General features: G+C 36.2%; 99 protein-coding genes, 1 other RNA gene and 1 other annotated feature (2 of these 101 running past the window's edge). Of the genes, 41 read left to right on the top strand and 59 right to left on the bottom strand.

Features of this window, described 5'->3' with window-relative positions:
• The 7 genes from metG to hutH form a co-directional block, all read left to right on the top strand.
• Positions 1 to 757, top strand: the 3' portion of a protein-coding gene (gene metG / locus AC4PGZ_RS05480) for a methionine--tRNA ligase (protein WP_492160049.1). 1190 nt of this gene lie to the left of the window's left edge; the window shows 757 of its 1947 coding nt (coding positions 1191–1947); the start codon falls outside the window, past its left edge; it ends in the stop codon at positions 755 to 757.
• A complete protein-coding gene (locus tag AC4PGZ_RS05475) occupies positions 757 to 1521 on the top strand; it encodes a TatD family hydrolase (RefSeq protein WP_492160048.1) in 765 nt (254 codons plus the stop codon). The genes metG and AC4PGZ_RS05475 overlap by 1 nt, the downstream gene beginning before the upstream one ends.
• A gap of 132 nt (positions 1522 to 1653) precedes the next feature.
• Positions 1654 to 2922 (top strand): GAF domain-containing SpoIIE family protein phosphatase, encoded by a 1269-nt coding sequence (locus tag AC4PGZ_RS05470; RefSeq protein ID WP_492160047.1) that lies wholly within the window; start codon positions 1654 to 1656, stop codon positions 2920 to 2922.
• A gap of 189 nt (positions 2923 to 3111) precedes the next feature.
• The gene (pduL, locus tag AC4PGZ_RS05465) at positions 3112 to 3687 is read left to right on the top strand and encodes a phosphate propanoyltransferase (protein ID WP_492160046.1); all 576 of its coding nucleotides are present in this window, start codon (positions 3112 to 3114) and stop codon (positions 3685 to 3687) included.
• A 26-nt stretch (positions 3688 to 3713) separates the two neighbouring features.
• Complete coding sequence (gene nifJ / locus AC4PGZ_RS05460) at positions 3714 to 7241, top strand: pyruvate:ferredoxin (flavodoxin) oxidoreductase (RefSeq protein WP_492160045.1); 3528 nt, start codon at positions 3714 to 3716, stop codon at positions 7239 to 7241.
• Positions 7242 to 7393: 152 nt separating this feature from the next.
• The gene (lepB, locus tag AC4PGZ_RS05455; RefSeq protein ID WP_492160044.1) at positions 7394 to 7936 is read left to right on the top strand and encodes a signal peptidase I; all 543 of its coding nucleotides are present in this window, start codon (positions 7394 to 7396) and stop codon (positions 7934 to 7936) included.
• A 151-nt stretch (positions 7937 to 8087) separates the two neighbouring features.
• Positions 8088 to 9617, top strand: coding sequence for a histidine ammonia-lyase (gene hutH / locus AC4PGZ_RS05450; protein WP_492160043.1), 1530 nt, complete (start codon positions 8088 to 8090; stop codon positions 9615 to 9617).
• A 73-nt stretch (positions 9618 to 9690) separates the two neighbouring features.
• Here hutH and AC4PGZ_RS05445 read toward each other — a convergent pair whose 3' ends face one another.
• Positions 9691 to 10857 carry a cation:proton antiporter gene (locus AC4PGZ_RS05445; protein ID WP_492160042.1) on the bottom strand — a complete coding sequence of 389 codons (1167 nt, stop codon included), beginning with the start codon at positions 10855 to 10857 and terminating at the stop codon, positions 9691 to 9693.
• Between the two features lie 467 nt (positions 10858 to 11324).
• On the opposite strand from AC4PGZ_RS05445, the gene AC4PGZ_RS05440 reads away from it, so the two are divergent.
• Positions 11325 to 12647 (top strand): IS1380 family transposase, encoded by a 1323-nt coding sequence (locus tag AC4PGZ_RS05440; RefSeq protein WP_492160041.1) that lies wholly within the window; start codon positions 11325 to 11327, stop codon positions 12645 to 12647.
• Positions 12648 to 12846: 199 nt separating this feature from the next.
• The gene (locus AC4PGZ_RS05435) at positions 12847 to 14718 is read left to right on the top strand and encodes a YgiQ family radical SAM protein (protein WP_492160040.1); all 1872 of its coding nucleotides are present in this window, start codon (positions 12847 to 12849) and stop codon (positions 14716 to 14718) included.
• A 53-nt stretch (positions 14719 to 14771) separates the two neighbouring features.
• Here the strand turns inward: AC4PGZ_RS05435 and AC4PGZ_RS05430 are convergent, their stop codons facing one another.
• Positions 14772 to 16091, bottom strand: a complete 1320-nt coding sequence (locus AC4PGZ_RS05430; RefSeq protein ID WP_492160039.1) for a D-alanyl-D-alanine carboxypeptidase family protein — start codon at positions 16089 to 16091, stop codon at positions 14772 to 14774.
• Between the two features lie 578 nt (positions 16092 to 16669).
• Here AC4PGZ_RS05430 and AC4PGZ_RS05425 point away from each other — a divergent pair.
• Entirely contained in the window at positions 16670 to 17611 is a 942-nt protein-coding gene (locus AC4PGZ_RS05425; RefSeq protein ID WP_492160038.1) for a hypothetical protein, read from the top strand.
• A gap of 75 nt (positions 17612 to 17686) precedes the next feature.
• On the opposite strand, the gene ssrA is transcribed toward AC4PGZ_RS05425, so the two are convergent.
• Positions 17687 to 18035: a transfer-messenger RNA gene (gene ssrA, locus AC4PGZ_RS05420) on the bottom strand.
• A gap of 187 nt (positions 18036 to 18222) precedes the next feature.
• Between ssrA and AC4PGZ_RS05415 the strand changes: the two genes are divergently transcribed.
• The 4 genes from AC4PGZ_RS05415 to AC4PGZ_RS05400 all read left to right on the top strand — a co-directional run bounded on the left by AC4PGZ_RS05415 (position 18223) and on the right by AC4PGZ_RS05400 (position 21538).
• Positions 18223 to 19851, top strand: a complete 1629-nt coding sequence (locus AC4PGZ_RS05415; protein ID WP_492160037.1) for a methyl-accepting chemotaxis protein — start codon at positions 18223 to 18225, stop codon at positions 19849 to 19851.
• 215 nt (positions 19852 to 20066) lie between these two features.
• Positions 20067 to 20765 carry a lytic transglycosylase domain-containing protein gene (locus AC4PGZ_RS05410; RefSeq protein ID WP_492160036.1) on the top strand — a complete coding sequence of 233 codons (699 nt, stop codon included), beginning with the start codon at positions 20067 to 20069 and terminating at the stop codon, positions 20763 to 20765.
• Between the two features lie 6 nt (positions 20766 to 20771).
• On the top strand, positions 20772 to 21155 hold the full coding sequence (locus tag AC4PGZ_RS05405; RefSeq protein WP_492160247.1) for a GNAT family N-acetyltransferase: 384 nt from the start codon (positions 20772 to 20774) through the stop codon (positions 21153 to 21155).
• Positions 21152 to 21538 (top strand): DUF302 domain-containing protein, encoded by a 387-nt coding sequence (locus AC4PGZ_RS05400; RefSeq protein WP_492160035.1) that lies wholly within the window; start codon positions 21152 to 21154, stop codon positions 21536 to 21538. The genes AC4PGZ_RS05405 and AC4PGZ_RS05400 overlap by 4 nt, the downstream gene beginning before the upstream one ends.
• Positions 21539 to 21689: 151 nt before the next feature.
• On the opposite strand, the gene AC4PGZ_RS05395 is transcribed toward AC4PGZ_RS05400, so the two are convergent.
• Positions 21690 to 21860: a hypothetical protein gene (locus AC4PGZ_RS05395; protein ID WP_492160034.1), complete on the bottom strand. Its 171-nt coding sequence runs from the start codon at positions 21858 to 21860 to the stop codon at positions 21690 to 21692.
• Positions 21861 to 22004: 144 nt separating this feature from the next.
• Entirely contained in the window at positions 22005 to 24413 is a 2409-nt protein-coding gene (gene leuS / locus AC4PGZ_RS05390; RefSeq protein ID WP_492160033.1) for a leucine--tRNA ligase, read from the bottom strand.
• Positions 24414 to 24466: 53 nt separating this feature from the next.
• Positions 24467 to 24702, bottom strand: a binding site (T-box leader).
• 134 nt (positions 24703 to 24836) lie between these two features.
• Here leuS and uvrC point away from each other — a divergent pair.
• From uvrC to AC4PGZ_RS05280, 22 genes are all read left to right on the top strand, one after another.
• Complete coding sequence (gene uvrC, locus AC4PGZ_RS05385) at positions 24837 to 26645, top strand: excinuclease ABC subunit UvrC (protein ID WP_492160032.1); 1809 nt, start codon at positions 24837 to 24839, stop codon at positions 26643 to 26645.
• Between the two features lies 1 nt (position 26646).
• Positions 26647 to 27570 carry an HPr(Ser) kinase/phosphatase gene (gene hprK / locus AC4PGZ_RS05380; protein ID WP_492160031.1) on the top strand — a complete coding sequence of 308 codons (924 nt, stop codon included), beginning with the start codon at positions 26647 to 26649 and terminating at the stop codon, positions 27568 to 27570.
• A 144-nt stretch (positions 27571 to 27714) separates the two neighbouring features.
• A complete protein-coding gene (locus tag AC4PGZ_RS05375; protein ID WP_492160030.1) occupies positions 27715 to 28209 on the top strand; it encodes a cell division protein ZapA in 495 nt (164 codons plus the stop codon).
• A gap of 36 nt (positions 28210 to 28245) precedes the next feature.
• A complete protein-coding gene (locus AC4PGZ_RS05370; protein ID WP_492160029.1) occupies positions 28246 to 30618 on the top strand; it encodes a peptidase U32 family protein in 2373 nt (790 codons plus the stop codon).
• 20 nt (positions 30619 to 30638) lie between these two features.
• Positions 30639 to 33011: an endonuclease MutS2 gene (locus tag AC4PGZ_RS05365; protein WP_492160028.1), complete on the top strand. Its 2373-nt coding sequence runs from the start codon at positions 30639 to 30641 to the stop codon at positions 33009 to 33011.
• 25 nt (positions 33012 to 33036) lie between these two features.
• A complete protein-coding gene (locus AC4PGZ_RS05360; protein WP_492160027.1) occupies positions 33037 to 33900 on the top strand; it encodes a MurR/RpiR family transcriptional regulator in 864 nt (287 codons plus the stop codon).
• A complete protein-coding gene (gene cmk / locus AC4PGZ_RS05355) occupies positions 33887 to 34561 on the top strand; it encodes a (d)CMP kinase (protein WP_492160026.1) in 675 nt (224 codons plus the stop codon). The genes AC4PGZ_RS05360 and cmk overlap by 14 nt, the downstream gene beginning before the upstream one ends.
• Positions 34554 to 35144, top strand: coding sequence for a lysophospholipid acyltransferase family protein (locus AC4PGZ_RS05350; RefSeq protein WP_492160025.1), 591 nt, complete (start codon positions 34554 to 34556; stop codon positions 35142 to 35144). The genes cmk and AC4PGZ_RS05350 overlap by 8 nt, the downstream gene beginning before the upstream one ends.
• Positions 35128 to 35976, top strand: coding sequence for a 4-hydroxy-3-methylbut-2-enyl diphosphate reductase (gene ispH, locus AC4PGZ_RS05345; protein ID WP_492160024.1), 849 nt, complete (start codon positions 35128 to 35130; stop codon positions 35974 to 35976). Before AC4PGZ_RS05350 ends, ispH begins: the two co-directional genes overlap by 17 nt.
• Positions 35977 to 35998: 22 nt before the next feature.
• A complete protein-coding gene (locus AC4PGZ_RS05340) occupies positions 35999 to 37084 on the top strand; it encodes a 30S ribosomal protein S1 (protein ID WP_492160022.1) in 1086 nt (361 codons plus the stop codon).
• A gap of 1 nt (position 37085) precedes the next feature.
• On the top strand, positions 37086 to 37244 hold the full coding sequence (gene rd / locus AC4PGZ_RS05335) for a rubredoxin (RefSeq protein WP_492160021.1): 159 nt from the start codon (positions 37086 to 37088) through the stop codon (positions 37242 to 37244).
• 103 nt (positions 37245 to 37347) lie between these two features.
• Positions 37348 to 37764, top strand: a complete 417-nt coding sequence (locus tag AC4PGZ_RS05330; protein WP_492160020.1) for a type II secretion system protein — start codon at positions 37348 to 37350, stop codon at positions 37762 to 37764.
• A gap of 61 nt (positions 37765 to 37825) precedes the next feature.
• Positions 37826 to 39595, top strand: coding sequence for a single-stranded-DNA-specific exonuclease RecJ (gene recJ, locus AC4PGZ_RS05325; protein ID WP_492160019.1), 1770 nt, complete (start codon positions 37826 to 37828; stop codon positions 39593 to 39595).
• Between the two features lie 16 nt (positions 39596 to 39611).
• Positions 39612 to 40142: an adenine phosphoribosyltransferase gene (locus AC4PGZ_RS05320; protein ID WP_492160018.1), complete on the top strand. Its 531-nt coding sequence runs from the start codon at positions 39612 to 39614 to the stop codon at positions 40140 to 40142.
• Between the two features lie 131 nt (positions 40143 to 40273).
• Positions 40274 to 42466, top strand: coding sequence for a RelA/SpoT family protein (locus AC4PGZ_RS05315; protein ID WP_492160017.1), 2193 nt, complete (start codon positions 40274 to 40276; stop codon positions 42464 to 42466).
• A gap of 7 nt (positions 42467 to 42473) precedes the next feature.
• Positions 42474 to 42932: a D-aminoacyl-tRNA deacylase gene (gene dtd / locus AC4PGZ_RS05310; protein WP_492160016.1), complete on the top strand. Its 459-nt coding sequence runs from the start codon at positions 42474 to 42476 to the stop codon at positions 42930 to 42932.
• A 14-nt stretch (positions 42933 to 42946) separates the two neighbouring features.
• Positions 42947 to 43564 carry an MBL fold metallo-hydrolase gene (locus AC4PGZ_RS05305; RefSeq protein ID WP_492160015.1) on the top strand — a complete coding sequence of 206 codons (618 nt, stop codon included), beginning with the start codon at positions 42947 to 42949 and terminating at the stop codon, positions 43562 to 43564.
• Between the two features lies 1 nt (position 43565).
• On the top strand, positions 43566 to 45026 hold the full coding sequence (gene hemZ / locus AC4PGZ_RS05300) for a coproporphyrinogen dehydrogenase HemZ (protein WP_492160014.1): 1461 nt from the start codon (positions 43566 to 43568) through the stop codon (positions 45024 to 45026).
• Positions 45026 to 46312: a histidine--tRNA ligase gene (hisS, locus tag AC4PGZ_RS05295; protein WP_492160013.1), complete on the top strand. Its 1287-nt coding sequence runs from the start codon at positions 45026 to 45028 to the stop codon at positions 46310 to 46312. The genes hemZ and hisS overlap by 1 nt, the downstream gene beginning before the upstream one ends.
• A gap of 23 nt (positions 46313 to 46335) precedes the next feature.
• Positions 46336 to 48108: an aspartate--tRNA ligase gene (gene aspS / locus AC4PGZ_RS05290; RefSeq protein ID WP_492160012.1), complete on the top strand. Its 1773-nt coding sequence runs from the start codon at positions 46336 to 46338 to the stop codon at positions 48106 to 48108.
• A gap of 149 nt (positions 48109 to 48257) precedes the next feature.
• Entirely contained in the window at positions 48258 to 48620 is a 363-nt protein-coding gene (locus AC4PGZ_RS05285) for a hypothetical protein (protein ID WP_492160011.1), read from the top strand.
• A gap of 138 nt (positions 48621 to 48758) precedes the next feature.
• Positions 48759 to 49850, top strand: coding sequence for a tyrosine-type recombinase/integrase (locus AC4PGZ_RS05280; protein ID WP_492160010.1), 1092 nt, complete (start codon positions 48759 to 48761; stop codon positions 49848 to 49850).
• A 62-nt stretch (positions 49851 to 49912) separates the two neighbouring features.
• Here the strand turns inward: AC4PGZ_RS05280 and nadE are convergent, their stop codons facing one another.
• From nadE to AC4PGZ_RS05230, 10 genes are all read right to left on the bottom strand, one after another.
• Positions 49913 to 50656, bottom strand: coding sequence for an NAD(+) synthase (nadE, locus tag AC4PGZ_RS05275; protein ID WP_492160009.1), 744 nt, complete (start codon positions 50654 to 50656; stop codon positions 49913 to 49915).
• A gap of 22 nt (positions 50657 to 50678) precedes the next feature.
• Complete coding sequence (locus AC4PGZ_RS05270) at positions 50679 to 51317, bottom strand: YigZ family protein (RefSeq protein WP_492160008.1); 639 nt, start codon at positions 51315 to 51317, stop codon at positions 50679 to 50681.
• A gap of 4 nt (positions 51318 to 51321) precedes the next feature.
• Positions 51322 to 51930, bottom strand: coding sequence for a HEAT repeat domain-containing protein (locus AC4PGZ_RS05265; RefSeq protein ID WP_492160007.1), 609 nt, complete (start codon positions 51928 to 51930; stop codon positions 51322 to 51324).
• A gap of 13 nt (positions 51931 to 51943) precedes the next feature.
• Positions 51944 to 53239 (bottom strand): GTPase HflX, encoded by a 1296-nt coding sequence (hflX, locus tag AC4PGZ_RS05260; RefSeq protein ID WP_492160006.1) that lies wholly within the window; start codon positions 53237 to 53239, stop codon positions 51944 to 51946.
• An 8-nt stretch (positions 53240 to 53247) separates the two neighbouring features.
• Positions 53248 to 54378: an RNA polymerase sigma factor RpoD gene (gene rpoD / locus AC4PGZ_RS05255; protein ID WP_492160005.1), complete on the bottom strand. Its 1131-nt coding sequence runs from the start codon at positions 54376 to 54378 to the stop codon at positions 53248 to 53250.
• 28 nt (positions 54379 to 54406) lie between these two features.
• Positions 54407 to 56137 (bottom strand): DNA primase, encoded by a 1731-nt coding sequence (gene dnaG / locus AC4PGZ_RS05250; protein ID WP_492160004.1) that lies wholly within the window; start codon positions 56135 to 56137, stop codon positions 54407 to 54409.
• Positions 56138 to 56234: 97 nt separating this feature from the next.
• Positions 56235 to 57002: a 3-deoxy-7-phosphoheptulonate synthase gene (gene aroF / locus AC4PGZ_RS05245; protein WP_492160003.1), complete on the bottom strand. Its 768-nt coding sequence runs from the start codon at positions 57000 to 57002 to the stop codon at positions 56235 to 56237.
• Positions 57003 to 57021: 19 nt separating this feature from the next.
• Positions 57022 to 57456, bottom strand: coding sequence for an ACT domain-containing protein (locus AC4PGZ_RS05240; protein ID WP_492160001.1), 435 nt, complete (start codon positions 57454 to 57456; stop codon positions 57022 to 57024).
• Positions 57434 to 57736 carry a GIY-YIG nuclease family protein gene (locus AC4PGZ_RS05235; RefSeq protein WP_492160000.1) on the bottom strand — a complete coding sequence of 101 codons (303 nt, stop codon included), beginning with the start codon at positions 57734 to 57736 and terminating at the stop codon, positions 57434 to 57436. Before AC4PGZ_RS05235 ends, AC4PGZ_RS05240 begins: the two co-directional genes overlap by 23 nt.
• A complete protein-coding gene (locus tag AC4PGZ_RS05230; RefSeq protein ID WP_492159999.1) occupies positions 57733 to 58992 on the bottom strand; it encodes a hemolysin family protein in 1260 nt (419 codons plus the stop codon). The genes AC4PGZ_RS05235 and AC4PGZ_RS05230 overlap by 4 nt, the downstream gene beginning before the upstream one ends.
• A gap of 154 nt (positions 58993 to 59146) precedes the next feature.
• On the opposite strand from AC4PGZ_RS05230, the gene AC4PGZ_RS05225 reads away from it, so the two are divergent.
• The gene (locus tag AC4PGZ_RS05225; RefSeq protein ID WP_492159998.1) at positions 59147 to 60772 is read left to right on the top strand and encodes a putative manganese-dependent inorganic diphosphatase; all 1626 of its coding nucleotides are present in this window, start codon (positions 59147 to 59149) and stop codon (positions 60770 to 60772) included.
• Between the two features lie 12 nt (positions 60773 to 60784).
• Entirely contained in the window at positions 60785 to 61726 is a 942-nt protein-coding gene (locus tag AC4PGZ_RS05220; RefSeq protein ID WP_492159997.1) for a magnesium transporter CorA family protein, read from the top strand.
• 59 nt (positions 61727 to 61785) lie between these two features.
• Here AC4PGZ_RS05220 and AC4PGZ_RS05215 read toward each other — a convergent pair whose 3' ends face one another.
• From AC4PGZ_RS05215 to miaB, 24 genes are all read right to left on the bottom strand, one after another.
• Entirely contained in the window at positions 61786 to 62481 is a 696-nt protein-coding gene (locus AC4PGZ_RS05215) for a 5'-methylthioadenosine/adenosylhomocysteine nucleosidase (protein ID WP_492159996.1), read from the bottom strand.
• A 1-nt stretch (position 62482) separates the two neighbouring features.
• On the bottom strand, positions 62483 to 63727 hold the full coding sequence (locus AC4PGZ_RS05210) for a peptidase U32 family protein (RefSeq protein WP_492159995.1): 1245 nt from the start codon (positions 63725 to 63727) through the stop codon (positions 62483 to 62485).
• 39 nt (positions 63728 to 63766) lie between these two features.
• The gene (locus tag AC4PGZ_RS05205; RefSeq protein WP_492159994.1) at positions 63767 to 64423 is read right to left on the bottom strand and encodes an O-methyltransferase; all 657 of its coding nucleotides are present in this window, start codon (positions 64421 to 64423) and stop codon (positions 63767 to 63769) included.
• A 15-nt stretch (positions 64424 to 64438) separates the two neighbouring features.
• On the bottom strand, positions 64439 to 65449 hold the full coding sequence (gene mltG / locus AC4PGZ_RS05200) for an endolytic transglycosylase MltG (protein ID WP_492159993.1): 1011 nt from the start codon (positions 65447 to 65449) through the stop codon (positions 64439 to 64441).
• Positions 65450 to 65454: 5 nt separating this feature from the next.
• Positions 65455 to 65991: an NUDIX hydrolase gene (locus tag AC4PGZ_RS05195; protein ID WP_492159992.1), complete on the bottom strand. Its 537-nt coding sequence runs from the start codon at positions 65989 to 65991 to the stop codon at positions 65455 to 65457.
• Positions 65991 to 67673, bottom strand: coding sequence for a DNA repair protein RecN (gene recN, locus AC4PGZ_RS05190; protein WP_492159991.1), 1683 nt, complete (start codon positions 67671 to 67673; stop codon positions 65991 to 65993). The genes AC4PGZ_RS05195 and recN overlap by 1 nt, the downstream gene beginning before the upstream one ends.
• A 9-nt stretch (positions 67674 to 67682) precedes the next feature.
• Complete coding sequence (locus tag AC4PGZ_RS05185) at positions 67683 to 68495, bottom strand: TlyA family RNA methyltransferase (protein ID WP_492159990.1); 813 nt, start codon at positions 68493 to 68495, stop codon at positions 67683 to 67685.
• A gap of 16 nt (positions 68496 to 68511) precedes the next feature.
• Entirely contained in the window at positions 68512 to 68955 is a 444-nt protein-coding gene (locus AC4PGZ_RS05180) for a divergent PAP2 family protein (RefSeq protein ID WP_492159989.1), read from the bottom strand.
• A gap of 16 nt (positions 68956 to 68971) precedes the next feature.
• On the bottom strand, positions 68972 to 69862 hold the full coding sequence (locus AC4PGZ_RS05175) for a polyprenyl synthetase family protein (RefSeq protein WP_492159988.1): 891 nt from the start codon (positions 69860 to 69862) through the stop codon (positions 68972 to 68974).
• 59 nt (positions 69863 to 69921) lie between these two features.
• The gene (gene xseB, locus AC4PGZ_RS05170; RefSeq protein WP_492159987.1) at positions 69922 to 70119 is read right to left on the bottom strand and encodes an exodeoxyribonuclease VII small subunit; all 198 of its coding nucleotides are present in this window, start codon (positions 70117 to 70119) and stop codon (positions 69922 to 69924) included.
• On the bottom strand, positions 70109 to 71320 hold the full coding sequence (gene xseA, locus AC4PGZ_RS05165; protein WP_492159986.1) for an exodeoxyribonuclease VII large subunit: 1212 nt from the start codon (positions 71318 to 71320) through the stop codon (positions 70109 to 70111). Before xseA ends, xseB begins: the two co-directional genes overlap by 11 nt.
• 26 nt (positions 71321 to 71346) lie before the next feature.
• Positions 71347 to 74178 carry an excinuclease ABC subunit UvrA gene (gene uvrA / locus AC4PGZ_RS05160; RefSeq protein ID WP_492159985.1) on the bottom strand — a complete coding sequence of 944 codons (2832 nt, stop codon included), beginning with the start codon at positions 74176 to 74178 and terminating at the stop codon, positions 71347 to 71349.
• Positions 74175 to 76139: an excinuclease ABC subunit UvrB gene (gene uvrB / locus AC4PGZ_RS05155; RefSeq protein ID WP_492159984.1), complete on the bottom strand. Its 1965-nt coding sequence runs from the start codon at positions 76137 to 76139 to the stop codon at positions 74175 to 74177. The genes uvrA and uvrB overlap by 4 nt, the downstream gene beginning before the upstream one ends.
• The gene (locus AC4PGZ_RS05150; RefSeq protein WP_492159983.1) at positions 76139 to 77338 is read right to left on the bottom strand and encodes a S41 family peptidase; all 1200 of its coding nucleotides are present in this window, start codon (positions 77336 to 77338) and stop codon (positions 76139 to 76141) included. Before AC4PGZ_RS05150 ends, uvrB begins: the two co-directional genes overlap by 1 nt.
• 79 nt (positions 77339 to 77417) lie before the next feature.
• The gene (locus AC4PGZ_RS05145) at positions 77418 to 78398 is read right to left on the bottom strand and encodes an RnfABCDGE type electron transport complex subunit B (RefSeq protein WP_492159982.1); all 981 of its coding nucleotides are present in this window, start codon (positions 78396 to 78398) and stop codon (positions 77418 to 77420) included.
• Between the two features lie 11 nt (positions 78399 to 78409).
• Entirely contained in the window at positions 78410 to 78988 is a 579-nt protein-coding gene (gene rsxA / locus AC4PGZ_RS05140; RefSeq protein WP_492159981.1) for an electron transport complex subunit RsxA, read from the bottom strand.
• 15 nt (positions 78989 to 79003) lie between these two features.
• Positions 79004 to 79603: an electron transport complex subunit RsxE gene (rsxE, locus tag AC4PGZ_RS05135; RefSeq protein ID WP_492159980.1), complete on the bottom strand. Its 600-nt coding sequence runs from the start codon at positions 79601 to 79603 to the stop codon at positions 79004 to 79006.
• Between the two features lie 16 nt (positions 79604 to 79619).
• Positions 79620 to 80177 carry an RnfABCDGE type electron transport complex subunit G gene (locus tag AC4PGZ_RS05130; protein ID WP_492159979.1) on the bottom strand — a complete coding sequence of 186 codons (558 nt, stop codon included), beginning with the start codon at positions 80175 to 80177 and terminating at the stop codon, positions 79620 to 79622.
• A complete protein-coding gene (locus tag AC4PGZ_RS05125) occupies positions 80177 to 81118 on the bottom strand; it encodes an RnfABCDGE type electron transport complex subunit D (protein ID WP_492159978.1) in 942 nt (313 codons plus the stop codon). The genes AC4PGZ_RS05130 and AC4PGZ_RS05125 overlap by 1 nt, the downstream gene beginning before the upstream one ends.
• 13 nt (positions 81119 to 81131) lie before the next feature.
• Entirely contained in the window at positions 81132 to 82460 is a 1329-nt protein-coding gene (gene rsxC, locus AC4PGZ_RS05120) for an electron transport complex subunit RsxC (RefSeq protein WP_492159977.1), read from the bottom strand.
• Between the two features lie 149 nt (positions 82461 to 82609).
• The gene (gene miaA, locus AC4PGZ_RS05115) at positions 82610 to 83524 is read right to left on the bottom strand and encodes a tRNA (adenosine(37)-N6)-dimethylallyltransferase MiaA (RefSeq protein ID WP_492159976.1); all 915 of its coding nucleotides are present in this window, start codon (positions 83522 to 83524) and stop codon (positions 82610 to 82612) included.
• A gap of 22 nt (positions 83525 to 83546) precedes the next feature.
• Positions 83547 to 85439, bottom strand: a complete 1893-nt coding sequence (mutL, locus tag AC4PGZ_RS05110; protein ID WP_492159975.1) for a DNA mismatch repair endonuclease MutL — start codon at positions 85437 to 85439, stop codon at positions 83547 to 83549.
• A 12-nt stretch (positions 85440 to 85451) separates the two neighbouring features.
• Positions 85452 to 88076, bottom strand: coding sequence for a DNA mismatch repair protein MutS (mutS, locus tag AC4PGZ_RS05105; RefSeq protein WP_492159973.1), 2625 nt, complete (start codon positions 88074 to 88076; stop codon positions 85452 to 85454).
• Positions 88077 to 88095: 19 nt separating this feature from the next.
• Positions 88096 to 89517, bottom strand: a complete 1422-nt coding sequence (miaB, locus tag AC4PGZ_RS05100; RefSeq protein ID WP_492159972.1) for a tRNA (N6-isopentenyl adenosine(37)-C2)-methylthiotransferase MiaB — start codon at positions 89515 to 89517, stop codon at positions 88096 to 88098.
• 153 nt (positions 89518 to 89670) lie between these two features.
• Here miaB and AC4PGZ_RS05095 point away from each other — a divergent pair, with 153 nt between their 5' ends.
• Positions 89671 to 90483 carry an EFR1 family ferrodoxin gene (locus AC4PGZ_RS05095; protein ID WP_492159971.1) on the top strand — a complete coding sequence of 271 codons (813 nt, stop codon included), beginning with the start codon at positions 89671 to 89673 and terminating at the stop codon, positions 90481 to 90483.
• Positions 90484 to 90570: 87 nt separating this feature from the next.
• Complete coding sequence (locus tag AC4PGZ_RS05090) at positions 90571 to 90930, top strand: LapA family protein (RefSeq protein ID WP_492159970.1); 360 nt, start codon at positions 90571 to 90573, stop codon at positions 90928 to 90930.
• Positions 90931 to 91010: 80 nt separating this feature from the next.
• On the opposite strand, the gene AC4PGZ_RS05085 is transcribed toward AC4PGZ_RS05090, so the two are convergent.
• The 8 genes from AC4PGZ_RS05085 to AC4PGZ_RS05050 form a co-directional block, all read right to left on the bottom strand.
• Entirely contained in the window at positions 91011 to 91532 is a 522-nt protein-coding gene (locus AC4PGZ_RS05085) for a DUF2179 domain-containing protein (protein WP_492159969.1), read from the bottom strand.
• The gene (locus AC4PGZ_RS05080; protein ID WP_492159968.1) at positions 91532 to 92053 is read right to left on the bottom strand and encodes a hypothetical protein; all 522 of its coding nucleotides are present in this window, start codon (positions 92051 to 92053) and stop codon (positions 91532 to 91534) included. The genes AC4PGZ_RS05085 and AC4PGZ_RS05080 overlap by 1 nt, the downstream gene beginning before the upstream one ends.
• 92 nt (positions 92054 to 92145) lie before the next feature.
• Positions 92146 to 93075, bottom strand: a complete 930-nt coding sequence (locus AC4PGZ_RS05075; protein ID WP_492159967.1) for a transketolase family protein — start codon at positions 93073 to 93075, stop codon at positions 92146 to 92148.
• Positions 93076 to 93080: 5 nt separating this feature from the next.
• Positions 93081 to 93899, bottom strand: a complete 819-nt coding sequence (locus tag AC4PGZ_RS05070) for a transketolase (protein WP_492159966.1) — start codon at positions 93897 to 93899, stop codon at positions 93081 to 93083.
• 124 nt (positions 93900 to 94023) lie between these two features.
• Positions 94024 to 96168 carry a DNA gyrase subunit A gene (locus AC4PGZ_RS05065; RefSeq protein ID WP_492159965.1) on the bottom strand — a complete coding sequence of 715 codons (2145 nt, stop codon included), beginning with the start codon at positions 96166 to 96168 and terminating at the stop codon, positions 94024 to 94026.
• 6 nt (positions 96169 to 96174) lie between these two features.
• The gene (locus AC4PGZ_RS05060; RefSeq protein WP_492159964.1) at positions 96175 to 98151 is read right to left on the bottom strand and encodes a toprim domain-containing protein; all 1977 of its coding nucleotides are present in this window, start codon (positions 98149 to 98151) and stop codon (positions 96175 to 96177) included.
• 550 nt (positions 98152 to 98701) lie between these two features.
• Complete coding sequence (locus tag AC4PGZ_RS05055) at positions 98702 to 100099, bottom strand: hypothetical protein (protein ID WP_492159963.1); 1398 nt, start codon at positions 100097 to 100099, stop codon at positions 98702 to 98704.
• Positions 100092 to 100574: a methylated-DNA--[protein]-cysteine S-methyltransferase gene (locus tag AC4PGZ_RS05050; protein ID WP_492159961.1), complete on the bottom strand. Its 483-nt coding sequence runs from the start codon at positions 100572 to 100574 to the stop codon at positions 100092 to 100094. Before AC4PGZ_RS05050 ends, AC4PGZ_RS05055 begins: the two co-directional genes overlap by 8 nt.
• A 587-nt stretch (positions 100575 to 101161) precedes the next feature.
• On the opposite strand from AC4PGZ_RS05050, the gene AC4PGZ_RS05045 reads away from it, so the two are divergent.
• Positions 101162 to 102898 (top strand): IS1182 family transposase, encoded by a 1737-nt coding sequence (locus AC4PGZ_RS05045; protein ID WP_492159960.1) that lies wholly within the window; start codon positions 101162 to 101164, stop codon positions 102896 to 102898.
• A gap of 205 nt (positions 102899 to 103103) precedes the next feature.
• Here AC4PGZ_RS05045 and pepV read toward each other — a convergent pair whose 3' ends face one another.
• From pepV to glyS, 12 genes are all read right to left on the bottom strand, one after another.
• Positions 103104 to 104453, bottom strand: coding sequence for a dipeptidase PepV (pepV, locus tag AC4PGZ_RS05040; RefSeq protein WP_492159959.1), 1350 nt, complete (start codon positions 104451 to 104453; stop codon positions 103104 to 103106).
• Positions 104434 to 105444 carry a biotin--[acetyl-CoA-carboxylase] ligase gene (locus AC4PGZ_RS05035; protein WP_492159958.1) on the bottom strand — a complete coding sequence of 337 codons (1011 nt, stop codon included), beginning with the start codon at positions 105442 to 105444 and terminating at the stop codon, positions 104434 to 104436. The genes pepV and AC4PGZ_RS05035 overlap by 20 nt, the downstream gene beginning before the upstream one ends.
• A gap of 21 nt (positions 105445 to 105465) precedes the next feature.
• Positions 105466 to 106968, bottom strand: a complete 1503-nt coding sequence (locus AC4PGZ_RS05030; RefSeq protein WP_492159957.1) for a Mur ligase family protein — start codon at positions 106966 to 106968, stop codon at positions 105466 to 105468.
• Between the two features lies 1 nt (position 106969).
• A complete protein-coding gene (gene cuyB / locus AC4PGZ_RS05025; protein WP_492159956.1) occupies positions 106970 to 107677 on the bottom strand; it encodes a cysteate racemase in 708 nt (235 codons plus the stop codon).
• Positions 107677 to 108888, bottom strand: coding sequence for a carboxylate--amine ligase (locus tag AC4PGZ_RS05020; RefSeq protein ID WP_492159955.1), 1212 nt, complete (start codon positions 108886 to 108888; stop codon positions 107677 to 107679). The genes cuyB and AC4PGZ_RS05020 overlap by 1 nt, the downstream gene beginning before the upstream one ends.
• Before the next feature lie 35 nt (positions 108889 to 108923).
• On the bottom strand, positions 108924 to 109703 hold the full coding sequence (locus AC4PGZ_RS05015; protein ID WP_492159954.1) for a heparan-alpha-glucosaminide N-acetyltransferase domain-containing protein: 780 nt from the start codon (positions 109701 to 109703) through the stop codon (positions 108924 to 108926).
• A 63-nt stretch (positions 109704 to 109766) separates the two neighbouring features.
• Positions 109767 to 110591 (bottom strand): 16S rRNA (cytidine(1402)-2'-O)-methyltransferase, encoded by an 825-nt coding sequence (rsmI, locus tag AC4PGZ_RS05010; RefSeq protein ID WP_492159953.1) that lies wholly within the window; start codon positions 110589 to 110591, stop codon positions 109767 to 109769.
• A complete protein-coding gene (locus AC4PGZ_RS05005) occupies positions 110592 to 111338 on the bottom strand; it encodes a tRNA1(Val) (adenine(37)-N6)-methyltransferase (RefSeq protein WP_492159952.1) in 747 nt (248 codons plus the stop codon).
• Position 111339: 1 nt separating this feature from the next.
• Positions 111340 to 112224, bottom strand: a complete 885-nt coding sequence (locus tag AC4PGZ_RS05000; protein WP_492159951.1) for a PSP1 domain-containing protein — start codon at positions 112222 to 112224, stop codon at positions 111340 to 111342.
• The gene (locus AC4PGZ_RS04995; RefSeq protein ID WP_492159950.1) at positions 112221 to 112928 is read right to left on the bottom strand and encodes a DNA polymerase III delta subunit-related protein; all 708 of its coding nucleotides are present in this window, start codon (positions 112926 to 112928) and stop codon (positions 112221 to 112223) included. Before AC4PGZ_RS04995 ends, AC4PGZ_RS05000 begins: the two co-directional genes overlap by 4 nt.
• Entirely contained in the window at positions 112918 to 113595 is a 678-nt protein-coding gene (locus tag AC4PGZ_RS04990) for a dTMP kinase (protein WP_492159949.1), read from the bottom strand. Before AC4PGZ_RS04990 ends, AC4PGZ_RS04995 begins: the two co-directional genes overlap by 11 nt.
• A gap of 19 nt (positions 113596 to 113614) precedes the next feature.
• On the bottom strand, positions 113615 to 115343 hold the 3' portion of the coding sequence (gene glyS / locus AC4PGZ_RS04985; RefSeq protein ID WP_492159948.1) for a glycine--tRNA ligase subunit beta. It continues 326 nt past the right edge of the window; the window shows 1729 of its 2055 coding nt (coding positions 327–2055); its start codon lies beyond the right edge, outside the window — the gene reads right to left on this strand; its stop codon occupies positions 113615 to 113617.

Raw genomic sequence — 115343 nt, 5'->3', positions numbered from 1 at the left:
CCGATCTATGAATGAACTTCAATTCAGTGAGGCCTTTGAAGAAATATGGAAGCTCATAAGAAGATGTAATAAATACATTGATGAAACCGCTCCGTGGATTTTAGCAAAAGATGAGTCAAAAAAAGATGAACTTAATACCGTATTATATAATCTTGCAGAGTCTCTTAGAATAATCTCTGTTATGATCAGTCCTATGCTTCATGTTACCGCAGACAGGATTTTTACTCAGCTTAATACATCGCCAGAGCTAAAAACTTATGAATCTGTTTTTGAATTTGGAAGAACAGTTCCTGAAACAGAGATTGTAAAAGGAGAAATACTTTTCCCAAGACTGGATGTAGAAGTAGAGACTCAGTTCCTTGAGGAGCTTTTTACTCCTGGGAATTCCGGAGAAAAAAAATCTGTGATTGAAAAGAATATTGAACATAAAGATGAAATAACTTATGATGATTTCGATAAGATTGAATTGAGGGTAGCCGAAGTACTGGACTGCAAGAAACATCCCAAAGCCGACAAACTTCTCATATTCAGTCTCAAGCTTGGAAATGAAGATAGACAGATTGTTTCAGGAATTGCAAACTTCTATGATCCGCAAACTCTTATTGGAAAGAAAGTGGTAATAGTTGCAAATCTAAAACCAGTTAAGCTTCGCGGAGAAATATCAGAGGGAATGATTCTTTCTGCAGCCACAGATGATGACTCTATGCTTGAGGTAGTCGAAGTGAGTAAAATTGAAAGTGGTTCAGAGGTAAGATAATGAAATTATTTGATTCCCATGCGCATCTTGATGATGAGCAGTTTGATTCAGACCGCGAAGAAATAATAGGCAGAATAATTAAAAGTGACGTAAAGAGGATAATTAATGTAGGAGCGGACATAAAAACATCAGAAAGTTCTATAAAGCTTGCTTCAGAATACGATTTTATCTATGCAGCAGTCGGAATACATCCACATGATGTATCAGATTGCAGCCAATCTGATATGGAATATCTGAAGAAGCTGTCGGTGCATGAAAAAGTCGTAGCAATAGGGGAAATAGGTCTCGATTATTATTATGATAATTCGCCAAGAGAAGAACAGCGGATATGGTTTGAAAATCAGATTCAGCTTTCTGAAGAACTGAATCTGCCATTTATAGTTCACTCAAGAGATGCATCCGAGGACACATATGATATAATAAAAAGAAACAGAAATAAATCAGAATTTGTACTACACTGCTTCAGCCAGAGTCTTGAAATGGCAAAAAAGTATATTGATCTGGGAGGTTATATATCATTTGCTGGTCCTGTAACTTACAAAAAATCGATAAAACTTAGAGAAGTTGTAAAGAACATCCCTCTGGACAGACTTTTAATTGAAACAGACTGCCCATATCTTTCTCCTGAACCTAAAAGAGGCAAAAGAAATGATCCTACCAACGTACTGTTTGTAGCAGAGACTATTGCCAATGAACTTGGGATCGATTCAGAAAGGCTTGCAGAAATCACCTTTGAAAATGCATCCAGATTATTTTCTATATAAAATCCAAACTAAGGGGGCAAATAGCTTTCACCAGTTAAGCTATTACGTAGCTTTATGTTAATAGAAACAAATGATAAACGCCTGAATTCCATAATTGAAATTCTTAACATAACTACTCAGGGGAGCAGTATTATGGAAGCAAAAGACAGTATACTTCCCACCCTTGTAGATATCCTCAAGCTTAAGAGGATATCCATAGGCGTATTGAATGCCGGAAGCATAGATACGATGAGGATAATCTATACTGACTTTAAAACTGAATTTCACAAAAAATATGGGATAGAGACTGACTATCTGAAAAGTAAAAACTCATTTGACATTCCTATAGACGTATACCCCGATATTATAAAAGCTCATATTCTTGAGAATCGAGGCTATTTATATATAGATAACCTGAAAACCAGAGATTATGATGAACTTCAACAGATGATTGGTGATAAATATAACGGAATAGCTATATTTCCCATAGTATCTGACGACAGGTGTCTTGGAATTATTTCATGCTATCTTTCCGATGGAGAATCTCTGAAGGAGGAAGATATTGAATTAACCCTTCAGATTTGCAAAGTTCTTGCGCTCATGATTGAAATTTATCGTAAAAACGAGATAATATCAAGCATAGAGAAAAAAAACAAGGAGTTTGCTGAAGCATTAAAAATTCAGAGACAGCTAATGAGTTTGAACAACATTTCTTTTTTCAGCGGGGCTAGAATCAGTTTTAATTATCAGATTGGATGCGAAAACAACAACATGGACAGCCTAAAAAGCAGACTTGGCGGAGATTATTATGAAGCCATAAAACTAAATGAGTCAAAAGCGCTTTTATTTTTTGCTGATGTAATGGGTCATGGCGTTATGTCCAATTATTTTGTACCACTGCTTAAAGGAATGTTCAAAATGATTGCAAAGGGACCGGATGTGAGTCCGGCAAAGATACTTACAAATGTCAGCCGACTTATATATTCCGATCTTGATTCTGCAGGAATGTTCATAACGGGAAGGGTTATGCTAGTGGATTTTGAAAAGAACACTATATGTTCTGCCAATGCAGGTCATACAGTGCCACTTCTTTACAGCTATGAGAAAGATCTTATAGCCTATCTTGATAAAGACAAGGGAAAACCTCTGGGAGTGGACTCTGAATACGAATACGAAGAGCATACTTACATTATGGATTCAGAGGCAGTACTTTTCATGTATACAGATGGCATTTATGAGAATACCAATATAAATGGGCAGAGTTACAAAGAATCCAATATTATAGAGATACTGAAAGCCAACAAATACAGTGACAGTGAAATGATTTGCAACGACATTCTTGAGGCAATAAAGACTTTTATTATTAATCGTGATGATGATGAAGTTGATGATATGATGATTGTGCTGATAAAGAATTTCTAAACTCAATCATGCATTGTAACTGAATTTATAAAATTATCATGAATTATTTGTAAAAAATCAGGTATAAAAGTAATTGACAGCCATATTTACTTGATAATTTAAGAATATGTAAAAATAAATTTGATATTCTTAAATTTAAGTTGTATAATATATGTGTTGGTTATATTATATTTAAAAGGAGAGTAATTGATGAAAGTTAATGTAGGTTTGTCAAACAGGCATCTTCATGTATCAAAAGAAGATTTAAATATACTGTTTGGTCAAGATTATGAGCTTACTCATAAGAAAGATTTATCACAGCCAGGACAATATGCAGCAGAAGAAGTTGTTGATATCGAAGGCCCTAAAGGTACTTTGAAAAAAGTAAGAATCCTTGGTCCTGTAAGACCTGAAACTCAGGTTGAAATATCTTTTGCTGATGCAAGAGCACTTGGAGTAGAGCCTGTTGTGAGAGAATCTGGCAAACTTGGTAACACGCCTGGATGTAAATTAACTGGTCCTAACGGAACAGTTGAGATTACTGAGGGAGTTATCGTAGCATCAAGACATATCCATATGCATACAGATGATGCAGCAAAGTTCGACCTTAAGGATAAAGACATTGTTAATGTAGAGACATCGGGCGAAAGAGGAGTAATATTTAAAAACGTATTAGTGCGTGTTAATCCTAATTATGCTTTAGAGATGCACTTGGACATCGAAGAGGGTAATTCAGCTGGGTTAAAAAATGGAGATTTTGTTGAAATAATCAAAATCGAAAAATAAGTAATTTAATATTAGGAGGAAAGAATATGTCTAAAGTTATGAAAACTATGGATGGAAATACGGCTGCCGCATATGTATCTTATGCATTTACAGATGTTGCTGCAATATATCCTATCACTCCATCATCAACAATGGCAGAGCTGGTTGATGAATGGGCAGCTAACGGAAAGAAGAATATATTTGGCCAGGAGGTTCAGGTTACTGAAATGCAATCTGAAGCCGGAGCCGCAGGAGCAGTTCACGGATCATTATCAGCCGGAGCGCTTACTACAACATTTACAGCTTCTCAGGGACTTCTGTTAATGATACCTAATATGTATAAAATAGCAGGTGAGATGCTTCCATGTGTATTCCATGTAACTGCAAGAGCAATCGCGGGTCACGCTCTTTCAATATTTGGAGACCATTCTGACGTTATGGCTGCAAGACAGACAGGATTTGCTATGCTGGCAACTGGTTCAGTTCAGGAAGTAATGGATCTTGGCGGTGTTGCTCACCTTGCATCAATAAAATCAAGAATTCCATTCGTACATTTCTTTGATGGATTCAGAACATCTCACGAAATTCAAAAAATAGAAGCAATTGACTACGATGTATTCGATCGTTTAGTAGATAAAGAAGCAATAAAAGAATTCAGAAGCAGATCGCTTAACCCTGAGCATCCATATACAAAGGGAACTGCTCAGAATCCTGACATATTCTTCCAGGCGAGAGAAGCTTCAAACAGCTTCTACACTGTTATTCCAGATATAGTTAATGACTATATGAAGGAAATTTCTGCAGTTACTGGAAGAGATTACAAGCCTTTCAACTACTATGGAGCTCCAGATGCTGAACATATAGTTGTAGCAATGGGATCAGTAACAGAATCGCTTGAAGAGACAATAGATTACTTAAATGAAAAAGGTCATAAGACGGGTGTTGTTAAAGTACACCTTTACAGACCATTCTCATCAAAGTATTTCTTTGATGTATTACCACAGACAGTTAAATCTATAGCTGTACTTGACAGATGCAAAGAACCAGGATCTGTAGGAGAACCGCTTTACCTTGATATAAAATCACTTTTCTATGGTAAGGAAAATGCTCCAGTTATAGTTGGCGGAAGATATGGACTAGGTTCAAAAGATACTACTCCTACACACCTTCTTACAGTATTTAAAAATATCATGTCTGAAAATCCAAAAGACAACTTTACTATATCTATAGTTGATGATGTTACAGGACTTTCACTTCCAGTTGAAGAAAAAATAAACACATCATCACCAGGAACAAAGAGATGCAAATTCTGGGGTCTTGGATCAGACGGAACTGTTGGTGCAAATAAATCTGCTATAAAAATCATTGGAGACCATACAGATATGTATGCTCAGGGATATTTCTCATATGACTCTAAGAAGTCAGGCGGAATTACAGTATCTCACCTTAGATTTGGTAATGCTCCAATAAGATCAACATATCTGATTGATGAAGCGGACTTTATAGCATGCCACAACCAATCATATGTAAACCAGTATGATGTGCTTGAAGGCCTTAAAAAAGGCGGAATATTCGTTCTTAACTGCAAATGGGATGCTAGTGAATTAGATACTCATCTTCCAGCTGGAATGAAGAAATATATTGCTGAGAATGATATCCAGTTCTACACTATTGATGCAACAAAAATAGGTGAAGAGATCGGACTTGGAAATAGAATAAACATGATAATGCAAAGCGCATTCTTCAAGCTTACAGAAGTAATACCTGCTGAAGATGCTGTTAAATATCTTAAGGAATCAATCGTTAAGTCATATGGAAAAAAAGGACAGAAGATTCTTGATATGAACTTTGCTGCTGTTGACAAAGGTCAGACTGACTTTGCTAAAGTTGAAGTTCCAGCATCATGGAAAGACGCTGTAGAAACTGCAATAAAAGAAAACGAATATGAAGTTCCAGAATTTATAAAGAACGTTCTTATCCCTATGAATGCTCAGCAAGGAGACAAGCTGCCTGTTTCAACTTTCCTTGGAAGAGAAGACGGAGCATTCCCTCATGGAACTGCTGCATACGAGAAGCGTGGTATAGCTGTGAATGTTCCTGAGTGGAATTCAGAAAACTGTATCCAGTGTAACCAGTGTGCATATGTATGTCCTCATGCTGCAATAAGACCATTCCTTATGACAGATCAAGAAAAAACTGTTGTAGGTGATATAACAACACTTCCAGCAATGGGCAAGGGTCTTGAAGGACTTCAGTACAAGATTCAGGTTACTCCACTTGACTGTACAGGATGTGGAAACTGTGCTGACATCTGTCCAGGTAAAAAAGGTGCTAAAGCGCTTGAAATGAAGCCACTTGACAGCCAGATGAAAGAGCAGGAAAACTACAATGCATTAAATTCAAAAGTTGGATACAAAGGCGATCTTATGGATGCCAAATCTATAAAAGGAAGCCAGTTCGTTCAGCCACTTCTTGAGTTCTCAGGAGCTTGTGCAGGATGTGGAGAAACACCATACGCAAGACTTGTAACTCAGCTGTTTGGAGACAGAATGGTTATAGCTAACGCAACAGGTTGTTCTTCAATCTGGGGTGGATCAGCTCCTTCAACTCCATATACAAAGAATGCTGAAGGCAAAGGACCAGCTTGGGCTAACTCACTGTTCGAGGATAATGCTGAATACGGATATGGTATGGCGGTTGCTATAAAAGCAATGAGAGAAAGAATAAAAACAGTTTCTGCTAAAATGCAGGAAATGAATGTTTCTGATGAAGTAAAATCAGCTCTTAATGCTTGGGTATCTTCTATGGAAGATGCTGATGCAAGTAAGGTTGCTTCTGCAAAACTACTTGAAGTACTTCCTTCAGTTGATGGTGAAGCAAAAGAACTTGCTCAGGAAATACTTGACAAGAAAGATTACCTTGTTAAAAAATCAGTTTGGATATTCGGTGGAGATGGTTGGGCGTATGATATCGGATACGGTGGACTTGATCACGTAATCGCTTCAGGTGAAAATGTAAACATACTTGTATTTGACACTGAGGTATATTCAAATACTGGAGGTCAGTCTTCAAAAGCAACTCCAACTGGAGCTGTTGCTAAATTTGCTGCATCTGGTAAAAAAGTTAAGAAGAAAGACCTTGGAATGATAGCTACAACTTATGGCTACGTATACGTTGCTCAGGTTGGTATGGGCGCAGACAAGAACCAGCTTCAAAAAGCACTTCTTGAGGCTGAGAAGTATGACGGACCATCACTTATCATTGCTTATGCTCCATGTATAAACCATGGACTTAAAGAAGGAATGGGAAGAACTCAGGCTAATACTAAACAAGCTGTTGAGGCTGGATACTGGCATCTATACAGATTCAATCCTGAGCTTAAGAAAGAAGGAAAGAATCCATTCACTCTTGATTCAAAAGAGCCAACTGCAAGCTTCAGAGAATTCCTTGATAAGCAGGTTAGATATACTTCACTTAAAACAGCATTCCCTGAAATCGCAGATGAACTATTTGCAAGTGCAGAAGAAGCTGCAAAAGAAAGATACGAAACTTATAAAGCTATGGCTGAAAGATAGACTATAAACAATAAATAATTCAAACACAACCATCCAAGAGACACTTATTTTTAATAGGTGTCTCTTGGTGTTTTTTTATAAATTTAATTGAATCCTGACCTTAAAGGGTATTAATATAAAATAACCAGCCTATTGATTTCAGGAGTAATCATATGAAAAAAGACGAATATATTTATACAGTTTTTCAAGAAGATGATGATAATGCTGAAAGGTTCAAGATAATGTATTATGTAATATTCATAATAACCTTATTCAGTATATTTTTCTCGCCAGTAGCCGTTAAGGGATATTCTATGGAAGATACATTGAGGAACCAGCAGCCTCTGATCGTATACAATTTCGTATTCAGCTACCATTACAACGATATACTGGTAGTGTATGCAGGTAATAATATCCCAGGGGAAAAGTATATAATAAAGAGAGTGTGCGCACTTCCCGGAGATAAGATAGAAATCAAAAATGGAAAATTTTACAGGAATGACATAAGAATCAGCGAACCATATATCAAAGAGCCTATGAGCAAAAACCAGGTTGTCCCTCCATATATAATGAAGAATAATGAGATTTTCTTAATGGGCGACAACAGAAATCAATCAGGTGATTCAAGAGATTTTGGACCATTTAAAACAGATGATGTAAAAGGCAGGGTAATTTGCATCAGTTCTGACAAAGCCGAAAGCCAAGAAAACGTTTGACTTCAATATAAAAGGGTGTTAAAATATTTTTAATAATTGAAATATTAATTGTCCCGATTATCGCGACATCACAGGAGCGAATTTTAGTAGAGCTTTAACTGCTTATTAAGATTCGCTTATTTGTTAGTGCAACTACATAAAGGAGGAACCGATGAAAAATGTAATAATTACAGGTGAAAACCTGACAATACATGATTTAATCAAAGTGAGCAGAGAGTATGCTCATGTAGAACTCTCTGAAATCGCAAAAACCAGGATACTTGAATCAAGAAAAATAGTAGATGACCTTGTTGAAAACGAAAAGGTTGTTTATGGAATAACAACCGGATTCGGTAAATTCAGCAATGTCTCTATTACTAAAGATGAATCCAAAATACTTCAGAGGAATCTAATAATAACGCATGCCGTAGGAGCTGGCGAACCTTTTAACACTGAGACAACAAGAGCAATCATTCTTCTTAGAATTAATAACCTTTCAAAAGGATATTCCGGAGTAAAGCTTGAAACTGTCATGACAATGATAGAAATGCTTAACAAAAGAGTCCATCCATTGATACCTCAAAAGGGATCTCTGGGCGCAAGCGGAGATCTTGCTCCTCTTTCACATATGGTGCTTCCAATGATTGGACTTGGCGAAGCTGAATATAATGGAAAATTCATGAATGGCAGCGAGGCGATGGAAAAATCCGGGATACAAATCATTGAGCTCACATCCAAAGAAGGACTGGCACTTATAAACGGAACTCAGGTAATGACTGCAGTTGGTGCGTTGACAGTATACGATGCTATAAATCTAGCGAAAGCGGCCGATATAGCAAATGCACTGGAATTTGAGGCTCATAATGGGGTTGTTGATGCTCTTCAGGCGAGATGTCATGCAGTAAGGCCTCATAAGGGGCAGATTAGTACCGCAGCAACTTTGCTTCAGATACTAGAAGGAAGCAGAAATGTATCAAGGCAGGGCGAAGTGAGAGTACAGGATGCATATACGCTAAGGTGTTCACCACAGGTACATGGTGCCAGCAAAGATGCAATAAACTATGTAAAAGAAAAAGTTGAAATAGAAATGAATTCAGTAACTGATAACCCTATGATTTTTCCTGACACCAAGGAAGGCATCTCTGCAGGTAATTTTCATGGACAGCCTATGGCACTGAGCTTTGATTTTTTAGGTATAGCTATAGCGGAACTTGCAAATATTTCTGAAAGAAGAATAGAGCGATGTGTTAATCCTGCACTTAGCGAACTTCCCGCATTTCTGGTTGATAAAGGAGGGTTGAACTCTGGATTCATGATTGTACAGTACTCTGCTGCATCGCTGGTGTCTGAGAACAAAGTTCTTGCCCACCCGGCAAGTGTTGACAGCATACCATCTTCTGCAAATCAGGAAGACCATGTAAGCATGGGCACTATTTCGGCAAGAAAGGCGCGTGAGATTCTCAATAACTCAAGAAGAGTTGTTTCAATGGAGTTGATGTGTGCATGTCAGGCAATAGATATGAGAGGAAACAAAGGCATGGGAAAAGGAACACAGGCAGCTTATGATACAATAAGAAGCCTCGTACCTGTCCTTCATGAAGACAGACCCCTTTATGAAGATATAAACAAGTGCGAATCTGTTCTCATAGATGGTTCTCTTATAAGGAATGTTGAGGAAGCAGCAGGAGAGCTCACTGTATAAAAAGAATATTTAAGAACATACCCTGGAAATACAGAATTTACAGCGTAGCAGTTTAAACTGCTACGCTGTTTCTTTATGCAGCTGTATCCGTATAGCGTTTATCTGAATCTGAAATTTTATCTTTCATCGCTATCTTCAATAGAACAGGAGTAATCAAAGTAGTAATTATTACAACCGCAACCACTGAAGGGAAAAGTGTATTATCCAAAAGCCCCGCACTTGATCCTTTCTGTGCGACTATAAGAGCTACCTCTCCTCGCGAAACCATTCCTATTCCAACAGCTAAAGCTTCTATTTTTGGAAATCGGAATACTCTTGCTGCAATTCCACATCCAGCCATTTTTGAGATAACAGCAACCAGAAGCAGAACAGCCGTAAAAACATACATTCTTGGAGTGAAACCTGCTAGTTCGGTTTTTATGCCAATACTTGCAAAGAAAATAGGGGAAAATATCATGTATGATGTTATATTAATCTTCTTAACGATATATTCCTTAAATCCGAAATTACAAAGCATTATTCCGGCAAAGTAAGCTCCTGTAATATCTGCTATACCAAAAAAATGCTCAGAACAATATGAAAGTATCAGACACATTGAAAGCCCATATATGGCAATTCTTCGTTTCTCGCCGACAGATTTGTAAGTTATCTTGAATATCTTATTCGAAATCAGCCACACAACTGAAAGAAAAACAAAATATGCTGCTATTTTTATAAATACTGAACCTGAATCAGAACCTGCTTTAGTAAAGCTGGTTATACAAGTCAGTATTATTATACCAATTATGTCATCAAGAATTGCAGCTCCCAAAATAGTAGTTCCAATCTTTCCTTTAAGCTTTCCCATTTCTCTTAGCGTTTCAACCGTTATCGATACTGATGTAGCAGTAAGTACTACACCAATAAATATAGCTTTCAGGAATTCTAATTTATTTCCTGGCGTGATACCAAAAAAATATCTGTACACTAAAAAACCTCCGATAAGAGGCATTATTACTCCCATAATTGCTACAAATACGGATGCCGTGCCATTCTTTTTAACATCTTCGATATCAGTATCCAAGCCTGCAAGGAACATTAACAGAATCACGCCGATTTCTGCAGTCTGTTCAATAAATAGGCTACTTTCAACCATCTTAAATCCAGACGGCCCCAAAAGTATACCGGCTGTAAGTGCTCCTACTACCGCCGGCATCTGTACTTTCCTTGATGCTATGCCCAATACTTTTGTAGAAAGCAATATGATAGCAAGCACCAGAATAAATTCATAATTCACAAATACACACCCTTTCTATGATGATCAACCATCATTATACTATATAAAATAATTAAAGCAAGAGTAAAAACCTTTTTAATTTTTAAATATAGAATACAGTGTTACCAGTATTTTCATTGTTAAAAATTAATTTTTTAAATATTTATCCGATTTCAGATAAATACATGAAATAATATATTTTGTTCATATTGAAATTAATTTAGATTTGCATATAATCCATATATCCTTTATAATTAAACCTGAATTATTCATATCTTTTTTATATAGGTGCGGAACACCGCACAATATAACAATTATAGCCATTTAGTCTTGTCACTTCATAAGTGATAAAATTTATTTTATATTTTAATCAAAAGCATAGAAAAAGAACCTTAATCTTGTTATTATAGTTAGTGACCAAACAAACAAAAATATCAAGAGGAAGGTTCCCTATGAATAGTTTAAACGATAAGGCACTAAATTTCAATAACAGAATCAAATTTAATTTCAATGGAGGCGATCTTACATCAGATTCCGGACTAATTTTACTACGCGAATTTGATGAAAAACTAGGATTTTCTTCACTTATAAAGAACTCTTTTAAAACAACTGATACAGCAAAATACAGATTTCATTGTGATGCAGACAATCTGCTTCAAAAGATGTATATGTCTATCGCCTCATATTTTGCTGATTCTACTTCTGATGAATTGAGGCTGGATCCACTGTTTAATCATATCTTTGCTAAGAAATTAGCATCACAACCAACCTTGTCAAGATTCTTTTCCAGAATGGATAAAAATACGATTAAACAATTGGATGAGATCAACATGAATATGAGAAAAAGAATATATTCAGTCGAAAAACCAAAGCACATTCTACTTGATGTTGATTCAACAAATTTTAAAACATTTGGCAAACAGGAAGAATCCAGTTTCAATTTTCATTACAAATCCAATGGATATCATCCTCTTTTAGCTTTTGATGGCCTTACTGGGGATTTATTGAAAGCGGAGCTTCGCCCAGGTTCAATATATACATCAAATGGAATCGAACAATTCATAAGACCGCTCATAAAAGAGTTCAGTGAGCTTGAGCCGGATACCCACCTATCACTAAGGGGCGATAGCGGATTTGCAAAACCAAAATTATATGAACTTCTTGAAGAAAATTCAGTTTCTTATGCAATAAGACTTAAAGCAAATGCAAGTCTATATAGTCTTGCTGCTGGCGCAGTCCAGGAACTAACTGATATTTGTACATCTAATATTCTTGATTACAAGGTTGTTTATGATGAATTTTACTACCAAGCTAACAGCTGGGATGTTCCCCGCAGGGTTGTAGTGAAAGTTGAAAAACCTTCCAATCAGATGGTATTCATTCACTCGTTTATTGTAACAAACATGGAACTTTCTCCAATGCAAGTACTTATGTTTTACTGCAACCGCGGTAAAATGGAGAACTACATCAAAGAATTTAAAAATGGATTCAGATTTGATCGAATGAGTAGCAATAGCTTTCTTACCAATCAAAATAAACTACAGATACATGTCATCACTTATAATCTGTTTAACTGGTTTCGAAGACTTGTTTTAAGCAAAGAATTCAGGAAACTTCAAATAGATACAATACGTATTAAAATGTTCAAAGTTGCTGCCAAAGTGGTTAGAGGCGGCGGTTATATAAAATTCAAACTCTGCAGTTATTTTCAATACAAGAAAGAATTTATGCAGACTTTGGATAATATTTATGCTTTAAATCCAAAATTGGAATAAAGCTAATGTACCTTGACAGCTAAAATTTGGATTTTCAAAAACCAAGGGAGAAGTGTATCCATTTTTAGGAATTAAGCTACGCTTTTTATACAAAATCCGAAAGATTAGTTGTTTGATGTTAATTTGATGATTTAAAAAGAAATTTTGAATCATCATGAATAATTCAGGTTAAAAAATATGAATATTGATTGGAGAACTTATGGATAATAAATCAGATATAAATACACAATTCCTTCCTCTTACAAAAAAAGAAGCCCTGGCAAGGGGATGGGAACAAGTTGACTTTGTTCTTGTAACCGGAGATGCCTATGTAGACCATCCAAGCTTTGGAACTGCATTGATTGGAAGAATATTGGAAAAGGAAGGTTTTTCCGTAGGAATAATATCTCAGCCAGACTGGAGACAGGAACGGAGCATACAGATTTACGGTGAACCAAGACTTGCTTTTTTAGTCGGAAGCGGGAACATCGATTCTATGGTTAATAATTATACTGCTTCAAAAAGACCTCGCAGAACAGATGAATATTCTCCAGGAGGCAAGTCTGGATTCAGGCCTGACAGAGCGCTCTCAGTGTACGTTGATATGGTAAAAAAATCTTATCCGAATACACCAGTTGTAATTGGAGGCATAGAAGCAAGCCTGAGGCGTTTTGCGCACTATGACTATTGGAGCGACATTATAATGCCCTCAATACTTGTAGATACTCAGGCCGACATGCTTTTATATGGAATGTCCGAAACTCAGATTAAGACATTGGCACATGGTCTGGCAAAAGGTTGGCCGATACACAAAATCAAGGATATCCCAGGAACCTGTTATATGAGCAGAAGTCTGCCCAAGGGGAATAAATATACTCTTATCTCAAGCTTTGAAGAGGTATCAACTGAAAAGATTAAATTTGCCGAGGCGTTCCAAATTCAGAGCAGAGAGCAGAATCCTTTTATCGGAAGCACCCTTGTTCAAAAACATGGAGACTTGTATTTAGTACAGCTACCTCCGGCAAAACCGCTTTCTCAATCAGAGATGGATGAACTTTACAGACTGCCATTCACCAGAACCTACCACCCAAGATATAAGAATGCCGGGGGAGTTCCTGCCCTTCAGGAAGTAGAGTTCAGTGTTACCGATCACAGAGGATGTTTTGGCGGATGTTCTTTCTGCGCAATAAGCTTTCATCAAGGCAGAATAATTCAGAACAGGAGCGAGACATCGGTTTTGGATGAAATACGCTTAATGACTCATCAGCCAGGCTTCAAAGGCTATATACATGATATTGGCGGACCTACAGCTAATTTCAGAAATGTCGCATGCAAGAAGCAGCTTACCTCAGGAGCCTGCAAGGAAAAACAATGTCTCGATCCAATAATGTGTCCAAGTCTTGAGATTGATCATAGTGCATATTTAAGCATATTGAGAAAGGCAAGAAAGATTGACAGAGTAAAAAAAGTCTTTATCCGCTCGGGTATAAGATTCGACTACCTTATGGCAGACAGGAATACACCGTTTCTTGAAGAGCTATGTAAGTTTCATGTCAGCGGGCAGCTGAAAGTGGCACCTGAGCATGTTTCTCCAAATGCGCTTAAATATATGGGGAAACCCAACAGGAAAGTATACGATGATTTTGTAGATAAGTACAAAAAAACTAATGAAAAACTTGGCAAAAAACAATATCTTGTGCCTTATTTTATTTCAAGTCATCCTGGATGCACCTTGAAAGATGCCATAATGCTGGCAGAATACACAAGAGACATGGGATATAATCCAGAACAAGTTCAGGATTTCATTCCTACTCCAGGAAGCCTTTCAACTGCAATGTATCATTCTGAAATTGACCCAAGAACACTAAAACCTGTTTATGTAGCAAAAACACCAAAAGAAAAGTCACTTCAAAGGGCTTTGCTGCAGTACAGAAATCCCCGAAATTACGAGCTTGTTTATGAAGCCCTTAAAATGTCCGGCCGTGAAGATTTAATAGGATATGGACCAAAAGCTCTTATAAGGCCTAAAACTAATTCAGTAAAAAAGCCGCATTCAGGTATGAAAAACAGAAATAAAAAAACAAATAGATAATTAAGAAGCAGCCTGTCTCAATAAAATAACAGGCTGCTTTACTTGTATCAGAATTACATATTTACATTTCGACGCTTCTCGCCGCAGGCTTTCTTTTTTGTTAAAGCTCGATTTTTATTCATTCTTCTTTTAATTCTCTTTGTATAGTAATTTCTGTTTACATATAAGTATATAACAAACATAGCAACTCCAAATAAAGACGCCGCTTTTATGACAAAGACGACGACTATCATAAATAAAGATTTTTCCTTATCAGCTGTATCATCGGAATAATTATCTGACGTCTCGTGATATATCTCATATTCTCCTAATGACTCATACATCATGTCAGATTCTGAATTCAAAGCAAAAGTAAGTGTTATTGCAGAATTTTTCTGTAAGTCACCATCAGATGACATATTTATACTTATATCTGATGTTGAATAGTTCTTATGTAAAAGAAAAGTAAAAGGCTTAAAATCAGAAAGATCCTCAGGATTTAAACGAGATTTGAGCTCCATATTTACAAAATCATTATTTATTGAAACTTCTTCAAATTGGGTGAATCCGTATTCGAACAGATTTCGTGTATCTTTATAATTACTGTTTCCGCTTTGATTTTTCAGCAATACGACTATAAGCTCTCTGCCATTCGACTCTGCAACAGTAACAAGAGTATTCAATGCTTGTTCAGTATAACCTGTTTTCCCACCTTTAGCCTTTTCATAGAACATATCAGTTTCTTTAAGCATTTTATGCGTGCACCACAGATATCTGCTTTCTGCCTGCTTGTTAGTAGGAGGTATTTCATATTTGGATGATCCAAAAATTTCTCTGAATTCACTGTTCTTGAGCGCATCCTTAGTTATTACAGCCATATCATAAGCGGTGGTGACATGGTTTTGATCATGAAGTCCATTGGGGTTAACAAAGTTTGAATTCTTTGCACCAGCTTCTTCAGCTCTTTTATTCATAAGGCTTGCAAACTCCTGCGTACTACCGCTTACATGCTCTGCAATTCCGTTGCAGGCTTCATTTGCAGAAGAAAGCATGGCTCCGTACAAAGCATCTTTGAAGTTAATCTCTTCTCCTTCATCAAGCGCTATATGTGCAGAATCTCTAGGAATGCTGAAAACTGCATTGTTACTCATAGTTATCATATCTTCCGTTTTACCACTTTCGAGTCCAACCAACACAGTGAGGATCTTAGTTATAGAAGCTGGAAAAAGGGGGTCATCCATGTTTTTTTCATATAAGATTTGTCCTGTTTTTGCATCCATAAGTATGCCCGCTTCAGCACTGATTTCGGGGCAGGGGACACCTTCAGCATAACTTAGCTTCGGGATAAAAATACTTGCTGTTAATAAAATTGCACATATGATTTTTTTTAACATATATATTCCTGTCTTTTATACTTAATATAGATTAACTATATTATTGTACAATATCTGACGTAAATCTTCAATAAGTACAGCACAAATCACTTATAATTTTCAAAATTCATCCATTTATATATTACTCCCTCTTTTTTTGGGTAAAATCTTATAATCTCACTCATTATTAGTTTTCAGACAAATGAATTATTTGAATCACAATCAAGGCTATTTCTTTCAAAGTATAATATTAAAATCTGAGTTCCGACTTGCAAATTGCATTCTAATATGTCGAATCACTTTAAAATCAATGGTTTCAGAAAAATTCAGCCCTTCACAACTATTCGCTAAACGTACATTTTGCGAATAGTTGTGAAAACTCCAAAAAACCGCTATATAACGCACGTTTTTGCGCTATCATGCATTGGGTCATAACGCTCACCAAAATCGATATATGACCGGTTATTTTACCGCTAATTTATAAGGGGTGGTAATTTCATATACTTCCTGAAATTATATTTGAAATTATACAATTTTGTGATATAATTGTATTACGTAATAATTACAACGTATTTTTAAGTATTACACAAGGAGGAAAAATGTCAGTTACAGAAACAGAGCTTAAAGTTAGAAGTCTAAGAATAGATGAGAATACATTTGAAAAATTTAAGAACATAGCTGTTCAGGAATTTGGAAACCAGGGGCAGTGCCTTTCAGCGCTTGTAAATCTTTATGAAACCGAAAAGAGCAAAGGCTTATTATCAGATCGAAAAACAGAGATAGAAAGTTTTCAACTACACATTAACAAGCTTAATGAGCTCTTCCTTTCATCATTGAGTATTAACCAAGACACCGAAGAGAGAGTGAAATCACATTTTGAAAAACTTTTACAGTCAAAGGACAGCATAATTGCAGACCTCCAGGAAAGATTAAAAACTGCACTAGCCTCAGCCACAGAGTCATCAGAAAATCTCAATGCACTCAAGAATCATCTGAAAGAAAAAGACGAGAGGATAAAAAAACTTGAAAACGATTCAGAAAAAGCTGAACTTCTATATGCTGCAAATATCGAAGAGAAAAATGTACTTTGCAGAGCTCTTGAAGATTCGTGCAATGAAAAATCATCAAGTATTCTAAGCCTCAAAAACGAGATAGAAATACTCGCAGAAAAGCTGGAAAAGTTCAAAGTATTTGAATCGGAAAACAGTAAATTAAGAGAAGAGATAGAAAAATCAAAGTCTATAATTTCAAATCTTGAAAATAATGTCAACACCATTAAAAAACATAATCAATATGAACTTGAAAAAGTAATTTTGAACATGGAAAAAGAGAAACAAGATGCATTTGCAGAAATGAATCTGAAACACAATGAGTACATCAGAGAATACATTTTCAGAATCGATGATTTGAATTCAAGATATAATAACGATGTTAGCTTTATGAACACACAAATTCAAAATCTTGCATCTGAAAAGAATAGACTTGAACTGGAAAATGAAAAAATGAAATTTGAAATAGAAAAGCTGAATTTCAAAATATAAATATAACCTTAAATAAATAATTTTTTATATATAAAAAAACCTTGGAATCAGGTTAGAATCCAAGGTTTTTTCAATTGGTGGAAATGAGGGGAGTCGAACCCCTGTCCGAAATCCATTCACCATAAGCTTTTACGATTATAGTTGATAAATTAGTTTTCGCTATGCTACAGTAGTATCAACTCTACTTTAGCAAGTATAACCCGAGTTGTTCAATTTGAAGTCCGGATACCCGACAAATCGTTCCCTGCATTCTGACGTTCAGTACTAATCGGCAGGAGGACTAGTATGAACGAGCGGCAATTAAGCTGCTATTGCGTAATTTTCGTTTGCGTTTGTTTTTAGTTTCCACTAGATTTACGTGATAGAGGAGTCACACGAATCGCTACTCATAACTTCAAGACCCCGTCGAAACCATTACATTCCCAAGATCTATATAATTTATTATATCACTAATATCTATATTTATCAATATATTTTGGATTATAACATAAAGATTACAATGAAAGACTTCCTCAAACATAAGATAATATTAAAATATTAACATAATACTTATCTATTGTGGATTTATGACGAAATAATGAATAGAATGATTAAATTTTTTAGGAGGAAATATGAAAAAAATACTTGACTTGATTTTTCGAGCAATACTTTCAGTTGTATGGCTGTTTTTTTTAATTATAGCTTTTAGAGCAAGACAGAACTTAGAAGACATAAAGCTTGCAAACATGGCAATTTCCCTGGGTATAGCTTCCGTAATCCTTGGAACTCTAAAACTCTTTAGAACAGATTTATTTAAAATACAGATCACAAAGTCCATGAGAGAATTGGCCTCAGGAAACTTGGCAAAAAAAGTTACCGGATCCGGAGAATATGCAGCTGTTGCTGATACGGTAACGGTTATAAACAGAAATACAAAGAAAATACTGTCAGAAACCTGCGAGATGGCCCAAAGGATAACAACCCTTAGTGATAATCTTAACGAAACTATAAAACAAGAAGAAATCAATACAAACCAGATCGCTATGTCTGTTTACGAAATGGCTCAGGGAGCCAATGAACAGTTGGAATCGACCATAAGAATCAGAGATAATATGGATATGATACTCTCAAATTCACAGAATATAAATGATAACTCAGACGGTACATTGGAACTTGCCAGAGAGATGAGCGATGTTGTAGAAAAAAACACTGAGGTTTTTGGTTACGTTATTGATAAGTTGAGACATAATGCCCAGTCTAACGAAAGAATTCTACATAGAATCGAAGATTTGCAGCTGGAAGCCAAGAGAATAAATGAAATTACCAATGCAGTGACAGAAATCAGTGATAAGACGAATATACTTTCACTTAATGCATCTATTGAAGCTGCCAGAGCGGGAGAGCATGGCAGAGGATTTGCCGTTGTGGCCGATGAAGTACGAAACCTTGCACAGCAATCCGCTGAACAAGCAAAACAAATAAAAGTTATAATTGACTCTATCAATATATCCATAAAAGAAATTGCAGAAGACAGTAAAAACAGCTTTTCCAACATTCAAAACGACATTGAATATGCAGATAGTTCAAAGAAAAGCAGCGAAGCAATGATCGAGGCATCGCACAGAACCTATGAATCTATTGAAAAAATAAAGAATGACTCCAGTAATACTTATGAAATAGTAAACTCGACTACATCCTTGTTTGACCAGATAACAGAAACTACAAGAAAATCCGCTGCCTCTTCCGAGCAAATTTCTGCAGCGACGCAAGAACAGGCTGCCAGCATGACCAATTCACTGGAAATAGTCAAAGGACTTGCAAGCATGGCTGCTAAATCCGAAAGAGATATCAAAGACTATATCAGCAAAATAAAAATTACAGATAAAATGAAAAGTGACATAAATTCTGCATTCTCCGTACTGGAGGAAATATCCAAAGATCTTAACTCAGGAAATTCAGATATCAGAAACTATTCCAGCAAGCTGAAATCTTACAAGACCAGAGAAAAAACCATAGAATATATCGGTATCCTTGATATCAAGGGAGAAATGGTAAGCGCCGCAGACCCTATAGACAAAAGCAACAACATGTATAACCACAGACCATATTTTATGGAGTCAATAAAAGGAAAAAAATTCCAGTCTGAGCCATACATATCCAATGTAACCTTTGGATATTGTACAGCTATTTCCATACCTTACAGAAAACCAAATGGGGAAATTGTAGGTGTAATAATGGCTGACATAAATATTGAAAGCTAAAAATAATATAAATTATGATAGACCGGTGGTGCAGAAAGCCTGCATGACCGGTTTTTGCACCATAAAAATCTAAATTGTATACAAATAAAATATGACGGAAATTCAAAGTACATTTCCCATATTATAAATTTTGAATTTTTGTGTTATTATTCTAATATAGAACATACCATTTAGATTTGTTCTAATAATTTGAATTTCCAGAGAGGAGCTACAAAGTGTTTCCAATTCAAAATGAACATAAAATTATCATGAATTCAACTACTTCTGCCATACGACAAAATCCATCAGCATCTGAATGTTTTTCAGACATCCTTTCTGAAAAATCAAGTATCTCAGAATACATGGATTCTATTTTTCAAAAGGCATCAGCACAATATGATGTGCCTGCAAATTTACTGAAAGCTGTTGCAAAAGCGGAGTCAAACTTCAATCCTAAAGCGGTTTCCGGTTCCGGTGCTGCCGGAGTCATGCAACTCATGCCAAAAACTGCCGAGTATCTTGGCGTAAAAGATATATTTGATGCTGAACAAAATATTATGGGCGGTGCAAAATATCTGAGTGAATTGATAAAAAAATACGACGGAAATACCGCACTTGCACTGGCAGCATATAATGCAGGAAGTGGTAATGTCGCAAAGTACGGAGGAATACCACCTTTCAATGAAACAAAAAATTACATCAGTAAAGTAATGTCATATACTAAAGAGGGAATGGATACATCTTATTTCTCTGCTACAAATAGCTCTTCAGATATTTCAAATAAAACAGCGGAGAATATTTACAATTTCAATGATTTTTCCAATGAAAATTATTTACTTTTCATTGAAAATCTAAAGTTGGAAATGAGCAATGCTTTGCATAAGGATTATTCAAATGAATTACTCGTGAGCAGAGTTAAGATAAATTACTTATAATTTACAATTCAAATAACTACTTCTTTCAGACCCGAAAGTGAAAAAGACATGCAGAATTTCTTTGATCTGCTGGCAGATTCGTTTGATGTTAATGGGACCTGGTTTCAACTGGCTATATGTATCAAAAACAGTGGTATAATGATAGGAGATATTGGAATTCATTTTCTCAACGATGGATTTCAGACTGAAATAGGATATACGATCTGTCCTGAATATCAGAAAAACGGATACGCTTTAGAAGCTGTACACTCTGTGCTAAATTACATTTTCACAAAACTTGATAAACATAGGATGACTGTGTTTATGCTATTCTTCGAGAAGAATGGATTTAAATTAACGAAAATACAGTCAACTGATATTTTGAAAATTTCACGAGGAGGAAAATTATGAATATAGTTTATGAAAAAATTACAACTAAAAATCTAAACGATTCAATTAAATCTTTAGAAGATAATTTGAAAAAGCACGGTTTCGGTATATTGTGGCAACTTAATTTCAAGGAAAAGCTTGAAGAAAAGGGATTAGAATTCAAGGATGATTTTGTTATACTTGAGGTATGTAACCCAAAACAGGCAAAAGAAGTATTGGAAGAAAATATTCATATAGGCTATGTACTACCTTGTAAAATGGTAGTAAGAAGTGAGAATAATAAGACATATATAGGAATGACAAGTCCGGAAATTTTAATAGGATTATTTGAAAGTCCAGAATTAAAAGAAATTGCAAAAAAAGTTGAAGAATCACTTCGAAATTCTATTGAAGCTTCAATTTGAAAGACGGACCGATAAACATAAATCAAAATTATGTTTTCATAAACATCCACATAAAATGGATTTTTGTTTTCTCAAAATAAAAGCGGACCAGTTTGATTTGACAGATGTCACTTCATGTATGGTCCGTTTTCTTGAGCTTACATATATCCACTTATTCTTCCTTAAATTTTAACTTTTTTGCACTGCATAAATTTTCTTCTTTTTTTGCTGTTCTTCCGCATTTCCTGCAAACGAATTTAGCATCTGAAACAAGTTTGATATATTCTTTTATGTCTTTATCCAAAATATCATCCTTTACAAGTTTACATAATTTTTTCGACATGGCCTTCTCCTTTTACTTTTTGCTGTAACTTGAATCATATATAAGTTTATTACCCCAAAAAGCCGGATAATATTTATTTCTTTTCTAATATGCTGATATAAATCCAAATAAGGACCCCAAAATAAGGAGTCCTTATGAATAATTCTATTTTACTACGATGTTGAATATCTTCCCATTTACAAATATTTCTTTTACTATTGTCTTTCCTTCCATGAATGACATGAGCTTCTCATCTTTTCTCAAAACTTCTTTTGCCGTTTCTATGTCTGCGTCTCTGGATATCAGTATAGTACCTCTAACTTTTCCATTGAATTGTACGGGCATCTCAATCTCGCTGTCAATAGTAAGATCTTCATTCCACGCCGGCCATGCAGTCTGATTAAGCATTCCGTCAAAACCCTGGACTTCCCATATTTCTTCAGTAATATGAGGAGTAACTGGATAAAGAAGAGTTACGAAATCTCTAAGCTCATCTTTTGTTATATATCCGCTTGCATTAAAATCGTTTATAGCTGACATCATAGCCGCAATTGCCGTGTTGAATTTCATTGCTTCCAGGTCCTGAGATACTTTCTTTATTGTCTTATGCATAAGTGATGTATGATTCTTTGAGTAACCCGGCTCATCACTGACCATATCCTGAAGCTTCCATACTCTGTCGAGGAACCTCTTGCATCCTTTAACGCTTGAATCTGACCATATAGCTGGTTTTTCATATTCACCAATGAACATAACATAGGCTCTTAGTGTATCCGCTCCATAGGCATCAATTATATCATTTGGATTAATTACATTTCCTCTTGATTTTGACATTTTCTCACCGTCTCCACCAAGGACAAGTCCCTGGGCAGTCCTTTTTGCATAAGGCTCCTTATAAGGTACAGCTCCAATGTCATAGAGGAATCTATGCCAGAATCTTGAGTAGATAAGATGACGGGTAACGTGCTCCATCCCGCCGTTATACCAGTCAACCGGCCCCCAGTACTCCAGATTTTCCTTCGATGCAAGCTCATTCTCATTTGAAGGATCCATATATCTAAGGAAATACCATGAAGACCCAGCCCACTGAGGCATGGTATCCGTTTCTCTTTTTGCATCAGCATTACAGCATGGGCATTTCACATTAACCCATTCAGGGATGTTAGCAAGCGGTGATTCTCCAGTTTCTGTAGGCTTGAAATTCTCAACAACAGGAAGTGTCAGAGGAAGCTCTTCTTCTGGTACAGGAACCATTCCGCACTTTTCACAGTGAATTATAGGAATTGGCTCTCCCCAGTATCTCTGTCTGTTGAAGGCCCAGTCTTTCATCTTATAGTTGACCTTCTTGCAGCCAAGATTATTATCACTAAGATACTGAATCATTTTTTCAATTGCTTCCTTAACCTGCATTCCGTTCACTATAGGAGAGTTCACCATTACTCCATTTGCAATATCAGTATAAGCCTCTTCCTCTATGTTTCCGCCACTTATTACCTCAATTATAGGAATATCGAATTTTTTTGCAAATTCCCAGTCTCTCTTGTCGTGAGCTGGAACCGCCATAATCGCTCCAGTTCCATAACCCATCATTACATAATCAGAAATCCACACTGGTATTTCTTCTCCGGAAACAGGGTTTATGGCCTTTATCCCTTTAAGCTCCACACCGGACTTGTCCTTAGCAAGCTGAACTCTTTCAAATTCTGTTTTCTTTTTGGCTTCGTTCTTATAATTCTCAACCTCGTCCATATTGCTTATTTCCGAAGAAAGAGTATCTATAAGAGGGTGTTCAGGAGCTATTACCATAAATGTTGCTCCATATATAGTATCTGCTCTTGTAGTGAATACTTCAAGGTTAATGTCATGGTTCTTTATATTGAATTTGATTTCTGCACCATAAGACCTTCCGATCCAGTTTTCCTGCTCAAGCTTTATTCTTGGAAGAAAATCAAGATTTTCGAGCTCATCAAGAAGCTTGTCAGCATATTCTCTTATTCTAAGGAACCACACATCTTTTTCCATCTGTACAACTTCGCTTCCGCATCTGTCACATACTCCATCCTGGGACTCTTCATTCGCAAGCACTACTTTACAGCTGTTGCAGAAATTCACATATGTTTTGTCCTTAAAGGCAAGATTATGCTTGAAAAGCTGAAGGAAAATCCATTGTGTCCATTTATAATACTTCTCATCAGTTGTATCTACAGTTCTGCTCCAGTCGAAAGAATAACCTGCAGCTTTTAGCTGGCTGGTGAATACCTTGATATTCTCGTCTGTAACTTCGCGTGGATGCTTGCCAGTCTGAATTGCGTAATTCTCAGTAGGTAGTCCAAAAGCATCCCAGCCTATTGGAAAAAGAACATTGTAACCTTCAAGCCTTCGCTTTCGGGAAATAACTTCCAATGATGTATATGCTCTTATATGGCCAACGTGAAGACCCGCACCTGATGGATATGGAAATTCAACAAGATTGTAGTATTTAGGCTTGCTTTTGTCATCTGATGCCTTGAATGTGTCATTCTTTTCCCAGATGTCCTGCCATTTTTTTTCAATGATACTTGGATTATATTCCATGATATAACACTCCCTTTTAAGAAAATTTTTCAATAAAAAAATCCCCATCTCACTATAGAGACGAAGATCGCGGTACCACTCTAATTGACAGTATGAAAACATACTATCCACTCAAAAGTCGCTAACGTGACAATCCGGCAAACACTAATTACTTATCCATTGACATACAAGGGCCAGGTTCGTGATTGCAACTCACAGGCGAGTTCGGGGTTAGTTTTGCCGCATCGCACCAATCTGCAGCTCTCTGAAAAAACTAATGAATCCTAATACTCCTGATCACAGTTTCATTCATAAGATAATACCACGATATTATTTAAAAATCAATATTATTTTCAGTCACATGTGGAAATATATTTAAAAACGATATATAATCATGATATGAACCATTGAAACAGACTGATAAATAATTAAACGAGGTAAACAATGAAATCTGCTTATATTGAAGAACAGATACAAAACCTTCCAGATAAACCTGGAGTATATATAATGAAAGATGAAAACGAAAAAATAATCTATGTCGGAAAGGCAATATCTCTTAAAAAGCGCGTACGGCAGTATTTTAGAGATAATCATTCGGATCCTAAAGTAAAAGCCATGGTCATTAAAATAGCTGAATTTGAATATATAATTACCGACAATGAGCTTGAAGCATTAATTCTTGAAAATAACCTGATTAAAAAGCACAAGCCATATTACAATATACTCCTCAAGGACGATAAGACATATCCTTATATAAAAATCACGCAGGAAGATTATCCACGAATACTGAAGACAAGAAAAATCATAAAGGATGGAGCCCTTTATTTTGGCCCATATACAAATGTTTTTGCTTTAAATTACTACATTGATGCTATAAATGAGATTTTCATGCTCAGAGACTGTAACAGGAATATAGCAAAATCAATTGCAAACAGAGAGAGGCCTTGTCTGAATTACTATATAAAAAAATGCAGTGCTCCATGCAACGCAAAGATAAGCAAAGAGGACTATCGGGAAGAAGTTGAGAACGTTACGCAGATTCTCAAGGGAAATGCCGGGATTATAAAAGACTATCTTAAAGATAAGATGTACAAATGCTCCAGAGATCTGAATTTTGAAGAAGCTGCGAGATATAGAGACAAAATAAATAATCTTGAAAAATTGTATGAAAAGCAAAAAATAGTTTCAAATGATATCGATAAGAACCAGGACTATGTTGTCTACAGCTATGACGATGCAAATGTTGTATTCAGTATACTTTTTGTAAGAAATGGAAAAGTAATGGGTCAGGAAAGCTTCTATTTCGACATAACTCTCGATGTTATTGAAGACATGTACAATTCCTTTCTGATGCAGTATTATTTCGACAAGGATTCTCTCCCCGATGAGATAATTATTGAAAAGGAAATTTCGGACAGGCCTCTCCTCGAAGAATATCTAAGCAACCGAAAGAGTAGAAAAATGCCTATTATTGTTCCTCAGAAAGGCAAAAAGAAAGATATGCTTGAGTTTGCAAAAAAGAATGCACACGAACAGTTCAAAATAAAGAGGATTAAGGAATTGAACAAGAGATCGCATTACGATGTTTCGCTAAAAGAACTCTCTTCGATTCTAAATCTTGGGAAAATTTCCATTATAGAAGCCTACGATATTTCAAACATCCAGGGGACAAGCTCCGTAGGTGTCAAAGTTGTATATAAGAATGGCAGAAAATCTCCAAAAGACTACAGGCGCTACAGGATAAAAACTCTCACTGGCAAGAGCGATGATTACGCCTCTATGAGAGAAGTTCTCGAAAGAAGAATGAAAGATTCTCAGCTCCCAGATTTAATACTTCTGGACGGAGGAAAAGGACATGTGTCGACAATAAAAGTTTTGTTAGCGGAGATGAAAATCAAAGTCCCTGTTTTCGGAATCTATAAAGACGCAAATCATCGCACGCAGGGTCTGTGCAGCGACACGGAAACAATAGATATCGACAGGAAAAGTCATCTGTTTAAATTCCTAACTGAAATACAGGACGAGACGCACAGATTTGCAATAGATTATCACAGAAGTATCAGAAATAGAAATATGATAAAATCTGAACTCGATGAAATTAAAGGTATTGGCGAAAAGAGAAAAACTGCGTTGTTTAACAAATATGGCAGTATAGAAAATCTTAGAAAATCTTCTATAGACGAAATAAGTAGCATTCCTGGATTTAACAGGAAGATTGCTGAAGATATATTAAATTATTTTAAGGAGCATTAATATGAAAAATACAATTTCGATCAGAGAAATGGTTGATGAAATGCAGCTGAATTGTGTAAATGCATCAACACGTGATTACAGAATAGATTCCGGAGATGTCAACAGGCCAGGAATGCAGCTTATTGGGTACTATATGCACTTTGCATCAGACAGGATGCAGATAATAGGCAATGCGGAATTTGCATATCTTGAGACGCTGAGTGACGAACATATGAGAATAAAGCTTGATGAATTCCTTTCTTATGATTTACCTGCAATATGTATAACGAGAGGCCATAAGCCAAATGATATATTCTATGAACTTGTAAAAAAACATGATAAGACACTAATTCTGAGTGATCTTCCTACAACAAAATTCATGAATAAAGTTTCGGAATATGCCAACCACAAGCTCGCTCCTGTCGAAGTAACGCATGGAGTCCTTGTCGATGTTGATGGAGTTGGAATTCTGATAAAAGGCGACAGTGGAATTGGAAAAAGCGAAACAGCTCTTGAACTTATCAAGAGGGGACACAGACTTATATCTGATGATGCTGTCGAGATAAAGCTTCTTGACGACGATCTTCTTGTCGGTCAATCCCCAGAGCTTACAAGATATATGATAGAAATAAGAGGAATAGGTCTGCTGGATATAAAAAGCCTTTATGGTGTTGGCGCCGTAAAGCCTACAAAAACAATCGATCTTGTTGCATACCTTGAGATATGGCAGGAGGGTAAATATTATGACAGGCTGGGAATTGACGATGAACTTGTAGATATTTTGGGCATAAAAATTCCAAAAATCACCATACCTGTAAAACCGGGCAGAAATCTTGCAGTTATACTTGAAATTGCAGCAAGAAACCAGAGACAGAAAGAAATGGGGTATAATGCTGCACAGGAATTCAACGAAAGACTAATAGTAAAACTTACTAAGAACAGCTGAAATAAATATATGACATAATTTGCAATTTTTATTGCAATTTACTCTGTTAATATGAGATAATATTATTATTATAAAATTGCCTTGAAAAACCGCAAATACAAGATTATACACAAGATGCGCTTTTTTATTCTCGGGGGGAAATATATGAACAAAATAATTGTAAAAATTGCAAATCAGGAATATACAATAATCGGAAAAGAAGAGAAAGATTATATACTAAGTCTGGCTTCGCATGTAGATGAACAGATTACCAAAGCTTCTGAAAAAACCCCAAAATCGAATATAGTCACTCCAGTGGTTTTAGCTTCTATAAACATTGCAGACCAGTATTTTAAATCACTTGAAGAAAACAAGAGATTATCAGATATAATCGAGACTCACAATTTTGGGATAATAAATGAAAAAGATAAAAACTCTCAGTCTCTAAGAGAAAAAGATGGTTACATCAAGGATATCGAGAATCAGCTTGCTTCTTTCGAACAAAAAAATAATAATTCTCTGCTTGAGATTGAGCGACTTAATAAAGAAATCATGAATAAAGAAAATGAAATTGAAGACCTTAACATTCTAATCAACAGCTTTCAGAACCATATCTATGAACTTCAGCTGGAGATTAACAATTTAATCGATATAAAATAGTCTCTGTCCAGAGGCTATTTTATATAAAGGAGAATTATGAACAAAAAATTAGAATTGCTGGCACCTGCAGGAAATTTCGAATCTTTGATTGCTGCAATCCAAAACGGAGCTGATGCTGTATATATTTCAGGCATGCGTTTCGGTGCCAGGGCAAATGCTTCAAATTTTGATAACGAAGAGCTAATCCAAGCCGTGAATTATGCTCACGAGCGCAATGTGAAAATATATGTGACAGTGAATATAATCATAAATGATGATGAAATTGAAGACTGTATAAAATATATAGATTTTCTCTATAACTGCGATGTGGATGCTGTAATTGTTCAGGATATTGGTATTGCAGATTTGATCAGCCGATACTTTCCTGATTTTGAAATGCATGCATCGACCCAGATGAGCATATCCAATTCAATTGATGGCTTATTCTATAAAAACATGGGCTTCAGACGTTTGGTAGTCGCCAGAGAGAACTCAATTCAGGAAATTGAAAGCATAAAATCTTCTTCTGATTTGGAAATAGAAGCTTTTGTACATGGGGCATTATGTGTATCATACAGCGGGAAATGTCTCTTCAGCTTTATGCAGGGAGGGAGATCTGGAAACAGAGGAAATTGTGCACAGCCCTGCAGGATGAAATACAGTCTCACTTCTGACAAAGGGATCAAATTGCATGAAAACAAATTTGTCCTAAGCATGAAAGATCTGAGTACAATAACAAATATTAAGCAAATTGCCGGCGGATGTATAGATTCCCTGAAAATAGAAGGAAGAATGAAGAGACCGGAATATGTAGCTACAGTAGTAAGAAATTACAGAAAAGCACTAGATGGAATCTTCAATGATACCGTTTCTGACGAAGAGCTGATTGAACTTGAAAATGAAATCAAATATGTATTCAACAGAGAATATACCAGTGGACATATCCTGAGCTCATTCCCAGGAAAAATGGTAAATCTTGATTCTCCTAAAAACAAAGGGGTGTACCTGGGCAAAATTCTTGATGTAGACTCTAAAAACAAAAGATTGAAAATCAAACTTGATGATGATCTCTCTAAAGGAGACGGTCTTAGCACAGGTGAATTTGTAGGAAGAATAATTCATAAAAAAGAAATAAAGGATCATGCTCCAAAAGGGGAAATCATTGATATTGATTTCATCGGAAATGCAAAAATCGGAGACAGTATTTTTAAAACCTATAATTCAGGCGTTATGAGCGCAGCAAAGGAAAGCTATAAAAAAGAATTCGTTAAAACTCCACTGCAGTTTAGTATAAAAATTAAAAATGCAAGCCATCCTGAAATATGCATACAGGATGACAGGAATAACAAAATATGCTACACCGATACTGAATATTTAATTGAAGAAGCTCTAAACAGGCCTACAGATGAAGAAACCATAATACGACAGATAAGCAAGCTCGAGAGCACGCCGTATTTTTCTGAAACTGTAAATATTGATAAAGATCCAACATCTGTAATACCAGTTTCTGTTCTAAATAAGCTTCGCAGGGAATCTATATCTCTTATAAGTGAACTAAGAAGAAATACAAATAAAAGGCCTTACAGTGATTTGCATTCCATCATAAGAGAAATTTCAGAACCAAAAAAATATTTTTCAGCAAGAAATGACAGTTACGAAGATTCTTTTGTAGACTCCACAATAAGTATTTCAGCAATGTGCCACACAGAAGAACAGATAAAAGCATGCATTGACTGTGGGACTGACCGAATATACCTTTCGGATATCAGCCTCTATAAACAATATGCCCACACTGACTGCAAGAGCGGATTCCACTTTGTCACTCCGGGCATGATGAAGGACAGGGATATAAAAGAGCTCGAATGCTTCATAAAAGAATACTGGCCAAATATAATTACGAGCAGCCTTGGCTATGCAGAACATACTTTGAGATATTACGCTGAAAACAAAATCAGCTCAAGCGTTGGAATTGATTATATGGCTAATTTGAACAATAAATTCTCAGTTAATTTTGCTTTGGGAATATATGGTGGAACCATTGACACGGTTGCTCCAGGGATGGAGTATGTAATAAACCAGCAGTACCTTGACTATACCTTCAATGAAGCAAGCAAATCCACTGTTGAGATTCCTGTTCTGAGTCACCCAATTTTAATGATAACAGAGTACTGCCCATATAAAACCGACGGAGCAAAATGCAAATTTCCAGTATGCATGATTAATGATTCTTTCCTGAACGGTGAAAATAACGAAAACTATATTATAAAAGCTGACAATTTCTGCAAGCTTAATATATACAGTACTCGCGTTTCTGAGCTTCATGTTCAAAGCGTAAGGACATTGATAGAAAAAAATTACAGAAGGTTCAGGCTTGATTTTCTGAACGAGACATATGATCAGGCTGTAAAATATATTAAAAAATACAAATAAATTGATAAAGAGTGATAAAAATGGAAAAGAAAACACTTAATGTACTTGAATACAACGCCATAATAAACCTGCTCGAAGGCTTTGCTTCTACAGAGCTCGGGAAGGAAAAATCAAGGCAAATAGATGTGATTAGCGATCAAGACCAGATAATTCACAGGCTAAAAGAAACAAGTGAAGCTCAGAGTATAATTCTTACAAAGGGAAGTCTTCCTATTTACAGTCTTACAGATATAAGCAGATCTCTGAAGTTGGCCGAAATAGGTTCTACAATTGATATCGGAAGCATACTGAAGGTAGGAGAGGTTCTCAAGACAGCCAGGCTGGTTTCTTCAAAAGCATCTGGAATTGAAAACCTTCATATAATACCCGAACTTGCTTCAAAACTATATCATAACACAGAACTGGAAAATCAGATTTTCACATCCATAATCTCAGATGATGAGATATCAGATAACGCAAGCCCTCAGCTAAAAAAGATAAGAAGAGATATAAAGCTTTCAAAAGAACAGATACGAAACAAGATAAGTTCAATGATAACTTCAAAAGAGAACTCCAAGTATCTGCAGGAATCGATAGTGACAATCAGACAGGACCGTTTTGTTCTACCTGTAAAAATAGAAAATAGATCCAATGTTCCAGGGATTGTTCATGACACATCTGCATCTGGCTCAACACTGTTTATAGAACCAATGGCCATAGTTGAAATGAACAACAACCTCAGAATCCTCATCAACAAAGAACAGGAAGAGATTGAGCGTATAATACAGATTTTTTCCAGTGAAATTGGACTTATATCAGCTGCTATCTCAGATAATATAAGCATACTTTCAGAACTGGATTTTATAATGGCAAAAGGAAAACTTTCAGTAAAAATGAAAGCTATCGAGCCTAAGATAAGCGATAGAATGTTTATGACACTTAAAAATGCGAGACACCCACTGATTGATCCTAAAACTGTCGTACCTCTAAACCTTGAGCTTGGAAATGAATACAATACACTCATAATAACTGGCCCAAATACAGGTGGAAAGACTGTAGCTCTAAAAACTGCAGGGCTTTTATCTCTTATGCTTCAGAGCGGCCTCCATATCCCCTGTGACTACGGAAGCGTCATGTGCATATTCAAGAATATTTTTGCTGACATAGGTGATGAACAGAGCATTGAAAATAGCCTCTCAACGTTTTCATCACATATGACGCACATAGTAAAGATTCTCTCAGAGATGCAAAGTGAAAATCTCATTCTGCTTGATGAACTCGGATCCGGAACTGACCCTGTCGAAGGATCAGCTCTTGCAATTTCGATACTCGAACATATAAGGGAGCACAGAGTCCTTACAATGGCAACTACTCACTATAGCGAGCTTAAGAATTATGCACTCAACCGTCCAGGAGTAGAAAATGCTTCTGTTGAATTTGACATTGAAACCCTCAGTCCGACATACAGGTTGATAACCGGAATTCCAGGAAAATCAAATGCTTTTGAAATCTCTCAAAAACTTGGCCTGAGCAGTAAAATAATCGAATCAGCACGTGCAAGCCTTAGTGTAGAAGAGATTAAGATGGAAGAGCTTCTTGCAAAGATTGAGATAGACAGAAAAATAATTGAAAAAGAGAAAGAATACATTCAGTCTGCATCCATAAAAATCCGAGAAAAAGAAGATGAACTGATTAAAAAAGAAAGTAAAACAAAAGCTGACAGAGAAAAAATCATACTAGAATCAAAGAAAAAGGCATCAAAGATACTGAAGGATGCAAAAGAAGAGAGCGATTCAATCATAAAAGATCTCAATTCAATAAAAGACGACATAGAAAAATACAACGTAAACAAGGAAATCGAAAAAATACGTTCAAAAGTAAAAACCGGACTTGAAAAATTTGGATATACCGAAGATCTTTTAGGGCTTGACGAACTTGAAGGCAAATCACTTCAAGACGTCGAAATCGGACAAACTGTGTTTGTGCCTAGTTTCACTCAGGAAGGAATAATTCTTTCAAAAGATTCAATAAAGAAGGAAGCAGTCGTACAAATCGGGATAATGAAAATCAACATGCCATTTGAGGCTCTCCAGGGAAAGAAGAAATCAAAAAAAATAAAAGAAATAAAAAAGACCGGAGTTGGGAAAATAATGAAAGAAAAGGCTTCATCTATAAAATCTGAGGTTGACGTAAGAGGAATGGATCTTGAAACAGCACGGATTGAAGTAGAGAAATATCTTGATAATGCCTATCTTTCTGGAATACCAAGAGTAACCGTCATACACGGAGTAGGAACCATGGTTCTTAAGACCGGGCTTTCAGAAATGTTCAGAACAATGAACTATATCAAATCATACCGTCCTGGTGCTTATGGAGAGGGCGGAATAGGAGTGACTATTGTAGAATTTAAATAAAAATATGTTAATAGTGAGGTTTAATATGTCAAATAACAATAAGGATTTAATAAGTGTTATACAGAGCGAATTTACAAAATTAAGCAAAGGGCAAAAGATAATAGCACAGTATATTCTTTCAAATTATGACAAAGCAGCTTTCATGACGGCAGCAAAACTCGGAGAAACCGTAGGTGTAAGTGAATCAACGGTAGTAAGATTTGCAAATGCCATAGGTTATGAGGGATATCCTGAGCTTCAGAAATCACTTCAGGAGCTTATCAAAACTAAGCTCACTACTGTACAGAGAGTAGAGATGTCAAAAGAGTACTCAAGTGATTTCACAATACTCAAAAAAGTTTTAAAATCAGACATAGACAATATAAAAGGGACATTAGATGAGATAGACCCTCAGTCCTTTGAAAATGTTATAAACAAGATGATTACAGCCAAAAAAATATATATCGTGGGTTTGAGGAGTTCTGCTACTATAGGTGAATACCTTGGATTCTACCTAAACTTCATACTCGATAATGTCGTGCTTGTAAACTACGGCATCAGCGATGTATTTGAACAAATACTGAAAATAGACAGCGAAGATCTTGTTATAGGAATAAGCTTCCCTAGATACTCAAAAAGAACATTCGAGCTGCTCGAGTATGCAAAAGAACAGGGAGCCAGCGTAGTCGCTATAACAGACAGCAAACTTGCCCCTATATCTACAATAGCAGAAGACATCCTTATAACTCGAAGTAACATGGCTTCGTTTGTCGACTCACTTGTAGCACCTTTCAGCGTTGCAAACGCCCTTATTGTATCTGTCGGCATGAGAAAGAAAGCTGACATAAAAGATTCGTTTGACAAATTAGAGAGAATATGGAAAGAGTACAGGATTTATGATGACAAATAGAAAAAATATTATAATAGCAGTAGACGGTCCGGCAGGAGCTGGTAAAAGCACTGTTGCAAAGAAACTTGCCGAAATGCTGAATTTCCTTTATATCGACACCGGAGCAATGTACAGGGCAATCACGTACAAGATTGTCAAGAAAAAAATCGACATTAATAATGAAAAGGAGTTGAAGAAGCTCCTTGAAGAAACATCGCTGCTCTACGAAGACTCAATTCTGTATCTTGACGGAAGCCCTGTTGGAGATGAAATAAGAAGCGATGAAATTAATGCAAAGGTTTCAGCCGTGTCTGGCATAGACCAAGTAAGAAAATCCATGACAGACCTTCAAAGAATTATAGGTCAGACAACTTCATGCATACTGGATGGAAGAGACATAGGCACAGTAGTGTTTCCTCAGGCAGATATTAAGATATTTCTTATAGCCGATGTCAGCATGAGAGCTAAAAGAAGATATAAAGAAAATCTTTCAAAAGGAATGGATGCCACACTTGACGAAATAGAAAAAAGCATAATAGAACGAGACAGCCTTGATTCAGGCAGAGAACTTGCTCCTCTTATTAAAGCTGATGATGCTATCGAGATTGACACGAGCAGCCTTTCTGTGGATGATGTAGTTTCAAAAATATTAAATATATATTCGGAGAAAACAAATGTATAATTTTTTGAAGAGAACAGTATGGCTGTTCTCGAAATTAGTGTTGAGAGTTCAATATGAAGGACTTCATAACATACCTGATAAAGGGGCTTTTATAATAGTAGGGAATCATAAAAACAATTTTGACCCCATACTGATTTCATTTACAACGAAGCGTGAAATACATTACCTTGCCAAAGCAGAGCTTTTTAAAACAAGATTGACCAGATTTCTGTTTGAATCAGTAAAGTGCATCAAAATCGACAGAAACAAGACAGACATAACTGCAATAAAGAACGCTCTCAGAGTCTTAAAGGATGGAGAAATTTTAGGCATATTTCCTGAAGGAACAAGAGTAAAAGGTGGCCCTGAAAACGCAAATGTTAAATCTGGAGCTGTAATGATTGCATCAAAGGGCAAGGTAAACATACTCCCTGTAGCAATCAGCGGAAACTACAAACTGTTTGCTAAAATCAAGGTATCAGTGCTACCTATGTTCGACATAAAAAAGGCAATGGAAAATCATGATGGGAACATCGAAATGGTATCTTCAGATATAATGAACATCATATACAGAGAAGTCGAAAGGAATGAAAATGGAAATTAAAATTGCAAAATTCAGCGGGTACTGCTATGGAGTAAAAAGAGCGATGGATCTTGCATTGGAAAAACTCGATGAGACCTCTGAAAAAAAAGTATATTCGCTTGGACCACTAATTCATAACGACCAGGCAATGAAGAAATTCACAGACAAAGGGCTTATAGTTGAAGAAGATATAAATAAAATTGAAAAAAATTCAACCGCTATCGTAAGAAGTCATGGACTTCCTAAGGACTTTTATGATAAAATGGATATAATATCAACAAATGTAGTTGATGCAACATGTCCTTTTGTAAAAAAAATTCAAGATATTGTTTATGAAAATTACAAATCAGGGCATGGTATAATTCTAATTGGAGACAAGGATCACCCGGAAATAAGAGGAATAAATGGATGGTCAGATAATTCATCTATAATTATTAATTCAATTGAAGATGTGGAGAGATTTGACTTCTCTGAGGATAGAGCTTATATAGTTGCCGTTCAGACAACATACAAGCTTGAAAAGTATCTTCAAATTGAAAAAATATTGAAAAATAGATTAAAAAAAGTTGAATTCTTCAATACCATATGCTATGCTACAAGAGAAAGACAAGATGCAGCCAGGGAACTATCAAAAACTGTTGATGCTATGATAGTTATCGGTGGAAAAAGCAGTTCAAACACTAAAAAGTTGGCAGAAATATGTTCTGAGAATTGCATCACTTTTTTAATTGAGACAGCCAAGGATATTGACCTTGAAAAAATCTCATCCTTCAGTACAATAGGTATAACAGCAGGAGCATCAACCCCTGATTTTATCATTGATGAAGTGAAAGATTTATTGCTAACAAAATAAACGTTTAAGGAGTTGGAAATTAATGAGCAGTGAAATGGAAAGATTATTGTTGGAAGAAGAGCAGAATTACCAGGAAGTTTACAAAGGATCAAGAGTAAAAGGAACAGTAGAGGTTATCAAGCCTGATTCATTCTACATTTCTTTAAGTTACAAAACTGATGGAGTTCTTCCAAAATCAGAAGCAGGTGACTGCGAAGATATAAAAGTTGGAGATACATTGGATCTTGAAGTTATTAAAATCGACAAAAATACTGGCGAAATATTACTTTCAAAGAAGAGACTTGATGACTTTAAAGCATGGGATGAGATCCAAATGGGCGACATCATTAATGTGAAAGTAACAGAAAAAAATGAAAAAGGCCTAATTGCTAAATTCAAAGGTTCGATAAGAGGATTCCTTCCACTTAGTCACATTGAAACTAGATTCATAGGCGAAGATGCATTAGATAAATATATAGGTCAGGAATTTGAAACTGAAATAATCGATCTTGACCCTAAGAAAAGAAGACTTATTCTATCAAGAAAAAACATCCTTCTAAAAGAGCAGAATGAGCTTAAGAAAGAGCTTGTAAGCAAAATTGTTGAAGGCGAAGTTTTCAAAGGTATCGTAAAAGATATTAAAGATTATGGTATATTTGTTGATCTTGGTGGAATAACAGGACTTGTTCATGTAAGTGAACTATCATGGAACAGAAAAGACAATATCGAAAAATCTTACAAGATTGATCAAGAAGTTGATGTTCAGGTATTAAGCTTTGATCCTGAAAAAGAAAGACTTTCTTTAAGTATAAAAGCTCTAATGCCAAACCCATGGGATGTTTTTGTTCAAAACAACCATGTAGGTGATATACTTTCAGGAGAAGTTAAGAATATCAAGGATTATGGTATCTTCGTATCTCTTGGAGACGGCATCGACGGATTTGTTCATATATCTAACATCTCATCTGATTTCATAAAGAACCCAGGCGAAGTTGTTAAAGTTGGCGACAAAATTGACGCCAGAATACTAAATATCGATTCTCAAGCACAGAAAATCGAATTAACGCTTAATCTTGAAGAAAAAGAAGAAGCGTCATCTGAAGAGATCGAAAACACACAGGAGGTATAATATGAAGAATTATGTTTGTGATGTATGTGGTTATGTTTATGATCCAGCAGTAGGAGATCCAGATAATGGTGTAGCTCCAGGAACAGCATTTGAAAATGTACCAGAAGATTGGGTTTGTCCACTTTGCGGAGTTGGAAAAGATCAGTTTTCAGAAGAATAATCAGTTTAATAAAAAGAGTGGTATTTACCACTCTTTTTTAAATGTGTTCAAATTGTCATAAATTTGTGGTTTGTTTAAATAAACAGAAAAGAGGGAACTTAATATGATTAGTACGTTAAAAAGAAATGACGGCTTTACATTGATTGAACTCCTCATAGTATTGACAATTTTAGTGGCTTTGACCCTTACAGGTACATATAAGTATTTCAACATAGTTGAAACCAACAAACAGAAGATAGATATAAGCAACGCAAATATACTGGCAGAAGCCGTGAATGTAGCAGAAGCAACCGGTCAGCTCGATATTGATTCTACATCTACAGAAGTGACCTATGAAAAACTGAAAAATGTTCTAAGCAAAGAACTCAAGCCCGTCAGCAAGCTCTACTCTGGAGAAAGCGGTGATTCTGCTTTCATAATAACAGCGACTAAAACCAGTAACGACCTTAACGTTACTGTAACAGCTAACGGGAAACAGTTATATCCAACGCTGACAAGCGAGGAAACAAGCGGAGACTAGCTTTTTATTGCGATAATAATAACAAACAAATAGATAAAAAATGTATTTACTGAGGTAATGAATGGAAGAATGGATTTTAAAACGAGCGTATCTTGATTACAGAGAAATACTTAAAGATTTTCCGCTCGATGAAATAACAGCAAAACTGATCTCAAAAAAGAAATTTACAAATAAAAAAGAAATTTACAATTATCTGAATTCAGATACCAGCCTCCTTCATGACCCTTTCAAACTAAAAGGCATGAGTGAGGCTGTAAGTTTGATTGCTGATGATATCGAAAACGGAAATAAGATTCTCTTGTCCCTGGATTATGATGTGGATGGAATAATAAGTGGAGCAATTGCATTCCTGGGACTGAGCACAATAGGCGCCAGGTGTTCGTATATTCTGCCCCATCGTATAAAGGATGGATATGGAATAAATGAAAGAATAATAGAATATGCACGTGAAAACTCCGTAGATACTATAATAACATTTGATAATGGAATTGCTGCATTCGAGCCAATAAAGCTTGCAAAAAATTATGGCATAAAAGTTATAGTCACTGATCATCATGACATTCCCTTTACTTATGATGAAAATCAAGAAAAGATACTTAACTATGTTGACGCAGATTTAATAATAAATCCAAAGCAGCATGACTGCGAATATCCATTTAAAGGAATATGCGGAGGAGTTATCGCATATAAATTGATAGAAGCAATATACACAAAGCTGAACAAAAAATCTGAATCTCTCAATGAATTTATTGCTCTCGCAGCAATAGCTACCATTTGCGATGTTATGGAGCTGAGAGATGAAAACAGATCCATCGTCTATCATGGATTAAAAAACCTTGAAAGAATATCTAATCCCGGACTTAAAGAACTTTTAAATTTGTATGGCATAGAAAGAAAAATCACCTCGGATGACATTGGATTTAAAATCGGGCCATGCTTTAATTCAAGCGGAAGACTCAGTACAGCTTCAAAAAGCCTTGATCTGCTCACCTTGAGCAATGATGAAATACCAGGTATCCCTGAATACTTAAAAAATCTTGCAAAGGAACTCTATGAACTTAATCAAAGAAGAAAAGATATTACTAAGCATGCTTTTGAAAAGGCAATTAGCCTTATTGAAGCCAATAAAATGTATGATGAGAATATTATACTGATATATCTGGAAAAAGTTCATGAAAGCATTGCAGGAATAGTTGCCAGCAGAGTGAAAGAAAGATATAACAAGCCAGTGATTGTCTTTACTGATTCCGAAGAAATAATCAAAGGCTCTGCTCGATCGATTGAATCACTGGATATTTTTGAACTCATCTCAATCCACAAAGAAATGCTTCTCAAATTCGGAGGACATCCAATGGCCGCAGGAATGAGTATTGAAAAGAAAAATTTGAATGAATTCTTTGATAAACTTAGAATTTCTATATCCGAATACAGCGTACCCAAATACAAAACATATGCTGTCGACATGATTATGAAATTCAGTCAACTAAATATTTCTCTTGCAAATTCTCTAAAAAGCTTTGAACCATATGGAAAGGGAAATGAGAAAATGATCTTTTCAAGTTTGAAAGTATCTATTTCAGATATCAAGATCATCGGAAAAAATTCAAATGTATTAAAAATGAAGATAAAACAGAATGAAATTCAGCGAGAATTCATATGCTTTTCAGATATCGATTCTATAATTAAAAAAATAGGAGACAAAGTTAAAGTAACTGCGGATTACAATTTTTTCATTGACGAAAATGATACTTTTGATATAATATATACTGTTGGAATAAATGTATTCAATAGCACAGAAAGGCTTCAACTGGAGCTTATAAGCATTCGCTAATATAAATATAATTCAAATGCAAAAGGAGAACCATATGAACTTAGAATCATTCGTAAGAACGATTGAAGATTACCCTCAACCGGGAATAAGCTTTAAGGACATAACTACGCTGCTTAAAAACGGTGAAGCATACAAATATGCAGTAGACCAGATGGTAAACAATCTGAAAAACAAGAATATCGATTATATAATCGGAATGGACGCACGTGGCTTTATTTTCGGAGCGGCAGTTGCTTATGGACTTGGAGTAGGATTTATTCCTGCAAGAAAACCAAATAAGCTTCCTTCAGAAGTAATAGGATGCGAATACGATCTTGAATACGGTAAAAATATCATCGAAATACACAAAGATGCTATACAGCCTGGTGACAGAATAGTAATAATTGATGATCTGCTTGCTACTGGCGGTACTGCCGGCGCAGTTGAAAAGCTTGTAAAAAACCTGCAGGGTGAATTGATAGGATTTGAATTCCTGATTGAGCTTGACGCTCTTGAAGGTCGAAAAAATCTTGAAAATCAGAACATAAACGTTTTAATTCACTACTAAAATCATCCCATATAAATAAAGCATATTAATTAATATTAAAAGACTTTCGTTTTTTTACGAAAGTCTTTTAATATTTTACAATTTGTTATATAATGAGTAAATACAGTTTATTATGAAGAGTGGTGATTATAGTGCTAGAAAATTTACTATTGAGAATAGAACAATACAATCCTGATGCCGATTTGAAGCTGCTTATCAAAGCATATAACTACGCATCAAGTGCACATGAAAATCAATATAGAAAGTCCGGTGAAAAATACATCATCCATCCAGTAGAAGTCGCAAAAATACTTGCTGAACTTGAGCTGGATGTTGATACGATAGCAGCCGGTCTGCTTCATGATGTAATTGAAGATACCGATGTTACCTTTGAGGAAATAGAACGTGAATTTAATCTAGATATCGCAATGCTTACAGATGGAGTTACAAAGCTTGGAAAACTAGAATATAAGAGCAAGGAAGAAACTCAGGCTGAAAACATGAGAAAAATGTTTCTTGCAATGGGAAAAGATATAAGGGTCGTACTCATAAAACTTGCAGACAGGCTTCATAACATGAGGACTTTGAAGCATATGTCTCCGGAAAAAGCTATTGAAAAATCACTTGAAACGATTGAAATATACGCTCCAATTGCCAATCGACTTGGTATATCCAAAATTAAGCTTGAAATGGAAGACCTTGCACTAAGATATCTTGACCCTGAAGGTTATTACGATCTTGTAGAAAAAATTGCAAGAAAAAAAGCTGAAAGGGACGAATATATTCAGAGGGTAATATATGAAATTAAAATGAAGCTGGATGACTCTTCTATAATGGCCGATATAACCGGAAGAGCAAAGCACTTCTACAGTATATATAAAAAAATGAAGAGCCAGAATAAGGAATTCGACGAAATTTTTGATTTGATGGCCGTAAGGGTCCTTGTCGAGAATGTTAAAGACTGCTATGCTTCACTTGGCCTCGTTCACACCATATGGAGGCCCATTCCTGGAAGATTTAAAGATTATATAGCCATGCCAAAACCAAATATGTATCAGTCTCTGCATACTACCGTTATAGGTCCGGATGGAGAGCCTCTTGAAATACAGATTAGAACATTGGATATGCACAGGACAGCTGAGTTTGGTATTGCTGCTCACTGGAAATACAAGGAAGGCAAGATCAATCAGGAAGCTTCAGGCATGGAGTCAAAATTACAGTGGCTTAGACAGATGATGGAATGGCAAAAGGAAGTCTCTGATCCAAAAGAATTCATGGATTCTCTTAAGATAGACCTCTTCACAACTGAAGTTTACGTTTTTACTCCAAAAGGAGAAGTAATAGAACTTCCGGCAGGCTCCATACCACTTGATTTTGCGTACAAAGTGCACTCGGACGTTGGAAACAAGTGCGTAGGCGCAAAAATAAACGGCAAAATAGTGCCCATGACATATACTCTTCAAAATGGTGACTTAATTGAAATTCTAACATCATCCAACTCAAACGGACCTTCACGTGACTGGCTTAATATGGTAAAAAGCTCACATGCAAAAAGCAAGATAAGACAGTGGTTCAAAAAAGAGAGAAGAGAAGAGAATATTCAGAAGGGAAGAGAGCTCCTGGAGCGTGAAGTCAAAAGACAGGGATATTCTCAATCCGAAATACTCAAACACAGATATCTTTCCCCTATAATGAAATCACTTTCACTCACTAATGATGAAGATTTTTATGCTGCAATAGGGTATGGAGGTATTACCCTTTCACAGGTAATTCCTAAGCTAAAGGAAAAGTATGAACTTGAGAATAAAGATAAGGAAAAAGACAAGGATTTAAAAGTAAAAAAAACGTCTTCCCCTGAACTGATCGTAACAAGCAAAAAGACCCCCTCTCATGACTATAAGGGAGTTTATGTAAAAGGTATTGACAATCTTCTTATCAGATTTGCTAAATGCTGTAATCCACTTCCTGGAGACGATATTGTAGGATATGTTACAAAAGGTCGAGGAGTATCAATCCACAGAGCTGACTGTGACAACATAGATATCAACAGTGAAACTCCAAGTGACAAGCTGGTAGAAGTAGGTTGGGACAAGAACTATAATAACCTGAAATCTTTTGAAGTAGAGATTCTCATACAGGCAAATGACAGAAGAGGTCTTTTTGTCGATGTAAGCAGAGTTCTTGCCGATGAAAAAATACAGGTAAACAGCATAAATGCAAGGAATAACAAAGACGGGCTTGTCAACATGAACACAATTATTGTAGTTGCTTCAAAGGATCAGCTCAAATCTGTAAAAAACAAAATAAAAAGAATAGAAGGAGTAATCTCTGTAAATAGATTATAAGACTAATATGAGAGCAATTGTTCAAAGAGTAAAATATTCAAGTGTGGAATTTTACAAAGATGAGGAAAAAATCATAAACGAAATATCAGCAGGGCTTCAAGTGCTTGTAGGAATAACACAAGACGACACACAGAAAGATGTTGAGTATATCGTTGATAAAATAACAGGATTAAGAATATTTGAAGATGAAAATCAAAAAATGAATCTGTCCTTAAGCGATATATCAGGAGAAATACTCCTGGTATCTCAGTTTACACTGTATGGAGATGCAAGAAAAGGGAAAAGGCCAAGCTTTACTGACGCTGCAAGACCTGAAATTGCAGTACCACTTTATGAAACAATTATAAAGGAAATAAAAAGTAGAGGAATCGGATGTAAAACCGGTGAATTTGGCGCTGACATGACTGTAACAATAGTCAATGATGGTCCTGTAACAATAATGCTTGATAGTAAAAAACAATTTTAAATATGAGGTGCATAATGTTTTTAGAAGCAATCGGAAGAAATCGATACGGAATTAACAGTTATATTTTAGCAGATGACAGCAACAATGCTGTTATTATAGATCCAGGTATAAATTATCAGTCCATCGTGCACAGCCTTAGAGAAAATAAGCTTTCGGCTAAAGCAATACTCCTTACACATGGGCACTGTGACCACATTGCAGATGTAGAAAAGCTAAAAAACGAATTCAGCCTGCCAGTATACTGTCATGTTAAGGATAACGAATTACTTATGAATGCAAAGCACAATCACTCCGAGAGCTTCGGATTGGGGAAAATCGAATTCAGTGCAGACATCCTTATAAGAGATGGAGACATTATACAGATTGAAGACCTTTCTATCAAAGTAATTCATACTCCAGGACACACAAAAGGCGGAGTATGTTATATGTACAGGGACATGCTTTTCACAGGAGATACTCTTTTTGCCGGATCAATGGGAAGGACTGATCTTTATGGTGGAAACGAAGAACATATGAATAACTCACTCAGAAAGCTGTCTGAAATGGAAGAAAATCTTACTATATATCCAGGTCATGGTCCAAAATCCACTATAAAAATAGAAAAGGAAACGAACCCGTTTTTAAGGTTATAAAATGAAAATATACATTCAAAATCTGAAATATGAGTATGAATTGAAGATGCTTTTTAACAGCTTTACTAGATTGGAATCCCAATTCTATCATATATCAGAATATAATGAGTCCGATTCAAAGTGCATTGTCATCAGCGAAAATTCCGATTATGGACCGGATATCATTGTCACTGGAACATCGGATTTTGGAAGCATACACTATAGTCATAGCGAAAAATGTTCAGTTTCTGACAGAGAAATAAAGAATGCCTATAAAAGGTGTCTCTATGTAATTCTTTCAAAAATTTTGAATAAAGAACTGCCATGGGGAATCCTCACTGGAATAAGACCTGTAAAAATATATAACGACCTTAGAAAAAACAGGCCCGAATTAGATGAAATTGGCATAAAAAATGAAATTTCATCAAAATACCTCATATCTGATAAAAAAATAAAGCTTATGCAAACCGTATCCGACATCCAGAAACCAGTAATAGACTTGACAGGAAATGAGAGTTACAGCATATATATAAGCATCCCTTTCTGTCCAAGCCGTTGCAACTACTGTTCATTTTTTTCGAACGATATAAACCAAAAAGGCCATCTGCGTGACTCATACATTGATGCTCTCGAAGCAGAAATTGATGCTATTCTAAATGAGCATTGGGTAAAGGAAAGAAGGCCTGATAGCATCTATATCGGTGGAGGGACGCCTACTTCACTTGAAAACTGCCAGATAGAGAGATTATTGGCTTATCTGAATAGCAAATTTGACTTCACTAAATTAAGAGAAATAACTTACGAAGCAGGAAGACCTGATACATTAACCGAAGAAAACCTTGATTTACTAAAAAAATATGGCGTCACTAGAATATCTATAAACCCTCAGACTATGGTAGATGATACATTAACAAAAATAGGACGGCTTCACAATTCTGAAGATATCGAACATGTATTCCATATGGCAAGAGATAAAGGTTTTGACAATATAAATATGGATATAATATTGGGTCTTCAGGATGAAAATATTCAAAGCGTACAGCATACACTTTCCAAAATCTGTAAGCTCAATCCTGAATCTGTGACCATGCACACACTGTCAATTAAAAAAGCTTCAACTTTACACCAGAACATGGATTACAATGAGCTTGAAAGACAGGAAAATAACATAAACCAGATGGTAGAGACGGTCTATGATTGTATGAATAAAATGGGAATGAAACCATATTACCTGTACAGGCAGAAAAACATACTCGGCGGCTTTGAAAATGTAGGTTTTTCGAGGCCCGGTAAGGAATCATGGTACAACATAGTTATCATGGAGGAGCTTCAGAACATTCTTGCATTTGGCTCTGGAAGTGTCTCCCGATTCGTATACCCTGATGAGAACAGAATAGAGAAGCTATCTAACATAAAGAATCTCGAGGAATACATTAATCGTACGCAGGACATGATAAACAAAAAAAGATCGGAGATGAAATAATGAAAATTCAAAAACCAAAAGGCACTGATGATATACTGCCTTCATCTATAGGCAAATGGTATTATGTTGAAGATATGTTCAAAAAAGTCTGCGAGGATTTCGCATACAGAGAAATAAGAACTCCTATGTTTGAATCTACTGATCTTTTCAAGCGTGGTGTAGGAGATACTACTGATATCGTGCAAAAAGAAATGTTTAACCTCGAGCAGAGAATAAATCCAGGCTCAAAAAAGAAGCCTGAATCTTTTTCACTTAAGCCTGAAGGAACCGCACCAGTAGTCAGAGCTTATATTGAAAACAGCCTGTACGCTAACCCTCAGCCTACAAAACTGTTCTATATAACTCCATGCTTCAGATATGAACAGCCTCAGGAAGGCAGAAAAAGAGCCTTTCATCAGTTTGGAGTAGAGGTATTCTCAAGTTCCAATACCTATACTGATGCCGAGGTTATTTCACTGGCAATGGAATTTTTCAGAAGACTGGGCATAGACAAATATCTTGAGCTCAGAATAAATTCAGTAGGAACAGCTGAGAGTCGAAAGTTATACTCAGAAAAACTGAGAGCATTTCTGCAGAATGATTACGAAGAGCTTTGCGACACATGTAAAGACAGATTCCACAAAAATCCTATAAGAATAATAGACTGCAAAAATGAGAAATGCCAGAAAATAGCGGATGGCGCGCCTCTAATGATTGACAATCTGAGCGATGAAAGCCAAAATAATTTTGAGGAATTAAAGAACAATCTAGATTTAATGGGAATAACATATACTGTTGATCCATATATAGTAAGAGGACTCGACTACTACACAGATACAGCTTTTGAAATAGTCTCTAATGACATAGGAAGCCAGTCTACCGTGTGCGGTGGTGGAAGATATAACGGGCTTGTTGAGCAGCTTGATGGCCCACTTACTCCAGGAATAGGCTTTGGACTCGGCATAGAACGCCTCATAATGGTACTTGAAAATCTCGGAATCAGCTTTCCTGAACAAAAAAAACTTGATCTTTTCGTAATATCAATTGGAGAAAAAGCTGACCCGGTTTCAACGAAAATCGTACATGAGCTTCGAACAAAAGGTATTTCTGCAGATAAAGACCACCTTAAGCGAAGCATAAAAGCGCAATTCAAATATGCAGATAAATTAAATTCACGATACACTGCTGTTATTGGAGATGATGAAATAACCTCGAATTCAATAGTTCTTAAGGATATGAGTAACTCTACACAGGAAAAGCTGTGCTTAGACACATTTACTAAGGATTTTTTTGATATAATTAAATAAAATGCGAATATATGGAGATAACTATGGAAACATTAAAAGGACTGAAAAGAAGTAACTATTGCGGAACACTAAGGATTGAACATGCTGACAGAGAGGTAGTGCTTATGGGATGGATTCAAAAATCCAGAAACCTGGGCGGCCTTATATTTGCTGATATAAGAGATACTTCAGGACTTTGCCAGATAGTGTTCGACATAAACGACAACAAAGAGCTTTTTGAAAAAGCAGAAAACCTGGGCTCAGAGTACGTAGTAGCTGTAAAAGGAATCATTAAAGAAAGACAAGCTAAAAACCCTAATATGGCAACAGGAGATATTGAAGTAATTGTTAGTGAGTTAAGAATATTAAATGAATCAGAAACTCCGCCTATATATGTAAAAGATGATGACGATGTTTCAGAAGGCCTAAGACTTAAATACAGATACTTAGACTTAAGAAAACCTCAAATGCAACACAATATCAAAATGAGACACAAGGTATGTCAAATCGTAAGAAACTTCCTTTCTGACGAAAACTTTCTTGAAATAGAAACTCCAATACTTGGAAAACCTACACCAGAAGGTGCAAGAGACTATCTAGTACCAAGCCGTGTAAATCCAGGAAAATTCTATGGCCTTCCTCAATCACCTCAGCTATTCAAACAGCTGCTTATGGTTTCAGGAATGGATAGATATTTCCAAATAGCAAAATGCTTCAGAGACGAAGACCTTAGAGCTGATAGACAGCCTGAGTTCACTCAAATAGACTGTGAAATGTCATTCGTTGAAATGGAAGACGTAATGGAAGTAATGGAAAGACTTATCCAAAAAGTTTTCAAAGAAACTATAAACGTAGATGTAACGCTTCCACTTCCAAGATTAACATATAAAGAAGCTATGGAAAGATTCGGATCAGATAAGCCGGATTTAAGATTTGGATTTGAACTTAAAGACCTTACAGAAATTGCAGCAAACTGTGGTTTCTCAGTATTTGAAGGTGCAGTAGCAGCGGGTGGTTCAGTAAGAGCTATAAACCTGAACGGTTACGAGTCACAATTTACAAGAAAAAATATTACAGAGCTTGAAAACGTAGCAAAACTATATGGTGCAAAAGGCCTTGCTTGGATGAAATTTACAAGTGAAGGAATAAGCTCACCAATAGCTAAGTTCATGACTCAAGAAGTTATAGATAGAATAACAGCTAAAATGGATGCAAAAGAAGGGGATTTACTTCTTTTCGTAGCAGATAAACATTCAATAGTATTCAACGCATTAGGACATGTTAGGCTAGAAGCGGCTAAAAAACTTAATGTTATAGATGAAAACGAATTCAACTTCTTATACGTAACAGAATTCCCAATGTTTGAATATGACGAAGAAGCAGGAAGATATGTAGCAATGCACCATCCGTTCACATCTCCTCTTGATGAAGATTTCGATAAATTCGAAACAGAGCCACAAACAATGAGAGCAAAAGCTTATGATATGGTACTAAATGGAGTAGAGCTTGGTGGAGGAAGTATCAGAATATACGACCCTAAAGTTCAAAGTACAATGTTTAAAGTACTAGGCTTTACAGAAGAAGATGCTTATGAGCAATTTGGATTCCTACTAGATGCATTCAAATATGGAACACCTCCACACGGTGGATTAGCATTTGGACTTGATAGAGTAATGATGCTTATATTAAACCAGGAAAGCATAAGAGACGTAATTGCATTCCCTAAAAATCAAAATGCAATCTGTCCATTAACAAATGCACCAGGAGAAACAGACGAAAAAGCATTAGCAGAGCTTAGTATAGCAATCAAAAAATAATACTTTGTAACAGGTTCTAAAGTTAATTAAAGAGACTATAAAATTATTAATTCACCAAATTATATTTTTAGTCTCTTTTTTAAAATAGCAATATATTAAGGAATAGTGGGGATACCTTTTATTTATGTCACAAAATTACGGGGGTAATTATGAAAAGTATTAGATTAGATGTACGCATGTCACTATACTCAATAGCTGTAGGTGTTGCATGCGTATTATTAAGAATGCTTATATCACCAGAAATTCCAAGTACAATAGCACTTTCTGTTTGTATGGCTTTTACAGTGCTATCATTAATTTTATCAGTAGTAGAAGTTAAAAATAATTTTGGATTTTTCTATTCATTTGCCGAAAATTGGAATGGCGGAGGAATAATAAATAGTGGATTCCTTATGGGAGTAGGTGCATTTTTCTTCTCATCAAATCCTCTAAATTCAATCTTTTGGCTACTAGTTATAAATGTAGTTCTTATGTTAGAAAGAACTGCAATAGGAGCATCTGTAAAAAAATAAAGAAAGAGAAGAGCATATAAATTAAACAATTATCAGACAATTTAGTGTGATAATTCATATTTTTTAAATTTAAAAAGGTATTCCCAACTATTCTTTAAATGTATATTTTGCGAATAGTTGTAAAGGAGGCCCCCAAAAATGAGAATTCATAATAAATCTGGAAAACCTATGAATATTGTAGTATCAGAAAACAAACTTATCGAAAAATGCATTCAACTTGAAAATGAAATGCCTGATTTTCTTAAAGATTATTTTATTTTTATAAAAAATTCAGTTTCACTCTCTACGAGATATGCATATCTTAAAGATATTCATTTTTTTCTTGATTATCTTCTAATGGAGAACCCAACAATGAAATCAATCAGAGATATTGATGCTGATATCATAAATAACTTTACTGCCCGAGATTTTAACTATTTTATCGGTGAATACTGTACCCGCTACGAAATAAACCGTAATGGAAACCGTATAATATATGAAAACCATAATCGTTCATTATCCAGAAAGAAATCTTCATTACTTTCATTATTGAAGTTTCTTTACAGAAATGAACAAATTTCAAATAATATCATTGAAGGTTTAAATCCAATCAAGACTCCCAAACCTCAGCCTGATGCAATTAAAAAACTCACGGTTGACGAGGCTGGAAAACTTATTGATATTGTAAGCACAGGGAAAGGAATGACGGATAAGGAGCTTGATTTCTGGAGACTTACATGGCAGCGTGATCGCCTTATAATACTTCTTTTCATAATATATGGACTCAGGATTTCAGAGCTTCAGTCTCTTAATATATCGTCATTTAACCTCAACAGAAATGAATTTAAAATTTACAGAAAACGAGGAAAAGAAGTTGATATGCCGCTTGACGAAAAAGTTAAAAAATTTCTTGTTGAATATCTGGAAACAGAGCGAAAAAGCAGCAAGGTCCTGGAAAAAGATGCTGATGCGCTTTTTCTTTCACGCCAGGGATCAAGACTTACTACCAGAGCTATTCAGAATTTGATAAAAAAATATACATCCATTGCAATGGAAACCAGCAGAAGCAAGGGTTATTCACCTCATAAGCTTCGTGCAACAGCTGCAAGCTCTATGATTGAATTCGGATTCTCGATCTATGATGTACAGAATCTGCTGGATCATGACAGTGTACTTACTACACAGTTATATGCAGCACATAGGAAAAATGCAAAAAAAGAAATAATCGAAAGCCTGAACTGGATAAAATAAATTTAAAGCAGTAAAAAAACACAAAAATCACTCTTAAAATCATGATTTTTGTGTTTTTTTCATTATTTAAAAACCGGAGGTTGAGGCGGAGAAGTTCTCTTATGCTCTGATCTGGCATTTAGTCTTTCTATAATCTCTTTATCTTTTGCCGGGATTTCCTCCCCCTGAAGATACCTGTCTATATAGTGATACGTAGTTCCCATTTCAGTTTCATCTGTCTGACCTTCCCAAAGGCCTGCTGTAGGAGCCTTTGCAAGTATGTTCTCCGGAACTTTGAAATATCTCCCCCACTCATATACTTCACTTTTGAGAAGGTTAGCAAGCGGCAGAAGATCTACTCCCCCATCACCATATTTTGTAAAATAGCCAGTAAGCAATTCTGCTGCATTATCAGTACCTACAACAAGATAATTGAGGTTGTTCGCTATAGAATACAGTGTTGTCATCCTTAATCTTGCTCTCATATTAGCATCAACGATTTTTCTGTTTTCATGAATAAAGAGGTCTCCCATCTCTGACTCTACCTTGTCCAATATCGATTTATTCTCTGAAGAAAGATCTATCTTTAATGTTCTAATGCCGCAAGATTCCGAAAGCTCATTTGCATCATTTAGATCTTCCGATGAATTGTTTATTGGGAGTATTACACCTAAAGAATTATCAGGAGAAGCAAGCTTGATTAAGTTTGCAACAACAGCAGAATCTATTCCGCCAGAAATACCAACAAGCAGTCCGCTTGACTTTGTTTCAACTATTTTAGCCTTAAGCCAGTCTACAGTATTTAAAATTCTCTCTTCAGTTGTCATATTAAAACCTTTCTAATTTAAACTAATCTATAATTCTGTCATCACAAAATCTGACAAATACATTGTCCTTTTCTTCTATATATATAAGTGAAGATGTTATGTCAATTAATTCATCCAGAATTTTCATTTCGTCTTCCTTTACATATACAAGAAATCTTACCTTTTCAAGATATTCGGTGTCTTTTATGATAACATCGCTACCCTTAAGTCTGTATTGTATTTTTGGCGCCAGATCATATGTGCAGGTTATCGAATAGCATCTCATTTCTCTATATTCTACAATTTTTGATGCCTCTAGGCCCATTTTAGTTGATTCAGTGTATGCTCTTACCAATCCTCCCGTACCCAGCTTGATTCCCCCGAAATATCGCGTTATTACAACACAGGTATTGGTGATACCTTTTTTTAACATAACATCCAGCATAGGCATTCCTGCCGTTCCTGACGGCTCTCCATCATCAGAATATCTTTTTATGTCTGACGATTCGCCGATTACATATGCACTTACATTATGTGAAGCATCGTAGTTCAATTTTTTAATTCTTGCGATGAATTCAGCCGCCTCATTTTCATCATATACAGGCTTTGTATAAGTAATAAACCGTGATTTCTCAACTACTTGTTCTGCTTCTGAATAATCCAATACTGAAAAATAGTTCAATTTATTATCCTTCCTTTACGATTTTAAGAATAATATCTTTATTGTAATCAGCAGTCTCTTTTCTGTAAACTTTCCTCAAAAAATCAATTTTATCATCAGTGTTATATTTGGAAAATGATTTTATGGCATATGAGCGAACTTGAGGTTTATTGTCTTTACAGCCCTGCTTCAAATATGGAATAAATTCTTCATCATATATCTTTCCCATTGTCGAAAATGCCATCCTTTTAATATTACCGTTGTAGCTGAAGGACAGCTTCTTGAGATAGTCGTTAAAATCATCAATCCTTAATTCGCCAATAAGCCATATTACCATGGATATATCTTCAGAATTTATTTTTTCCTTCTTTAAAAATACTGCAATCTCGGATGTAATGTTTTTTTTCATATCGACCGTTACACTCTGAAGGAAGTCAAGCCTTTCCTCTTTTTGCATGAGAAGAATATTTTGAAGCATGCTCTGCTCATCAGGTTCATATATCAGGCTCTGGCTGAGCTTTTCATCAATTATATGCTGCTTGACCTGATTCTCATCAATTTTAAGTATTGATGCTATCTCTAAAATAGTTTTGCCTTGTTTATATAATTTATATGATTCTTCCTGACAGTTCAATTTACAGATCTCCTTAAATCAAGATATACTCGTTGAATTTTCTGATATCACCCTGGGTAAGTTTAAGAGTAATCTTTATTCCATCTTCTTCATATTCAGTTACAACATTTGAATATTTCTCATGTATTTTATTGACTAAATTACCGTCACTGTATGGAATAAGCAAAACTTTCTCTTCAACATCAGGTATAAGCATCTCTTCGATTATATCTAAAAGCTTTTCAATGTCATCAGAATTCTTAGCTGATATATTAATGCTCTTTTCATTGTTTCTGAAACCGTTGAAATCTCCAGATACCAAATCAATCTTATTGTTGACAATTATCTTTGGTTTGTCATCACAGCCGATTTCTTCCAGAACTTTTTGAGTCGTTTCTCTCTGAAGATCATAATTCTTGTCTGAAGCATCAAGTATATGCAGTATAAGGTCTGCGAACAATACTTCTTCAAGTGTTGATTTGAAAGCTTTAACCAGAGAGTGTGGCAGTCTGGAAACAAATCCTACAGTGTCAATGACAAGAAAATCATTTCCATTTGAGAATCTGGCTTTTCTGAGGGATGTATCCAGAGTAGCAAAAAGCATATCCTTCACAAAAACTTCTTTTTCAGGATCATGTAATTCATTTCGCTTTATTATCTCATTTGTAAGTGTTGATTTCCCGGCATTGGTATACCCGACAAGCGCTACTATAGGAAGACTGGATTTCATTCTCTGGCTTCTCTGAACTTCTCTGTTTTTTACTATTTCAGCAAGCTCTTTTTCGATTTCCAGTATCCTGGTGTTAATATGCCTCTTGTCTGTCTCCAGCTTCTTCTCTCCCGGCCCTTTTGCACCAATACCTCCTCCCATTCTGGAAAGTTTCTCTCCCATTCCTGAGAGCCTTGGAAGTCTGTACCTTAGCTGAGCAAGTTCTACCTGAAGCTTTCCGTCTTTAGTTACAGCTCTATTTGCAAAAATTTCCAGAATAAGCATTGTTCTGTCAATTACATCTATCCCAATTGCATTTTCAAGATTCCTGATTTGCGAACCTGAAAGTTCATGATTGAATATAATTAGATTTGCATTCATATTTTCCGCATATGACTTAATCTCTTCAACCTTTCCCTTTCCTATGAAATACGTAACATCCACGGCTTGTTTGTTTTGCACTATGCTTCCAAGTACTTCTACATTTGCCGCGTATGCGAGCTCCTGGAATTCAACTATTGAAGCATCAATGTCTTCGATATAATCCCTGCTTTTTTTATCAGCAATATTCAGAGTTACTAAAATTGCTCTGTAATCTATTTTTTCTATTGTATTTTCCATCTTTATCCTTAATCTAAATAATCTTTAAGTTTTTTGGATCTGCTTGGATGCCTTAGTTTTCGGAGTGCTTTCGCTTCAATCTGTCTTATTCTCTCTCTTGTAACTTCAAACTCTTTACCTACCTCTTCAAGAGTTCTGGCTCTTCCATCTTCCAGACCAAATCTCAATCTTAACACTTTCTGCTCCCTTTCATTGAGAGACATAAGAACTTCATCGAGCTGTTCCTTAAGCAGAGAATAAGCCGCAGCTTCTGCCGGTGCAGGTGCATCTTCGTCTGGTATGAAATCGCCAAGGTGACTGTCTTCTTCTTCTCCGATAGGTGTTTCAAGAGACACAGGTTCCTGGGATATTTTCTGTATTTCTCTGACTTTTTCTACAGGCATCTCCATTTTTTGCGCAAGCTCTTCAGGGCTTGGGTCTCTTCCTAGTTCCTGCATCAGTTGTCTGGAAATTCTTATTAACTTGTTTATAGTTTCAACCATATGAACCGGTATTCTTATAGTTCTCGCCTGATCAGCAATAGCCCTGGTAATAGCCTGTCTTATCCACCATGTAGCATAAGTGGAGAATTTAAAACCTTTTTTATAATCAAATTTTTCAACGGCTTTTATGAGACCAAGATTACCTTCCTGTATAAGATCAAGGAAAAGCATTCCTCGTCCTACATATCTTTTTGCAATCGATACTACCAGCCTGAGATTGGCTTCTACAAGGAGCTGCTTTACTGTTTCATCGCCTTCATCCATTCTCCTGGCAAGTTCAGACTCCTCTTCAGGTGAGAGAAGTGGTATTTTCCCAATTTCCTTCAGGTACATACGTACTGGATCATCGATTGATACCCCTTTAGGTGCCGAAAGATCTAATGCTTCAGCCTTTACTTCTTCGGCAATCACGCTTTCTTTTTCGTAATCGATATCTTCAATCAGATCAAGGTGATCATCCTTGCTGTCCTCATCGACTACTTCAATGCCTAGCTGGCTTAAGGTTTCATACGTGTTTTCTATTACGTCTTTGTCCATATCAAATGTTGACAAAGCTTCCGTAATCTCTGAAAAAGTCAGAGTCCCGGTTTCTTTTCCTTTTTCGAGCAAACTCTTGATCGTTGCGGCTTCAGAGGCCTTGTTTTCAATATTATCCATTAAATACGCTCCTAATTCTATATTTATTTTATTTGCTTATCTTGCGGTTATTAAGATTTATTATATGCTGTCCTATTTTCAGTGCGAGTCTCAGAGAATACTCGTCTCCCGATTCCAGTAGTCTGAGCTGCAGCTTCTCAAAGTAGTCTATCTGCTTTTCAAGAGCTATGTTTCTCATATTCTTTTTAAGAAGATAAAGCTCTTCAGTCTCTATTTTAGAGTAATATCCAGAAAACAACTCTTTGTCGTCAAAAGTTCCGTTTGTGAGACTTGCGTATATCCGTCTATTTTCCTTTATACCAAAATCATTTATTGAAAAATACTCTAGATTTATATTACCCATAATGATATTGGCTAAAATCATCTTTTCTCTTTTATCTACTTCAAACGCGTCAGAGTGCATTATCTGATTTACATCAGCATGAGAAGTTTCAGTGTCTAACTCTTCATTATTCCTGGAAAACTGCTTGATGCTGAAGTATTTTCCAAATATATCCTGACCTATAGACTTCACTGAATATCCGCTTTCAGAAGAAAGAAAATAGATTGCATTTTCAACGAAAATGTGACTTGAATTGAACTTATTAAGGTATTTTTTAATAAATTCAACTGATTCCTTCAGAAAATCTATCATCTGAGACTCTGACTTAAGGTTGTATCTGGATCTAATGTTTTTTATGTTGAATATAAGATAGTCATCAGCCTTATCAAGCAGAACCTCAAAAGAATCTTTTCCATATTTAGAAAGATATTCATCCGGATCCTTTGATTCGATTATGGATACTACCTTTACCTCAAGGCCTTCTTCAAGTGCTATTTCCAAAGCTCTGAGGCTTGCCTGTATACCTGCGCTGTCTGAATCATATATTACATACAGCTTATCTGCCGTCTTCTTGATGAGCTTCGCCTGTTCGGTCGTAAGTGAAGTTCCCAGCGATGCAACAGTATTTTTATAGCCAAACTGATGCATTTTAATCACATCCATATAACCCTCAACAAGGAAAATGCTCTTATTTATAAGATTCTTTCTTGCTATATTATATCCATACAGATTGTTCTTTTTCAGGAATATCTTTGTTTCTGGCGAATTGAGATATTTAGGTCCATATTCATCCATCTGCCTTCCACCAAAAGCTATGACTTTATTCCTTGTGTCAAATATAGGGAACATCATCCTATTCCTGAATCTTGAATAAATTTTATTATCCTTCTGTATAAATATTCCGCTTTCAACAAGACTTTCTTTTGAGAATTTGCCCTTTAATACATTCAGAAGTTCAAAGCTGTTATCTGCATATCCAATTCCAAACTCTTTTATCATTTCTGGGAGTACTCCTCTGTTTTTAAGATAGTCAATTGCGAAAGTGGTATTAATAAGTTTTTTGTAATAAAATCTTGCTGCCTCAGTATTTATTTCTCTAAGCTCGGCTTCAGATTTTTCCTGACCGAAATATCCTTCGTTGTTTCGCAATGAAATATCAATGTTCAGCTTTTCTCCAAGGATTTTCAGAGCATCAATAAAATCCACATTTTCAATATCCTGAATGAATTTAATTACATCTCCACTCCTGCCGCATCCAAAACACTTGTAGATCTGTTTATTTTCACTTACAACAAAAGATGGAGTATTTTCATTATGAAACGGACAACATGATTTGTAGCTTGAACCATTGTTCTTAAGATCTACATATTCCGAAATTATGTCAACTATGTTTGCTTTATCCTTTATTTCATTAATAATGTTATTATCTATACTCATATATTCTCCATTCATTGTCCCAATAATACAATTCTGCAACAATAAGGATTTTCCTTCTAAATTTTGTTGTAAAAAATAAAAATTTAAAGGGTTTCCTTTAAATTTTTCTCATCAATTCCTGAAAATCTCTAAAATCTATTGTCTGTTCTTTATCTGACAGAGCCTCTTCAGGATTCTTATGAACTTCTACCATTATCCCATCAGCTCCTGCCGCCAGAGAAGCACATGACATTGGTATTACTAGGTCCCTTATGCCTGTTCCATGACTTGGATCAGCAATAACAGTAAGACCTGTTTCTTTTTTAATTATTGGTATTGCCGCAATATCCATAGTGTTTCTTGTATAATCATTGAATGTTCTTATACCTCTTTCACACATTATGATATCCGAATTTCCAGATTCATAAATATATTCCGCTGCTCTAATCCATTCATATATGGTTGCAGCCATTCCTCTTTTCAAAACCACTGGTTTTCCATATTTTCCAGCTTCTCGTAAAAGTGTAAAGTTCTGCATGTTTCTTGAACCTATCTGAATTATGTCACTTACTTCCGCAACTTCAGGCAGGGATTCTGTGTCTACCGCTTCAGTAACGACCCTTATACCGACCTTTTTTCTTACTCTGTCAAGTATCTGCAATCCTTCTGATTTCAATCCCTGGAAATCACGATTGGAAGTCCTGGGCTTATATGCTCCGCCTCTAAGAACCGTAGCTCCGTTTTTTTTCACAAATTCAGCTATATCAAGAAGAAGTTCTTCAGATTCGATTGAGCACGGGCCAGCAATTATTATTTTATTTTTATCCTCATTGTAAAGATTATCCAGTTTTTTTATATTGAGTTTTTTAAAATCATTTCTTATCATAATATTCTATCACCTGCATTTATTCAAGAGCAAGAAGCTCAGCTTTAACTACACCATTTAGCATCTTCAGATTCTCAATAAGTGTGTCTATATCTGTCTCCATCTTGGATATCTCTATTGTAATTGAAACATTGGCTATCTTGTTTATTGGTAGATCCTGATTTATCGTGAGTATATTAACTTCATTGCTTGAAAGATGCTTCAAGATTGATGAAAGCGTTCCTCTCTCGTCTTTAAGCAGAAAAGAGAGAATTGCCTTATTCCCTACCATACCTTCCGAAAGTCCAAAAACATAATCTTTATACTTATAGAACGTGCTTCTTGAAATATCCACCTTCTTAACAGCCTCCGATATTCCTTTTACGCTATTCGTCCTGAGAAGCTCTTTAGCTGTCAGGACCTTTTCAAAAACCTCTGGCAAAACACTGCTGTCAATAACTAAAAATTTCTTCAACGGTAAATCCCCCATTCAATTTATTTGAGTTTATCATTTCTATCTTCTGTTTTCTTGTCATGCCTTTAATATGATGCTCTCTCTTCAAAGCCTCATTAACTGAACTTAATTCTTCTGAGTAAACAAGCTTTACCGGCGTTCTCCCTCTTGTATACTTTGCTCCTCGAAAAGAGTTATGTGCATATATTCTCTTACTGAGATCTACTGTATATCCAGTATATAATGTGCCGTCCTTACATTGAACTATATATACATAATATTTTCTTTTTCCAGGCATCATGTGAATATTCTCACTTTAATTATTCTGTTTTTTGAAACTAATTCCACTATGAATTTATAGTTATAGTAGTTGACTATCTCTCCATTTTTAGGAAGCCTTCCAAGTACGCCTATGATAAACCCACCAAAGGATTCAAATTCTTCAGATTCAAAATTGGTTCCTATGAGGTCATTCAATTCATCAAGCTTTATGTTTCCATTTACGACATATTCATCTTCCTTGATTACTTCAATATCGCTCTCAATGGTTTCATCAAATTCATCGTTTATATCTCCAAATATGCTTTCTATTATATCTTCCATGGTTACGAGACCAGCAACCCCTCCATATTCATCAAGGACAATGGCAATGTGATTTCTGTCTCCCTTCATCTGCTTGAAGAAATCTGATATTTTTATGAATTCAAACGTCATGAGAGGCTCTCTCATATAATTTTCTACTTTAAAATTTTCTGAGAAGTCCTTTTCTGATATATTGCTGAAAAAGAGATCCTTCGCATATATCATTCCTATTATGTTGTCTATTGTATCTTCATATACAGGGAGTCTTGAGAATTTCTTGTCATTAAAAGCCTCAAGAACTTCATCGTAATTTGCATCTTTTGATATAGCAAGCACATCCATCCTCTGAATCATCAGATCTCTTACTCTCAGATCTCCAAACTCAAATATGTTGTATATCATTTCTTTTTCTTCATTTTCAAGTATTCCTTCTTTACTTGACACATCAACTATTGTCCTTAGCTCTTCCTGAGTGATGAATGGCTTTTTGTCATCCGGTTTTCCTCCCAGCAGCTTGATTATAATATTTGTAAGCTTTGAAAGCAGGAATACAAAGGGTGAAAAAAGTGTTGAGAGGATATTTATTATTGGGGCAACAAATAAGGCAAATTTTTCCGGATACTGCATAGCAAGATTTTTCGGAGTTATCTCGCCAAATATCAGGATTAATATTGTCATTATAATAGTCGCAAGCCCTACTCCTCCATTCCCAAAAAATGAAATTGCAAGCATAGTTGCAACTGCTGATGCAGCTGTGTTAACAGCGTTATTTCCTAAAAGAATAGCTCCCAGCATCTTGTTTGGTGTGTTAAGCATCCTTTCTATTGTAGATGCATTTTTGACTTTTGATTCAACCATGTGTCTAAGCCTTATTTTGCTGAGAGACATAAGTGAGGTTTCTGAAGCAGAAAAGAAACCCGAAACAATTATCAGTACGACAAGCAGTATTAACTGAATATAAGTGCTGAATTCCATATCTTCTCCTTAAATTAATAATTCCACTGTGTTTTACAATATTTCCTTCACTGAATTAAATTATACAACAGAATCGAACAAATTGCACTACAAAGCAATATTAAAATTGTAAATTTTTAATATGATTGTTATAATGTTTATGGAGGTAATAATTATGAAAACACTTATTTTTGGACACAAAAATCCTGATACAGATTCAGTATGCAGTGCAATAGCATATTCATTCCTGAAAAATTCTCTGAATGAAGAAACAGAACCAAGAGTCCTTGGGGAAATTAAGAATGAAGCCAGATATGTACTTGATCATTTTCATTTGCCTTATCCTGAAATTCTGGATAATGTAAAAACTCAGGTAAAGGATGTACCTTATTATAAATCAAAGTCTATAGACGAACATAATTCATATCTCAAAGCGTTCAAAACCATGGATGAAAATTCACTTAACACCATAGCTATAACAGATGAAAATAATTATCTTACAGGAATATTGAGTATTAAAGATATTGCAATGGAGCTTATCAGGGGTGATTTTAAAAACTTGAATTCAGTATTTAATAATATCCTTATCCAGCTTGAAGCCAGAATACTCGTGTCAGCCAATCTTCATAATGATTCTTCCATAATTGGAAATATATCCGTTGCAACTGATTACCACGGTTCGCTTAACAACAGCTATAATAAAACAGATATAGTTATTACAGGAGACATATTCCCACTTATTGAAAAACTACTCGAATATAATGTCGGAATGATAATAATATGCAGTGAAACTGTTATTCCAGAAGAAATTGTAAATACTGCTCAAGCAAAGAATATTGCAGTGATTCAGACGAATAAAGATACTTATGCTGTAAGTAAGATAATTCAACAGTGCAATTCTGTAAAAAATATAATGAAGAAAAACGAAATAGTAAAGCTGAATATTAATGATTATCTTACAGACGTAAAGGAAGAGATAGCCAACACAAATTATAGAAACTACCCTATTGTAGATTCAGATGGAAAATACCTTGGATTCCTTGACAGAAAGTCACTTTCTGCTACTTCAAGAAAAAAGGTTATCCTGGTCGACCACAACGAAGAAAACCAGAGCGTGTATGGGTTGAACGAGGCGAATGTAGTGGAAATAATAGATCATCACAAACTCGGTGGACTCACATCCGTTGAACCTATTAATTTTCTGAATTATCCAGTCGGGTCCACATGTACAATAGTATATCAGCAATATGAATTTAACAAAATCGGCATCCCTGAAAATATCGCAGGTATACTGATAAGCGGAATACTGTCAGATACACTGTCATTCAAATCACCTACATGCACACATTATGATATCATCGCAGTAAAGGAATTGAATAAAATAGCGAAGCTTAACCTTGAAGATCATTTCTCCAATATGTATAAAGCTGCATGCTCCACAGAGAATCTTACTATAGAGGAACTCCTCTATACGGATTCAAAGGAGTTTACAAATATAAATGAAAAATTCAGGATATCTCAATTTTTCACTTCAGACCTTGAATTCATTGAAAGCAACAGCATTGAGATAATGGGTAAGCTGAAGTATGAGTCTGAGAATAAAAACTACTTCCTTTTCCTGCTTGCCGTCACAGACATAATAAAAGAAGGTTCCTACCTGTATTATTTCTGCAGGGATAATAATTTTATATCCAGGGCATTCAACTGCAATGATGCCCAAGGAGTTTTTGCTGAAAATATAGTTTCAAGAAAAAAACAGATAATCCCACAGATAATATCTGAACTTAACAGTAAGATGTAACAGGAGCCGCCTATGCTGAAAATATACAAAACTATAAATGATGTAACCAAAGAAATCAGCACTCTTGAAGACGGGGTATGGATTAATATGATAAACCCTTCTCAAGAAGAGCTTGCAAATATAAGACTCCGATATAATATCGAAGAAAGCCATCTTAAGGCTGCTCTGGATGATGAAGAAAGCCCAAGAATAGATGTTGAAGACGAGAGCACTCTGTTCATAATTGACGTCCCTATTCCATTTGATGATGTTACGCTTGAAGGGTCAAGGATTTATGGCACTGTCCCTATCGGCATAATTATAGGGGAAGAAGCAATAATTACAGTGTCCACTCAGGAAGTCAAGCTTCTTAATGATTTCATAAAAATGAGAGTTAAGGGATTTCATACAGCGAAAAAGACAAGAATCATACTTCAGATAATGTACAAAAATGCTACTTATTATCTGTTTTATCTTAAGCAGATAGACCGCCTCAGTGAATCTATTCAGAAAGAGCTTCATAAATCAATGAAGAACGAAGAGCTACTCCAGCTTCTTTCACTTGAAAAGTCACTTGTATATTTCACGACCTCTCTAAAGGCAAATGAAGTCGTGTTTGAAAAAATGATGAGGTTGGATGTAATAAAACAGTATTCTGATGATAAAGATCTCCTTGAGGATGTAATTATTGAAAATAAACAGGCTATAGATATGTCACAGACTTATGGAAACATACTTAACGGAACTATGGGAGTGGTTGGATCTATAATTTCAAATAACCTTAACATAGTGATGAAAGTACTTACTTCCCTTACAATTATACTGGCAATACCTACCATAGTAGCTAGCTTTATGGGTATGAACGTTCCTGTCCCTTTAGCAGATAACCCATTGGGGTTCTTGACTATAATATTGATAACCATAGTTATCACTGCAGCATTTACACTCTTCATGCTTAAGAAAAAGCTATTCTAATTAAATTTGCATAAAAGCTGTGTACAGATCCTACAGAGGATTGTTACACAGCTTTTATATTAATTCATATTTCTAAGCAGTCCTTCTATTATTCTCATCGAATTATCTACTGCAAGAGGAACAAATTTCTCAAAGTCTACACTGGCCCCGGTGTTTGCATTGTCAGATATTGATCTGATTACTATAAAAGGTATCCTGTTCTGATGTGAAACCTGAGCAATACTTGCACCCTCCATTTCAACTGCAGCTGCACCAAAAGTTGAATCCAGCCACTTGACCTTCTCATTATCAGCAATGAACTGGTCTCCTGTAGCAATTATTCCTACCATAGTTTTGTTTGATTCACTCTTGAGCTCAACATTTTTTGCTATATTTATCATTGATTCGTCACATTTGAAGTCGTACACATCCATTCTAGGTATCTGTCCATGTCTTTCTCCAAATGCGGTACAGTCAACATCATGCTGTACAAGCGAGCTTGCAATCACAACATCGCCAGGGTTTGCATCAATACTTACGCCTCCTGCTACTCCAACATTTATGATTCTGTCGACATCAAACATATCAACAAGTATCTGACTGCAGATTGCAGCATTTACCTTTCCTATTCCGCTTACTACAACTACTGCATCATGATTCCAAAGCTTTCCTTCAAAAAACTCCATGCCTGCCTTAATCATGGTATTTTCAACCTTCATTATCTTCTTAAGACTTTCCACTTCTTCAGCCATTGCTCCAATTATACCTATAACCATATTAGTTTTCTCCCTTATTTTCTTCACTTTCTTTTCTTATAATATAATTCTCCTTGAGTTCATGACCAAAATCAACCCATACAAGCTCCTTTGGTCTTGGCGCCACATCAATCATTTCCATATTTACATTGAACATGGATTTTACAGTTGTATATATAGTGTCACAATCTGGTCCTATTATTTCTACATTGTCTCCTGTAAATATTCTGTTTCTTACATCAACAAGCGCCATCTTTCTTTCACTGTCATATTTAATTACCAGACCCATAAAATCGTAATTTCTTATATATGAACTGGTTCCATAGTTCTGAGAATCACCGTTCGGCTTATCAAGATAAAAACCACTGGTGAAATCTCTGTAGCTTGCTTTCTTCAATTCCTCCATCCAAATCGGATTAAATCTGTAATTCTCAGGATCTCTGTAGTATTCATCTATCGCCATTCTGTAAGCTCTTACTACAGTAGCAACATAATATGGCGTTTTTACTCTTCCTTCAATCTTAAAACTGCTTACTCCCGCTTCTATGAGTTCCTTTACATATTCTATCATGCAAAGGTCTTTAGAGTTAAAGAAATATGTGCCTCTTTCATCCTCTTCAATAGGGAAATATTCCCCTGGCCTTTTCTCTTCTACTAGAGAATATTTCCATCTGCATGGATGTGCACAAGAGCCTCTATTTGCGTCTCTTCCTGTCATGTAGTTGCTCATAAGACAACGTCCTGAGTATGATATACACATTGCTCCATGCACAAATGACTCTATATCCATATCCGAAGGTATCTCATCACGTATTTTTTTTATTTCTTCAAAAGAAAGCTCTCTTGCGGTAACAACTCTCTTAACACCCTGTTTGTACCAGAATCTTGCGCTGTTGAAATTTGTGTTGTTGGCCTGTGTACTCCAATGAATCTCCATATCTGGAACCGTCTCCTTAGCTATCATAAGAACACCTGGGTCAGCGACTATTATAGCATCTACTCCTACTTCCTGAAGATATTTCAAGTAGCTCTCCAGCCCTTCAAAGTCATCATTATGAGGTATTATATTGCAAGTGACATATATCTTCTTATTATTTTTTTTTACAAAATCCACAGCTTCTCTCATCTGTTCTTCCGTAAAATTCTTTGACGCAGTTCTAAGTCCAAAATTTTCGCCTGCAATATACACTGCATCTGCTCCATACAATATGGCCATCTTTAATTTTTCAAGATCACCTGCTGGAGCTAATAGTTCAATTTTATTCATATTAAGTCCTTTCATTTTATTATAAAATTCTGATTCTCATTATCTTTTGTATGTTATAGCCAGTCCGTCGCCTATTGGAACAAGACTTGTATAGAAATTCTCATTGGCAGAAGTGAGATATTCGAGATAGTCATTCATTCGTCTGTATATAGTACGTTGTCTGCGCTCTACATCGGCAATCTCAGGTTCACAGACCATTGATTTATGAAAAATATTATCTGAAATTATTATGCCTCCCGGATTGACTCTGTCAAATACCATATCAAAGAACAGTTTATACTGTCCCTTTGCAGCATCAATGAACACCATATCATAAAAACTGTTTTTTACAATACTTTCAGCTTCAAGTGCATCAATATTTACGATTTCAATCCTGTCCTTATATCCCGACTTTTCAACATACTCAACAGCTTTATTATAGCGATTTTCATTTCTCTCAATCGTTGTTATCATACAGTTTCCGTTCAATGCCTTACATAGCATTATAGAAGAGTATCCTATGGCTGTACCGAATTCGAGAATTCTATATGGCTTTTTAATCTCAGCCAGCACCTTTATAAGAGCAAGTGTATCTCTTGTGACGATTGGTACGACATTATCTTTTGCATAGAGCTCCATGTCAATCTGAATTTCGGATGATGCATATGTCTTGTGATTTATATACGCTTCTACCTTATCATTAGTAATATTACTCATTTTTATCCTTCCACATTAATTTCCCAGATATTTTGCTTTATTCAGAAGATGTTCCTCATAAGTCTCGCTGTAGACCTGCTCTCCACTTCCATCATTTTTCGCAAGGAAATAGAGATATTCAGTATCTGCCGGCTCAATAACTGCCATGATTGCCTTTTCACCTGGAGATGCAATAGCAGTTTCTGGAAGGCCTTTGTATATATACGTATTATAAGGAGAATCTATGCTTATATCTTCAGAGGATAGAATCGGTTTTCTTTCTCCTAATATATACTGAACCGTGGCGCAGGATTGAAGTGCCATCCCAATATCCAGTCTTTTTATGAACACAGATGCAACAAGAGGCATTTCATCTTCAATGGCAGCCTCTCTTTCAACAATCGAAGCAAGTGTCACAATTTCATTAACGCTGAATTTAGTAGAATCCAGATTTGGAACTATTGCATTTTTGTAGACGATGTCAAACTGTGACAGCATCTTATCAGCAATTTCTTCAGAAGCGGTACCCTCTTTAAAAAAATAAGTTTTTGGGAAGAGGTATCCCTCAAGTGTTTTTATATCTTCATCATTTAAAAATTCATACTTGTCTATGAAAATACCTGGGTCATTGACCACTCTCATAAAATCATCTGCGCTTCCAATTCCTGTTTCTTCTATCTTGCGCGCTATCTGAATTGCTTCATAGCCTTCTGGAACAATAAGCTTAAGGCCCTTATAATTGTCGCCGTCAATGAACTTCTGCAAAATATCACTTGCTGTCATTGATTTATTTATTATATAGTCTCCAGCTTTTATGTTAGTTTTGTCATTATCAGCAGCATATTTTTTCAGCGCTTTTGCATCCTTTATATATCCATATTCTTCAAGTTCATTTGCTACAGCCGTTATATTTGTGCCTGATTTAACTTCATATAATATTTCTGTGCTGTCGTTAATGTCGACTGCCGAAAGCTTTTGTTCCTGCGAACATCCTGAAATCATAAAAAAAGATAAAAGAATAAGAGAAATCAGTATTTTTTTTATCATAGTATCTAATCCTTTTCAATATAATCACTGTACATCATTATACCAAGTATAGTTTTTGCGTCAACGATTTCTTTGCTGTAAATCATCTCTTTTGTTTCTCTCAGAGAAAGTTCAATTATCTCGATATCCTCATCTTCATCAAAATTTGTATCACCTTTATCTCTGGCATCAAGAAAATAAATATGGCCAACCTCGTCCGAAAATCCTGGCGTTGTGTAGAAATAGGTCATATATCTTAAATTTGATACTTCGTATCCAGTTTCTTCTTTAAACTCTCTTATTATAGCCTCATCAGGCTTTTCGCCTGGTTCAAGCTTGCCCGCAGGAATTTCAATTATATCTTTTTCTATGGATTTTCTAAATTGCTTTACAAGGACTATTTTTTTATCTTCAGTTACTCCTACTGCACAGACAGCGCCACAATGATTGACTATCTCTCTTATGGCGGTTCTTCCTTCAGAAACTTCAACGGTGTCAACTTTCAATGACACCACTTTTCCACTGTATATCCTGTCACTGCTTATGGTTCTTTCTTTCGTCATTATTTTATGCTCCTGTTGTTTTTTGATATAAGCTCTTTTGCATTTTCAATTGTCGTATTCGTAATGTTCAATCCACCTATCATCTTAGCAAGCTCAGTCACTCTTTCGTCATCATCAAGTCTTGATACCACAGTCTCTGTTGTAATATCAGTGTCAAATTTCTCTACAAGGTAATGCCTGTCTGCATAACTGGCAATCTGCGGAAGATGTGTTATACAAAGTACCTGTCTGTACCTGCTTATTTCCTTGAGTTTTTCACCTATCGTCTGGGCAGCTACACCACTCACGCCTGTGTCTATTTCGTCAAAGATAAGAGTTTCGATATTATCGGTCTCAGATATTACATTTTTCAGGGCTAGCATGAACCTGGAAATTTCACCCCCAGACGCAATTTTACTTATCGGCTTCAGAACATCTCCTTTGTTAAAATTAACCGCGAACTCAACGCTGTCAATCCCCGAATCACTGTACTGCGCCTCATTGAATTCAATTTTAAACTGAGTGTTATTCATTTTAAGAGAGGAAAGTTCTGAAAGTATTTTTTCAGAGAGAATAATGCTTACCGATTTTCTCAATTCGGAGAGTTTCCTCGCCTCAACGGACAAGGTAACCTCAATCTCCTCAAGATCTCTTCGATACTTTTCAATGAGCTCATCTCTGAGTGTTATTTCTTCAAGTCTTTTTGATGACTTTTCTCTGAATTCCATTACATTCTCATAACTGTTTCCATATTTTCTATATATCGTATTAATCTTATCTATTCTCTGATTCAGTTCATCTATTAAGGATACGTCAAAATCGAAACTGCTTTTCTTTGACCTTATTTCATTTGCAACATCATCCAGTCTGTAATAACAGTCTTTAATAACATCATTCCATTCTTTTATATAACCATCAAATTCTTCAACCTGGTCAAATTTATTGAAACAGAGTGAAAGCAGTGTCAGGACTGACTCTGAGCTTCCATATATTGAATCATAGCTCATCTCGATTATACTCTGTATCTTTTCAGTATTTTCTACCTTCTTCAATTCTTTTGCCAGTTCTTCTTTTTCATTTTTTGATATCCCTGCAGAATCTATTTCTTCGATTTCATATTTTATAAGATCTATTTCGCGCTGGAGCTTGCTTGGCTCCTCATAGTTGTTCAGATTCGAAATCTTCTTTTTTATATCTACATAATCGCTGTAAATGGCTCTATATCTGATATTCTGATTGTAAATATCCTGCCCGCCGAACAAGTCGAGGAGATTGAGCTGATTAGCTGAATTCATAATCTGCTCATATTCGTTCTGTCCATGTATTGTTATCAGCTGACCTGAAATCTGCTTAAGTATAGATTTACTTACGCTTCTGCTGTTAACTCTGCTGGCGGTTTTTCCCTCTGCGCTTACTTCTCTTGTGATTATTATTTCATCTTCTGCGTCATCTATGCCCAGGTCGTAAAGGGATTTTATAAGTTCAGGGTTTTTGCAACTGAAAACCGCTTCGACTACAGCTTTTGAGCTTCCATTTCTGACAAATGATCTGTCACCCTTTTTGCCAAGCGCCATTGACAGTGCATCAATCAATATCGATTTCCCTGAACCGGTCTCTCCTGTAATGATGTTCAATCCATCTTTAAATTTTATTCTCACTTCATCAATTAATGCAAAGTTCTTTATATAGATTTCATGTAGCATAATTACCTCTTAACTCTGCTTATCCAAGTTTATATGTGCATTATTTACAACATCTTCCAAAGCATTTTCCAAATCCTCAATATTTTTCTCTCGATTGCTGCTTAGAAGCATAAGAAACTCAATATTTCCCTTCGGCCCTTTTATTGGCGAATAATCAATCCCTGTCAGGTATAGCCCTGCTTCAATCGCATAGTCTGCACACTTTCTTACAGCCTTGAGATGCTTTGCAGGGTCCCTTACCACTCCATTTTTTCCTACTTCTTCTCTTCCAACTTCGAATTGCGGCTTTACCAGAGCAATACATTCAAATGAAGAGTCTCCAAGCTCCGTTAGCTTTGGAAGTACAAGTCTGAGGGATATGAAAGATACATCAATGCTGAAAAACTGGATTCTGTCCTCCAGATCATCAGGTTTTACATTTCTGATATTTGTTCTTTCCATGACTTTGACTCTCTCGTCATTTCTTAGCTTCCAGTCTAGCTGTCCATATCCAACATCTACGGAATATACTTTTTTTGCACCATTTTGAAGCATGCAGTCTGTGAACCCTCCAGTGGATGACCCAATATCCATACATACCTTATCATCAAGTCTAATTCCCCAGTTTTCAACAGCTTTTTCAAGTTTCAGACCACCTCTTGAGACATATGGGATTGCATCGTTCTTTATTCTTATTTCAGCATCGTTGTCAATCATAAAGCCTGCCTTGTCAACAACCATGTTATTTACAAGGACAGTTCCTGACATAATGTTTTTTTTTGCTCTTTCTCTTGAATCAAAGTAACCTCTGTCAACAAGAACCTTATCTATTCTTTCTTTCATTGCCGTCCCTTTCAAATTATAACATTAACACTGCGACTATAACCCCTAGTATTCCGCCTGCAATTACTTCTTTTGGTGTATGACCTATTAATTCTTTAAGCTTTTCCTCTTTGAACTTGAATTTATGCCTCTGTATATCATTAATAATCTGATTCAGAATTTTTGCCTGTTTCCCAACAGCATATCTTACACCAGCCGCATCATACATTATGATGCAGGATACCCCAAACGCCAGAGCAAACAATGCTGAATCAAATCCTTCAGTAATACCTATTGCTGCAGTCATACTAGTTACTAATGATGAGTGAGAGCTTGGCATCCCGCCTGATCCAACAAATCTTGAAAGGTCAAGATTTCTTGTGGATATAAGTGTAAATATCACTTTTAAGAGCTGTGCAATAAACCATCCCCAGAAAGTCACTTTCAGAACATCATTGCTAAAAATCCCGTTTATTCCCAAGTTACATTCCTCCTAATCAGTTCTTTCTCATTACAACAAATCTCGCAAGCTCTTCCATGAAAAGACGCCTCTGAGAATCAAAGTTCCCAAGCGATTCAACCGCATCTTTAAGGCAGTCTTGGGCGAGCAATCGGGCCTTCTCGATACCAAATAGCGAAACATACGTTGATTTGTCGTTTTGAATATCACTGCCTGTATTTTTTCCAAGCTCAGAGGTATTTCCTGTTACATCAAGTATGTCATCTGTAATCTGAAATGCGAGTCCAATGTTCTCTGAATATCTCTCAACAGCTTTCAACTCTTCTTCATTTGCACCTGCAATATATGCTCCCGCCATTACAGAGGCTTTTATCAACGCACCAGTTTTTTTGCTGTGCAGATATCGGAGCTCTTCATATGATATAGATCTTCCTTCTGATTCAATGTCCACAATCTGTCCGGCAATCATTCCATTAACTCCCGCACAGCTCGCGATTACATTCATGGCTTTCACAGAACCGACGCAGTTGTTTTTTAGTATCTCTCCTGACATTATTTCAAATGCTGAGTTAAGAAGCCCGTCTCCTGCAAGTATAGCCACGGCTTCTCCAAAAACCTTGTGATTTGTGGGTTTTCCTCTTCTAAGATCATCATCGTCCATAGCAGGAAGATCATCATGAATAAGAGAATATGTGTGAATATATTCCACCGCACAGGCAAACGGAATTCCTGCTGAACAATTGCCTCCCATCATTTTAATTGTCTCGAGCAGAAGCACTGGTCTTATTCTCTTTCCGCCAGCTTCAAGGCTGTATTTCATTGAATCAAATATTATCTTCTGTGGAGAATTTTCAGCCCCGCTTATGAAAGAAGTCAGACTTTCTTCGACAACTCTCCTTGTATTATCATATTGTGCGTAAAATTCCATTGTAGTCTCCTAAATTCGTTTATTTACTATTATAGCAAAAATTCATGCCATTGTCTTTTCTATTCGATTATTAAACTCTCACCATCTATGGTTTTTATGCTTAATTTCATATTTTCCAGTTCTGAGGAACATTCCTGATACAGTTTGATTCCTTTTTTATAAAGTTCAATGGATTCTTCAATATCCGTATTGCTTCCCTGAAGCTTTTTTATTATCATGTCAAGCTCCTGAATCTTTGATTCATACTTAATTTTCATGGCTACCTCCAATAATTTTTGCAACTACTGTTCCATCGTAAAATCTGATTTTTATAACTTCGTCTTCCTTAAGCTCTGAAGCTCTTGTAACCAGCTTTGTCTCTTTACTGTATACTGTCGTGTATCCTCTATCCAGAAGATTAAGAGGATTCAGTACAAGCAAATGTTCTTTTCTTGAATTCAGGAGAATCCTCTGGGTTTCAAAAGCTCTTATCATATGGTTATGCAAATCTGTCTTAAACTTAAAAATTTCTTCCTCTTTTCTTGAAAGCACTTCCAATGGATTGTACATTTCAAATATTCTTTTGATATTCGAAAGTTTCTGACGCTTATCCTCGAATATACTTGACGACTCTCTGTTAAGCTGATTGATGAGAGTTTCAAGCTCTTTTTTTAGAGTTATAAATGAAGGAACTGTCAGCTCTGCAGCCATTGAAGGAGTAGATGCCCTTAAATCTGAAACAAAATCTGCAATCGTAAAGTCATTCTCATGTCCTATTGCAGAAACTACAGGTATTCTTGAATCAAATATCTCACGAGCAAGGCTTTCATTATTGAAAATCGCAAGCTCCTCATAAGATCCCCCGCCTCTTGCAACAATTATTACATCCGGTGATTTTGTCCTGGCAGCTCCATTAAAATATCTGAGCCCTTCAATCACCTCTTCATATGCCCGGTCCCCCTGTACAAGTGCAGGATAAACTATGATTTCAACCTTTGGGAATTTTTTGCTGATTACATTATATATGTCTCTTATCACAGCCCCTGTAGGTGAAGTTACAACCCCAATCCGACGCGGCATCTGCGGTATTTCCTTTTTATGAGCTTCATCAAACAGACCTTCCTTCTCAAGTTTGTTTCTAAGCTCAATAAACTGCCTGTATAGTTCTCCAACCCCGGTTTTATCGATTTTAGATATAATAATACTAACACTGCCATCTCTTTCATAATAATTAATTTTGCCCTGACAGATAATCTTGTCACCTTCACTGATTTCTTCAGTTATATCAGAATTACCAAATACAATACAGCTTATTCTGCTATTTTCGTCCTTAAGAGTAAAATATATATTTCCACTCGAATGAAATTTCAGATTTGAAACCTCACCCTCAACTCTCACACTATGCAAAATAGGATCAGCTTTCATAAAATTTGAAATATAGCTATTTAATTCGCTTATGGTAAGTGCTCGTATTCTCATATTGTATTCTCTTTTCTTGAATTATGTTATACATCTATGTGTTTCTTTAAGAAATATCCAGTGTGAGAATCTTTATTCTCCATTATTTCTTCTGGTGTACCCTCACCGATTATATATCCTCCTTTGTCTCCTCCGTCAGGACCAAGATCAATTATGTGATCCGCCGTTTTTATGACATCAAGATTATGCTCAATTACTACAACTGTGTTACCGCTCTCAACAAGCTTGTTGAGCATCTGTATCAATTTATCTACATCTGCAATATGGAGACCAGTTGTAGGCTCATCAAGAATATAAAGAGTTCTTCCTGTCTGCTTGCGGCTTAACTCGGTAGCCAGTTTTATCCTTTGTGCCTCTCCACCGGAAAGCTGAGTGGATGGTTGCCCCAGAGTTATATACGAAAGCCCAACGTCTACAAGTGTTTCCAGTTTTCTTTTTATTGCAGGTATATTCTCAAAAAATGTATACGCTTCTTCAACATTCATGTTGAGAACATCAGATATATTCTTACCTTTATACTTAACCTGAAGTGTTTCTCGGTTATATCGTTCTCCCTTGCATACCTCACATGGAACATATACATCCGGGAGGAAATGCATCTCTATCTTCAATATACCGTCTCCCTTGCATGCCTCGCATCTTCCACCTTTGACATTGAAGCTGAATCTCCCTTTGCTATATCCCTTGGCTTTTGCGTCAACTGTGGATGAAAAGAGATCGCGTATATGGTCAAATACTCCTGTATATGTGGCTGGATTTGATCGCGGAGTCCTCCCTATTGGACTCTGATCAATATCAATGACTTTATCAATTTTTTCTAAACCGGATATTTCCTTATACACTCCCGGCTTTAATCTTGATCTGTTTGCCTGATTCGATGCTGCTTTATAAAGTATCTCATTTATAAGCGAGCTCTTTCCTGAACCTGAAACCCCTGTAACACATGTAAAAACTGATAAAGGTATCTTAACGTCTATATTTTTAAGGTTATTCTCTCTGGCTCCCTTTATTTCAATTATGCTTTCCTGATCGACTTGCCTTCTTGACTCAGGAGTTTCAATTTTAAGTTTTCCGCTAAGGTATTTGCCTGTAAGAGATCTGTCGCATTCCATGATTTCTTCAGCCGTACCCTGGCACACAATCTCCCCGCCGTGAATCCCGGCACCTGGACCAATATCCACAATCTGGTCTGCAGCATACATGGTATCTTCATCATGTTCTACAACTATTAGAGTATTGCCTATGTCAGTAAGATCTCTAAGCGTCTTTAATAGACGTTCATTATCTTTCTGATGAAGACCTATGCTTGGCTCGTCGAGAACATACAGAACTCCCACAAGAGCTGATCCTATCTGTGTTGCAAGTCTTATCCTCTGTGATTCTCCTCCGGAAAGCGTACCCGACTGCCTTGCAAGCGTAAGATAATCAAGTCCCACGTCCTTAAGAAAATTAAGTCTCTGGTTTATTTCTTTTATTATCTCTCCTGCAATTATTTCTTCATTCTTGCTTAAGTTCAGAGAAGAAAGAAGTTTTATATGTTCCCCTACTGACAATTCTGTCACCTGTGTTATATTTCTCCCACCAAGAGTAACAGCAAGAACTTCCGGTTTAAGACGCTTTCCATTGCATGCTCTGCATGGGCTCTCAATCATATAATTTTCTATTTTTGTTCTTATATATTCTGACGGCGTTTCTTTGTAACGTCTTTCAAGGTTGTTTATTACGCCTTCAAATGTAGACTCATATACTCTGTAGCCATCTGAAAATCTGCTCTCATAGTTGAATTTCAACTTGTCATCAGACCCATAAAGAAGTTTCTTCTTAAAATCCTCTGGAAGTTCTCTGTATGGAACATCCATTGAAACTCCATTTGAATCTGCCAGTGCTTTTATCATGCTGAAATATATAGTATTTTCATTCTTGTCACTTGATGCCCATGCCTCAACCGCATTTTCTCTCAGAGAAAGGTTCTCATCTGGAACTACAAGTGCTGCGTCTACATTCTTGTTCATCCCAAGTCCATTACATTCAGGACATGCTCCATATGGCGCATTGAATGAAAATACTCTTGGCGATATTTCCTCAAGAGTTATTCCGTGCTCCGGACATGCAAATTTCGTCGAAAACAGCATTTCTTCGCCATCTATTATATTTACAGTTACTAATCCTTCAGTCAGCTTCAATGCAGTTTCAATGGAATCATTAAGTCTGCTTTCTATAGAATCCTTTATGACAATTCTGTCCACAATTACATCTATGTCATGCTTCTTATTCTTATCAAGGTTTATATCGTCACCGATTTCATAGTTTTCACCGTCTATTCTCAGCCTTATATATCCTTCGTTTTTTATGGCTTCAAGTACTTTCTCATGCCTTCCTTTTTTTCCTCTTACTACTGGTGCTATTATCTGAATCCTTTTCGCATTTCCTATTTCCATTATCTTATCTACGATTTCCTGTACAGACATCTGCTCAATAGTCTTTCCGCAGTGTATACAATGAGGAATTCCTATATTTGCATACAGGAGCCTCAGATAGTCATATATCTCTGTTACTGTACCTACCGTTGATCTTGGATTTTTTGAGGTAGTCTTCTGGTCAATTGAGATTGCCGGTGAAAGTCCCTCTATATAGTCAACATTAGGTTTTTCCATCTGACCAAGAAACTGTCTTGCATAAGAAGAAAGGCTCTCTACATATCTTCTCTGGCCTTCTGCATAAATTGTATCAAAGGCAAGTGATGACTTGCCTGAGCCTGACAATCCTGTAAATACTATCATCTTGTTTCTTGGTATTGTTAAATCTATATTCTTAAGATTATGTTCTTTAGCTCCTCTTATTACAATCTGATCGTTCATTGTATCTTCCTTTCCAGTTCCCTTATCCGGTCTCTTACTCTTGCAGCATCTTCAAATCTGAGACTTTCAGCAAGCTCAAACATTTTTTCGGTCAGCTCTATAATTTCATTTCTTATTTTTTCAGATTCGATTGTTTCTTTAACGGTATATTTCTTCTGTTCATCTGCAACAAGTGTGGATATTTTATCTCTTATTTCTTTTTTGATAGTTTCCGGGCTTATGCCATGATCAATATTATATTGTTTCTGTACTTTTCGTCTTCTGTCCGTCTCGTTTATTGCAGCTTCCATTGACCTGGTAATTCTGTCAGCGTACATTATTACTCTACCCGAAGAGTTTCTGGCAGCCCTTCCTATTGTCTGAATTAGAGATGTCTCAGATCTTAAAAAACCTTCTTTGTCGGCATCAAGAATTGCAATCAATGAGACCTCTGGAATATCAAGTCCCTCTCTCAGGAGGTTGATTCCAACAAGGACATCAAATATCCCCAGCCTCAGGTCTCTTATTATTTCTATTCTTTCCATAGTATCAATATCAGAATGCAGATACCTGACTTTTATTCCATTTTTTTCGAGATAATCAGTAAGACTCTCTGCCATTTTTTTTGTCAGCGTTGTTACCAGAATCCTCTCATTCTTCAATATAACGGAATTGATTTCGTGTATAAGATTATCTATCTGGTTATTTGTAGGTTTTATCTCGATAACCGGGTCAAGAAGTCCGGTTGGCCTTATTATCTGTTCAGCAAATCCCGAAGAATTCTCCATTTCAAACTTTGACGGAGTAGCCGACACAAACAATATCTGATTGGAGACTTCAAGGAATTCTTCAAATTTCAATGGCCTGTTGTCTACTGCAGACGGAAGTCTGAATCCGTATTCCACCAGCGATTTCTTTCGTGACTGGTCTCCAGAATACATTGCATGTATCTGAGGGAGCGTGACATGCGATTCATCTATTATTATAAGGTAATCATCAGGAAAAAAGTCCATGAGAGTGAATGCCCTTTCTCCAGGATGACGACCGGTAAGATGTCTTGAATAATTTTCAATTCCTTTGCATGTTCCGATTTCCTTAAGCAGTTCTATGTCGTATCGAGTTCTCTGCTCTATTCTCTGAGCTTCCAGGTACATATCATTGTCCCTGTAATACTTAAGCCTGTCTTCAAGCTCTTCTTCTATGCTAATTACTGCTTTTTCAAGTTTTTCTCTGCTTGTGACGTAATGAGAAGCCGGGAATATGGAAACGTGTGTTCTTGTTCCTATCACTTCTCCTGTAAGATGGTCTATCTCTACTATCCGTTCGATTTCGTCTCCGAAAAATTCTATCCTTAATCCCTTTACATCTGTGTTGGCAGGAAGCACCTCAAGTATGTCTCCCTTTACCCTGAATGTACCCCTTACGAAGTTCATGTCATTTCTTTCATATTGAATCTCAACGAGCGATTTTATTACTTCATCTCGGTCTTTTTCCATTCCTGGTCTCAGCGAAACCATCATGTACTTATACTCGTCTGGATCTCCAAGACCATATATGCAAGATACCGAAGCAACTATTATTACATCTTCTCTTTCAAGTATCGATGCAGTTGCACTGTGTCTGAGCTTATCTATTTCTTCATTTATTGCTGAATCTTTTTCAATATACGTATCAGTTGATACAACATATGCCTCAGGCTGATAATAATCATAATAACTCACAAAGAACTCAACTCTGTTGTCTGGAAAAAACTCCTTGAATTCAGAGTAAAGCTGAGCGGCAAGGGTCTTGTTATGTGCGATTACAAGAGTCGGCCTCCTGGTTTCTTTTATTATGTTTGCCATTGTAAAGGTTTTTCCAGAACCTGTAACGCCAAGCAAAGTCTGGAATTTATTGTTACTGTTGATTGAATCAACAAGCCTTTCGATTGCCTGCGGCTGATCTCCGGTAGGTGAAAATTCAGATATTAGTTGAAAATCCATCAGTTTTCTCCTTTTAATAATTCAATAGCTTTTTTTATCTGCAATTCATACTCCTCTATCTGGTAATCTGGTATTACGCCTTTCAGATGTATTGACTTTCCCTTCGGAGAAAAATATTCGCTTGTAGTAAGCTTATACCCTGTTCCATCAGGAAGATTATATGTTGTCTGCACAATGCCTTTTCCAAATGATTTTACGCCTACAACTTTTGCACCAATGTGCTCTCTGAGCGCAAGAGTCATGGCTTCAGCTGCCGAGGCAGAATTTTCATTAATCAGGATACATATATCACCTTTAAAAATTCTATCATTTTCAGAAACATATTCAGTCTCTTTTCCACTTCTTTCTCTTACGCTTAATATGGTTTGTTTTCCTGTTAGATATCCCGATGACTCCACCAGGGATTCGAGAAGTCCTCCAGGATTATCTCTAAGATCAAGTATGATTTTTTCAGTTTTATTTTCATTAAAATAAACCAATGCCTCTTTAAAATAATCCGGAGTATTTTTTATGAATCTGTCTATCTTTATATAACCGATATTATCTATAATTTCATATGAAAGCGCCCTGTCAGACATTCTCTTTCTCTCGACATCCATACTAATTGTTTCGTCACCCCGCATAATCAGAAGATTCACGCTTGGGTAGTCTCCAAAAATAATAAATTCTCTGTTATCTCTACCTATTATACCTATGGCTTCTGAAACGCTTTCAGGCGTAAGCACTATATCGTCTATTTCAAGTATTATGTCCCCTGCAACAATACCTGAATCTTTTGCAGTACCTGATTCATCCACAGAAATAATTTTTATTTTACCGTCAGCAAGTATCTCGATAGATACTCCAATACCAATCAATATACCCTGTTCATTGTTCTTTTTGCGTTTTAACTCATCTTCCGAAATATAGTATGAATATTTATCATCCAAGGAATCAAACATCCCACGTATGGCGCCTTCTACAAGACTGTCACTTTCCGTTTCTTTATAATACAGCTCTTCTATATCTTTTTTTAGCTCAGAAACTTTTTTAAGCTTTCTGTATTCATCATAATTATCCCTACTAATGTTTACTCTACCGAAATATGGTATGTCAAATTCAAATATCATTGCAGAAAACACTAGAGTGTTAAAGATAAATATTACTGTAAATACGGATACTAAAATGTATTTAAATAAATTTCTGCTCTTTTTTTTCATTTTTAAACCTCAGATTATTTAATCATAATGTACAAAAGACTCTAAGTTTATTTAAACTTAGAGTCTCATATATATAGAATTATATCATATTTATAGCTTTTTTAGGGCATTTTTTTGCACAAACTCCGCAGCCTATGCATTTATCTTTATCCACTACATGGACCTGTTTCAGTTCTCCCGCTATAGCGTCAACAGGACAGTTTTTTGCACATATGGTGCAACCAATGCAAAGATCAGGCACTATGTCTGCTTTTTTTCTGTTGTTTAGATCTCCGGCGATTGCCTTTGTAGGACATTTCTCAACGCATATCATACAGCTTGTACATTTTGCATAATCAATCCTTGCAATATTGTTTTCAACATGTATGGCATCGAATGGACAGTTTTTTTCGCATATTCCGCATGCTATGCATCCGACGCTGCAATTTACTTTTACATCCTTACCCTTATCTTTGTTTATACAATCTACTACGACTTCTTTAGACGCTGGGACCATTTCGATAATGCTCTTTGGGCATGCTTCAACGCATTTTCCGCAGGCAACGCATTTTTCCGGATCAACATGTGCTATTCCATCATCAAGTACATGAATTGCATCAAACGGACAGACATTCTCACACGTCCCAAATCCCATACATCCATATTCACAGGATTTTGGTCCACCACCAGAAACCATGGCCGCAGCCTTACAGTCTAATATTCCGCTGTATTTTGATTTATCCGTGGCATTTGATTTAGTACCATTACATAGTACTCTTGCAACTATTTTATCACCTGCAGTAGCCTCTACTCCCATAATTTCGCTTATTGCCGCTGCTACAGGAGCTCCACCTACTGGACACGCATTGACAGGTGCACTTCCTGAAGCAATTGCTGCTGCAAGTCCTCCACATCCGGGAAATCCACATCCACCGCAGTTAGCACCTGGAAGTGCATCCAGTATAGCTGCTTCTTTTTCGTCAACTTCTACCGCAAATTTTTGAGATGCATAAGCAAGACCTGCTCCAAAAACAAGCCCCATAGCCGAAAGACTTACTACTGAATTTATAATTGGGTTCACTATACTACCTCCTATTTAACCAGTCCGCTAAAGCCCAGGAACGCTATTGACATAAGTCCAGCCGTAATTAGAGCAATAGGGAAACCTTGAAATGATTTCGGAATATCAGATATTTCAATTCTCTCTCTGATACCAGCAAAAAGAACTATAGAAAGAGTGAAACCTACCGCTCCTCCAAATCCATTGAACAGTGTTTCTACAAGATTGAAATTACTCTGGATATTCAGTATAGCAACTCCAAGAACCGCACAGTTTGTTGTTATCAGTGGAAGGAAAACACCAAGCGCCTGATATAAAGTAGGTGACATCTTCTGGATGACCATCTCAACAAACTGAACAAGGGACGCGATTACAAGTATAAATGCTATCGTCTGAAGATACTCTATTCCAAGCGGTACAAGAACCAGTTTTTGGATAAGATAAGTAAAAAGGGAAGCCATAGTCATAACGAATGTTACTGCCATTCCCATACCTAAAGCAGTTTCTACTTTTTTTGAAACTCCAAGGAAGGGACATATCCCCAGGAATTTTGACATAACAAAGTTATTAACAAGTATAGAACTTAATAAGATAATTAATATTGATTTCACGTTTATACCCTCCTGTTAATTGGTAGTCTTTCTAGATTTCATTTTGTTTATGAATGCCAAAATCATACCTAGAACCAAAAATGCACCTGGAGGTAATATCATGATGAGAGCAGGCTGATAGCTAGCTCCAAATATTGCCATACCAAAAACACTTCCATTTCCGAAAAGTTCTCTTATGGATCCAAGTATAGTAAGCGCCATCGAGAAACCAAGTCCCATTCCCAGACCATCGCCTATTGAGGCAATAGGACCATTCTTTGAAGCAAAACTCTCGGCTCTGGCTAGAATAATACAGTTAACAACAATCAGCGGTATGAACAATCCCAGCGATTTATCGAGTGCTGGAACATAAGCTTTTAGAAGCAACCCTATTATCGTAACAAATGATGCAATTATTACAACAAATGCTGGTATTCTTATCTTTGCAGGTATTACTTTTCTTAATAATGATATTACGAAGTTAGATAATATAAGTACAGCCGTAGTAGCAAGGCCCATACCAAGTCCATTCACTGCTGAAGTCGTTACTGCCAAGGTAGGGCACATTCCCAACACTTGATTGAAAGTTGGATTTTCATCTATCAATCCATTTTTAACTGCCTGAAAAAAATTCATTTAGATTCACCCTCCCTTATTTAAAATTGTTATTGAACACGTCAACAGCAAGATTTATTCCTACTGTAACTGCGTCAGAAGTGATTGTTGCTCCCGATATAGCTACAATTTCATTTTCAGCTCCTGTAGAGCTTTTTGAAACTACAAGCGGTTGTTCTATAGATTTTCCAGTGTACTGTGATATAAATGGTTCATCTTTTGCTTTTGCACCAAGGCCCGGGGTTTCATTCATATTCCCAATAGTTGCTCCAGCAATTGTTCCGTCAAGATTAATACCAGATATTATTTCAATATCTCCTGCATATCCTTTTGAAAGAGTTTTCACTATATATGCTATCTCTTCAGAACCCTTCATGGCTTTGTATACTTCCACTACACCTGGTCCAAAGTCTCCTTCGACCTTTTCAAATAACTCTGCATCCGGGATTATCTGTTTTCTAGCTGCATCATCCGCAGCTATCTGCTGTTCAGCTATTATTGGAGCAGTAACATCATTTGCCAGCGCAAGCAGACCTGATGCTATCAATGATATAATGCATAATATCAATCCTAATTTTACTATTTCATTCTTCATTACTTTGCTACCTCCCCAAAAACTTTTGGTACCAGATACTTATCAAGCAATGGAGCAGCTACGTTCATTAGTAGTATTGAATATGAGACTCCTTCAGGATATCCTCCAAAGTATCTGATTACCGTTGTCAATAATCCACAGCCAAAAGCATATACGATCTGAGCTTTAATATTTACAGGAGAGCTTGCATAATCTGTAGCCATAAAGAATGCTCCCAGCATAAGACCTCCGGCTAGAACGTTATATGAGATTGCCGATACTTGGAATCCTGAAAACAGGAAACTAAGCACAGCAACTGTAGCGATATATATGACAGGAATATGATAAGATATTACACCTCTGTAGATAAGATATATTCCACCAAGCAGAAGAAGCAACGCCGAAGTTTCTCCAATACATCCTGCAGTGTTTCCAAGAAGCATATCCATGATACCTGCAGCCTGTCCGCCTTCAATTCCCTTTAATACTGCAAGTGGGGTAGCAGTTGATACTGCATCAGCTCCAGGAGTAGTCCAGCTTGTCATCTGAACCGGCCACGAAGCAAGCATTACAGCTCTCGCTGCAAGCGCAGGGTTCATGAAATTGTGTCCAAGTCCACCAAAAAGCTGTTTTACTACCACTATTGCAAAAATTGAACCGATCAGTGTTATCCACCAAGGCAGACTGGCTGGCACGTTCATTGCAAGAAGAAGTCCTGTTACAGCCGCTGAATAATCCTTCACAGTAACCTGACGCTTCATGAATTTCTGAACTGCATACTCTGCAGCAACAGCTCCAAAAACAGCTACAACAATATTTATCAAAGCAGGTACTCTGAAGTAATATACTCCAGCAAGAGCTGCCGGCAATAACGCAATAAATACATCTCTCATCACTGAAGAAACATTTTTGCTGGTTCTTATATGTGGCGATGAAGATATGGTTAAATTAATTTTTTCCACTGTATATTCCTCCCTATTTACTAGCTTTTCTTCTTTGTGCCAATATTTCCTTCTTTGCCACTCTTATTGACTGCAGCAAAGGTCTTCTCGCTGGACATACAAATGAACATGATCCACATTCAATGCAATCCAGAGCTTTGTATTCTTCTGCTTTTTCATAATTATACATAAGCGAATACGCACTTATAAACATAGGCTGAATTCTAGCTGGGCAAATCGATATACATTTACCACACCTGATGCAGTTACTTGGCTCCTCACAGCTTACTTCTTCTGCAGACATGCAGAGTATTCCTGAGCTTCCTTTTGTTGAAGGAACTTCGAGCTTTGCCTGTGCAAGACCCATCATCGGCCCTCCGCTGACAACTTTAGCAGGAGCTACTGTAAATCCACCACATTGCTCTATCAGTTCTGAATACAGGGTACCATTTTTAATAAGAAGGTTCTTAGGCTCTTTAACAACAGAACCTGTAACAGTACATATCCTTTCGATAAGCGGCATTCCCGTCTTCAAAGTCCTTCCAATCTGCGCTGCGGTTGCAACATTTGACACTACAAGTCCAATATCCATAGGAAGTCCGCCTGAAGGAACCTCTCTGTTAGTACATGCGTAAATAAGCTGCTTCTCAGCTCCCTGCGGATATTTTGTCTGGAATGATACAACTTCTATTTTCGGCTCATGTTTAGCGGCTGCTTCCATTACTGAAAGACACTCCGGCTTGTTGTCTTCGATTCCTATATATCCTTTTTCAACTTCAAGTATCTTAATTATTACCTGAAGACCTAAAACTATATCCTCTGGTGACTCAAGCATAAGTCTGTGGTCGGCAGTAAGATACGGCTCACATTCTGCCCCATTAAGTATAGCAACGTCGATATTTTTTTCTTTCGGTGGCGAAAGTTTTACATGAGTTGGAAAAGTAGCTCCACCCATACCAACAATACCAGCGTCCTTGATCATAGCAAGAAGCTCTTCTTTGGACATTTTTTCAATTCCTGGATAAGGTTTTATTTCTTCAAAAACCTCTTCCTTGAAATCATTTTCAATTTCAACACACATAGCTTTCTGACCACCAGGAACAGTCATCGCTTTTATAGATTTGACGATTCCTGAAACCGAAGAGTGAACAGGTGCAGATACAAATCCACCAGGTTCTCCGATCTTTTGTCCTTTTTTTACTACATCTCCGACTTTTACAAGTGCTGTACAAGGAGCCCCAATATGCTGTGAAAGAGGTATGTATACAGACTTAGGCTGTACTGCAACTTCCACGCTCTTGTTCTCTGTAGCAGACTTATGGTGCGGCGGATGTATTCCTCCGTTGAAAGTAAGAACTCTCATTATAAATCCTCCTAAACAATAAATTTTTTATATATTAAGCATTTTATCAATAAACCGACATCTGGCCAAATGACCAATAATTAGTATACTACAAAAATTATATAAAATCACTCTTTCTCATGATATTTTCTTCTAATCGTGATTATTTATTATTTATCAATCATTGCTTCTTTTATTATGAAATCTGAAATTTGTTCTGTATTCATTGAATCAACATTAATCCAGACAGCGTCTTCATATCTTCTGAACCAGGTAAGCTGCCGTTTGGCATAACGCCTTGAATCTCTCTTTATGAGCTCTATCGCTGTATTAAGATCATACTCCCCTTCAAGATATGAAATTATCTGTCTGTAACCTATAGCCTTCATCGACTGGCAGCTTTTATCAAGTCCGTCATTCAGCAAACTTCTGACTTCATCTACCAGGCCGCTCTTTACCATATGATCGACTCTTGAATTTATGATTTCATAGAGCTTTGATCTTTCTCTATAAAGAACATACATCCTTATATCATACATGCTGTTTTTTTTCATGTTTGAAAATTGCCTGAATTCCCCATTGTTTTTAATGATTTCAATTGCTCTTATCACTCTTTTTATATTCTGTTTTTCTATTTTTGTTTCAGGGTCGTGTTTCAGAAGAATATTATAGAGTTCCTCTGTTCCTTTTTCTTCATAGTATTTCCAAAGCTCATTTCTGAATTCAGAATCTGTAGTGACTTTGTTATAATCCATATCGTACACTATGGCGTTGATGTACAGACCTGTTCCACCAGCTATTACAGGTATATTTGATCTGCCTGATATTTCCTTTATGGCGGTTTTGGACATGTCATCAAAATCTTTTACGCTAAACTCATCATAAGGCTCGACTATATCTATTAAATGATGAGGGATTTCTTTCATTTCATCAGGCATTATTTTTGCAGTTCCTATGTCCATTTTTCTGTATATCTGCATTGAATCTGCTGAAATTATCTCTCCGCCAATTTTTTTTGCTACTGAAACAGATGCAGCGGTTTTTCCGACACCAGTAGGTCCAGCAATTAATATGATTTTATCCATTTACTTATCCTTTTCATATCATTTATGCGTTTTTACGCTTGAACATTTTTTCGATTTCATATTTTGAAAACTTTACAAATATTGGCCTTCCATGTGGACAGGTATATTTATTTTCGCAAACATTCAATTTGCTGAATATGGTCTTTATTTCCTCATTCTCTATTTTCTGGTTTGCCTTTATGGCTTTCTTGCAGGCCATCGAAGCAAGTCTGTCTCTGAACTTATCGTTCAAGTCTATATTTTTTTCTCGCATTATGATATCTTTTATTTCATCAAAAAATAGAGCGGACTGCTCTGTGTTGAATATTAGAGGAAGCGACCTGAGTGCTATATTCCCAAATCCAAAATCATCAAGCTTCATTCCGAAAAAATCAAAGATATCATGATTCTCCAACACAGTGATGTATTCATCCATCGTGAGTTCTTTGATGACAGGAATAAGAAGTTCCTGTGATTCGAATCTTGAATCATCCGAATTCTTGTTAAGATCATACTGGTTCATGAATTTTTCATACATTATGCGTTCGTGTGCTGCATGCTGATCTATCAGATACATCTCTTCTGCATATGTTGCAACTATATATGTGTCCAGAACCACTCCAGCGGGGACGAATTTATTATAGTCAAATATAGCTTCATCGGCTATTTCAACCTGAGTGGTTTCATTTTTCTCAGGTTCATCCGGCTCCGTTCCAGAGTCTGAATCATAAGAATATGATGCACTGTGTTTATATGTTTCCATCTGCTGAAGCATACTGCTGTATGGAATTTCAATATTTGCCGCTCGTTCTCTTATCTTTACAACTGATTCCTCTTCAATCTTATCGCTTTCCTTATATATAAAGCCCTCTTTAAATTCGGTTTTCTCCTTTACTGAAGCCACCTCATTTTTATCCTGCCTGTACTGAGGTATAAGGTTAGCGCTTGAGCTGAACAGCGATTTTCTAAGATTGCTGCTTAAAATCTCATCCAGAGAAACTGAATCATCTATTTTTACCTCTGTTTTTGACGGATGTATATTAGGGTCCACATATTCAGGATGGATTTCTATATCGAGGATAAAGATCGGAAATTTTCCAATAGGTATAAGCTCTTTGTATAGACTCTCAACTATATAATTCAGCCGATTAAGTTTCACATACCTTTTATTGATGAATATATTCTGTTTTTTTCTGTTTGATGCGTACAACGATGTATTTGAAATATATCCTTCTATGCTTATATATTCATTTGAAAAGCTTGTTTTTATAAGGTTTGAAGCCAGATTCTTGCCATATAATGTTCTTATTGCATTGAGTGAAATTCCATCTCCATCAGTAGATATGACCTCCTTGCCATCAGATATCAGCTTGAATCTGATTTTTGTATTTATAATTGCAAGTCTGGTCACAATATCGATTATCGATGAAGCTTCTCTGTTTCCGGGTCTTAAAAATTTTTTTCTGGCAGGTGTGTTATAGAAAAGATCCATTACAGAAACGGTGGTACCTCTTCGCGCTCCTGCCGGTGATATTTCTGTGACTTTTGAATCAATCAAAGTTGCTCTTACTCCGATAGCGTCACTTGAGATATTTGTGACAATATCTATCTTTGACACAGATGCTATTGAAGACAGTGCTTCGCCTCTGAATCCATTTGTATTAAGCCTCTGAAAATCTTCAATGGATCGAATTTTACTTGTGGCATGCCTTGTGAATGCTAGTTCAATCTGTTCAGGCTTTATTCCATATCCATCATCACTTACCTTAATAAGGCTTTTTCCCCCATCTCGTATTTCAACCGTTATCTGACTTGCTCCCGCATCAATGGAATTTTCTATGAGCTCTTTAACTATAGATACCGGTGATTCTGCGACTTCTCCGGCTGCTATCTTGTTTGCTGTGAGCTCATCTAATAACGTAATATCATTATTCATAGTATTCACTCGCTATCTTAACATATTCTTGAGCTCATTTAGAATATTGAGTGCCTGAACAGGAGTGGTTGTATCTATATCTATGTTCTCTATTCTTGACTCTAAAGCTCCGTTGTTTCCAGTTCTGTTAAATTCGAAAATTGAAATCTGGTTGCTGTTCTGCATTTTATCTTTTTTGTTTACTATGCGATTAAGCTTGTTTTCATACTGAATCTCATTTTCCTTTACTTCTAATTCTTCAAGCTTAAGATTAGCATCAAAAATTACTTCATCTGGAATTCCCGCAAGCTTGGCAACGTGAATTCCATAGCTCTTGTCGATTTTCCCTCTGAATATCTTTCGCATGAACACTATGGTGTCTTCCCTCTCGTCAACAGACACATAATAATTCTTTATGTTCTGAAATTCACCTTCGAGTTCAGTTATTTCATGGTAATGAGTCGAAAAAAGCGTTATGCAGTTGAGTTTTGTGCTTATATGCTTGAGTATGGCCCATGCGATGCTGAGTCCGTCAAAAGTACTTGTACCTCTTCCTACCTCATCTAGCAAAACCAGACTCTTCGATGTCGCATTTCTCAGTATATATGATACCTCGTTCATTTCAACCATGAACGTGCTCTGCCCCTGGCTCAGGTCATCGGAAGCCCCTACACGGGTATAGACCGCATCAAGAACAGGGACGTTTGCATATGATGCACTTACGAAGGATCCAATATGCGCCATTATGCTTATTATAGCAATTTGCCTCATATATGTGGATTTACCGCCCATATTGGGACCCGTTATAATATGAATCCTGGAATCTTCATCAAAAAATGCATCATTTGGCACAAAATTTTCTTCTCCAAGAATCTTTTCTACTACGGGGTGTCTTGAATCCTTAATTTCCATTAATCCTTTGCTGTTAAACTCTGGTCTTGTAAGATTGTTCTTGACCGCAGCTGAAGCAAGTGAGCATATAGCGTCAACTTCTCCGATGATTGAAGCAGTTGACTGTATCCTGTTTACTGATTTGTAGAGCTCACTTTTGAAATCGCTGAATATATCGCTTTGAATCTCATATATCTTCTGTCTCGCAGTCAGTATCTTATCCTCTACTATTTTCAGCTTCTCGCTGATATATCTTTCCGCATTTGAAAGTGTCTGTTTCCTTATATAATCTACTGGGGGCTCAAAATCCCTGAGATTGGAATTTGTTATCTCAATATAATAGCCAAAAACCTTATTATAACCTATTTTCAGGTTCTTTATCTGAGTACGTTCACGCTCTTCCTGTTCAAGCTCCTGAAGTATTTTTGATGCATTGCTTTCTATATATCTGTATTCTTCAAGCTCTTTATTGAATGAGCTGTTTATCACTTCACCATCTTTTATTCCTTGCGAAGGGTTTTCCATTATGACTTCATCTATATACTCGTATATGTCACGTAAATCATCCATTCCATCTACTCGTTTTTTTAGTTTCTTACAATCAGATTTTTGAATCACCGATATTAGCAAAGGTAAATTCATTATGGAACTCTTAAGAGACATAATTTCCTTGATATTGATTGTTTCATAGCTTATCTTTGAACTAAGCCTCTCTATATCGTATATTTTGCTTAGAATATCTCTGCAATCTTCCCTAAGCTGAAAATCACCTATGAATTCCTCAACTGAATCCAGCCTTCTGTTTATGTCATTGATATTTATGAGTGGCTTTTCAATCCATTTTCTAAGTGTTCTCTTCCCTATATTAGTTTTTGAATAATCGATTACGTCAAAAAGCGAATTTTTCTTGCTTTTTGTGTTTATATTTTCAGTTAGTTCGAGGTTTTTTCTTGTATTAAGGTCGATCTTCATATAACTGTCTTTATTTATTATTGAAACTTTGCTTATGTTTTTTGAAGCTTTTTTCTGAGTATCGTAAATATATGTCAATATTAGCTCAATACTTGATTGATAGCGCTTTATATGAGTTCTTTCATCCTTGATATATGAATCCTCGAAAAATTCGTTCATTATGCCCGGCTTTGATTCATATGCTGTACTTACTATCTGTTTCGAATTTACATACTGCAGTAATTGGTTTTGCCTATTAACATTTTCTGCAAAAATACATTCAGATTCCCTGCTTATGATTATCTCATCAGGTGAGACTTGCGCCAGAGTATCTGCAATCAAATCAGGATCAAGTTCTCCGACATAGAACTCTCCAGTAGACAGATCCAGATATGAATAGGACAGTCCTTCTTCATCTGAATATCCGATTGACATAAGATACAAGTTTCTGTGAGACTCCAGGTTATTGTCGTCCAAATTTGTACCTGGCGTTATTATCCGCACAACTTCTCTTTTTACTAAACCTTTTGCTGTTTTTGGATCTTCTACCTGTTCACATATTGCCACTTTTTTTCCAGCCTGAATTAGTTTTTGTATATATGAATCTACACTGTGAAAAGGGACTCCGCACATAGGAGCCCTTTCTTCTAAGCCACAACTTTTTCCGGTGAGTGCTATGTCAAGTATTCTTGAAGCTTCTATAGCATCATCAAAGAACATTTCGTAAAAGTCTCCAAGCCTGAAAAAAAGAATAGCATCTTTATTGTCTTCTTTTATTTCAAAGTACTGCTTCATCATCGGAGTTAAATTTTCCATTATACAGCCATCCTTTTAGTTAAATCATTTCACCATTAAGCGAGAATGATTTTGGTTCAGTTATCTTAACATTCACAAGCTTTCCAATAAGATCTTCTGTCCCCTTGAAATTAACCAGTTTATTTTGCCTGTTTCTTCCCATCATATATTCAGGATTCTTTTTGCTTACACCTTCTACCAGAACCTCGACAACTTTGTCCTGATATGCCTGTGCCGTTTTTGTAGCAGCTTCATTAACTACCGCTAAAAGCCTGTCGAATCGATCTTTTTTTACATCTTCATCAATATGATTATCCATATTTTCTGCAACAGTTCCTTTTCTTACGGAATAAAGGAATGTGAATGCCAGATTGTACTGAGCTTTTCTGACAACATCCAGGGTGTGCGCAAAGTCTTCTTCTGTCTCTCCTGGAAATCCCACCATAATGTCTGTCGTAAGGCCTATCCCATCAACCTTCTCTTTTACCTTGTCTATTATGGAGAGATAATCCTCTTTGGTATAATGCCTCCTCATCTCCTTAAGCACTCTGCTGCTTCCAGACTGTACGGGAAGGTGAAGGCTCTCGCATACTTTTTCAAGATTTGCGATTGCATCAATCAGCTCATCTGAAATATCTTTCGGATGTGACGTCATAAACCTTATTCTTTCTAATCCCTCTATATTATTCATATCTTCAAGGAGTCTGTGGAAAGGATATTGGGGTTCAAATGTTTTTCCATATGAGTTTACATTCTGACCAAGCAGAGTAATTTCCTTTACTCCGCCTTCTACGAGTTTTTTTGCCTCTGTAATTATATCTTCTGGATTTCTGCTTCGTTCTCTTCCTCTTGTATAGGGTACTATACAGTATGTGCAGAAATTGTTGCAGCCATACATTATGTTCACAAATGCTTTGATGTCATGCTTTCTCTGAGTAGGAAGTCCTTCGATTATTCTTCCGTCTATATCCCATATGTCATACATTGCTTCATCACTTTCAATTACTGTGTTGAGAAGCTCTGGGAACTTGTAAATATTATGCGTTCCAAAAACGAGGTTTACGTGAGGATATTTATTCTTTATTTCTTCAACTACATGTGGCTGCTGCATCATGCATCCGCATACCGCTATTACAAGGTCCGGATTCTTTTCTTTGTATTTTTTGAGTACATGCAGATTTCCATAAACTTTTAGCTCCGCATTTTCTCTTACTGCACAGGTATTATATATTATCAGGTCAGCATCGCTCTGTTCTTCAGTAACACCATATCCCATTTTCTCAAGCATTCCGAATATATTTTCAGAATCATGTTCATTCATCTGACATCCCCATGTAGTTATATTTACCATGGGTTTTCCTGTCACAAATTTAGTTTTTACTTTTTCTGCTACTTTTTCTATATACATTTCCTGTAATTTTATTTCTTCAACTGTTACAATAAGGTTTTCTCTTTTGCTCATTATTGGTTCTCCTAAATAAATATTTTTACATTTCATTATATCAAAAAAATCAATCTCTGTGAACAAAAATGAAATTAACCTTGTTATATCCTGACAAGATGTTATATACTTATTATAAATATTCTATTAATGAACACGGAGGACTTACATACAATGAACATCAACACTTTATATTTCAGCGCTACCGGAACTACAGAGAAGATAGTATCCAGGATTGCTGCTGAGCTCAAGGAATGTCTGAATCAGGAGTCTTCACTTAGCACCTTCAGTTTTACAAGTCCTGAAGCCAGAGCTGATTCAAAATCGTATTCTGCTGAAGATATCGTGATAGTTGGGGTTCCTGTTTATGCCGGACGAGTTCCCAATGTCCTTTTAAGCTATCTTGAAGGTCTGGAAGGAAACGGAGCCGTTGCCATAGCTGTAGTTTTATATGGTAATAGAAACTATGATGACGCACTTGCTGAATTGAGAAATATTCTTTATAATAAAAACTTCCTGGTTGCCGGCGCCGGGGCTTTCATAGGAGAACACTCCTTTTCGACTACGCTCGCAAAAAACAGGCCTGATCCAGGAGATTATATTTATGCAGACGAACTTGCTAAAAAAGTCGCAGAGAAGATAAATGGATCATATCTTCTGGAGTCTATAGAAGTAAGAGGCAGCTATCCTCCCGGACCTTATTATGTGCCAAGAAACCAAGAAGGAAACCCCGTTGATATAAGAAAGGTAAAACCAAAAACATCTCCATCCTGCATTAATTGCAAGATCTGCGCTTCAATCTGTCCGATGGGTTCGATAAACCAGAACATTCCGGCTGAAATTCATGGAATATGCATAAAATGTGGTGCATGCATAAAAAAATGCCCTGTTCAGGCAAAATATTATGATGATTTAAATTATCTGAGACATAAAGAAGAACTTGAATCAGACTTTTCGCAGAGAAAACTACCCGAGATATTTTTCTAATACTCACAATTATTTATCCTCAATGTTTTTATTATGAGCTTAAAATGGTATAATATAAGTATAATCTTAATAAGCGGAGGTATTAATATGGCACAGTTTAAAATTATCACCATACTGATTGGACTCGTACTTGTCACAGTATTCGCAGTTCAGAATTCGGCTAATGTAATTATTAAATTCCTGATCTACCACTTCACTGTATCTCAGGCGCTTATAATAATTCTTTCTGTAGCTGTTGGAGTCGTTATAGGTCTGATGGTTGGACTTACAAGAAACTTCAAGACCTCAAAGAACATAAAGAAACTTAGCAGGGAAAATACAGATGTCCAGACAAAAATTTCCAGCCTTGAGACTGAAAATGAAAATTTATTGCTAAAAAACAATGAGCTTCAGCAAAAAATCGAATCTCTCTCTTCTGTAAAAACTGATGAACCAAATCAGATATGATTTAAAAATAAGACAGCCTCAAACTCATCTTGAAATGAGAATAAAGGCTGTCTTTATTTTATGAATAACGTGGTTTTCTGTTATTTATTTGAAGGTATCATGTATCCGCCACTGTAGGAAGTTATATCATTTACGCTTACAAAAGCTTCAATCTTATTCATCTTGAGAAAATTATAAAGTTCATTTACTCTTTTTCTCTTGGCAGTTATGAGAATCATTTTTCGTTCTCCATCTCTTCCCTCACCTACAAATGTAGTCACACCAAATTTATTATTTCTTAGTTCATCAATGATATAGTAGTAGTTTGGATTTACTATCATTCTTATCTGCACATCCCCAAAGGCCAGCCTTCTCTCTATCCTTGTCCCTATATAGTTACCAAAAGCAAATCCAAAGGCATATGCTATAAGATAATACCACTGTCCAAGATTGGTTACTATGTCAGTCAGTACTTTTGTATATATAAGTATTTCAAAGAAGCCAATTACTGCAGCCGTCACTGCTTTTCCTTTTGTAAGAAGTATGGTTCTGGTTGTAGCCAGTGACACATCCACTATCCTGAGTCCCATTATCACAAGGCAGTCTATTACTATTGCAGTCATCAGTCTCTCCTTTCATTATTTGTGCTTCCAAAACCTTCCATCATTCTGTCAGATTCGAATTTTAAAAGCTCGCTGTATTCGATTTCCTGTATAGATGTTTCTGGAACAGGTAACAGAAGCGCCTGAGCTATAGCTTTCCCATAATCATATTCCGTTATATCGTTTGATTTAATCATTTCTTCATATTTTTTTGAATTCCTGAATTCATTTTTTATTATAAGAATTGTTTTTTTAGAATGATTGGTGACCGGAAGTATCCACTCGTTTCTGTATCCACTGTCAATTACTCCTGACCTCTGACCCAGTCCTATAGAACCAGTTGACCCTCTTTCTTTTACAATGAAGCAGTATTCCTTAGGAAAACAGCTGGCTATGCCTGTCGGGATTTTTACAGTTTCCCCGGGCCTTATCATTACATAATCCTGTGGAAAACATGAAAATATGTCATATCCCGCGTCCTCCGGCCTTTTATGCGGTATAACCGCGTCTCCTTTTAATTTTGAAAAAAATACATTTACCATTAGACAGCCTCCTTTAAGTATATTAAAAGACTCCACTCTGATATTTATGTAATACCTGGTGAAGTCTTATATCATCAATTCATAACCTTCGTCTATTCAGCAGATAGCTTGAGAGCTTCTTCAACTATGTTCTCTTTTGTTATGCCATAACATCTGAGCAGTTCTGCCGGTTTTCCCGACTGTCCAAATACATCTCTTACGCCAATCTTTCTGACAACGACCGGATGCTTCTCACATACAGCTTCAGATACCGCTGAGCCAAGACCGCCTATTATGCTGTGTTCTTCGACCGTGATTATCCTGCCACACTCTTTTGCAGACTTCAGAATAAGCTCATTGTCAAGAGGTTTAATTGTTGATATGTTTATGACTCTTGCATTAATACCATGTTCCTTAAGTTCCTCTGCCGCGTCAAGCGCCATCTTTACACATATTCCTGTGGCTACAATAGCAAGCGAATCTCCATCACGCAGAACCTCGCCTTTTCCTATCTCAAAACTGCATCCATTCTCATGGAGATCTTCCACTGCCATTCTTCCTGTTCTTATATACACAGGTCCATTATATTCAGCCGCCGCCTTTACTGCTGCCGCAGTTTCAGTCGCATCACATGGGTTTATTACTACCATGTTAGGTATGCTTCTCATGAGAGATATATCTTCTATTGCCTGATGTGTCGCTCCATCTTCTCCTACAGTTATTCCTGAATGGCTTCCTACAATCTTTACATTCATCTTCGGGTATGCAACTGAGTTTCTTATCTGCTCAAATGCTCTTCCTGCTGCAAACATTGCAAAAGTAGATGCAAATGGGATAAGTCCCGATGCAGCCATTCCAGCTGCCATTCCAATCATATTGGCTTCAGCTATTCCTGCGTTAAAAAATCTGTCTGGATATTCTTTTTTAAAATCTGCACTTTTAGTAGATTTTGATAAATCTGCATCCAGTGCCACTATTCTGTCATTATATTTTGCAATTTCTGCAAGTGCAGTTCCATATGCTTCTCTTGTTGCTTTTTTCATATCAGTTACCCTCTTTCAATCTCTTCTAATGCTATTTCCAGTTCATCAGCCTTAGGCGCCACACCATGCCATCCAGCCTGGTTTTCCATAAATGAAACACCTTTGCCTTTTAAAGTCTTTGCAATAATAACTGTCGGCCTGCCTGTCTCTTTTTTTGCAGAATCAACCGCATTTGAGATTTCATCAAAGTCGTGACCATCTATGTCGATGACATTCCATCCAAAAGCCCTGAATTTTTCATCAAGAGGGTCCACTCCCATTACTTCACTGTTCTTTCCATCTATCTGAAGTCCATTGTGATCAAGAAAAGCTATAAGGTTATTCAGTTTATAGTGAGCGCCTGCCATTGCAGCCTCCCATATCTGACCTTCCTGAGTCTCTCCATCACCAAGTATGGCATATACATAATAGTTTAAATCCTGATATTTTGAAGCCAGCGCCATGCCAACTGCAGCCGAAAGTCCCTGTCCCAGAGATCCTGTACTCATGTCTATCCCAGGAGTACCTTTCATGTCAGGATGTCCCTGAAGCATACAGTCCACCTGTCTGAGATTTTCCATCTCGCTTGAACATACATATCCTCTTTCGCACAGCGCAGCATAAACTGCCGGCGCCGCATGTCCTTTTGACAGTACCAGTCTGTCACGCTCAGCCATTTCCGGATTTTCTGGATTGATGTTCATTTTCTCAAAATAAAGTACAGTAAGAATATCGGCTATTGAAAGCGATCCCCCCGGGTGACCTGAGTTTGCCTTTGCGATCATTTTAAGAATGCTTTTTCTGATATTTTTAGAATGAAGCTTTAAACTATTATTATCCATCATTTCTACTCCTTAATTTATTAAAATAACACAAGTAATATTATATTACATCAGACAGAATTTATCCATATTAATTTATTTTTCCACAAACTTAAATCAAATAATATTCCGGATATTCAGCTCTTTATTACATTATTATATTCACATTTTCTGGTTTTTTCATGGTTTTTGGAATTTTAGAATTTGCATCAGGCTTATACTGCTCTTCTTCATTTAAAATCCTTGCTTCGATTATTGTATCGTTCTTAATGACCTTAACAGCCTGGACTCCAGGGCTTGTCCTTGATGCTACCGGAGACAACAAAGCGGTATCAATGACTGCATACCTGTAAGTTGACGATTTTATATATACAGGCTTATCATCTTCAAGTGGTATAATACTTACAATACATGATTTTTCTGAATATACTTTTTGAAGCTTCTTTCTGTAGCCTTTTGTTATAAACGCCTCAAAATTTACTTTTGCAGCTTTTCCATTTTCGAATACAAGCAATATATATTTGTAACCGGAATTTGGATTTATCAGCTTCATTATCAATTCTTCCTGTTCAAAGCCTAGAACGTTTGGCAGAAATTCACCCAGATTCGAAGATTTGGTATCTGCAAATTCATGCAGCTTCATCTGATATAGATTCGTCTTGTTTGTTATGCCCCATATTATATCACTGTTTCTTGCTGAGAAGCTTTCCAGCAGGGCATCGTCGTCTTTAAATTTCTGTTCAGAATTGCCCCGCAGTGATATATCTGTTATCTTTTTAAAATAATTATGCTCTGTGATGTACAAGTTTACTGAGTAATCATCTATAGTTTCTTCGTGGACATATTCTGTTATATCTTCCTTAACAAGTACAGTTGTTTTTCTCTCCTGAGAATATTTCTTCATGACATCTCTGAGGTCTCTTTCAATGCTTTTATTCTGAAGCTTTCTACTTCCCATCAGATTCTGACCAGCCAAAATCTCTTCCTTAAGAGATTCTATTTCTGCAAGTCTCTTAAGGATATATTCCCTGTTCAGATTCCTAAGCTTTATCTCACTTATAAAATCTGCCTGTTCGCTATTTAAATTGAAATTTTCCATAAGTGCAGGAATAACCTCTTTTTCAAGCTCAGTGCTTCTTATTATCTTTATTGCTTTATCTATATCCAGTATTATCTTTTCCAACCCAAGGAGCAGGTTAAGCTTTGACTGTTTTTTTATTATATCTGACTGTGTCCTTTTAATTATGCAGCTTCTTCTGAAGTCAACCCAGTTTGAGATGATTTCCTTTATCCCCATTACCTTTGGTCTGTTATTTATAAGGATGTTGAAGTTGCATCCGAATGAATCTTCAAGCGTAGTCATCTTGAAAAGTTTGGTCATTAGCTTATCAGGGTTTGCACTTTTTTTATACTCTATTGTTATTTTAAGTCCGCTTAGATCTGTCTCATCCCTGATATCACTTATTTCCTTTATCTTACCGGCCTTTATGAGTTCTATTATCTTCTCTATTATTACTTCTACATTGGTCGTATAAGGAATCTCATAGACTTCAATGAAGTTATTCTTTTTGTCTACCCTGTACTTTGACCTTACCCTGAAGCTTCCTCTTCCGTATTTGAATATCTCTTTCATTTCATCGGGATCATATATTATTTCGCCGCCATAAGGAAAATCAGGCGCGATTACATGGTCCTCGACCGGCACATCTTCATTATCAAGAAATGCAATGGTGTATCTGCACATCTCCCCAAGATTAAATCCTGGTATTGAGCTTGCCATTCCAACGGCGATTCCTTTGTTAGGATTGACAAGTATGTTTGGAAATCTCACGGGAAGCAGCGTAGGCTCTTTCATAGTTGAATCGTAATTGTCTACAAATTCTACGGTATCCCTGTCTATCTCTGAAAATAACTCTTCACATATATTCATGAGCTTTGCTTCAGTGTATCTCGCTGCAGCTGCCTTCATGTCTCTTGAATAGTTTTTTCCGAAGTTACCCTTTGAGTCTACGTAGGGATAAAGAAGCGCTTCATTTCCTTTTGTCATCCTCACCATAGTTTCATATATTGCCTGATCGCCGTGGGGATTGAGTTTCATTGTCTGGCCAACTATATTTGCAGATTTTGTACGGTTTCCTTTAAGAAGATTCATTTTGTACATCGTATAAAGGAGTTTTCTGTGAGATGGCTTGAGGCCATCAATCTGAGGAATTGCCCTGGATACTATGACGCTCATAGCATATGGCATGTAATTGTCTTTGAGTGTGTCTACAATATTTTTTGATGTGTTCATATTTTTTTACAATTCATCGATTTGGCTTATATACATCTCTCCAAATTCTTCAATGTACTCCTTTCTAGTTTTAAGATCATCCCCCAGAAGAAATTCGAAGGTTTCCTTTGTCTCCTGAGCATCTGATGTGGTTATTTTTATGAGCCTTCTGGTCTCCGGGTTCATCGTTGTCTTCCACATCATTTCCGGATCATTTTCGCCCAATCCTTTAGATCTTTGAACTGTATAATCTGATTTTATTTTATCTATAATCTTATTCTTCTCACTGTCAGAATAAGCAAAATAACTGTTGCGTTTTGTGCTTATCTCATACAGCGGAGACTCAGCAATGAATATCTTTCCTTCTTCTATGAGGGTTGGCGTAAGGGTATAGAACATAGTGAGCAACAAAGTTCTTATCTGGAATCCATCAACATCGGCATCTGTGCATATTATGATTTTGTCCCATCGCAGGTTGTTAAGATCAAATTTGACAAAATCCTTTGCAAGCTTGCTGTTAACTTCAATTCCTGTTCCGATTACCTTAATTATATCTATTATTATGTCACTTTTAAAAATCTTGCCATAGTCCGCTTTCAGGCAATTGAGTATCTTACCTCTGATTGGTATTATTGCCTGAAATTCAGCGTCTCTTCCAAGCTTACATGAACCTAATGCGGAATCTCCCTCAACTATATAGAGTTCTCTCCTGCTTAAATCCTTTGTCCTGCAGTCAACAAATTTCTTTACCCGGTTCAGAGGGTCCATGCCTCCTGACAACTTCCCTTTCAGAGCCTGTCTGGCCTTTTCCGCATTCTCTCTTGAACGCTTGTTTATAAGTACCTGATTGGAAATTTTTTCAGCGTCTTCAGGTTTTTCTATGAAATAAATATTAAGTTTTTCTTTAAGAAATTCTGTTAAGGCTTCCTGTATAAACTTATTGTTGATTGCCTTTTTAGTCTGATTTTCATATGAAGTAACAGTAGAAAATGAGTTTATTATTATTACAAGGCTCTCCTGTATATCTACGAAAGTTATCTTCTTTTCATTTTTCTGATACTTTCCTGTATTCTTCATGTACTGATCAAGGGCACTCACAAATGCTGATTTCACAGCTTTATCAGGAGAACCTCCATGCTCAAGATAGCTTGAGTTATGATAATATTCCATAAGCGAGCCTGTCTTGGAAAATGTAAATCCTATCTCTGCTTTAAGCTTGTATTCCGGCTTATCTTCACGGTCACGTCCTCTTGTCTCCAGATCAAAGAACTGATTCTCTATAATGTTATCATCAGTTGCAACCTCTTTTAGATAATCTTCTATTCCATTTTCATAATAATACTCATACTGGCTCTCAGACTCCTCATCTTTAAGTATGAATTTCAGACCTTTATTAGTAACCGCCTGTTTTTTCATTGTATCCTTATAATAATCCAGCGGTATATCTATGTCTGTAAAAACCTCGAGGTCTGGCCTGAATTTAATTTCTGTATATGTTTTGCTGCTCTTTGACTCTTTTTTTGAGAGCCCTCCAACATTAAATCCTTTTTCAAAATGTATGTTGTAGGTATAACCATCACGCTGTACTTCTACATCCATGTATTCAGATGCATACTGGGTTGCACAGGCTCCAAGCCCGTTAAGACCAAGGGAGTATTCATAATTGCCTTCAGTTTCATACTTGCCTCCGGCATAAAGCTCTTCAAATATTAGCTCAAAATTATATCTGTTTTCTACAGGATTGTAGTCAAGAGGCATTCCTCTTCCCTCATCTCTGACAGTTATAGCTTTGTCTTTATGCCTTATTACCAGTATTTCTTTTCCAAATCCTTCTCTGGCCTCATCAATTGAGTTTGAAAGTATTTCAAACATAGAGTGTGAACAGCCTTCAATTCCATCTGATCCAAATATAACCCCTGGTCTTAGGCGGACTCTGTCCGGTCCTTTTAATGCAGTTATACTTGTATTGTCGTATTTTTTTATATTTTTTTTAGTCAAATTCATCACCTTTTTAAATTATTGTTAACAATATTGATTTTATAATAAAGAAAATTTTTAATCAACAACTTTCGTATTGAAAATATTTTCTATTTACATTTTAATATACTTATTATAGAATAATATCAAGTATTATTTTTTTTAAACTAGAGTATAGGAGAATTTTATATGAGCATAAACATAAGCACAGAAGCTCTTAATGAACTTAAGAATATCTTAAGTGACAAGCAGCTTGATGGAAATGTAGTACGTGTATTCGTATCAGGAATGGGCTGAAGTGGTCCACAATTTAATTTATCTCTGGATGAGGTAAACGAAGACGATCTTTCAGTTGAAGCTGATAATTTCACTTTTGTTGTTGAAAAAGAACTTGTTGATGAGTTCGGAACTTTTGAAATTAAATATTTTGATGAAGGCGGAGCATCCGGCATTTATGTTGAGACAAGCGTTAAGCCTGAAGGCGGTTGCTCAAGTTGTGGCGGAAGCTGCAGTTAATAATGCATTTAAAATTCCTATCTTATCGATAGGAATTTTTTTATTGCATCGTATTTATCCTCTATTGGGTCCTGAAGTCAACATTGATTATTTTTCCAGCATCGAATTTTGATACTGAATCATCATTTTCTCTGTCTGATTCTCCCGGTGCATATCCTTTTAAAATCCACTTTTCTGAGGTTTTGTAGTATGCTCTTATATTTTCCAGAAATAGCTGGTACTGTGAGCCCTGAGGCAGTGCATAATTCATCTGAAGCATATTCAGTATGAAGCCAGGTTCAAATTCGATTTTTGAGAATGTAAAGATCAGATTCTTGAGTTCTTCCTTTTCATATTCAGTCAGCCTGTTTTCGGATTCCAGCATGTCTATTATAAGTGTCAGAGCAAGGCTGTCCTCATAATAATGAGGATCACCACGGTGAATCAGTTCCTGAATATCATATTCCTTATAGTTTTTTATTGATTCATTCTGAATATCGATAAGATTCTGCACAACTCCTATAACAGCATGGTGGATATAGCCTCCATTTGATATTATGTTTGAATAAAGTGATTTCTCCAAAACTGATTTTGCAAAGGAAAATTCAAACAGCTCTCTTATGTGTGATTTGAATCTGTTTCTGTCCATCATTGTTGATATCTGATCAGAGAGCAGTATATACAGTTTTTCTTCGAGCATTTCGAATGGAATTATTCCATAGGAATTGACATGGCCGACTGCAAGTCTGATTATTTTGCTGTTGAGCGAATTGTATTTATTAATATCATTAAAATCAAGCTTTTCAATGGATTCCATTACTTCCTGTGGTATTATGAGATACTTGCTGTTACCAGTCTTTGCTCTTGCAATAAGACATCTTGAAACAAGAAAATCCATCTTTAGTTCTTCTCTTTCATTCATTACCCTGCTGAATTCCATTGCCCCTTCATTATAAATAATCTGCCCTATATGAGCCATTTCTTCGCTGGTGATAAGCCTGAATACCCTGTTTAGATATTCTTCCATATGAGGTTTTAATGCTTCAATAATCTCGTTTTTGCTTGATCGTTCAGGCAGATCCATATTCATGAATATGGTGATTTCTTTAAGAAATTCTATAGGATATATATTTTCAAATTTATACGGCCTGTAAAAATTTATCCACTGTCCAAAGGTCCTGTAAGACATTTGCTGCTGTCTGTATCTTTTTTCCATGGATTTTACTTCTTCAGTAAGCTTCTCCAGATTACTCATATCAAGACTGTTAAGGTCAATTTTCCCTATCAGCTCACTGATTTCGCTGTTATCTATTGATCTTTCGAGCTTTTCCCTTGTGCTCTCGTCTATTTCTATGCCCATCTGCCTGAAAATTTCACTGAATCTATCCAAATTCCCGCTTCCTGTTTTTTCAACAGGCTTAGGTTCATCTTTTTTCTTTTTTATCTGATCAAAGCTTATTACTTTATTCTTATCATCCATTGAGTTTTTCCTCCATTGATTTCAAGACTCGATTTTCATGTTCAATAAGGAATTTTTTGATGTCCAGGCCGCCTGCATATCCAACCAGATTCCCATTTGATCCTATCACTCTGTGACATGGAACAACAATCGCGTATCTGTTCTTATTGTTTGCATTTCCAACAGCTCTGAATCCCTTACTGCAATTTATATTTTCCGCCAATTCCTTGTAAGACGCTGTATGTCCGTAAGGTATATCTTTGAGAGCTCGCCATACTTTTTTCTGGAAATCAGTTCCTCTGAATTCTATCTCAATATCAAAAGCCATTCTTGTCCCTGCAAAATATTGATCTAACTGAATCTTTACTGATTCAGTTATATGGTTTGACTGCTTATTCTGATCAGCCTCTTTTACAAAATCTATGCTCTCCAGGCCAGTATCTGAAGCCGATATCTCCACTATGCCCACAGGGCAGCTGCAATATGAATAATACATCTTGACTCTCCTGCTAAAATACTTTTAATGGTAAAATTCTACACAAATCATATAATAATTATAACCTATATCCTATGATTATTACAGCTTAATATTTTCTGTGTTCAAATGTGATATTATCACTTATTGTTATTGCAAAAGGTGTTATAATAATAAAAAAATAAGGAGTGAGAATATATGAAAATAAATATAAGTGAAAATGCAAAAGAAAAGATGAAAGAGTATTTTAAGAATGAGGTTCCTCTGAAGCTTGTCATTCAAGGTGTCTCCTGATGTGGTCCTACATTTGCGGTTGTTTCGGAGAAACACCTTGTTAAGGACGAAATCTATAAAGAAGAAGGTCTGGAGATTGCAATCAGTGAGAATGTAAGCAATATGCTTTCTGAAGTGCGTATTGATTATTCAAACAAATTTTTCAGAAAAGGCTTTATCGTAATGCCTGTTCCCAAATAAAGAATCTATAAAGGGGCTGTCGGGAAATAACCCCCAAAGAAAAAAGCGACTAGTTCGCTTTTTTTAATGCAAAAAAAAAGATGACAAAATAATATTGCCATCTCTTTCCGTTATATTATAAAATATAACTACTCATGAAACAATATTATAACCAATTTTTTGAAAAAGGACAACAGGTTATTAATTTTAATTTTTACAATTTAGGTTTATCTGCTGACGATCCAGTCTATACCCTAATAAATATATTGGAGGATTTCGATTTTTCTAGCTTGCTGGCTAGATACTCAAACAAGGGAAGAAAAGGCTATAACCCTATTATGTTATTTGCAGTATTGCTTTATGCAAATATGAGAGGAATTAGAGCTGTTGACCGCATTGTAGAACTTTGCGAAAGAGATATAGCCTTTATTTGGCTGACAAAAGGCGAAAAGCCTCAAAGAGATACTTTCTATGCTTTCTTAAATGAAAAATTAACAAAGGAAATACTTGAAGATCTTCATTACCAGTTCATACGAATATTAGAAAAGAAGGGACTCGTTACTTTAAAAACCCTATTTATAGACGGCACTAAAATTGAAGCAAATGCAAATAGATATACATTTGTATGGAGAGGAACTGTAAATTATCATTTAGCAGGTCTTCTGGATACTATTGATAAGCTGTACCTAAGATATAATCAGTTTCTGGAATCTCAAAATTATCACAAAGCCTATAACTTACCTTTAGAAACCATGTTTGTTGTGGAAGGAATTGATAAAGTTAAGGATATTATTGCTAAAAATAGAAAGCGAAAATCATTAAATCTGGAAAAGCTTTCAAACAACTCAATCATTGAAATTGGCAATATATGTCCATTGAAATTAATTGAGCTTCAAGCAAACTTAAGTCGCATTGCTGACGCAGAAAAAATTCTCTTTGTTCATGGAAAGAGAAATAAAAAAAGCGAGCTGCAAAAACTCTATGAGGCAATTGAAGAAGCTTCAACAAGACTATTGAAATATAAAGAACATTTCAAGCTTATGGGAACTGATAGAAATAGTTATTCAAAAACAGATATAGAAGCAACCTTTATGCGTATGAAAGATGATCATATGCAAAATGGACAGTTGAAACCAGCATACAACGTTCAAATTGCAGTTGAAAACTATTTTATTATCCATACTTACATCAGCAATGACAGAACGGACTATAATACACTTATTCCTGTACTTGAAAAACATAAAAAGTATCTTAAAAAATTTCCGCAGGAAGTAACAGCCGATAGTGGTTATTCCAGTGAAGCTAACTTAGTTTACCTTAAAAACAATAACATAGATTCATACATAAAACTTCAAATGCATGAAAAAATGAAAACCAGGGCGTACAAGAACGATCCCGGCAAGTTTTATAATATGGAAAAAATAATCACAGAAAACGGTGTTCAGTTCATATGCAAAGATGGACGAAAACTTCAATATGAACGCTCTGAATACAGAAACCATAATGGTTACAGAAGTAATTTCGAAGTCTACGCTTGCAAAGATTGCAGCGGATGCGAGTTTAAGCCACACTGTTTGTATAAATACAACGAAGAAAAAGATATCCACAAAAACAAAGTTATGAAGATAAATCTGCTTTGGGAAACCTTAAAGACAGAGTCCAATAATAATGTACAAAGTGAAAAAGGTATCTTGTATCGTCAGATACGTTCCATTCAGACCGAAGGTCATTTTGGAGACATCAAAGAAAATGATAATTTTAGAAGATTTAATCACCGGACATCTGAAAAAGTACATAAAGAGTTCTTTTTGTATGCTATAGGCAGAAATTTAAATAAGTATTATCGCTTCTCAAAAGAAATAATTAAGACCTATGAAGCAAAAATAGCTTAATCCTATCGGATTTTTATAAGTCATGAGCAAATATCACATGGCTTTTTTTGCCATACAATAAATATTGAATTAAACAAAAAAATCCCAGATTATTCGATTCTCTACATTCTTGTAGATGTTGAATAATCTGGGATTTTTAATTATTAGAGCTTATGGGTCAAAAAACTTCATTCTCCGACAGCCCCTTTATAGTAAAATCAATATTTTAGTTTGCCAGTTCAAGTATTGCTGAAGCAAAAATCTTGATTCCTCTCATAAGGGAATCCACACTGATATGTTCATTAGGCTGATGAATATTATGGTCTTCTCCTGGGAAGCTAGGTCCAAAAGCCACCATGTCCGGGAATGATTTTGCGTATGTTCCGCCACCTATACCTATAAGACTTGTTTTCTCTCCAGTTTGCGCTTCATATACGTTTGACAGCTTCTTGATCAGCTCAGATTCTTCCGGTACAAAAAGCGGCCTCACTATATTTGTATTTTCCATAGTGATTCCATATTTTTCAGCCTTCTTTCTGATTCCTTCCATTACATCTTCAGGAGAAAATGTAACCGGTACTCTAGAATCAACCGTAAAGCTTATAGATTCACCATCATAATCTATAACTCCTATATTTAAAGTGAGCTTTCCAGATTCACTGTCCTCGCAGAATACACCAAGTGTATTTCCGTCAGTCTCCATGTTTATCTCATTGTTCATGAAATCAAGGAAATCTTTTAAGTCGCCTTCAAAAGACGAGTTTCTGAGATTATCCGCCAACTTTAGGAGTGCGTTCTCACCCTTTTCCGGAGTGCTTGCATGTGCTGATTTACCAGCTATTTCACAGCATACATTGCCTGTATGTGTTTCCCCGTTTATATTCAAGATCAGATCTGTTTCGATTTCAAATTTTAGATTTGGCATCACTACGTTCTTTACCGTACCACCGCTGAGCTGCTTCAGTCTGTAATTCATATTGTTATCGAGTTTTTTTCTGAGAACGCATGAGAACATTCCTTTTTCTGCGTTTATTATAGGAAAATCTGCATCAGGCGTAAATCCTGCTACCGGTATTTCTTCTCCTGATTTTATGTAGTGTGCGACGCAGCTGCTTCCGCTCTCCTCGTCCGCTCCAAATATGACTCTTATTCTTCTGCCATGTTCGAGGCCAAGATCCTTGATCGCCTTGAGAGCATACAGTGAACCTATTGTTGGCCCCTTGTCATCACTTACCCCTCTTCCGTACATTATTCCATCATGAATCTCAGCTGCAAGAGGATCATGAGACCAGCCATCTCCAAGTGGGACTACATCCAGATGTCCAAGTATTGCTACCATTTCATCGCCTTCTCCTATTTCAGCATATCCTATCCTATTATCAATATTTTTTGCTTTGAGTCCTAGTTTTTCAGCCTGTTCGATTGCATTTTCAAGCGCATCTTTAGGGCCTTTTCCAAATGGCGCATCTGGTTCAGGATTGCTCTTAACGCTGTATATTGAAACACTCTGCCTTATCCCTTCAATTATTTCGCCTTTCATATCATCAATTCTCTGATTAAGTTCCTTGTACTTCATCTCTTTCCTCCTTGTTTTGTCGAATGCTTACCTCTCCCGAATTCAAGGTCAGCAATCCGTTTTTTGTCTCTATTATAAGAAAGCCATTTCTGTCTATATCCACGGCTTTTCCCTGAATAGGCTTCTCCTGTCCAAAATAAGTTATTTCCAGCATCTTTCCAAGTACTAATGACTTGTTTCTGTAATACCTTATTATTTCATCATTTTCTATATCATTCATACACTCATCTATTTCAATTATCAGCTGAGCTATAAGCTGGTTTCTGGTTACTCCAAAGGTATCGTCCATAAATACAGAGGACGCCCTGTCTGTTATTTCATCAGGAAAGCTTTCTGATGGCGTGTTGAAATTTATCCCTATTCCCAGTATGATCTTTCCAATTATTCCTGTTTCAAAATCAGTAACTGCCTCAGTAAGTATTCCACATACCTTTTTATCATCAATGTATATATCGTTTATCCATTTGATTCGGGTATCTTTCTTTGTTACTTTTTCGATAGCTCTGCTCACTGCAACGGATGCCGCAACAGTTACGAGAATAGAGTTTTCTATCTTGATGAAAGGATCCAGAATGAAGCTGCAGTATATACCTGTACCTTTCGGAGAGTAAAACTCTCTTCCCAGTCGTCCTCTTCCCTGTTCCTGTTCGTTTGCAATTATTATGTCCGGATAAGATTCTCCTTCCATAAGGATTTTTTTTGCGAATGTATTAGTTGAATCAACTCTTTCGAAATACTGAATTCTTCTGTTTTTTCCTTCTTTTTCAATAATTTCATTTATGATTTCAGGCGAAATGATGTCTTTCTCATTCCCAAGCCTGTAACCTCTGTGATGAATGGATTCGATATCAAATCCCTGCTTTTTAAGTTCATTTATTATCTTAAATACTGCGCTTCTCGTTATGCCCAGTTCTCCTGTGATTTCTGAGCTGGAAACACATTCGCCGTTTTTGCGATATAATATCTGAAGAACTCTGTCTCTGTTTTTCATAGAATCTCCCTGATATATCCTCTATCTCATTGAAATTAGTAAATTCTCTACTATATCCACATCCGATAATGTCTCTATATATTCAGTGCCTCTCTTCTGCCTTGTTTCTCTTCCTTTGCCGGTAAGAAGCACTACTGCATCGGAACTGTAATATGAAACTGCTTTTTGTATGGCCTCTTCTCGGTCTTCTATTATCAGGCAATGTGCCTTTCTTCCAGAAGCGTGTGTAAGGATTTCAGTGCATATTTTATGAAGATCCTCTTCCCCATGATCTTCTTCCGTGATAACTACAAGATCTGAATATTCTCCTGCAATCTCTCCCAGATCCTTTCTTCTTGCAAAAGCTTTTCCTCCAGGGCATCCAAACACTGACACTATCTTTTTGCCTGGATATTCTTCCTTAACCGATTCAAAAAGTTTCTGAAAGCTCAGTTTGTTATGTGCATAGTCTACAATTACAGTTATGTCTTTTCCCCTGTCTGCAAAAAGCTCCATGCGTCCGCTTACTTTTGCGGAGGAAAGTCCATCAAATATATTTATATCAGGGATTCCAAGTTTTTTTGCTGCAGCAACCGCTGCTGCTGCATTATATACATTGAACGTCCCTCCAAGACAAATGCTGTATGTCTTTGTTTCGCCTAGATATCTGAGCTTGAAATCAAAACCGTCCGATTTTTTCGTTATGTCAGTCACCTGAAAATCATCTTTTTCATCGCTTCCAAATATTGATATCCTGTCACCGTATTTTGATATATCCACTCCGATTTCGTCAAAGTCTACTGTGTCTGACAATAATACCTGCTTTGAAGAATCCAGAATCATTGATTTTGAAATGAAATAGTCTCTGAAATCTCTGTGCTCTATGTCGCTTATATGATCCTCTCCAATGTTTAAGAAGCAGCCAATATCAAACTCAATTCCTGCTACTCTTCCATATTTGAGAGCCTGACTCGAAACTTCCATTATGCAGTACCTTATTCCATTTTTTCTCATATTATTGAAATGCCAGTGAAGTCTTAGAGGCTCAGGTGTCGTAAGGTGAGATTCCTCAAAAACCTCTCCATCAAAATTCTCTATCGAAGACAGTATCCCTGCAGGTTTTTCACCTATAGAGACAGAATAATTGTCAATTATGCTCTTTAGAAAATAAGCCGTGGTCGACTTTCCTTTTGTTCCTGTTATCCCAATTACTTTCATTGCTTTCCATGCATCTTCATAATAAAAATTCCCCAATATTCCCATGGTTTTCCTTATGTCGTGCACAAGAATGCAAGGCTTAGTTTCATCAATAAGCTCTTTCTGATCTGTGATGTAGCATACTGCCCCTCTGGTGATTGCGTCCTTAAGATATTCAGACTTAAAATGACTTCCCTTGCACACAAACATGGTTCCTTTTACTGATTCTCTTGAGTTGTCCGTAAGCGAGCATATTATTTCGTGCTTAATATCATCATTTACGTGCAGCTCTGAAATCAGTTCATTTCTTTTTAAGACCTCTATGAAATCCGCAATATTCTTTTTCATGCTAAACCCTCTCCTGCCTTCCTCCGCAAAGCTCTATGCACTTTCTGACAAGTATTTCCTGTGCATCAAAATAGTATTCGCTTAGATTATGCAGCTTGTTGTAATATGAAAGCTCCGTACATCCGAGAATTACAGCTTCAGCGCCTTTATCTTCAAGTTCTCTGGAAACTTCTTCAAACATTCTTTTGTCCGGAGCTATGCCTGCCTTTATCTGATCGTATATTATCTGCATTACATATGACTGCTTTTCTTCTGACGGGAGAATTATATCTATACCATGTTCCTTCATTTTGATTTCATATATTCTGCTCATTACAGTTCCATTTGTCGCCATAAGCCCAACCCTCGAAATATTTCTCTTTCTGATCAGGATAGCTGTTTCTTCTATCATATCGATGAAGGAAGCGCCCGTTTCCGACTTCAGCCTGTCAATAAAATAATGTGAAGTGTTGCACGGCATCGCTATATAGTCTACTCCGAATTTAATCAATTTCTCTGCATCGTTTTTTAGCCTTGAATACACAGGCTCTGTAGTTCCGCTCAATATTGCGCTTGTCCTGTCCGGCATGCTTGCATGGTTTATTATCACCATATCTATATGGTCCTGATCTTTGTCGGCAACAGTATTATCAATTATATCCTGATAAAAACACTGCGTGGCCTGCGGACCCATTCCTCCAATTACTCCTAAAGTCCTTCTTGGATACATTATTTTCCTCCCATGTACTTCTTGTATTTTGCATAATGTGAAAGCTGGGATTTAAATAACGAGAGTGTCCTTTTTAAGGATCTGTCTTTTTCATAGAAAAGAGGATTTACATATTCTCCCTTGCTTATAAGCTCTTTCATTTCGTTTTTGCATTCTTCATCAGTTATATATGTGAATGCCACCTGTTTTGGTATTACAATCCATAGCTTCTTATTTGATACCAGCACAGTATCTTGAATTTCTTTACCGGAAAGGAATTCATCAACCACCATTTTCGCCAGATTATATCCAGAATTAGTAACATAAAAATTACTTCGTCCCTGTCTTGGATTTATCTCAAATGCTTTATATTTACCGTCTCTCGGGTCATATTTTATATCAAAGTTTGAGAATCCTCTGTAATCAAGCTTTTCAAGCAGATTTTTATATTTGTCATATAGCTCTCTGTTGTATTCGTTCAATATGACAGCATGATTTCCTATTCCTTTTGGAGTATGCTCTTCAAGAAGCACATGACCAAGCGCCATGAGCTTTACTTTGCCTTTTCTGTCTGAATATGACGTCAGAACTCTCATATTTGAGTCATCTCCAGGTATGAATTCCTGAACTATGATGCTCTTGGAATATCCTGATGCGAATATATCACTTACGGTCTGCTTCAATTCATCTCTTGTGTCAACCAGAAATACTTTATTTTGTCCCTCAAAAGGAAATCTCCAGTACTCTACGCTGTCTGCAGGCTTGATTATATATGGAGCAGAAAATCCGGGATCAGCATCAGGGCTGGTTACTTTTTCATATATGAATGTTGACGGGTAGTCTATTCCATTTTCTTCACACATTTCATAAAATGTTTTTTTATCTGTTAGTGGCTCTATAAGATCAAAGCTCATGTAGGGTGCTATAATGTTTTCTCTGAGATACTTAAGATTGCTGCTTATTACTTCAACATAGCTGTCTCCGCATCCTATCAGAATTATTTTCTTCTCTTTGTTTTTTTCTGCAAATCCGTTGATTTTCTCAAGAAATACGTCTTTTGTATCCATCTTTGGATGAGCGTCAAGTGTAAGTATTGTACTGTTGTTGCATGGTCCGCTTACGGTCTTGCAAAAAACCATGGATTTAATTTCATATTCCTGATGAAACGCTCTTGCCATACTATATACGTTTATGTCATTTCCCATCAGTACTGGAATAAAACTGTCTTTCATATGATATTCCTCCAAATCACGTTTTGAATCTTACTCTATAGATTTTTAAACAAAATAATGTAAGTATATATAAATATAAATATTATAGGCTGATGTAATATATAAACAGTCATAGAATTTCTGCCTGCAGACTCCAATAATCTGTTATGCCTTCTATATGCTTCGTCCGGGAGTTTTTTATCTTTAAGCATTATCTCAGAGAAAACTCCGGCATAAAACATAAGTATATGAGGAATAAGCGGGAAATAATCGGCAGATCTGAAAGACTCATCTGGAAATCCAAGTAATGAAGTAAAGATATTCCTGTATAATGATTCTGGCAAATTTACTGTATATAAACCTTCTATTCCAATATATCCACTTTTAACATTATAGCAAATTATGAGTAAAAATAAACATAATAATACTATAATAGCAGAATTTTTGTAAATAATATTAAGATTGCCTGCTATATGTCTTTTTATCAGACCTAAAGTAATCATTGAAAATCCTAAAAAGTGCAGAATGCCAAATACTATAAATTCATCCGGAATCACAATGAATGTTACTGTGCTTATGATTAAAGCAACAGAAAAAAGCCTTATTCCTCTTTTCATGATATCTTTAGATTTCCAGCTTGATATTCCTGATATGAATATAAAAGAACTTGAAATAAATATCTGAAAATATTTCATAAAACTATTATCGAATAGACTGTATCCTTCGTTGAGGTTGAATACATATTGATAAGAATACAAGAAGTGGTATATTATCATGCAGATGACAAAAAAACCCCTTGCCTCATCAAGAATTATTACTCTTTTCCTGTCAGCCATATGTTCTCCATTCAAAAAACAAGGAGACATAAGTCTCCCTGATATTTTCATATTCGTCTGATATTAGTGTTCCGTTTTCATTGCAATGTCATATACTCGGTTCTTTGAAATCCCTAGTTCTCTGCTTACCGATTTTACAGCATCTTTTCGGCTAAAGTCGGCTTCAAGTCTTTCAATTACAAGTTTTTCAATGTCTGCGTCAGAAATTTCGATTTCCACGTTTTCATGGTTTCCCTGAACTATGAGCACAAGTTCACCCTTAATCTGGTTATCATCTATATAATCAAGCATCTCGGAAACACTTAATCTTATATATGACTCAAACTTCTTGCTTATTTCTCTTGCAAGCACAATATTCCTGTTTCCAAGTACTCCGTGAATGTCCTCGAGCAGATCTTTTATCCTGTGAGGGGATTCATAAAAAACCAGTTCCCCTCTGTAAGACTTGTGGCTCTCAAGTGCAGCCTTTCTTTCACGTGATTTTCTTGAGACAAATCCCATAAATGTGAATTCTTCATCGACAATTCCTGAACCGATTGCCGCAGTAACAAAAGCACACGGACCAGGAAGAACAGTGAAATCAAGCTTCTCCCTTACTGCTGCTTCGATAAGTATCTTCCCAGGATCCTGAATCCCCGGCATTCCTGCATCCGATACTACCGCTATGTTCAGTCCGTTTCTCAAATCTTCTATTATTGAATCCGTTTTTATAAATTCATTGTGTTCATGCATGCTTATAAGCTTGTTTTTTATGCCGTAGTGATTCAGCAGCTTTATAGTGTGCCTTGTGTCTTCACAGGCTATATAGTCTACTTCTTTAAGGGTATTGATTACCCTTATCGTTATGTCTTCAAGATTGCCTATAGGGGTAGGACATATATAAAGCATTTAGAATCCTCCTAAAACTTTACTACTGTAAATTTTATTTATATCTTCTGTATATGTTCCATCCGGATTGTACACATAAAGAGGAGGTAACATCTTAACCCCCTTGTTTCCACACTTCACATACTTTATCATAATCAGATTTGGAGCTTTTTTATTATCCGGGTGTATGAATTTTATCTCTTTGGGCTCAAGCTTGTGCCTCAGACCAGTTTCTATGAGATCAACAAGTCTGTCAGGTCTGTGAATCATAAAAAAAGGCTTGTTGGGTTTTAGCAGATAAGATGCTGTTTCCAAAATATCATTAAGGTCACATTTTACCTCATGCCTCGAAATCATTTTTTTCATATTTTCTGATTTGATTGTATCGACTTTGAAATATGGCGGGTTTGACACCACAAAATCCATTGAGGATTTTTCAAATATCTGTTTTCTGTTTTTTAAATCTCCATTTATTATCTCAATTCTGGGCTCAAGGCCATTCATGGCGACAGATCTTTGTGCCATCTCAGACACTTCAGGCTGAATCTCCAGTCCAAAAATCCGCAAAGCCTCTGATTTAGCAGCAAGGATTATTGGTATTATTCCAGTTCCTGTTCCGAGATCTACACCACGGTCACCTCTTCTGACCTTACAGAAATTTGCAATAAGTACAGCATCTATTCCAAATTTAAATCCATTATCAGATTGAATAATTTTCATGCCATTCATCTGGAGATCTTCTATAGTTTCGTTCTGCTTTAAATCCACATTAATCCTCTAATAGTACTTTCAATTCTTTTTCAAGTTCCCTGTCGATTTTGTCATTTGCTTTTCTTGCATACTTAAGGACAGTTATGTCTTTCAGCTTATATCGCTTTATTTCTATAATATCACTGTTTTTGTCAATCTGCACTTTCAGTTCCTCTGTAAGGACAAAAACGTCAAGCACTTTTCCCTCACCGTCCGGAGTTTTTACCCGGCTTCCTGGAGCTGGCATCACAGAAAGCATTTCCTCGTATACCTCATGTTCATACTTCAGGCAACAGAAGAGCCTTCCGCATATCCCAGATATTTTAGTCGGGTTTAGAGACAGATTCTGATCTTTAGCCATTTTAATTGAAACAGACTGAAAATCACCAAGCCAGGTTGAACAGCATAGAGGTCTTCCGCAACACCCAAGTCCTCCAAGATTTTTTGCTTCATCTCTTACGCCTATCTGTCTAAGCTCAATACGTGTCCTGAATATTGCTGCAAGATCTTTTACCAGCTCTCTGAAATCTATTCTGCCTTCCGCAGTAAAATAAAAAATCAGCTTGTTTCTGTCCAGGGTATATTCAGTACCCATGAGAACCATCTCAAGATTATGCTCAATAGATTTTTTTTCAAAAACCTGACCAGCTTCTTTTGCCATCAGCTTGTTTTCTTCATAGTTCTTTATGTCATCCTCACCCGCAGGCCTTAAAATAGGCTTGAGAGGGGCTATTATTTCAGATTCATCTATTTCCCTGTTTGCAATTGCAATGCTTCCCAGTTCCAGACCTCTTGCAGTCTCAACTATTATCTTGTCTCCCGAATTATATGTGCTTCCATTTGGAGAAAAATAATATATCTTTCCTGCCTTTTTAAATCTTACTCCTACTATTTCAACTTTCATTTTTCCTCCAAAATTTTGTACATCAGCAAATCAATGCAGAGATTTTTGTTGCAGTTCGCGCTTATATAGTTATAGCATTCCTGCATCCAGTTCATTCTGCGTATCAAACCTGCCATGTACATATCGTTTGATAACGATGTCCTGATAGAATCGTTCATAGAAGACATGGAGCTTTTTAGCAGTTCAAGAACATCGTCCTTTTCCATGCTGCTTTCCATTATTTTAAAAATATCATCTTCTGATATTTCTCTTATCTTTCCTGAATCTGTATATTGCATATATGTTTCTGACACGTTTGCAGCATTTCCCGTATAGAGATAATATGCACGAGACCTTATTGTATCTAGTATATTTACAGTGCTGCTGCATATGGAAAATATCCTTGTGTCATCAGGTAGCTCCTCAATGCTTTTAAGGAGAGCGTTTTGAGAGAGCTCTCCAACTTTTTCGAAGTTCCTGAATATAATAAGCTTTGCATCGCCATAAGGCCTGAGCCCTATCTCGAATATGATCCTTTTGATATCAGATATCTGCAAATTCTGAGATTCGTATATACGCACATCCATGTCATTTTCAAAGTCTATTATACCATATTTCTCTGACAGACATGACTTGAGGTTTTCATATATGCTTCCATCGTTTTCTATTAAAAAAAACGAGGAAGCAGAATCTATCATTCTGTATATATCATCTTTATATTTCATGCATGATACCTTCAACAGTCTTCGCTATCTCTTCGTGAATCGCTTCGGGTGTCTTTATGTTTCCATCACTTCCAACACAGTCAATCTTATTCCATGAAAGCCTGTTGCAGATATCTACAGCATTTTCATATGATTTTTTCAGATAATCCCGATTCGATTCATGAATATCCTTGCTTTTCTCACCAGAAATCTTGTTATTTCTATTTTTCATAAGCTCAAGTGATTTCTCATAAGGCATATTCAGAAAAATTGTTATATCTGGCTCAGGAATAACAAATACGCTGTATTCCATATTTTCAATCCAGTCGATGAATTTTAGTCTTTCATCATAGTTTTCGATCTTTGATGCCTGATTGATTATATTCGAAGACGTGTATCTGTCGCTGATTATTATGTCTCCCTGGTCATAATATTTCTTCCATGATGTCCGAAACGATGCAAATCTGTCACAGGCGAAAAATATAGAAGCAACCTGAGCACTAACATCACCGGGCTCTTTTCCAAAATCTCCATTAAGATACATCTTGACCAGTGCTGATGAATCGCTTTTATAATCAGGAAATGATATCTGCCTGACATTCATTCCTTTTTCAAGGAAATAATCATACAGCATCTTTGCCTGTGTCTGTTTGCCCGAAGAATCCGTGCCCTCAATACTTATCAACATATTATTATCCTTTTATATTCTATTTGTAGTTGATTTTGGATACATCAACTATGCCATTTATCATTTCAACAGAACAATTCAGGAGATTGATCCTGTTGTTTCTTACATCTTCATCTTTATCCATTATCATAACATTATCGAATAATGAATTTATATGCGGCGTAACGGCCTCGTAAACCTCTATGGCTTTAAAGTAGTTTCTATCTGCAAGTAACTGGTCGATCTCTGATTTGATTTCGCAGCATTTTTCATAAAGCGCCGATTCTGATTCATGAGTGAAAAGCTCAGCATTGACATCTTGATATTCCTTAGATTTCAGTATGTTCTGTACTCTTATTATCGTGCTGATAGCTTCTGATCTGTCTTTTTCAAGCCATGCTTCCACATCTCTGGCAATTTTCACGATTTCATGAATAGCAGAATTTTTGTTATCTATGACAGAATTGATTACATCATATCTGATATTCATGTCCAGCATGATATTGTTTAATCTCTGTCTGAAAAACTCAGAGATCTCATCAATAGTTTTTGCTTTTTGTTCTGCTGAAAACTGAGAAAGAGCTATATCAATTATTTCTCTCAAAGATATGTCAAAATCGCTGTTCAGAAGTATGTTTAAAACAGCAATAGCCTGTCTTCTGAGAGCATATGGATCCTGAGATCCTGTTGGCTGTATTCCTATTGAAAAGAATCCTGTTATGGAGTCCATTTTGTCTGCTAAAGAAAGAAGTATGCCTGTGCTTGTCTGAGGCAGCGAGTCGTTGGCATTTCTTGGTAGATAATGCTCGTAAATTGCTTCGCTTACGGCCGGATTTTCTTTGTCAAGCATCGAGTAATATCTGCCCATTATTCCCTGTAGCTCAGGAAATTCAAATACCATAGCAGTCGTAAGGTCTGCTTTGCAAAGAAGTGCCGCTCTGCTTATATGCGCTTTGTCTATTCCAAGTCTGTCTGCAAGCATAAGAGCAGATTTTTCTATTCTTTCAGCCTTGTTTCTCATAGTTCCTAGTTTCTGCTGGAACACGATAGTATCCAGCCCGTCTACAAAGCTTTCAAGGGATTTTTTTGTATCTTCTTCATAAAAGAATTTGGCATCCATAAGTCTGGCAACAAGAACTTTTTCATTACCTTTCCTTACGTTGTCTATCATGTAGTCATTACCATTCCTCACAGTTATGAAATAGTTCATAAGCTTGCCTGATTTATCTCTCACAGGGAAATATCTCTGATGAGATTCCATAGGGGTTATTATTACCTCTTCGGGCAATTTCAGATACTCCTCAGAATAGCTACCATAAAATGCAGTAGGATATTCAACTATGAAGTTTACCTCTTCCAGAATATCTTCGTCTATTACAGGTGATCCGCCAAGAGTTTCCGCGACTTTATTTACCTGCTCTATGATCATGCTTCTTCTTTCATCCTGATCTAGTATTACGTAGTTTTCTTTTAGTTTTATCTTATAATCTTCAAAATCGCTTACCATAAAATCACCACTGCTCAGGAATCTGTGTCCCTTTGTGAATCTGGTAGTTTTTATATCTTCAATATCAAAGTCCTGATGCTCTCCATGGAAAACGCAGATAAACCATCTTATAGGTCTTATGAATTTAAGATTTTTTCCTCCCCACCTCATTGGTTTTGGAAAATTAACCCCTCTTACTACATTTTCCAGAATATCTTTTACAAATATTTTCGTTTCTTTTCCTTCTTTTTCAACGCTTAAGTATACATACTCATCATCGCCG

Source organism: Proteocatella sp. QWL-06 (assembly GCF_058684135.1).
This window is presented reverse-complemented; position numbering and strand designations above follow the sequence as displayed.

Bases quoted from the DNA above. Each gene is read 5' to 3' on its own strand.
- AC4PGZ_RS05475 (WP_492160048.1), top strand. From the start codon at position 757: ATGAAATTATTTGATTCCCATGCGCATCTTGATGATGAGCAGTTTGAT.
- AC4PGZ_RS05470 (WP_492160047.1), top strand. From the start codon at position 1,654: ATGGAAGCAAAAGACAGTATACTTCCCACCCTTGTAGATATCCTCAAG.
- pduL (WP_492160046.1), top strand. From the start codon at position 3,112: ATGAAAGTTAATGTAGGTTTGTCAAACAGGCATCTTCATGTATCAAAA.
- nifJ (WP_492160045.1), top strand. From the start codon at position 3,714: ATGTCTAAAGTTATGAAAACTATGGATGGAAATACGGCTGCCGCATAT.
- lepB (WP_492160044.1), top strand. From the start codon at position 7,394: ATGAAAAAAGACGAATATATTTATACAGTTTTTCAAGAAGATGATGAT.
- hutH (WP_492160043.1), top strand. From the start codon at position 8,088: ATGAAAAATGTAATAATTACAGGTGAAAACCTGACAATACATGATTTA.
- AC4PGZ_RS05440 (WP_492160041.1), top strand. From the start codon at position 11,325: ATGAATAGTTTAAACGATAAGGCACTAAATTTCAATAACAGAATCAAA.
- AC4PGZ_RS05435 (WP_492160040.1), top strand. From the start codon at position 12,847: ATGGATAATAAATCAGATATAAATACACAATTCCTTCCTCTTACAAAA.
- AC4PGZ_RS05430 (WP_492160039.1), bottom strand. From the start codon at position 16,091: ATGTTAAAAAAAATCATATGTGCAATTTTATTAACAGCAAGTATTTTT.
- AC4PGZ_RS05425 (WP_492160038.1), top strand. From the start codon at position 16,670: ATGTCAGTTACAGAAACAGAGCTTAAAGTTAGAAGTCTAAGAATAGAT.
- AC4PGZ_RS05415 (WP_492160037.1), top strand. From the start codon at position 18,223: ATGAAAAAAATACTTGACTTGATTTTTCGAGCAATACTTTCAGTTGTA.
- AC4PGZ_RS05400 (WP_492160035.1), top strand. From the start codon at position 21,152: ATGAATATAGTTTATGAAAAAATTACAACTAAAAATCTAAACGATTCA.
- AC4PGZ_RS05395 (WP_492160034.1), bottom strand. From the start codon at position 21,860: ATGTCGAAAAAATTATGTAAACTTGTAAAGGATGATATTTTGGATAAA.
- leuS (WP_492160033.1), bottom strand. From the start codon at position 24,413: ATGGAATATAATCCAAGTATCATTGAAAAAAAATGGCAGGACATCTGG.
- uvrC (WP_492160032.1), top strand. From the start codon at position 24,837: ATGAAATCTGCTTATATTGAAGAACAGATACAAAACCTTCCAGATAAA.
- hprK (WP_492160031.1), top strand. From the start codon at position 26,647: ATGAAAAATACAATTTCGATCAGAGAAATGGTTGATGAAATGCAGCTG.
- AC4PGZ_RS05375 (WP_492160030.1), top strand. From the start codon at position 27,715: ATGAACAAAATAATTGTAAAAATTGCAAATCAGGAATATACAATAATC.
- AC4PGZ_RS05370 (WP_492160029.1), top strand. From the start codon at position 28,246: ATGAACAAAAAATTAGAATTGCTGGCACCTGCAGGAAATTTCGAATCT.
- AC4PGZ_RS05365 (WP_492160028.1), top strand. From the start codon at position 30,639: ATGGAAAAGAAAACACTTAATGTACTTGAATACAACGCCATAATAAAC.
- AC4PGZ_RS05360 (WP_492160027.1), top strand. From the start codon at position 33,037: ATGTCAAATAACAATAAGGATTTAATAAGTGTTATACAGAGCGAATTT.
- cmk (WP_492160026.1), top strand. From the start codon at position 33,887: ATGATGACAAATAGAAAAAATATTATAATAGCAGTAGACGGTCCGGCA.
- AC4PGZ_RS05350 (WP_492160025.1), top strand. From the start codon at position 34,554: ATGTATAATTTTTTGAAGAGAACAGTATGGCTGTTCTCGAAATTAGTG.
- ispH (WP_492160024.1), top strand. From the start codon at position 35,128: ATGAAAATGGAAATTAAAATTGCAAAATTCAGCGGGTACTGCTATGGA.
- AC4PGZ_RS05340 (WP_492160022.1), top strand. From the start codon at position 35,999: ATGAGCAGTGAAATGGAAAGATTATTGTTGGAAGAAGAGCAGAATTAC.
- rd (WP_492160021.1), top strand. From the start codon at position 37,086: ATGAAGAATTATGTTTGTGATGTATGTGGTTATGTTTATGATCCAGCA.
- AC4PGZ_RS05330 (WP_492160020.1), top strand. From the start codon at position 37,348: ATGATTAGTACGTTAAAAAGAAATGACGGCTTTACATTGATTGAACTC.
- recJ (WP_492160019.1), top strand. From the start codon at position 37,826: ATGGAAGAATGGATTTTAAAACGAGCGTATCTTGATTACAGAGAAATA.
- AC4PGZ_RS05320 (WP_492160018.1), top strand. From the start codon at position 39,612: ATGCAAAAGGAGAACCATATGAACTTAGAATCATTCGTAAGAACGATT.
- dtd (WP_492160016.1), top strand. From the start codon at position 42,474: ATGAGAGCAATTGTTCAAAGAGTAAAATATTCAAGTGTGGAATTTTAC.
- AC4PGZ_RS05305 (WP_492160015.1), top strand. From the start codon at position 42,947: ATGTTTTTAGAAGCAATCGGAAGAAATCGATACGGAATTAACAGTTAT.
- hemZ (WP_492160014.1), top strand. From the start codon at position 43,566: ATGAAAATATACATTCAAAATCTGAAATATGAGTATGAATTGAAGATG.
- hisS (WP_492160013.1), top strand. From the start codon at position 45,026: ATGAAAATTCAAAAACCAAAAGGCACTGATGATATACTGCCTTCATCT.
- aspS (WP_492160012.1), top strand. From the start codon at position 46,336: ATGGAAACATTAAAAGGACTGAAAAGAAGTAACTATTGCGGAACACTA.
- AC4PGZ_RS05285 (WP_492160011.1), top strand. From the start codon at position 48,258: ATGAAAAGTATTAGATTAGATGTACGCATGTCACTATACTCAATAGCT.
- AC4PGZ_RS05280 (WP_492160010.1), top strand. From the start codon at position 48,759: ATGAGAATTCATAATAAATCTGGAAAACCTATGAATATTGTAGTATCA.
- nadE (WP_492160009.1), bottom strand. From the start codon at position 50,656: ATGACAACTGAAGAGAGAATTTTAAATACTGTAGACTGGCTTAAGGCT.
- hflX (WP_492160006.1), bottom strand. From the start codon at position 53,239: ATGGAAAATACAATAGAAAAAATAGATTACAGAGCAATTTTAGTAACT.
- rpoD (WP_492160005.1), bottom strand. From the start codon at position 54,378: ATGGATAATATTGAAAACAAGGCCTCTGAAGCCGCAACGATCAAGAGT.
- dnaG (WP_492160004.1), bottom strand. From the start codon at position 56,137: ATGAGTATAGATAATAACATTATTAATGAAATAAAGGATAAAGCAAAC.
- aroF (WP_492160003.1), bottom strand. From the start codon at position 57,002: ATGATAAGAAATGATTTTAAAAAACTCAATATAAAAAAACTGGATAAT.
- AC4PGZ_RS05235 (WP_492160000.1), bottom strand. From the start codon at position 57,736: ATGATGCCTGGAAAAAGAAAATATTATGTATATATAGTTCAATGTAAG.
- AC4PGZ_RS05230 (WP_492159999.1), bottom strand. From the start codon at position 58,992: ATGGAATTCAGCACTTATATTCAGTTAATACTGCTTGTCGTACTGATA.
- AC4PGZ_RS05225 (WP_492159998.1), top strand. From the start codon at position 59,147: ATGAAAACACTTATTTTTGGACACAAAAATCCTGATACAGATTCAGTA.
- AC4PGZ_RS05220 (WP_492159997.1), top strand. From the start codon at position 60,785: ATGCTGAAAATATACAAAACTATAAATGATGTAACCAAAGAAATCAGC.
- AC4PGZ_RS05215 (WP_492159996.1), bottom strand. From the start codon at position 62,481: ATGGTTATAGGTATAATTGGAGCAATGGCTGAAGAAGTGGAAAGTCTT.
- AC4PGZ_RS05210 (WP_492159995.1), bottom strand. From the start codon at position 63,727: ATGAATAAAATTGAACTATTAGCTCCAGCAGGTGATCTTGAAAAATTA.
- AC4PGZ_RS05205 (WP_492159994.1), bottom strand. From the start codon at position 64,423: ATGAGTAATATTACTAATGATAAGGTAGAAGCGTATATAAATCACAAG.
- mltG (WP_492159993.1), bottom strand. From the start codon at position 65,449: ATGATAAAAAAAATACTGATTTCTCTTATTCTTTTATCTTTTTTTATG.
- AC4PGZ_RS05195 (WP_492159992.1), bottom strand. From the start codon at position 65,991: ATGACGAAAGAAAGAACCATAAGCAGTGACAGGATATACAGTGGAAAA.
- recN (WP_492159991.1), bottom strand. From the start codon at position 67,673: ATGCTACATGAAATCTATATAAAGAACTTTGCATTAATTGATGAAGTG.
- AC4PGZ_RS05185 (WP_492159990.1), bottom strand. From the start codon at position 68,495: ATGAAAGAAAGAATAGATAAGGTTCTTGTTGACAGAGGTTACTTTGAT.
- AC4PGZ_RS05175 (WP_492159988.1), bottom strand. From the start codon at position 69,862: ATGGAATTTTACGCACAATATGATAATACAAGGAGAGTTGTCGAAGAA.
- xseB (WP_492159987.1), bottom strand. From the start codon at position 70,119: ATGAAAATTAAGTATGAATCAAAGATTCAGGAGCTTGACATGATAATA.
- xseA (WP_492159986.1), bottom strand. From the start codon at position 71,320: ATGAGAATACGAGCACTTACCATAAGCGAATTAAATAGCTATATTTCA.
- uvrA (WP_492159985.1), bottom strand. From the start codon at position 74,178: ATGAACGATCAGATTGTAATAAGAGGAGCTAAAGAACATAATCTTAAG.
- uvrB (WP_492159984.1), bottom strand. From the start codon at position 76,139: ATGGATTTTCAACTAATATCTGAATTTTCACCTACCGGAGATCAGCCG.
- AC4PGZ_RS05150 (WP_492159983.1), bottom strand. From the start codon at position 77,338: ATGAAAAAAAAGAGCAGAAATTTATTTAAATACATTTTAGTATCCGTA.
- rsxE (WP_492159980.1), bottom strand. From the start codon at position 79,603: ATGAATTTTTTTCAGGCAGTTAAAAATGGATTGATAGATGAAAATCCA.
- AC4PGZ_RS05130 (WP_492159979.1), bottom strand. From the start codon at position 80,177: ATGAAGAATGAAATAGTAAAATTAGGATTGATATTATGCATTATATCA.
- rsxC (WP_492159977.1), bottom strand. From the start codon at position 82,460: ATGAGAGTTCTTACTTTCAACGGAGGAATACATCCGCCGCACCATAAG.
- miaA (WP_492159976.1), bottom strand. From the start codon at position 83,524: ATGGATAAAATCATATTAATTGCTGGACCTACTGGTGTCGGAAAAACC.
- mutL (WP_492159975.1), bottom strand. From the start codon at position 85,439: ATGAATAATGATATTACGTTATTAGATGAGCTCACAGCAAACAAGATA.
- mutS (WP_492159973.1), bottom strand. From the start codon at position 88,076: ATGGAAAATTTAACTCCGATGATGAAGCAGTACTTTGAAATAAAAGAA.
- miaB (WP_492159972.1), bottom strand. From the start codon at position 89,517: ATGAGCAAAAGAGAAAACCTTATTGTAACAGTTGAAGAAATAAAATTA.
- AC4PGZ_RS05095 (WP_492159971.1), top strand. From the start codon at position 89,671: ATGAACATCAACACTTTATATTTCAGCGCTACCGGAACTACAGAGAAG.
- AC4PGZ_RS05090 (WP_492159970.1), top strand. From the start codon at position 90,571: ATGGCACAGTTTAAAATTATCACCATACTGATTGGACTCGTACTTGTC.
- AC4PGZ_RS05085 (WP_492159969.1), bottom strand. From the start codon at position 91,532: ATGACTGCAATAGTAATAGACTGCCTTGTGATAATGGGACTCAGGATA.
- AC4PGZ_RS05080 (WP_492159968.1), bottom strand. From the start codon at position 92,053: ATGGTAAATGTATTTTTTTCAAAATTAAAAGGAGACGCGGTTATACCG.
- AC4PGZ_RS05075 (WP_492159967.1), bottom strand. From the start codon at position 93,075: ATGAAAAAAGCAACAAGAGAAGCATATGGAACTGCACTTGCAGAAATT.
- AC4PGZ_RS05070 (WP_492159966.1), bottom strand. From the start codon at position 93,899: ATGATGGATAATAATAGTTTAAAGCTTCATTCTAAAAATATCAGAAAA.
- AC4PGZ_RS05065 (WP_492159965.1), bottom strand. From the start codon at position 96,168: ATGAACACATCAAAAAATATTGTAGACACACTCAAAGACAATTACATG.
- AC4PGZ_RS05060 (WP_492159964.1), bottom strand. From the start codon at position 98,151: ATGAATTTGACTAAAAAAAATATAAAAAAATACGACAATACAAGTATA.
- AC4PGZ_RS05055 (WP_492159963.1), bottom strand. From the start codon at position 100,099: ATGGATGATAAGAATAAAGTAATAAGCTTTGATCAGATAAAAAAGAAA.
- AC4PGZ_RS05050 (WP_492159961.1), bottom strand. From the start codon at position 100,574: ATGTATTATTCATATTGCAGCTGCCCTGTGGGCATAGTGGAGATATCG.
- AC4PGZ_RS05045 (WP_492159960.1), top strand. From the start codon at position 101,162: ATGAAACAATATTATAACCAATTTTTTGAAAAAGGACAACAGGTTATT.
- pepV (WP_492159959.1), bottom strand. From the start codon at position 104,453: ATGAAGTACAAGGAACTTAATCAGAGAATTGATGATATGAAAGGCGAA.
- AC4PGZ_RS05035 (WP_492159958.1), bottom strand. From the start codon at position 105,444: ATGAAAAACAGAGACAGAGTTCTTCAGATATTATATCGCAAAAACGGC.
- AC4PGZ_RS05030 (WP_492159957.1), bottom strand. From the start codon at position 106,968: ATGAAAAAGAATATTGCGGATTTCATAGAGGTCTTAAAAAGAAATGAA.
- cuyB (WP_492159956.1), bottom strand. From the start codon at position 107,677: ATGTATCCAAGAAGGACTTTAGGAGTAATTGGAGGAATGGGTCCGCAG.
- AC4PGZ_RS05020 (WP_492159955.1), bottom strand. From the start codon at position 108,888: ATGAAAGACAGTTTTATTCCAGTACTGATGGGAAATGACATAAACGTA.
- AC4PGZ_RS05015 (WP_492159954.1), bottom strand. From the start codon at position 109,703: ATGGCTGACAGGAAAAGAGTAATAATTCTTGATGAGGCAAGGGGTTTT.
- rsmI (WP_492159953.1), bottom strand. From the start codon at position 110,591: ATGCTTTATATATGTCCTACCCCTATAGGCAATCTTGAAGACATAACG.
- AC4PGZ_RS05000 (WP_492159951.1), bottom strand. From the start codon at position 112,224: ATGAAAGTTGAAATAGTAGGAGTAAGATTTAAAAAGGCAGGAAAGATA.
- AC4PGZ_RS04995 (WP_492159950.1), bottom strand. From the start codon at position 112,928: ATGAAATATAAAGATGATATATACAGAATGATAGATTCTGCTTCCTCG.
- AC4PGZ_RS04990 (WP_492159949.1), bottom strand. From the start codon at position 113,595: ATGTTGATAAGTATTGAGGGCACGGATTCTTCGGGCAAACAGACACAG.